Source organism: Micromonospora aurantiaca ATCC 27029 (assembly GCF_000145235.1).
Lineage (GTDB): Bacteria > Actinomycetota > Actinomycetes > Mycobacteriales > Micromonosporaceae > Micromonospora > Micromonospora aurantiaca.
In genome coordinates, this window is sequence record NC_014391.1 from 3,182,343 (window position 1) to 3,295,247 (window position 112,905).

Annotated in this window: 102 protein-coding genes and 2 pseudogenes (2 of these 104 running past the window's edge); 66 read left to right on the forward strand and 38 right to left on the reverse strand. The window is 74.3% G+C overall.

The features are described from left to right. The 6 genes and pseudogenes from MICAU_RS13880 to MICAU_RS13905 form a co-directional block, all read left to right on the forward strand. A protein-coding gene (locus MICAU_RS13880; protein ID WP_013285948.1) for a type I polyketide synthase crosses the window boundary here: on the forward strand, positions 1-2,004 show its final stretch. The gene continues 3,447 nt to the left of window position 1, outside the view; 2,004 of the gene's 5,451 nt are visible here — the last part of the coding sequence; its start codon lies beyond the left edge, outside the window; its stop codon occupies positions 2,002-2,004. A 32-nt stretch (positions 2,005-2,036) separates the two neighbouring features. Continuing rightward, positions 2,037-2,990 (forward strand): TauD/TfdA family dioxygenase, encoded by a 954-nt coding sequence (locus tag MICAU_RS13885; protein WP_013285949.1) that lies wholly within the window; start codon positions 2,037-2,039, stop codon positions 2,988-2,990. A 1-nt stretch (position 2,991) separates the two neighbouring features. Next, positions 2,992-3,180 carry an MbtH family protein gene (locus MICAU_RS13890; protein WP_013285950.1) on the forward strand — a complete coding sequence of 63 codons (189 nt, stop codon included), beginning with the start codon at positions 2,992-2,994 and terminating at the stop codon, positions 3,178-3,180. Further along, positions 3,177-6,296, forward strand: coding sequence for a non-ribosomal peptide synthetase (locus MICAU_RS13895; RefSeq protein WP_013285951.1), 3,120 nt, complete (start codon positions 3,177-3,179; stop codon positions 6,294-6,296). Before MICAU_RS13890 ends, MICAU_RS13895 begins: the two co-directional genes overlap by 4 nt. Continuing rightward, positions 6,296-11,782, forward strand: a complete 5,487-nt coding sequence (locus tag MICAU_RS13900) for a non-ribosomal peptide synthetase/MFS transporter (RefSeq protein WP_013285952.1) — start codon at positions 6,296-6,298, stop codon at positions 11,780-11,782. The genes MICAU_RS13895 and MICAU_RS13900 overlap by 1 nt, the downstream gene beginning before the upstream one ends. Before the next feature lie 130 nt (positions 11,783-11,912). Beyond that, positions 11,913-13,526, forward strand: a pseudogene (locus MICAU_RS13905) (DUF885 domain-containing protein). Here the strand turns inward: MICAU_RS13905 and MICAU_RS13910 are convergent. The 3 genes from MICAU_RS13910 to MICAU_RS13920 all read right to left on the reverse strand — a co-directional run bounded on the left by MICAU_RS13910 (position 13,472) and on the right by MICAU_RS13920 (position 15,932). Beyond that, positions 13,472-14,686 carry a hypothetical protein gene (locus MICAU_RS13910; RefSeq protein ID WP_013285953.1) on the reverse strand — a complete coding sequence of 405 codons (1,215 nt, stop codon included), beginning with the start codon at positions 14,684-14,686 and terminating at the stop codon, positions 13,472-13,474. The pseudogene MICAU_RS13905 and the gene MICAU_RS13910 overlap by 55 nt on opposite strands. 42 nt (positions 14,687-14,728) lie before the next feature. Continuing rightward, complete coding sequence (locus MICAU_RS13915) at positions 14,729-15,241, reverse strand: NUDIX hydrolase (protein ID WP_013285954.1); 513 nt, start codon at positions 15,239-15,241, stop codon at positions 14,729-14,731. Between the two features lie 94 nt (positions 15,242-15,335). Next, on the reverse strand, positions 15,336-15,932 hold the full coding sequence (locus MICAU_RS13920; RefSeq protein WP_244879760.1) for a DUF4291 domain-containing protein: 597 nt from the start codon (positions 15,930-15,932) through the stop codon (positions 15,336-15,338). A 79-nt stretch (positions 15,933-16,011) separates the two neighbouring features. Here MICAU_RS13920 and MICAU_RS13925 point away from each other — a divergent pair, with 79 nt between their 5' ends. After that, the gene (locus tag MICAU_RS13925) at positions 16,012-16,506 is read left to right on the forward strand and encodes a type II toxin-antitoxin system PemK/MazF family toxin (protein WP_013285956.1); all 495 of its coding nucleotides are present in this window, start codon (positions 16,012-16,014) and stop codon (positions 16,504-16,506) included. A 168-nt stretch (positions 16,507-16,674) separates the two neighbouring features. Here the strand turns inward: MICAU_RS13925 and MICAU_RS13930 are convergent, their stop codons facing one another. After that, positions 16,675-17,310 (reverse strand): GGDEF domain-containing protein, encoded by a 636-nt coding sequence (locus MICAU_RS13930; protein WP_030269102.1) that lies wholly within the window; start codon positions 17,308-17,310, stop codon positions 16,675-16,677. Between the two features lie 223 nt (positions 17,311-17,533). Between MICAU_RS13930 and MICAU_RS13935 the strand changes: the two genes are divergently transcribed. From MICAU_RS13935 to MICAU_RS13950, 4 genes are all read left to right on the forward strand, one after another. After that, positions 17,534-17,791, forward strand: coding sequence for a DUF397 domain-containing protein (locus MICAU_RS13935; RefSeq protein ID WP_013285958.1), 258 nt, complete (start codon positions 17,534-17,536; stop codon positions 17,789-17,791). Between the two features lie 105 nt (positions 17,792-17,896). Continuing rightward, complete coding sequence (locus MICAU_RS13940) at positions 17,897-18,784, forward strand: Sco1979 family transcriptional regulator (RefSeq protein ID WP_013285959.1); 888 nt, start codon at positions 17,897-17,899, stop codon at positions 18,782-18,784. Between the two features lie 75 nt (positions 18,785-18,859). Further along, positions 18,860-19,696 (forward strand): SAM-dependent methyltransferase, encoded by an 837-nt coding sequence (locus tag MICAU_RS13945; protein WP_013285960.1) that lies wholly within the window; start codon positions 18,860-18,862, stop codon positions 19,694-19,696. A gap of 62 nt (positions 19,697-19,758) precedes the next feature. Then, positions 19,759-21,204, forward strand: coding sequence for a serine/threonine-protein kinase (locus MICAU_RS13950; RefSeq protein WP_013285961.1), 1,446 nt, complete (start codon positions 19,759-19,761; stop codon positions 21,202-21,204). A gap of 3 nt (positions 21,205-21,207) precedes the next feature. Here the strand turns inward: MICAU_RS13950 and MICAU_RS13955 are convergent, their stop codons facing one another. Next, the gene (locus MICAU_RS13955) at positions 21,208-21,900 is read right to left on the reverse strand and encodes a carbon-nitrogen hydrolase family protein (RefSeq protein WP_041799245.1); all 693 of its coding nucleotides are present in this window, start codon (positions 21,898-21,900) and stop codon (positions 21,208-21,210) included. Positions 21,901-21,966: 66 nt separating this feature from the next. On the opposite strand from MICAU_RS13955, the gene MICAU_RS13960 reads away from it, so the two are divergent. After that, positions 21,967-22,740, forward strand: coding sequence for a DedA family protein (locus tag MICAU_RS13960; RefSeq protein ID WP_013285963.1), 774 nt, complete (start codon positions 21,967-21,969; stop codon positions 22,738-22,740). 7 nt (positions 22,741-22,747) lie between these two features. Here MICAU_RS13960 and MICAU_RS13965 read toward each other — a convergent pair whose 3' ends face one another. Continuing rightward, entirely contained in the window at positions 22,748-24,106 is a 1,359-nt protein-coding gene (locus tag MICAU_RS13965; protein ID WP_013285964.1) for an alpha/beta hydrolase family protein, read from the reverse strand. Positions 24,107-24,258: 152 nt separating this feature from the next. Continuing rightward, on the reverse strand, positions 24,259-25,590 hold the full coding sequence (gene gdhA / locus MICAU_RS13970) for an NADP-specific glutamate dehydrogenase (RefSeq protein ID WP_013285965.1): 1,332 nt from the start codon (positions 25,588-25,590) through the stop codon (positions 24,259-24,261). Positions 25,591-25,682: 92 nt separating this feature from the next. Between gdhA and MICAU_RS13975 the strand changes: the two genes are divergently transcribed. From MICAU_RS13975 to MICAU_RS13990, 4 genes are read left to right on the forward strand one after another with little or no spacing between them, the layout of a single operon-like run. Then, positions 25,683-26,024 (forward strand): MazG-like family protein, encoded by a 342-nt coding sequence (locus MICAU_RS13975; protein ID WP_013285966.1) that lies wholly within the window; start codon positions 25,683-25,685, stop codon positions 26,022-26,024. Between the two features lie 30 nt (positions 26,025-26,054). Next, a complete protein-coding gene (locus tag MICAU_RS13980) occupies positions 26,055-26,888 on the forward strand; it encodes a toast rack family protein (RefSeq protein WP_013285967.1) in 834 nt (277 codons plus the stop codon). A 15-nt stretch (positions 26,889-26,903) separates the two neighbouring features. Further along, positions 26,904-27,875, forward strand: a complete 972-nt coding sequence (locus tag MICAU_RS13985; RefSeq protein ID WP_013285968.1) for a pirin family protein — start codon at positions 26,904-26,906, stop codon at positions 27,873-27,875. Between the two features lie 45 nt (positions 27,876-27,920). Next, complete coding sequence (locus tag MICAU_RS13990; protein ID WP_013285969.1) at positions 27,921-28,589, forward strand: hypothetical protein; 669 nt, start codon at positions 27,921-27,923, stop codon at positions 28,587-28,589. Positions 28,590-28,910: 321 nt separating this feature from the next. Here the strand turns inward: MICAU_RS13990 and MICAU_RS13995 are convergent, their stop codons facing one another. After that, positions 28,911-29,180 carry a DUF2795 domain-containing protein gene (locus tag MICAU_RS13995; RefSeq protein ID WP_013285970.1) on the reverse strand — a complete coding sequence of 90 codons (270 nt, stop codon included), beginning with the start codon at positions 29,178-29,180 and terminating at the stop codon, positions 28,911-28,913. Positions 29,181-29,357: 177 nt separating this feature from the next. Between MICAU_RS13995 and MICAU_RS14000 the strand changes: the two genes are divergently transcribed. Continuing rightward, positions 29,358-29,762 carry a DUF2267 domain-containing protein gene (locus tag MICAU_RS14000; protein WP_013285971.1) on the forward strand — a complete coding sequence of 135 codons (405 nt, stop codon included), beginning with the start codon at positions 29,358-29,360 and terminating at the stop codon, positions 29,760-29,762. Between the two features lie 12 nt (positions 29,763-29,774). Here MICAU_RS14000 and MICAU_RS14005 read toward each other — a convergent pair whose 3' ends face one another. Further along, positions 29,775-30,971 carry a CaiB/BaiF CoA transferase family protein gene (locus tag MICAU_RS14005; RefSeq protein WP_013285972.1) on the reverse strand — a complete coding sequence of 399 codons (1,197 nt, stop codon included), beginning with the start codon at positions 30,969-30,971 and terminating at the stop codon, positions 29,775-29,777. Positions 30,972-31,213: 242 nt separating this feature from the next. On the opposite strand from MICAU_RS14005, the gene MICAU_RS14010 reads away from it, so the two are divergent. The 4 genes and pseudogenes from MICAU_RS14010 to MICAU_RS33140 form a co-directional block, all read left to right on the forward strand. Continuing rightward, on the forward strand, positions 31,214-32,248 hold the full coding sequence (locus MICAU_RS14010; protein WP_013285973.1) for a TerC/Alx family metal homeostasis membrane protein: 1,035 nt from the start codon (positions 31,214-31,216) through the stop codon (positions 32,246-32,248). A 50-nt stretch (positions 32,249-32,298) separates the two neighbouring features. Further along, positions 32,299-32,898, forward strand: a complete 600-nt coding sequence (locus MICAU_RS14015; protein ID WP_013285974.1) for a sulfite oxidase-like oxidoreductase — start codon at positions 32,299-32,301, stop codon at positions 32,896-32,898. A gap of 40 nt (positions 32,899-32,938) precedes the next feature. After that, positions 32,939-33,658, forward strand: a complete 720-nt coding sequence (locus tag MICAU_RS14020) for a ferredoxin reductase (RefSeq protein WP_174361792.1) — start codon at positions 32,939-32,941, stop codon at positions 33,656-33,658. A 47-nt stretch (positions 33,659-33,705) separates the two neighbouring features. After that, positions 33,706-33,876: pseudogene (locus MICAU_RS33140) on the forward strand (DUF6510 family protein); the annotation flags it as partial. Here the strand turns inward: MICAU_RS33140 and MICAU_RS14025 are convergent. Beyond that, positions 33,802-35,574: a glycosyltransferase family 2 protein gene (locus MICAU_RS14025; RefSeq protein ID WP_013285976.1), complete on the reverse strand. Its 1,773-nt coding sequence runs from the start codon at positions 35,572-35,574 to the stop codon at positions 33,802-33,804. The pseudogene MICAU_RS33140 and the gene MICAU_RS14025 sit on opposite strands and share 75 nt — an antisense overlap. Before the next feature lie 172 nt (positions 35,575-35,746). After that, on the reverse strand, positions 35,747-36,400 hold the full coding sequence (locus MICAU_RS14030) for a C39 family peptidase (protein ID WP_013285977.1): 654 nt from the start codon (positions 36,398-36,400) through the stop codon (positions 35,747-35,749). 1,202 nt (positions 36,401-37,602) lie between these two features. On the opposite strand from MICAU_RS14030, the gene MICAU_RS14035 reads away from it, so the two are divergent. Beyond that, entirely contained in the window at positions 37,603-38,130 is a 528-nt protein-coding gene (locus MICAU_RS14035; protein WP_236619305.1) for a GNAT family N-acetyltransferase, read from the forward strand. A 32-nt stretch (positions 38,131-38,162) separates the two neighbouring features. Here the strand turns inward: MICAU_RS14035 and MICAU_RS14040 are convergent, their stop codons facing one another. Next, entirely contained in the window at positions 38,163-39,608 is a 1,446-nt protein-coding gene (locus MICAU_RS14040) for a M20/M25/M40 family metallo-hydrolase (protein WP_013285979.1), read from the reverse strand. Between the two features lie 100 nt (positions 39,609-39,708). On the opposite strand from MICAU_RS14040, the gene MICAU_RS14045 reads away from it, so the two are divergent. Next, positions 39,709-41,007 carry an NAD(P)/FAD-dependent oxidoreductase gene (locus MICAU_RS14045; protein WP_013285980.1) on the forward strand — a complete coding sequence of 433 codons (1,299 nt, stop codon included), beginning with the start codon at positions 39,709-39,711 and terminating at the stop codon, positions 41,005-41,007. A 27-nt stretch (positions 41,008-41,034) separates the two neighbouring features. Here the strand turns inward: MICAU_RS14045 and MICAU_RS14050 are convergent, their stop codons facing one another. From MICAU_RS14050 to MICAU_RS14060, 3 genes are read right to left on the reverse strand one after another with little or no spacing between them, the layout of a single operon-like run. Continuing rightward, on the reverse strand, positions 41,035-42,150 hold the full coding sequence (locus MICAU_RS14050; RefSeq protein ID WP_013285981.1) for an AI-2E family transporter: 1,116 nt from the start codon (positions 42,148-42,150) through the stop codon (positions 41,035-41,037). Between the two features lie 39 nt (positions 42,151-42,189). After that, complete coding sequence (locus MICAU_RS14055; RefSeq protein WP_013285982.1) at positions 42,190-43,023, reverse strand: spermidine synthase; 834 nt, start codon at positions 43,021-43,023, stop codon at positions 42,190-42,192. Between the two features lie 26 nt (positions 43,024-43,049). Then, the gene (locus MICAU_RS14060; protein WP_013285983.1) at positions 43,050-44,021 is read right to left on the reverse strand and encodes a DUF2267 domain-containing protein; all 972 of its coding nucleotides are present in this window, start codon (positions 44,019-44,021) and stop codon (positions 43,050-43,052) included. A gap of 183 nt (positions 44,022-44,204) precedes the next feature. Between MICAU_RS14060 and MICAU_RS14065 the strand changes: the two genes are divergently transcribed. Continuing rightward, positions 44,205-44,519 carry a hypothetical protein gene (locus MICAU_RS14065; protein WP_013285984.1) on the forward strand — a complete coding sequence of 105 codons (315 nt, stop codon included), beginning with the start codon at positions 44,205-44,207 and terminating at the stop codon, positions 44,517-44,519. Between the two features lie 93 nt (positions 44,520-44,612). On the opposite strand, the gene MICAU_RS14070 is transcribed toward MICAU_RS14065, so the two are convergent. Next, positions 44,613-44,960 (reverse strand): STAS domain-containing protein, encoded by a 348-nt coding sequence (locus tag MICAU_RS14070; protein ID WP_232236616.1) that lies wholly within the window; start codon positions 44,958-44,960, stop codon positions 44,613-44,615. A 43-nt stretch (positions 44,961-45,003) separates the two neighbouring features. Next, positions 45,004-45,348: an STAS domain-containing protein gene (locus MICAU_RS14075; protein WP_013285986.1), complete on the reverse strand. Its 345-nt coding sequence runs from the start codon at positions 45,346-45,348 to the stop codon at positions 45,004-45,006. Between the two features lie 253 nt (positions 45,349-45,601). Between MICAU_RS14075 and MICAU_RS14080 the strand changes: the two genes are divergently transcribed. From MICAU_RS14080 to MICAU_RS14100, 5 genes are all read left to right on the forward strand, one after another. Continuing rightward, complete coding sequence (locus MICAU_RS14080; protein ID WP_013285987.1) at positions 45,602-47,362, forward strand: PP2C family protein-serine/threonine phosphatase; 1,761 nt, start codon at positions 45,602-45,604, stop codon at positions 47,360-47,362. Beyond that, positions 47,359-48,405: a cobalamin B12-binding domain-containing protein gene (locus MICAU_RS14085; RefSeq protein ID WP_013285988.1), complete on the forward strand. Its 1,047-nt coding sequence runs from the start codon at positions 47,359-47,361 to the stop codon at positions 48,403-48,405. The genes MICAU_RS14080 and MICAU_RS14085 overlap by 4 nt, the downstream gene beginning before the upstream one ends. Positions 48,406-48,481: 76 nt before the next feature. Further along, positions 48,482-48,829, forward strand: coding sequence for an STAS domain-containing protein (locus MICAU_RS14090; RefSeq protein ID WP_013285989.1), 348 nt, complete (start codon positions 48,482-48,484; stop codon positions 48,827-48,829). Between the two features lie 71 nt (positions 48,830-48,900). After that, the gene (locus tag MICAU_RS14095) at positions 48,901-49,347 is read left to right on the forward strand and encodes a response regulator (RefSeq protein WP_013285990.1); all 447 of its coding nucleotides are present in this window, start codon (positions 48,901-48,903) and stop codon (positions 49,345-49,347) included. Between the two features lie 118 nt (positions 49,348-49,465). Next, complete coding sequence (locus MICAU_RS14100) at positions 49,466-49,951, forward strand: H+transporting two-sector ATPase B/B' subunit (protein WP_013285991.1); 486 nt, start codon at positions 49,466-49,468, stop codon at positions 49,949-49,951. A gap of 11 nt (positions 49,952-49,962) precedes the next feature. Here the strand turns inward: MICAU_RS14100 and MICAU_RS14105 are convergent, their stop codons facing one another. After that, a complete protein-coding gene (locus MICAU_RS14105; RefSeq protein WP_425311442.1) occupies positions 49,963-50,793 on the reverse strand; it encodes a hypothetical protein in 831 nt (276 codons plus the stop codon). Between the two features lie 364 nt (positions 50,794-51,157). On the opposite strand from MICAU_RS14105, the gene MICAU_RS14110 reads away from it, so the two are divergent. Then, positions 51,158-52,096, forward strand: a complete 939-nt coding sequence (locus tag MICAU_RS14110; RefSeq protein WP_244879761.1) for an endonuclease/exonuclease/phosphatase family protein — start codon at positions 51,158-51,160, stop codon at positions 52,094-52,096. Positions 52,097-52,100: 4 nt separating this feature from the next. On the opposite strand, the gene MICAU_RS14115 is transcribed toward MICAU_RS14110, so the two are convergent. Both MICAU_RS14115 and MICAU_RS14120 read right to left on the reverse strand, forming a co-directional pair. Beyond that, a complete protein-coding gene (locus tag MICAU_RS14115; protein WP_013285994.1) occupies positions 52,101-52,529 on the reverse strand; it encodes an OsmC family protein in 429 nt (142 codons plus the stop codon). A gap of 80 nt (positions 52,530-52,609) precedes the next feature. Next, entirely contained in the window at positions 52,610-53,557 is a 948-nt protein-coding gene (locus MICAU_RS14120) for a serine/threonine-protein kinase (RefSeq protein WP_013285995.1), read from the reverse strand. A 128-nt stretch (positions 53,558-53,685) separates the two neighbouring features. On the opposite strand from MICAU_RS14120, the gene MICAU_RS14125 reads away from it, so the two are divergent. Then, entirely contained in the window at positions 53,686-53,910 is a 225-nt protein-coding gene (locus MICAU_RS14125) for a DUF8847 domain-containing protein (protein ID WP_013285996.1), read from the forward strand. Between the two features lie 30 nt (positions 53,911-53,940). Here the strand turns inward: MICAU_RS14125 and MICAU_RS14130 are convergent, their stop codons facing one another. Both MICAU_RS14130 and MICAU_RS14135 read right to left on the reverse strand, forming a co-directional pair. After that, a complete protein-coding gene (locus MICAU_RS14130) occupies positions 53,941-54,738 on the reverse strand; it encodes an alpha/beta fold hydrolase (protein ID WP_013285997.1) in 798 nt (265 codons plus the stop codon). Then, complete coding sequence (locus MICAU_RS14135) at positions 54,735-55,628, reverse strand: SDR family oxidoreductase (RefSeq protein WP_013285998.1); 894 nt, start codon at positions 55,626-55,628, stop codon at positions 54,735-54,737. Before MICAU_RS14135 ends, MICAU_RS14130 begins: the two co-directional genes overlap by 4 nt. Before the next feature lie 135 nt (positions 55,629-55,763). On the opposite strand from MICAU_RS14135, the gene MICAU_RS14140 reads away from it, so the two are divergent. The 5 genes from MICAU_RS14140 to MICAU_RS14160 all read left to right on the forward strand — a co-directional run bounded on the left by MICAU_RS14140 (position 55,764) and on the right by MICAU_RS14160 (position 62,577). Further along, the gene (locus MICAU_RS14140; RefSeq protein ID WP_030269147.1) at positions 55,764-56,510 is read left to right on the forward strand and encodes a response regulator transcription factor; all 747 of its coding nucleotides are present in this window, start codon (positions 55,764-55,766) and stop codon (positions 56,508-56,510) included. Then, positions 56,488-58,020, forward strand: a complete 1,533-nt coding sequence (locus MICAU_RS14145; RefSeq protein ID WP_013286000.1) for a sensor histidine kinase — start codon at positions 56,488-56,490, stop codon at positions 58,018-58,020. The genes MICAU_RS14140 and MICAU_RS14145 overlap by 23 nt, the downstream gene beginning before the upstream one ends. 45 nt (positions 58,021-58,065) lie before the next feature. Further along, on the forward strand, positions 58,066-60,498 hold the full coding sequence (locus MICAU_RS14150; protein WP_013286001.1) for an ArnT family glycosyltransferase: 2,433 nt from the start codon (positions 58,066-58,068) through the stop codon (positions 60,496-60,498). A 3-nt stretch (positions 60,499-60,501) separates the two neighbouring features. Next, complete coding sequence (locus MICAU_RS14155) at positions 60,502-61,725, forward strand: dolichyl-phosphate beta-glucosyltransferase (protein ID WP_013286002.1); 1,224 nt, start codon at positions 60,502-60,504, stop codon at positions 61,723-61,725. 126 nt (positions 61,726-61,851) lie between these two features. Then, positions 61,852-62,577 carry a helix-turn-helix transcriptional regulator gene (locus tag MICAU_RS14160; RefSeq protein ID WP_013286003.1) on the forward strand — a complete coding sequence of 242 codons (726 nt, stop codon included), beginning with the start codon at positions 61,852-61,854 and terminating at the stop codon, positions 62,575-62,577. A 34-nt stretch (positions 62,578-62,611) separates the two neighbouring features. Here the strand turns inward: MICAU_RS14160 and MICAU_RS14165 are convergent, their stop codons facing one another. Then, positions 62,612-63,013, reverse strand: coding sequence for a VOC family protein (locus tag MICAU_RS14165; protein ID WP_013286004.1), 402 nt, complete (start codon positions 63,011-63,013; stop codon positions 62,612-62,614). A gap of 182 nt (positions 63,014-63,195) precedes the next feature. On the opposite strand from MICAU_RS14165, the gene MICAU_RS32710 reads away from it, so the two are divergent. From MICAU_RS32710 to MICAU_RS14180, 4 genes are all read left to right on the forward strand, one after another. Next, positions 63,196-63,354 carry a hypothetical protein gene (locus tag MICAU_RS32710; protein ID WP_013286005.1) on the forward strand — a complete coding sequence of 53 codons (159 nt, stop codon included), beginning with the start codon at positions 63,196-63,198 and terminating at the stop codon, positions 63,352-63,354. Then, the gene (locus tag MICAU_RS14170) at positions 63,351-64,766 is read left to right on the forward strand and encodes a methyltransferase domain-containing protein (protein ID WP_013286006.1); all 1,416 of its coding nucleotides are present in this window, start codon (positions 63,351-63,353) and stop codon (positions 64,764-64,766) included. The genes MICAU_RS32710 and MICAU_RS14170 overlap by 4 nt, the downstream gene beginning before the upstream one ends. After that, positions 64,759-66,804 (forward strand): sulfatase-like hydrolase/transferase, encoded by a 2,046-nt coding sequence (locus MICAU_RS14175; RefSeq protein WP_013286007.1) that lies wholly within the window; start codon positions 64,759-64,761, stop codon positions 66,802-66,804. Before MICAU_RS14170 ends, MICAU_RS14175 begins: the two co-directional genes overlap by 8 nt. Positions 66,805-66,980: 176 nt before the next feature. Next, the gene (locus tag MICAU_RS14180) at positions 66,981-68,264 is read left to right on the forward strand and encodes a citrate synthase (protein ID WP_013286008.1); all 1,284 of its coding nucleotides are present in this window, start codon (positions 66,981-66,983) and stop codon (positions 68,262-68,264) included. Positions 68,265-68,443: 179 nt separating this feature from the next. Here MICAU_RS14180 and MICAU_RS14185 read toward each other — a convergent pair whose 3' ends face one another. Beyond that, the gene (locus MICAU_RS14185) at positions 68,444-69,841 is read right to left on the reverse strand and encodes a glycosyltransferase family 4 protein (protein ID WP_013286009.1); all 1,398 of its coding nucleotides are present in this window, start codon (positions 69,839-69,841) and stop codon (positions 68,444-68,446) included. Positions 69,842-70,159: 318 nt separating this feature from the next. On the opposite strand from MICAU_RS14185, the gene glgX reads away from it, so the two are divergent. The 3 genes from glgX to treZ are packed head-to-tail and all read left to right on the forward strand — an operon-like array spanning position 70,160 to position 76,314. Beyond that, positions 70,160-72,280 (forward strand): glycogen debranching protein GlgX, encoded by a 2,121-nt coding sequence (gene glgX, locus MICAU_RS14190; RefSeq protein ID WP_013286010.1) that lies wholly within the window; start codon positions 70,160-70,162, stop codon positions 72,278-72,280. A gap of 3 nt (positions 72,281-72,283) precedes the next feature. Then, on the forward strand, positions 72,284-74,584 hold the full coding sequence (treY, locus tag MICAU_RS14195) for a malto-oligosyltrehalose synthase (RefSeq protein WP_013286011.1): 2,301 nt from the start codon (positions 72,284-72,286) through the stop codon (positions 74,582-74,584). Further along, complete coding sequence (gene treZ / locus MICAU_RS14200; protein ID WP_013286012.1) at positions 74,581-76,314, forward strand: malto-oligosyltrehalose trehalohydrolase; 1,734 nt, start codon at positions 74,581-74,583, stop codon at positions 76,312-76,314. Before treY ends, treZ begins: the two co-directional genes overlap by 4 nt. Positions 76,315-76,318: 4 nt before the next feature. Here the strand turns inward: treZ and MICAU_RS14205 are convergent, their stop codons facing one another. Next, a complete protein-coding gene (locus tag MICAU_RS14205; RefSeq protein ID WP_013286013.1) occupies positions 76,319-79,135 on the reverse strand; it encodes an AfsR/SARP family transcriptional regulator in 2,817 nt (938 codons plus the stop codon). 121 nt (positions 79,136-79,256) lie between these two features. Next, the gene (locus MICAU_RS14210; protein WP_013286014.1) at positions 79,257-79,871 is read right to left on the reverse strand and encodes a calcium-binding protein; all 615 of its coding nucleotides are present in this window, start codon (positions 79,869-79,871) and stop codon (positions 79,257-79,259) included. Positions 79,872-80,106: 235 nt separating this feature from the next. On the opposite strand from MICAU_RS14210, the gene MICAU_RS14215 reads away from it, so the two are divergent. Continuing rightward, a complete protein-coding gene (locus MICAU_RS14215; RefSeq protein ID WP_013286015.1) occupies positions 80,107-80,754 on the forward strand; it encodes a maleylpyruvate isomerase family mycothiol-dependent enzyme in 648 nt (215 codons plus the stop codon). 53 nt (positions 80,755-80,807) lie between these two features. Here the strand turns inward: MICAU_RS14215 and map are convergent, their stop codons facing one another. Next, complete coding sequence (map, locus tag MICAU_RS14220; RefSeq protein WP_013286016.1) at positions 80,808-81,581, reverse strand: type I methionyl aminopeptidase; 774 nt, start codon at positions 81,579-81,581, stop codon at positions 80,808-80,810. Positions 81,582-81,647: 66 nt separating this feature from the next. Here map and MICAU_RS14225 point away from each other — a divergent pair, with 66 nt between their 5' ends. The 3 genes from MICAU_RS14225 (at position 81,648) to bla (ending at position 83,680) form a co-directional block, all read left to right on the forward strand. Continuing rightward, positions 81,648-81,938 carry a helix-turn-helix domain-containing protein gene (locus MICAU_RS14225; protein WP_013286017.1) on the forward strand — a complete coding sequence of 97 codons (291 nt, stop codon included), beginning with the start codon at positions 81,648-81,650 and terminating at the stop codon, positions 81,936-81,938. A gap of 45 nt (positions 81,939-81,983) precedes the next feature. After that, on the forward strand, positions 81,984-82,589 hold the full coding sequence (locus MICAU_RS14230; RefSeq protein ID WP_244879762.1) for a DUF6518 family protein: 606 nt from the start codon (positions 81,984-81,986) through the stop codon (positions 82,587-82,589). Between the two features lie 152 nt (positions 82,590-82,741). Then, positions 82,742-83,680 (forward strand): class A beta-lactamase, encoded by a 939-nt coding sequence (gene bla / locus MICAU_RS14235; RefSeq protein WP_013286019.1) that lies wholly within the window; start codon positions 82,742-82,744, stop codon positions 83,678-83,680. Positions 83,681-83,704: 24 nt separating this feature from the next. On the opposite strand, the gene MICAU_RS14240 is transcribed toward bla, so the two are convergent. Then, positions 83,705-85,183, reverse strand: a complete 1,479-nt coding sequence (locus MICAU_RS14240) for a glutamate-cysteine ligase family protein (protein WP_013286020.1) — start codon at positions 85,181-85,183, stop codon at positions 83,705-83,707. A 187-nt stretch (positions 85,184-85,370) separates the two neighbouring features. Between MICAU_RS14240 and MICAU_RS14245 the strand changes: the two genes are divergently transcribed. After that, positions 85,371-85,712, forward strand: coding sequence for a DUF3817 domain-containing protein (locus MICAU_RS14245; RefSeq protein ID WP_013286021.1), 342 nt, complete (start codon positions 85,371-85,373; stop codon positions 85,710-85,712). On the opposite strand, the gene MICAU_RS14250 is transcribed toward MICAU_RS14245, so the two are convergent. Next, on the reverse strand, positions 85,693-86,583 hold the full coding sequence (locus MICAU_RS14250) for an alpha/beta fold hydrolase (RefSeq protein ID WP_013286022.1): 891 nt from the start codon (positions 86,581-86,583) through the stop codon (positions 85,693-85,695). The genes MICAU_RS14245 and MICAU_RS14250 overlap by 20 nt on opposite strands. A gap of 36 nt (positions 86,584-86,619) precedes the next feature. Next, positions 86,620-87,159 carry a hypothetical protein gene (locus MICAU_RS14255; protein WP_013286023.1) on the reverse strand — a complete coding sequence of 180 codons (540 nt, stop codon included), beginning with the start codon at positions 87,157-87,159 and terminating at the stop codon, positions 86,620-86,622. 151 nt (positions 87,160-87,310) lie between these two features. On the opposite strand from MICAU_RS14255, the gene MICAU_RS14260 reads away from it, so the two are divergent. Genes MICAU_RS14260 through MICAU_RS14270 form a run of 3 tightly spaced genes read left to right on the forward strand, consistent with a single transcriptional unit; the run spans position 87,311 to position 91,274 of the window. Then, complete coding sequence (locus MICAU_RS14260) at positions 87,311-88,435, forward strand: baeRF2 domain-containing protein (protein WP_013286024.1); 1,125 nt, start codon at positions 87,311-87,313, stop codon at positions 88,433-88,435. Continuing rightward, entirely contained in the window at positions 88,428-90,176 is a 1,749-nt protein-coding gene (locus MICAU_RS14265; protein WP_013286025.1) for a thiamine pyrophosphate-requiring protein, read from the forward strand. Before MICAU_RS14260 ends, MICAU_RS14265 begins: the two co-directional genes overlap by 8 nt. Before the next feature lie 51 nt (positions 90,177-90,227). Further along, positions 90,228-91,274: an iron-containing redox enzyme family protein gene (locus tag MICAU_RS14270; RefSeq protein WP_013286026.1), complete on the forward strand. Its 1,047-nt coding sequence runs from the start codon at positions 90,228-90,230 to the stop codon at positions 91,272-91,274. 98 nt (positions 91,275-91,372) lie between these two features. Here the strand turns inward: MICAU_RS14270 and MICAU_RS14275 are convergent, their stop codons facing one another. Then, positions 91,373-91,597: a CDGSH iron-sulfur domain-containing protein gene (locus MICAU_RS14275; RefSeq protein ID WP_013286027.1), complete on the reverse strand. Its 225-nt coding sequence runs from the start codon at positions 91,595-91,597 to the stop codon at positions 91,373-91,375. Between the two features lie 188 nt (positions 91,598-91,785). Between MICAU_RS14275 and MICAU_RS14280 the strand changes: the two genes are divergently transcribed. Together MICAU_RS14280 and MICAU_RS14285 are read left to right on the forward strand one after the other, a co-directional pair. Then, positions 91,786-93,201: a hypothetical protein gene (locus tag MICAU_RS14280; RefSeq protein ID WP_013286028.1), complete on the forward strand. Its 1,416-nt coding sequence runs from the start codon at positions 91,786-91,788 to the stop codon at positions 93,199-93,201. A 244-nt stretch (positions 93,202-93,445) separates the two neighbouring features. Next, the gene (locus MICAU_RS14285) at positions 93,446-94,579 is read left to right on the forward strand and encodes a SigB/SigF/SigG family RNA polymerase sigma factor (RefSeq protein ID WP_013286029.1); all 1,134 of its coding nucleotides are present in this window, start codon (positions 93,446-93,448) and stop codon (positions 94,577-94,579) included. A 100-nt stretch (positions 94,580-94,679) separates the two neighbouring features. Here MICAU_RS14285 and ctaD read toward each other — a convergent pair whose 3' ends face one another. From ctaD to MICAU_RS14310, 5 genes are all read right to left on the reverse strand, one after another. Then, on the reverse strand, positions 94,680-96,683 hold the full coding sequence (gene ctaD / locus MICAU_RS14290) for an aa3-type cytochrome oxidase subunit I (protein ID WP_013286030.1): 2,004 nt from the start codon (positions 96,681-96,683) through the stop codon (positions 94,680-94,682). An 87-nt stretch (positions 96,684-96,770) separates the two neighbouring features. Further along, positions 96,771-97,502 (reverse strand): ATP-binding protein, encoded by a 732-nt coding sequence (locus MICAU_RS14295; RefSeq protein ID WP_013286031.1) that lies wholly within the window; start codon positions 97,500-97,502, stop codon positions 96,771-96,773. Positions 97,503-97,635: 133 nt separating this feature from the next. After that, the gene (locus MICAU_RS14300) at positions 97,636-98,088 is read right to left on the reverse strand and encodes a DUF4383 domain-containing protein (protein ID WP_030274282.1); all 453 of its coding nucleotides are present in this window, start codon (positions 98,086-98,088) and stop codon (positions 97,636-97,638) included. Between the two features lie 107 nt (positions 98,089-98,195). Then, positions 98,196-99,350: a glycosyltransferase gene (locus MICAU_RS14305; protein WP_013286033.1), complete on the reverse strand. Its 1,155-nt coding sequence runs from the start codon at positions 99,348-99,350 to the stop codon at positions 98,196-98,198. 28 nt (positions 99,351-99,378) lie between these two features. Beyond that, positions 99,379-100,362 carry a glucosyl-3-phosphoglycerate synthase gene (locus MICAU_RS14310; RefSeq protein WP_225319619.1) on the reverse strand — a complete coding sequence of 328 codons (984 nt, stop codon included), beginning with the start codon at positions 100,360-100,362 and terminating at the stop codon, positions 99,379-99,381. Between the two features lie 248 nt (positions 100,363-100,610). Here MICAU_RS14310 and MICAU_RS14315 point away from each other — a divergent pair, with 248 nt between their 5' ends. The 6 genes from MICAU_RS14315 to MICAU_RS14340 all read left to right on the forward strand — a co-directional run bounded on the left by MICAU_RS14315 (position 100,611) and on the right by MICAU_RS14340 (position 107,487). Beyond that, a complete protein-coding gene (locus MICAU_RS14315; RefSeq protein ID WP_013286035.1) occupies positions 100,611-101,633 on the forward strand; it encodes a Gfo/Idh/MocA family protein in 1,023 nt (340 codons plus the stop codon). Further along, the gene (locus MICAU_RS14320; protein WP_013286036.1) at positions 101,626-102,714 is read left to right on the forward strand and encodes a zinc-dependent alcohol dehydrogenase; all 1,089 of its coding nucleotides are present in this window, start codon (positions 101,626-101,628) and stop codon (positions 102,712-102,714) included. The genes MICAU_RS14315 and MICAU_RS14320 overlap by 8 nt, the downstream gene beginning before the upstream one ends. Positions 102,715-102,888: 174 nt before the next feature. After that, entirely contained in the window at positions 102,889-105,183 is a 2,295-nt protein-coding gene (secA2, locus tag MICAU_RS14325; RefSeq protein ID WP_013286037.1) for an accessory Sec system translocase SecA2, read from the forward strand. Between the two features lie 179 nt (positions 105,184-105,362). Continuing rightward, positions 105,363-106,103, forward strand: coding sequence for a GAF and ANTAR domain-containing protein (locus MICAU_RS14330; protein ID WP_013286038.1), 741 nt, complete (start codon positions 105,363-105,365; stop codon positions 106,101-106,103). A gap of 76 nt (positions 106,104-106,179) precedes the next feature. Next, entirely contained in the window at positions 106,180-106,683 is a 504-nt protein-coding gene (locus MICAU_RS14335; RefSeq protein ID WP_013286039.1) for a DUF2231 domain-containing protein, read from the forward strand. Between the two features lie 51 nt (positions 106,684-106,734). Continuing rightward, the gene (locus MICAU_RS14340) at positions 106,735-107,487 is read left to right on the forward strand and encodes a class I SAM-dependent methyltransferase (RefSeq protein WP_013286040.1); all 753 of its coding nucleotides are present in this window, start codon (positions 106,735-106,737) and stop codon (positions 107,485-107,487) included. Here the strand turns inward: MICAU_RS14340 and MICAU_RS14345 are convergent. Next, positions 107,465-108,445: a DUF3500 domain-containing protein gene (locus MICAU_RS14345; protein ID WP_049800121.1), complete on the reverse strand. Its 981-nt coding sequence runs from the start codon at positions 108,443-108,445 to the stop codon at positions 107,465-107,467. The genes MICAU_RS14340 and MICAU_RS14345 overlap by 23 nt on opposite strands. 23 nt (positions 108,446-108,468) lie before the next feature. Beyond that, a complete protein-coding gene (locus tag MICAU_RS14350) occupies positions 108,469-108,861 on the reverse strand; it encodes an ankyrin repeat domain-containing protein (RefSeq protein WP_013286042.1) in 393 nt (130 codons plus the stop codon). Between the two features lie 70 nt (positions 108,862-108,931). Here MICAU_RS14350 and MICAU_RS14355 point away from each other — a divergent pair, with 70 nt between their 5' ends. The 7 genes from MICAU_RS14355 to MICAU_RS14385 all read left to right on the forward strand — a co-directional run. After that, positions 108,932-109,309, forward strand: coding sequence for a cupin domain-containing protein (locus tag MICAU_RS14355; RefSeq protein ID WP_013286043.1), 378 nt, complete (start codon positions 108,932-108,934; stop codon positions 109,307-109,309). A 105-nt stretch (positions 109,310-109,414) separates the two neighbouring features. Next, a complete protein-coding gene (locus tag MICAU_RS14360; RefSeq protein WP_013286044.1) occupies positions 109,415-109,867 on the forward strand; it encodes a cysteine dioxygenase in 453 nt (150 codons plus the stop codon). A gap of 38 nt (positions 109,868-109,905) precedes the next feature. Continuing rightward, a complete protein-coding gene (locus MICAU_RS14365) occupies positions 109,906-110,397 on the forward strand; it encodes a rhodanese-like domain-containing protein (RefSeq protein ID WP_013286045.1) in 492 nt (163 codons plus the stop codon). Between the two features lie 52 nt (positions 110,398-110,449). Continuing rightward, positions 110,450-111,043, forward strand: a complete 594-nt coding sequence (locus MICAU_RS14370; protein WP_013286046.1) for a winged helix-turn-helix domain-containing protein — start codon at positions 110,450-110,452, stop codon at positions 111,041-111,043. Between the two features lie 291 nt (positions 111,044-111,334). Beyond that, complete coding sequence (locus tag MICAU_RS14375) at positions 111,335-111,946, forward strand: winged helix-turn-helix domain-containing protein (protein ID WP_013286047.1); 612 nt, start codon at positions 111,335-111,337, stop codon at positions 111,944-111,946. A 97-nt stretch (positions 111,947-112,043) separates the two neighbouring features. After that, positions 112,044-112,673, forward strand: a complete 630-nt coding sequence (locus MICAU_RS14380) for a nucleoside/nucleotide kinase family protein (protein ID WP_013286048.1) — start codon at positions 112,044-112,046, stop codon at positions 112,671-112,673. 182 nt (positions 112,674-112,855) lie between these two features. Continuing rightward, positions 112,856-112,905, forward strand: partial view of a TraR/DksA family transcriptional regulator gene (locus MICAU_RS14385; RefSeq protein ID WP_013286049.1) — the 5' portion only. The gene runs 349 nt beyond the window's last position; only the first 50 of its 399 coding nucleotides appear in the window; it begins with the start codon at positions 112,856-112,858; its stop codon lies off the right edge, out of view.

Below are 112,905 nucleotides of genomic sequence, written 5' to 3' on the forward strand. Positions count from 1 at the left end.
ATCGGCGTCACCCTCGCCGAGGACTTCGCCCGCCGGGTCCGCGCCAAGCTGGTCCTGCTGGCCCGTTCCGGGCTGCCCGAGCGGGACGAGTGGGACGCGCACCTCGCGGTGCACGGCGGCGCCGACCGGGCCGGGCGGGCCATCGCGGCGATCCGCCGGATGGAGGCCGCGGGCGCCGAGGTGCTGGTGCTCGCCGCCGACGTCACCGACGCCGACGACCTGCGCCGGGTCCGCGACGAGGCGGAGCGCCGGTTCGGCGGGCTGGACGGCATCGTGCACGCCGCCGGTCTGCCCGGCGGTGGCATGGCCGAGGTGAAGGACCGCGACGAGGCGCGGCGCGTGCTGGCCCCGAAGCTGGCCGGCACCCTGGCGCTGGCCCGGGTCTTCGGCGACCTGCCGCTGGACTTCGTCGTGCTCTGCTCCTCGATCACCGCGGTGATCGGCGGGTTCGGCCAGGTCGACTACTGCGCCGCGAACAACTTCCTGGACGCCTTCGCGCGCTCCGGCACCGGGTTCCGCGCGCCGGTGGTGTCGCAGAACTGGGGCGGCTGGGCCGAGGTCGGCATGGCGGTGGAGACCGCCGCGCCTGCCGCGTTCCGGGCCGCCGGGCGGGACACCGTCACCACGGCGGTCGCCCACCCGGTGCTCACCACGATGGTGGCCGGTCCGGACGGCACGGTGCTGCACGGCCTGGTCTCGGCCGACACCCACTGGCTGCTCGACGAGCACCGGATCGGCGGGGTGCCGGTGGTGCCGGGCACCGCCCACCTGGAGTCGGTGCGCGCCGCGGTGGTCGCGGCGCTGCCCGCGCCGGGACCGGACGCCGCGGTGGAGCTGCGGGACGTGGTGTTCCTGGAGCCGTTCTCGGTGCCGGACGGCACCGTGGCCCAGTACCGGGTCGAGCTGACCCCGGCCGAGGACGGCACCGACTTCGCCGTCGCCAGCCTCGCCGCCGGCCAGGCGCGCACCCACGTCCGCGGCACCGCCGGGTGGACCACCGACGCGGCGCCGCCGGCCGCCGTGCCCGCGGTGAACGGGCGGCGGGTCGACGACGACGCCTCGTTCGGCCGGGGACGCACCAGCATGCTCACGTTCGGGCCGCGCTGGGCGGCGCTGGCCGAGCACCACCTCGCCGACGGCGAGGAGCTGGCCCGGGTGCAGGCACCCGCCGCCGCGGTCGGCGACCTGCCCTCCTGGGGCATGCACCCGGCGCTGCTGGACGTGGCCACCGCGTTCGGCCGCGGGCAGGGCTCCGGCACCTACCTGCCGCTGTCGTACGGCCGGATCGTGGTGCGCGGCGCGCTGCCGGGGACGTTCCACAGTCACCTGCGGCACCGGCCCGCCGCCACCGACGAGGTGGTCGCCGCCGACCTGTCGCTGCGCGACCCGGACGGGCGGGAGCTGGTCGCGATCAGCGACTTCGTGCTGCGCCGGGTCGACCAGGAGGCGGTCACCGGCAACCTGACCGAGGCCCCGGCGGCGGACGCGGACGCCGCGGCACCGGTCACCGAGGACATCCGCCCGGTCGACGGCGCGGAGGCGTTCCGCCGCAGCCTCGCCGCCGGCCTCGGCGCCCAGGTGGTGATCACCACCCGCACCGTCGCCGACATCCGGCGCCGGGCGGCCCGGGTCACCACCGACAGCCTCGCCGAGGAGACCGACGCGCCGGCCGGCCCGGCCGGGGTCACCGGCGGCGGCTCGGCGGCGCCCGGCACCGAGCTGGAGAAGACGATCGCCCAGGTGTGGCGCGACGGCCTCGGCGTCACCGACGTCGGCGTGGACGACGACTTCTTCGCCCTCGGCGGCAACTCGCTGGTGGCCGTGCAGCTCATCGCCGCCATGCGCAAGGCGACAGGCGTACGGCTGCCGATGCGCAGCCTCTTCGAGACCCCCACGGTGGCCGGCCTGGCCGCCCGGATCGAGGAGCTGCGCGCCGAGGCGCCCGCCGACGCACCGGCCGCCCCGGCGGCGATCCCGGCCATCCCGCGGCTGCCCCGCGGCTGACACCCCCGACCAGAACCAGGAGACACCGCACCATGAGCGAGACAACCACGACGCTGCCGGTGGTCGTCGAGAGCGACGGCCGGGCGCTGACCGACCTGATCACGGCCCGGCGTGCCGAGCTGCGGGACACCCTCGTCGCGAGCGGAGGGCTGCTGTTCCGCGGCTTCGACGTGGGCGGCGTGGACGGCTTCGACCAGGCTGTCCGCGCACTGGCCGGCGAGCCGCTGACCTACACCGAGCGCTCCTCGCCCCGGCACTCCATCAAGGGCCGGGTCTACACCTCGACCGACTACCCGCCGGACGAGGAGATCTTCCTGCACAACGAGAACTCGTACCAGGCGCGCTGGCCGCTGACGCTGTTCTTCTACTGCGTCACGCCGCCGCAGACCCAGGGCGCCACGCCGCTGGCCGACGTGCGCCGGGTGTACGAGCTGATCGACCCGGCGGTCCGCGAGGAGTTCGTCCGCCGCCGGTGGATGCTGGTGCGCAACTTCCACGGCGACTTCGGCACCCGCTGGCAGGAGGTGTTCAACACCGAGAGCCGCGCCGAGGTCGAGGCGTACGCGGCTGACAACGGGATCACCGTGGAGTGGGTCGGCAAGGACGGCCTGCGTACCCGCGCGGTCCGCGACGCGGTGCACCACCGGCCCGGCTCGGACACCCCGCGCTGGTTCAACCACGCCACCTTCTTCCACCTCAGCACCCTGCCTGCCGACTACCAGGAAGGGCTGCTGGCCATGTTCGGCGCCGACGGGCTGCCGTCGAACACCTACTACGGCGACGGCGGCGAGATCCCCGCCGACGTCATGGACCACCTGCGCGCCGCCTACCGGGCCGCGACGGTCCGCTTCGACTACCAGCGCGACGACGTGCTGGTGGTGGACAACATGACCGCCGCGCACGGCCGGGAACCGTTCACCGGTCCCCGCAAGATCGCCGTGGCGATGGCCGAGCCGTACACCCCCGAGAACGCAGGAGCGAACTGACATGGCCGAACCCCGATTCCTGGTCGTCCGCAACGACGAGGAGCAGTACTCGATCTGGTCGGCCGACCGGGACCTGCCCGCCGGCTGGCACGACACCGGCTTCGCCGGCAGCCGTGAGGAGTGCCTGGCCCACGTCGACGAGGTCTGGACCGACATGCGTCCCCGCTCGGTGCGCGAGGCCCTCTCATGACGCAGGAGTGGACCTTCCCGGCCTCCTACGCCCAGGAGCGGGTGTGGATGGCCAACCAGCTCGACGCCGGGTCACCGGTGTTCAACGTGTCCTTCCCGTGGCTGTTCCCGGCCGACGTGGACGCGGACACGGCCGGCGACGTGGTCAACCGGGTCATCGCCCGGCACGAGGCGCTGCGTACCCACCTGCGGACCGACGACGGCGCGCTGGTGCAGGTCGTGCGCGCCCACGAGCCGGCGCCGCTGCCCGTCACCGACATCACCCACCTGCCGGCCGGTGAGCAGCGGGCCGAGTTCGAGCGCATCCGCGGCGAGATGGCCCGCACGCCGATCCCGCTGGACGCGGCGCCGCTGTGGCGGGCCCGGCTGATCCGGATGGAGGAGGGGCTGGCGCTGGCGTTCGTGGTGCACCACGCCGTCTTCGACAGCCACTCGGCGGTGCTGCTCCACGCCGAGCTGGTCGCGTTCTGCGAGGCCGCGCGCACCGGCGCCGAGCCCGCCGTGCCCGAGCTGCCCATCCAGTACGCGGACTTCGCGGTCTGGCAGCGCCAGCAGCTCACCGGCGAGGAGCTGGACCGGCAGCTCGCGTTCTGGACCGGTCACCTGGCCGGCGCTCCGGCGGTCACCGGCCTGCCGCTGGACCGGCCCCGCCCGGCCCAGCTCGGCTTCGCCGGTGACGAGGTGCGCTTCACGCTGCCCGACGGGCTGCTGGACCGCATCGGCGCGCTGGCCACCGGCGCGCAGGCCACCCCGTACATGGTGCTGCTGGCGGGTTTCGCGGCGCTGCTGTCGCGGATCTCCGGCGACGCCGACGTGGTGGTCGGCGTCTCCACCGCGGGCCGGGACAACCCGGAGCTGACGCCGCTGATCGGCATGTTCGTCAACCCGGTGGCGCTGCGCTGCGACGTCTCCGGCGACCCGGCGTTCGCTGCGCTGCTGGGCCGCGTCCGCAACGGCCTGATCGACGCCATGGAGCACGGGCAGACGCCGTTCCAGAAGATCGTCGAGGCGGTCGATCCACAGCGTGACCCGTCGGTGCAGCCGATCTTCCAGACCGCGCTGAACTGGATCCCGGACTCCGGCCTCGACCCGGTCGAGCTGGGCACGACGAAGGACGACCTGGCCTTCGACATCACCACCGGCGACTGCCGCCTGGTGTACCGCACCGAGCTGTTCGACCGGTCCACCGCCGAGACCGTGGTCCGCCGCTACGTACGGCTGCTCGCCGCCGCCGTCGCCGAGCCGGAGCGTACGGTCGGCGCGCTGCCGCTGCTCACCGACACCGAGCGGGAACGGGTGCTCGGCGCCTGGAACGACACCGCCCACGACGTGCCGGTGACCACTGTGGTCGACGAGGTGCAGCGGCAGGCCGCCGCCACCCCGGACGCGGCGGCGCTGGTCTGCGACGGCGTGACGCTCGGCTACGGCGAGCTGAACACCGCCGCGAACCGGCTGGCCCGGCTGCTGGTGGCGCGCGGCGCCGGCCCGGAGACCCGGGTCGCGCTGGCGCTGCCCCGCTCCTGCGATCTGGTCGTGGCGATGCTGGCGGTGCTCAAGGCCGGTGCCGCGTACGTGCCGGTGGACACCGCGTATCCGGCCGGCCGGATCGCGTACCTCGTGGAGGACGCCGCGCCCGCGCTGGTGGTGACCGCGCCGGACACGGCCGGCCTGGTGCCCGGCGACGCGCTGGTGCTCGACGGCGAGGTCGGCTCGGACCAGTCCGGCGACGACCTCACCGACGCCGACCGGGTCGCGCCGCTGCGTCCGGAGCACCCGGCGTACGTGCTCCACACCTCCGGCTCCACCGGCCGTCCGAAGGGCGTGGTGGTCGAGCACCGGGCGGTCACCGCGTACCTGGCCTGGGCCCGCGCCACCTACCCGGGGCTGGCCGGGGTGGCGCTGCTGCACTCGCCGGTGTCGTTCGACCTGACCGTCACCGGTCTGCTCGGCACGCTCACCGCCGGCGGCACGGTACGGCTCGCCGCGATCGACGAGCCCGCCGCCCGCGCCGGTGGCCGGCCGGCGTTCCTCAAGGTCACGCCGAGCCACCTGCCGCTGCTCGACGGCGAGCTGTCGCCGACGGCCGACCTGGTGATCGGCGGCGAGGCGCTGACCGGGGAGCAGCTCGCCGTCTGGCGGGCCGCGCACCCCGACGTGGCGGTGATCAACGAGTACGGCCCGACGGAGGCCACAGTGGGCTGCGTCGCGGCCCGCATCGCCCCCGGCGAGCCGGTCCCGGCCGGTCCGGTGCCGATCGGCACGCCCACCTGGAACACCCGGGCGCTGCTGCTCGACGCCGCGCTTCGGCCGGTGCCGCCGGGCGTGGTGGGGGAGCTGTACGTCACCGGCACCCAGCTCGCCCGCGGCTACCACGACCGGCCCGGCCTCACCGCCGAGCGGTTCCTGCCCTGCCCGTACGGCCCGCCCGGCGCCCGGATGTACGCCACCGGCGACCTGGCCCGCTGGCGTGCCGACGGCACGCTGGACTACCTGGGCCGCCGCGACGACCAGGTCAAGGTGCGCGGCATGCGGATCGAGCTGGGCGAGGTCGAGGCGGCGCTGCTGGCCCACCCGGACGTGCGCGCCGCCGCCGCTGCGGTCCGCACCGACGGCGGTGAGCCGACGCTCGTCGGCTACCTGGTGGGCCCGGCCCACGAGGACTCGGTCCGTGCCGAACTCGCCCGCGAACTGCCCGCGCACCTGGTGCCGGCCGCTCTGGTCCGGCTGGACGCGCTGCCGCTCACGCCCAACGGCAAGCTGGACCGCGCCGCGCTGCCCGCCCCGGCGGCGGCCGAGCAGGCCCAGGACAGCTACGTCGCGCCCCGCACCGAGGCCGAGGGTCTGGTCGCCGAGGTGTACGCCGAGATCCTCCAGGTGGAGAAGGTCGGTGCCCTGGACGACTTCTTCGCCCTCGGTGGCAACTCGCTGCGCGGCATGCGGGCGATGGCCCGGATCCGCGCCGAGGTGGACGTCGACCTGCCCATGCGGGCGCTGTTCAGCAGCCCCGTGGTGGCGGAACTGGCCGCCCAGATCGAACAGCGGATCGCCGCCGAAATCGACGGGCTCTCCGACACCGAGGTCGCCGCGCTGCTCGCGGCGGAAGAGGGAACCAACTGATGACCGACCTGAAGGATCCGGCCCGCGAGGCGGCCCGGCAGGCGCTGATCGCCCGACGGCTACGCGCCCGCCAGACCGCCCCCGCGGCCCGGATCACCCCCCGCCCGTCCGGCGCGGAGGTGCCGCTGTCCTACGCCCAGGAGCGGGTCTGGTTCATGGACCAGCTCGCCCCGGGCGAGGCGGCGTACCACATCGCGGTGCCGCTGCGGGTACGCGGGCCACTCGACGTGGACGCGCTGCGCGCCGCCCTGACCGCGCTCGCCGACCGGCACGAGTCGCAGCGCACCCGCTTCCCGGCCGACGCCGACGGCCGTCCCACAGTGGTCGTCGCGGACACCGCCGACGTGCCGCTCACGGTGGTGGAGGCGCCCGACGAGGCCGCCGCGCAGGCGCTCGTCGACGCGGCGGCGGCCGAGCCGTTCGATCTGGCCAACGGGCCGCTGCTGCGGGCCCTGCTGATCCGGCTGACCGCCGACGACCACGTGCTGTTCCTCGCCCAGCACCACATCGTCGGCGACGGCTGGTCGGTGGACGTGCTGCTGCGCGACCTGATCACGCTCTACCGGGGCGGCGAGCCGCCCGCCCTGCCGATCCAGTACGGCGACTTCGCCGTCTGGGAGGCCCAGGAGCTGGACGGCCCGCAGGCCCGGGCGCACGTCGACTACTGGAAGCAGCGGCTGGCCGGCATCACCCCGCTGGAACTGCCGCTGGACCGGCCCCGCCCGGCCACCCAGACCTACCGGGGTGACTTCGTCGAGTTCCAGCTCGACCCGTCCGCCACCGAGGCGCTCAACGCGCTCACCCGGGACAGCGGCGGCACCCTGTTCATGACGCTGCTCGCCGCGTACCAGGTGCTGCTGGCCCGGCACGCCGGCCAGGACGACTTCGCCATCGGCGCGTCGGTGGCCGGCCGGTCCGCGCCGGAGCTGGAGAACGTCGTCGGCATGTTCATCAACATGCTGCCGCTGCGCGCCGACCTGGCCGACGACCCGACGTTCGCCGAGCTGCTGGAGCGCACCCGCCGTACCGTGCTCGACGGGTTCGAGCACGCCGAGGTGCCGTTCGCCAAGGTGGTCCACGAGCTGGGCCTGCCGCGCGACGTCAGCCGCTCCCCGGTGTTCCAGACCATGTTCGTGCTCCAGAACTACGAGATGGGCCGCTTCCGCGGCGTGTCCCGCACCGACGACGTCACGTTCTCCTGGACCCCGATGGAGTTGCAGGCCACCCGGTTCGACTTCGAGCTGCACGCGGTGGAGACCGTCGACGGGCTCTGGGGCAAGCTGGTCTTCAACACCGACCTGTTCGACCGGGCCACAGTGGAGCGCATGGCGCAGCGGTGGACCGCGCTGCTGGACGCCGTCGTCGCCGCGCCGGACACCCCGGTGTCCCGGCTGCCGCTGCTGCCCGCCGCCGAGCGGGACCTGCTGGCCGCCTGGAACGACACCACAGCCGACTTCCCGCGCACCGAGACGCTGCACGGCCCGATCGAGGAGCGCGCCGCGGCCACCCCGGACGCGGTCGCGGTCACCATCGACGGGCACAGCCGCACGTACGCCGAGCTGAACGCGCAGGCCAACCGCGTCGCGCACCGGCTGCGCGCGGCCGGTGTCGGCCCGGAGACCCTGGTCGGCGTCTGCGCGGAACGGTCGGTGGAACTGGTCGCCGGCCTGCTCGGCGTGCTCAAGGCCGGCGGCGCGTACCTGCCGCTGGACCCGGAGTACCCGGCCGACCGGCTCGCGTTCATGGTCGGCGACGCGGACGCGCCTGTGGTGCTCGTTCAGTCGCACCTGCGCGACGTGCTGCCCGACACCGGCGCCACGGTGCTCGAACTCGACGACGCCACGGTCTGGGCCGACCGGCCCGACACCGACCCGGCACCGGCCGCCGGGCCGGAGAACCTGGCGTACGTCATCTACACCTCCGGGTCCACCGGCCGCCCGAAGGGCGTGCCGAACACACACCGGGGCATCGTCAACCGGCTCGACTGGATGCAGAAGACGTACGGCCTCGGCGCCGACGACGCGGTGCTCCAGAAGACCCTGGCCAGCTTCGACGTGTCGGTGTGGGAGTTCTTCTGGCCGCTGCGCACCGGCGCCCGCCTGGTGCTGGCCAAGCCCGGCGGCCACAAGGACGCCGGTTACCTGCGCGACCTGCTGGTGTCCGAGCGGATCACCACCGCCCACTTCGTCCCGTCGATGCTGACCGTCTTCCTCGCCGAGGACGGCGTGGAGGCGGCCACCGCGCTGCGCCGGGTGATCTGCTCCGGTGAGGAGCTGCCGCTGGCCTCGGCCACCGACTTCACCGCCCGGCTGCCCTGGTGCGGCCTGCACAACCTGTACGGCCCGACCGAGGCGGCCATCGACGTGACCGCCTGGGCGTGCGAGCCGGACCGGCTCGCGCAGGTGTCCAGCGTGCCGATCGGCGCGCCGATCGCCAACCTGCGGCTGCACGTGCTCGACCCGTCCGGTGCGCAGTGCCCGGTCGGGGTGGCCGGTGAGCTGCACATCGGCGGTGCCGGGCTGGCCCGCGGCTACCACCGCCGACCCGCGCTGACGGCGGAGAAGTTCGTCCCCGACCCGTTCTCCGCCGAGCCGGGCGCCCGTCTCTACCGCACCGGCGACCTGGCCCGCTGGGTCGTCGGCCCGGACGGCGCCGGGGTGATCGAGTTCCTGGGCCGCATCGACCACCAGGTCAAGCTGCGCGGTCTGCGCATCGAGCTGGGCGAGATCGAGAGCGCGCTGCGCGATCAGCCGGGCGTCACCGAGGCGACGGTGATCGTCCGCGAGGACAGCCCGGGCGACAAGCGGCTCACCGCGTACCTGGTCGGGGAGGCCGAGCACGCCGCGCTGAAGGCGGCGCTGAAGGACACGCTGCCCGAGTACATGGTGCCAGCCGCGTTCGTCACGCTCGACGCGCTGCCGCTGACCCCCAACGGCAAGCTGGACCGCAAGGCGCTGCCCGCGCCGGTGGTCACCCGCGAGGCGTCGGTGGCGCTCGTGGAGCCGCGCGACGACACCGAGCGGGCGCTCGCCGCGATCTGGTCCGAGGTGCTGGGCGTGGACACGCTCGGCATCGACGACGACTTCTTCGACCTGGGCGGGCACTCGATGCTCGCCACCCAGGTCGTCGCCAAGATCCGCAAGGCGGAGCTGGGCGGCCGGGCGGTCGGCGTGATGGACCTGTTCCAGCAGCGCACCATCCGCGACCTCGCCGCGTTCATCTCCGGCGACGCCGCGCAGGAAGGGCCACGCCGGCTGCTCTACGAGCTGACCAAGCCGATCCCGGCGGGTAAGCGGGTGCTGACGTACGTCTGCGTCCCGTACGGCGGCGGCAGCGCCATCGTCTACCAGCCGCTGGCCGACGCGCTGCCGGCCGGGTACGGGCTGTGGTCGCTGGCGATCCCCGGCCACGACGTGGGTCTGAGCGAGGACGCGCTGCCGTTCGACGAGCTGACCAGCCGGGTGGCCGACGAGATCCTGGAGCGGGTCGAGGGGCCGATCGCCCTGTACGGCCACTGCGGCGTGGGCAGCGCCATCCTCGCCGACGTGGCCCGCAAGGTCGAGGCGGCCGGCCGGGAGCTGGAGGCCGTCTACATCGGCGCCATGTTCCCGTTCGCCCGCCCGAAGGGCGTGATCGCGGCGCTCCGCGACCGCCTCGAGCGGCTCAGCAGCAACAGGCACTCCGCGAGCTGGCTCAAGTCGATGGGTGTGGACACCGACGAGCTGGACCCGGAGCAGGCCGACCGGATCATCAGCAACATGCGGGCCGACTCCCGCGCCTCGGAGGAGTACTTCACCCGGCTGCTGGACCAGCAGGCGGCGAAGCTCCGGACGCCGATCATCTCGGTGGTCGGCTCCGAGGACCCGGTGACCGACTACTACCGCGAGCGGTACGCCGAGTGGCAGTTCCTCAGCGACACGCTCGGCCTCGTCGTCCTCGACCAGGCCGGGCACTTCTTCCTCAAGTACCGCGCCGAGGAACTGGCCGAGATCGTCACGCAGGTGCACCCGGCGGTGGTCGCCGGTGACGTCAGCGCGCTGACGCCGGAGGCCCGGGGTGAGGACGCCGGCTGGGTGGTGGCCGACACGCTGCGGGTGGGCGAGGACCGCAAGCCCACCAAGACGGTCAAGCCGAGCATGGGCCGGTTCATGGCCATCACGACCGGTCAGCTCATCTCCAGCACCGGTTCCGCGCTGACCGCGTTCGCGCTGCCGATCTGGCTGTTCAACCGCACCGGCTCGGTGGCGAACCTCGGCCTGCTCTGGGCGCTCGCGCTGATCTGCGGCGTGCTCATGCTGCCGGTGGCCGGCGCGCTTGTCGACCGGGTCAGCCGGCGCCGGATCATGATGACGGCGAGCTGCTTCGCCGGGTCCGTCCAGCTCGTGCTGGCGGCCCTGTTGTGGACCGACAACCTGGTGCTCTGGCACATCTACATGCTGGTGGCGCTCAGTTCGGTGGCCGGTTCGTTCCAGCGGATCGCGTTCCAGTCGGCGGTGCCGCAGCTGGTGCCCAAGCGCTACCTCGGGCACGCCATGGGCATCACCCAGCTGTCCACCGGTGTGGCCACGCTGCTCATGCCGGCGTTCGCGGCCGGCCTGCTCGCCACCATCGAGCTGAAGGGCATCCTGCTGGTCGACGTGGCCAGCTACGTGTTCGCGGTGCTCACCCTCGCCGTGGTCCGCTTCCCGGACGCGCTGGGCTGGCGGCCCCGGGAACGGCTGCTGGTGGCCATCGCCAACGGCATGCGCTACTCGTGGCGGCACCGCGGGTTCCGGCTGATGCTCGGCTACTTCGCGCTGGGCAACATCTTCCTGGCGCCCGCGCTGGTGCTCATCACGCCGCTGGTGCTGTCGTTCGGCAGCCCGACCCAGGTGGCGCAGGTGGCGCTGGCCGAGGCGGTCGGCGCGGTGCTCGGCGGCGTGCTGATGTCGCTGTGGGGCGGTCCGCGCAAGCGCCGGATGATCGGCGTGCTGATCGGCAACCTGGGCACCGCGATCGGCTGCGTGCTGATCGGCCTGGACGCGTCGGTGGCGATGATCTGCGTCGGCTTCTGCTGGCTGGCCATGTCGATGACCACCGCGCAGTCGATCTACGCGACGATCGTCCAGGTGAAGGTGCCGCAGCGCTTCCACGGCCGGGTGTTCAGCCTCAACCAGACCATCTCCTGGTCGACGCTGCCGATCGGGTTCGCGCTGCTCGCGCCCGGCGCCACCGCGCTGTTCGAGCCGATGCTCGCACCCGGTGGGGCGCTGGCCGGTTCGGTGGGCGCGGTGATCGGCACCGGACCGGGCCGGGGCATCGGTTTCGCGTACATCTGCTTCGGCGCGGCGCTGATCCTCATCACGCTGGGCGGGTTCGCGATCCGGCTGCTGCGCCGGTTCGACCTGGAGGTGGAGGACTCCCTGCCGGACGACCTGATCGGCGCCCAGGAGCGTGAGAAGCGCCTGGCCGCCAAGGCCGAGAAGAAGGAACTCGTCTCGGTCTGACCCCGCCTCCCATCAGGTTGATCAAGGAATTCGCGTCGGTTCCGGGCTTCCGGCCGGCGCGAACTCCTTGATCACCGGGGCTAGCATCGGTGCGATGAGCGAGGACGTCACCGACGCGCTGTTGCGGGAGATGGGGCGCCTCGATCCGTGCGCCGCAGTGGTCGAGGCCGGTGAGCAGGACGCCGACGGCCTCACCGACTACAGCCCGGACGGTCACCAGGCCCGCGCCGACCTCGCCGCCCGCGCCCTGCGCCGGATCGAGGCGCTGCCCGCGACCCCGCTGTACGCCCACCTCGCCGAACGGCTGCGCGCCCGGATCGCCTTCCACGACGCCGGGGAGGACCTGCGGGAACTGCACGCCGCGGCCACCGGCCCGCTCCAGCTCATCCGGCAGTGCGTCGAGTCCGCCGTACCGGGCCGCGACGCCGGGCACGCGGCCTCCGAGGACGGCTGGGCCCGCGTCGGCGCGCGCCAGGCCGCGATCCCGGCCGCACTCGACGGGTACGCCCGGAGCCTCGTGCTCGCCGCAGCGCGCGGTCATCTGCCGGCCCGGCGTCAGGTGGAGCTGGTGACGCAGCGCTGCCGCGCCTGGATCGACGACGACATCGCCCTGGTGGAGCGGTACGGCGACGGCCCGCAGCGCGCCTCGTTGCAGGCGGCGGTCGAGGGCTCGCGGGAGGCGTACCGGAGATTCGCCGCGACGCTCACCGCGGACCTCGCGCCCCGGGCGCACGACGACGAGGCCTTCGGCCCGGCGCGGTACGCCCTCTGGGTGCGGGCCTTCCTCGGCGCGGAACCGGACCTGCGCGAGCTGTACGCGTGGGGCTGGGACGAGTTCACCGCGATCGAGGCGGAACTGGTCGCCGAGGCGAGAACCCTGGGCGGCACCGTGCCCGAGGTGCGGGACCGGCTCGACCGTCCCGACGCGCCCGGCGTCCTGCGCGGCCGGGACGCGTTCGCCGCCTGGCTCCAGGAGCTGCTGGAGGCCACCACCGAGCGGATGCACGGCACGCACTTCGACATCCCGGCGCCGCTGCGGCGCATCGAGTCACGGGTCACCACGTCGGGCGGCACCGCCTACATCGGGCCGTCGCGGGACCTGACCCGGCCGGGCCGGGTCTCGTGGCTGCTGCCCGAGGGCCGGGAGCACTTCTCCACCTAGTGGGCGTACAGCACCGTGTACCACGAGGGCGTCCCCGGCCACCACCTGCACCTCGGCTCGGAGGCGTGCCGGGGCGGCCCCGGTCAGCGGCTGAACCTGCTCGGCGGGCTCTCCGGCGCCCAGGAGGGCTGGGCCCTGTACGCCGAGCGGTTCATGGACGAGCTGGGACTCTACGAGCAGCCGGGCGCCCGGCTGGGACACCTGTTCATGCAGTTGCTGCGGGCGGCCCGGGTGGTGCTCGACATCGGCCTGCACCTGAAGCTGCCGATGCCCTCCGGCGGCGGCGCGCGGTGGACGCCGGACGCCGCGCTGGACCTGCTGCGCGAGCGCTGCCACCAGGGCCCGTACGCGCCACTGGAACTGGCCCGCTACCTGGGCCGGCCCGGGCAGGCGCTGACCTACAAGGTGGGGGAGCGGGTGTGGCGGGACGGCCGCGCGGTGTTCCCCGGCGACCGGCGCGCGTTCCACAACCGGGCGCTGGAACTCGGCTCGCTGGGACTGGACCAGCTCACGAGCGCGCTCGCCGCCTATCCGGCCTCGTCGGCGGGCAGCTCCTCCGGGTCGGCCACCCAGGCGGAGTAGACAGGCAGCGCGTGCCACGGCCCACCGGCCGGGTCGGTGGTCACCGCGACCACCGCGTACGGGTGACCGAACCGCAGCTCGGCGACGCGGGCGACACCCTCGGGCGGCAGGCCGGCCACCATGCCGAACGCGGTCACCGCGGCGGCCTCGAAACCGTAGCGCCCGAACCGGGCCACCGCGGACTGCGCTGCGTCGAACCCCGGCCCGGCCAGGCCCAGCAGCTCGCCGAGCGCCCGGGCCGCCGCGTCGAAGCCGAACCCGGGTGCGGTCAGGTCGTGCCGGCTGCGCGCCGACCAGCAGGGCAGCACCGCCGTGGCGCGTTCCTCCCGGCCGTCCGGGGCGAACGTGTTGACCGGCTTCTCCCGCAGCGTCCACAGCGGCGTCTCGCCCAGCGGCAGGTCGAACAGTGACAGGCGGCCCGGCACGGAGTCCGGGATGAGCGCGGCGGCGCTCGCCAGCTCCTGCGCGGCGGCCAGCACGTCGGCCGCGGGCACCTCGGGCGCGGCGGCCACCGACACCACGAGCATCCCCGCGCCGTCGTCGCCGGTGCGGGCCGGCACCGCGTGCACCGCCACGTCACCGGCCCGGTCGGTGGCCGCCACCCAGCAGCGGTGCCCGAACGGCGGTGTCCGCAGCACCCGGCTCAGCCGCCCGGCCCAGGCGCTGCCCGCGCCCAGATCCGTGCCCGGGGCCGTGTCGAACGGGTCGGCCCACGACACCCGGGTCGCGAGCGCGCTGGCCAGGACCAGCAGGGTGTCCGGGGCGACGTCGACCGGGAAGCGGTCGATCAGCCCGCCGGTACGCTCCCGGGCCCAGGCGTCCAGCGCCGCCTGGTCCGGCAGCGGACCGCGTTCGGTGTTCTCCGGCAGGGCGGCCCGCCACGCGGCCAGCTCGTCGGCCGGGGTGCGCTCCCACAGCGCGGTGGCGGCGGCGACCATCGGGTGCGGCGCGGCGAGCAGCGCCCGGGCCTCGGCGGCGGCGTCGTCCGGGTCGGCGTCGAGCGCCTCGGTCAGCGCCGCGCGGGCGTCGCCGGTGGCGGCCGGGCCGGCCAGCGCCAGCAGCAGCCAGGCGCCCAGCGGGGAGGCGACGTGGTGGGTGTCACCGGCGGCGCGATGCAGCCGATCGGCGTAACGGGCCAGGGGTGCGCGCAGAGGAGTCACGGCTCCACTCTGCCCGCCGCCGCGCCCGGTGGCACGCCCCGGTCACGACCACAGTTCGAACGGCTCGTCGATCTCCTTCCCGGCCAGGAACGCCGGCAGCAGCTCGGGCAGCCGCCCGGGATAGCAGCGCGGCCGCTCGGCGAGCACCTCGGCCAGCGGCCACCAGCGGAACCCGAAGTAGTCCTCCACCTCGTAGTCCAGCCGCAGCGCCTCGTCCACGTCCGGCCCGGGGCCGGGCAGCCGTACCGTCACCACCACCTCGTCCTGGAGGTGGCGGCGCTGCCGGTGCCGGAAGCTGGCCCGCCGCCGCCACGTCGGCGCGCCCACCTCGTCCGGGCCGATCGCGATACCTGTCTCCTCGCGCAGCTCGCGTACCGCCGCCTCCCGGTACGTCTCGCCCGGGTCCAGGCCGCCGCCGGGCAGCTCCCACCACACGCCGAGGTCCGGATGGTCCGGGTCGCGGGTGTGGAACAGCAGCAGGCGGTCGGCGGCGTCGAGCACCACCAGCCGCACCGCGCTGCGCTCGAACAGCGGCAGATCGTCGGGCAACTCCACGCCCCCAGCGTAAGGAAGGGCCCCCTATTAACGCCTCCGGTAGTAGAAGGGCCCCTTATTAACATCGCGCCGCCCGGCGCGGCACCGGACCCGCTCAGCCCGCGTCGACGACGCGCGCCACCTCGGCCGGCAGTGGGTACGGCCGCTCCACCGGCAGCAGCGCCGCCGCTCCGGCCTCGTCGCCGTCGGTGAGCCGACCGTGCACCGACCGGGCCAGCCCGGTGACGTCGGTGAGCCCGACCACCCACTCGTCGACGTACCGGCGTACCGCGTCGCCGGTCAGTCCGACCTGTAGCGAGCGGTACGGCAGGGGCGCCAGCCGCAGCGAGCGTTCCGGATCCCACTGCACCCGCACCGGGCTGACCCGCAGGCTGTGCCGCCAGGCGTCCCGGTCCGGGTGCAGGCGCGGGTCGTAGCTGCTGAGGCAGGCGTGCCGCAGGGCCCACTCGAAGCCGGCCCGGCTGATGTCGACCGCCAGCACCCGCTCCTGGCACGGCTTGAGCGCCCAGCCGCAGCGATACATCATCCAGCGGAACGAGGGCTTGATCCAGGTCATCCGCTCCCGCTTGAAGGGCGGCACGAACCGGCCCGCGCGCAGCGCCGCGTCGGCGATCTCCGGCGGGTACGCCTGGTAGACGGTGACGGCGGTGCCGGTGTACGCGGCGCGGATCTGGTGGCGGGGCACTGGCACCGGGGCATCGTCGCACCGCATAGCCGTCCCGGCGACCCGATTCCGGGCCCGGCGTACCCCGACCGATAGGCTGCCCGCCGTGGCAGGTCTGTTGAAGAACGTGGCGTCGCGGCTCGGCCGGATCACCCGGGTCGTGCCCGCCCCGGCCCGCACCGGCGGGCCGATCCCGGCGCAGGTCGCGCGCCGCCGCCAGGTCAGCGCGTTGCAGCGCCGCGAGTTGTCGTACGCCCCGGAGCCGGACGGGCAGGCCGACCCGGGCGAGATCGTGTGGACCTGGGTGCCCTACGAGGACGATCCCCGCCAGGGCAAGGACCGTCCGGTGCTGGTGGTGGGGCGGCACAGCCGCACGCTGTTCGGGCTGATGCTGTCCAGCCAGAGCGACCGGGACGGCCAGCGGCACTGGCTGGCGCTCGGCCCGGGGGAGTGGGACCGGGACAGTCGGCCGAGCTGGGTACGCCTGGACCGGGTGCTCACCATGCGCGAGGACAGCATCCGCCGCGAGGGTGCGGTGCTGGACCGGCCGCGGTTCGACCGGGTCGGGCAGGCGTTGCGCGCCGGCTACGGCTGGCGCTGACCCACCGGACGGAGCCCGCCCCGGCACCCCGCGACGAGCTGGGGCAGGCAAGGCGGACCGGGCCCAGCGGTCCGCGACGGACGTGCCGCCCAGCACCCCGCGACGAGCTGGGGCAGGCAAGGCGGACCGTGCCCGGCACCCCGCGACGAGCTAACGGACGAGCCGGACTCAGCACTCCGCGACGAGCTGGCGGGCCGGACGGGCGGCGCCGAGCGTCTTCGCCTCGTACATGGCCGCGTCGGCGCGGCAGAGCGCGTCGGTGAGCTGGGTGGGGCAGTGCACCGGCGCGAGCCCGACCGAGGCGGTGACCTGGATGCTGCGCGCGCCCAGCGGGATCGGCGCGGCGAGCGCCTCGCAGAGCCGCCGGGTGGCGTGCTCGATCCACCGGCGGTCCGCGGTCGGGCTGGCCAGCAGACCGGCGAACTCGTCGCCGCCGAGCCGGGCCACCAGGTTGGGGCCGGCGAACGCGGCGAGCCGCTGCGCCACGCTGACCAGCACCTGGTCTCCGGCGGCGTGCCCGTAGCGGTCGTTGACCTGCTTGAAGTTGTCCAGGTCGAGCACCACCGCGACGAGTGGCTGCCCGGCAGGGTCGGTGAGCAGGGCGGCGGCCAGCCGGAAGAACGCGCGGCGGTTCGGCAGCCCGGTGAGCGGATCGTGGCTGGCGGCGTGCCGCTCGGCGGCCAGCTCAGCCTGGAGCAGCTCGATCTCGGCTTCGGCGCGCAGCGCGCGGCGGCGTAACTGCCAGGCGGAGACGAGCGCGCCCGCCGCGGAGATGCCGGAGGCGATGGTCATCGGATCCGCCAACGCGTCCTCCTCACCGCAGTCCCGAAGCCGCGCGGAGCGGCGTCCCGGGGCCGGGCTCGGGTCACCGTGCGTGAACGAACCGGCACACCGTATTTCGGTTATCATGCTCTCTGTCCATTGCAGATGCAATAGCAGATGCACGTGCATCTCACTCCTCAGTCGACAGACGTCGCCACCCACCGCTCCTCCCGCGGCCTCGGCTGGCTCATCCCGAAGGACGCCCATGCAGCAACCCCCGAACGGCGTGCCCGTGACCGAGTTGCCACCGATGCGCTGGTTGAAGAGCCGCCGCAGCAACCCCAGCGGCAACTGCGTCGAACTGGCCGAGTTGCCCGGCGGTGGCGGCATCGCGGTCCGCAACTCCCGGCACCCCGAGGGTCCGGCACTGATCTACACAGTGGACGAGATCGCCGCGTTCGTGCTCGGCGCCCGGGACGGCGACTTCGACCACCTGATCCCGCCGTCCCGTACACGGGACTGACTCCGTCCGTCCGGAGGAGTTCACCTCACTGTCGGTTCATGGCATGCTTACTCGTCGGTCCGGGAGGGTGCCCGGCCGGGGCGGTCGGGATGCGAGGGCGGTCAGGTGGCGACGGTGCCCGTCGAGGGTGGTCCGACAAGCGGTCCGACAGTGCTGCGCATGCTGCTCGGCGGGCAGCTGCGCCGGCTGCGGGAGAGCGCCGGGGTCAGCCGCGAGACGGCCGGCTGGGAGATCCGCTCGTCGGAGTCGAAGATCAGCCGGATGGAGCTGGGCCGGGTCGGCTTCAAGGAGCGCGACGTGGCCGACCTGCTCACGCTCTACGGCGTCACCGCTCCGGAGGACCGTGACGCGCTGCTCAAGCTGGCCCGGGACGCGAACAGCCCGGGCTGGTGGCACCGCTACGGCGATGTGCTCCCCGCCTGGTTCCAGTCGTACCTGGGCCTGGAGGCGGCCGCCGCGCTGATCCGCACGTACGAGGTGCAGTTCGTGCCCGGCCTGTTGCAGACCGCCGCGTACGCCCGGGAGGTGATCCTGCTCGGCCACCGCAGCGCGTCGGCGGCGGAGCTGGACCGGCGGGTGGAGCTGCGGATGCAGCGCAAGGAACTGCTGCGGCGCCCCAACCCGCCGCAGTTGTGGGCGGTGCTCGACGAGGCGGTGCTGCGCCGCCCGATCGGCGGTGCCGCGGTGATGCGCGAGCAGATGGACGCGCTGATCGAGGCGACCTCGGGCCCGCACGTGCGGTTGCAGATAGTCCCGTTCGCCGCCGGCGGGCACGCCGCGGCCAGCGGCGCGTTCAGCATCCTGCGCTTCGGTGACGCCGACCTGCCCGACATCGTCTACATCGAGCAGCTCACCAGCGCGATCTACCTGGACAAGCGCGACGACCTCGACTTCTACGCCGAGGCGATGGAGAGGTTGTGCGTGGAGGCCGCGCCGCCGGAGCGGACCCCCGAGTTGCTGGCCCGCATGCGCGACGAGCTGTACCCGGCCTGAGCGGCGCGGCGCCGGGCAGTAGCATGACGGCGACCGGAGACAGTGGACGGTGGCACGCGAGTCGTGGAGGCGGCCTTGACCAGCGACGCACCAGGTACGGCACCCGAGTCGGGCCGGATCGACACCACCGTGGCGCATCCCGCCCGCCGGTACAACTACTGGCTCGGCGGCAAGGACAACTTCCAGGCCGACCGCGACTCCGGCGACGCGATGGCCGCCCGGTTCCCGACCATCCGGATCAGCGCGCTGGAGAACCGGCGGTTCCTGCGTCGTGCGGTGCGGCACCTGGCCGGCGAGGCGGGCATCCGGCAGTTCCTGGACATCGGCACCGGCATCCCCACCGCCGACAACACGCACGAGGTGGCGCAGTCGACCGACCCGCGCGCCCGGGTGGTCTACGTCGACAACGACCCGATCGTGCTGGCCCACGCCCGCGCGCTGCTCACCAGCTCGCCCGAGGGCGCCACCGCCTACCTCGACGCGGACCTGCGTGACCCGGAGCGCATCCTCGCCCACCCCGACCTGCGCCGCACGCTGGATCTCTCCCAGCCGGTGGCGTTGATGCTGCTGGCGGTGCTGCACTTCGTGCCCGACGGTGAAGATCCGTACGCGATCGTCGGCCGCCTGCTGGACGCGTTGCCCGCCGGCAGTTACCTGGCCGCCTCGCACGCCACCCACGACTACCTGCCGGAGGAGCTGGCCGCCGAGGCGAAGGCGGCAGCCCGCGGCGGCGGTCCGCACGGCGTGATCAACCTGCGCAGCCGGGAGGAGGTCGTGCGCTTCTTCGACGGCCTGGAGCTGGTCGAGCCGGGCGTCTGCTCGGTCGCCGAGTGGCGCGCCGACGGCGAGCCCGAGCCGCGCCCGTCGGTGGTCGACGTCAGCATGTACGGCGGGGTCGCCCGCAAGCCCTGACCCGGGCCCTCGCGCCGGGCGGTTGACGGGCACGGGGACCGGACGGGCAGACTGGAGGCATCATGTCGCCTTTCACGCCCGCCCTGCGCCTGCACGACCGATATGTCCTGCGCGAACGCATCGGCCTCGGCGGGATGTCCGAGGTGTGGCGCGCCGACGACGAGGTGCTGCACCGGCCCGTCGCGGTCAAGGCCCTCGCCGGGCAGCTCGCCGCCGATCCGCAACTGCGGGCGGTCATCCAGCGCGAGGCCCGCGCGGCGGCGCGGCTCACCCACCCGCACGTGACCCAGGTGTACGACTACGGCGAGGCGACGCTGGACGGCGGCGTCGTGGTCCCGTACCTGGTGATGGAGCTGGTGGAGGGCCAGACGCTCGCCGACCGGCTGGCCGGCGGGCCGCTGGCCTGGCCGGACGCGGTCCGCACGGCCGGGCAGGTCGCCGGGGCGCTGGCCGCGGCGCACCGGATCGGCGTGGTGCACCGCGACATCAAGCCGGCCAACGTGATGCTCACCGAGACCGGCGCGAAGGTGCTTGACTTCGGCATCGCCGCGCCCGCCGGCCCGCACCCGGTCACCGGGCAGACCGGCGCGCTGCTGATGGGCACTCCCGCCTACTTCGCCCCGGAACGGCTCGACCCCGGCCCGGCGAACCCGGCCGGCGACGTGTACGCGCTCGGCGTGCTGCTGTACCGCAGCCTCACCGGTCAGGCGCCGCTGCCGGTGCGCAGCTGGGACGACGTGCTGGACGTGCGGCGCAACCGGCCGCCGGTCCCGCCGCTGCGGGTGCCCGGCCTGCCGCCGGAGATCGCCGACCTGGTCCTGGCCTGCCTGGCGGCGGACCCGGAGCGGCGGCCCACCGCGGCCCGGCTCGCCGACCGGCTCGGCGCGGGCCGCCCGGTGGACCCGCCGACCGCGATCCTGCCCACAGTGGCGCCGGTGGCGCACCCGCCCACCCTCGTCGAGCGGTCCCCGGCCGCCGCGTCCCGCCCGGTCCCGCCGGCACGTCCCGTCGCGCCGCCGCGCCCGGCGGTCTCGTCGAACCGGCTGCTCGGGCTGCTCGTCGCCGGTGCCGTGGTGCTGCTGCTCGCGGTGGTCGGCTCGCTGGTGTGGGGCGACGGCTCCGGCACGCCGCCGGCCGCCGCGCCCACCGCCGGCCCGTCGACGCGTGCCGCCGAACCGCCCGCCCCGGAGCCCAGCAGTGCCGCGCCGACGTCGGCGGCAGCCGAGCCGGTGACGCTGCGTCAGCTCGGCGACCGGTTCGGTGAGCTGCTCGACCGGGCCGAGGCGATCGGGCTGATCGACCGCAAGACGGCCGACGACCTGCGGAAGAAGGCCGCCGAGCTGGACCGGGGCAAGCCGAAGGACCGCGACAAGCGGGTCGAGGACCTGCGGGAGAAGATCGAGGACGCGGCCGAGGACGACAAGATCGATCCGGTCACCGCCGCCGCGCTGCGCAAGCTGATCGACGGCTACGAACGGCTGCGCGGCGGCGCCGCCGACGAAGGCTGACCGTCAGCGCAGCGTCCCGGTGACCACCTCGCCGACGCCCGTGCCGGCGCGGACCACCGGCTCACCCGCCGGTGACCAGATCCCGGAACCACCCGCGGCGCGCGCGTACCCGCCTCCGGTCGAGCCGGCGAAACTGGCCGTCGCCACCCACACGGCGTGCTCGGCGGCGACGCGGCGGGCGCGTTCGTCCGGCACGGCCGCGTCGTCGGCCGACTCGAGCACCCCGGCCAGGTAGGCGTCCGCGCCGAGCGCCACAGTGGCCGCCGCGTGCTCCGGCGTGCCGGTGTCCTTGCACACCGCCAGCCCCAGCCGCCAGCCGTCCACATCGAGCACCGCCGGCTCCCGGCCCGGTCGCATGTGCCGCGGCTCCGCGCCACCCAGGAACATCTTCCGGTACGCGACCCGCACGCCCTCCGCGTCGATCACGAGCACCCCGATGTGCGGGCCGGGCACCGGCGCCCCGGCCAGCGCCAGCGTGCCGGTCTCGGCGCAGGCCGCCCGCAGAGGCGCGAGCCTCGGGTCGGCCGGGTCCAGCGGCGCGGCGGTCAGCTCGTACCCGGTCAGCGACATCTCCGGGAAGACCACCACGCGCGCCCCGGCGGCGCGTACCGCGTCGGCGTGCCGGGCGGCGTTGCCCTCGACGTCGTGGGAGCGGGTCAGCGGCTGGGCGACGGCGATCCGCAACGGCGTACGCATGACGTACACGATAATGGTTTCCATGACGCGTGGTCGTCCGCGGCTTCGCCCCGTAACGTTGGTCCGATGATCGGAAACGCACAGCTGCTCGCCGTCCCCCGGGCGAGCACCGCGCGGGCCGCGGAACCGTCCGGCGACGGAGTAGCCGGCTGGGTCACCGGCCTGATGGAACGGCTCGGTGGGCCGGGCGCCGGCCTCGCGGTGGCCCTGGAGAACCTGTTCCCGCCCATCCCCAGCGAGGTGATCCTGCCGCTGGCCGGCTTCACCGCGAGCCAGGGCCGGATGAGCCTGGCCGGCGCCATCTTCTGGACCACGCTCGGGTCGATCGTGGGCGCGCTGGCGCTGTACTACATCGGCGCGGCCCTCGGGCGGGACCGGATGCGCGCCCTGGCCGCGCGGCTGCCGCTGATCAAGCTGGAGGACGTGGACCGCACCGAGGCGTGGTTCCTGCGCCACGGCGTCAAGGCGGTGTTCTTCGGCCGGATGATTCCGATCTTCCGCAGTCTCATCTCCATCCCGGCCGGAGTGGAACGGATGCCGGTTCCGGTATTCCTGCTCTACACCGCGCTGGGCAGCCTGATCTGGAACACCACGTTCGTGCTCGCCGGTTACCTGCTCGGCGAGCAGTGGCACGTGGTCGAGGCGTACGCGGGCACGTTCCAGAAGGTCGTCATCGTGGCCGTGGTGGCCGGTGTCTGCTGGTTCGTGGTCAGCCGCGTCCGCCGCTCCCGCCGCACCGCCGGGGACGTGCCGCAGGAGGCGGAGGCGCCGCCGGAGCCGCAGCCGACCCCGCAGGGCACCGTCTACCGGGGCGGCTGGTACTCCCGGGCGGAGGACTGAGGCAGGGTCAGCACGGCGGGTAGAGCGGGCGGGTGCCGGCGCCGGCGGCCCGGGCGGCGTGGTCGCTGAACCGGCAGCCGAAGTCCGGTGCCGCCACCGCACGCCGGTCGGTGACCGCGTCACCGGCCGGCCGCTTGTCGGTGCGGACCCAGCGGACCAGGTCGTCCCAGGCGGCGCCGGCCTCGGCCGGGCTGAACTCGCAGTGCTGCGCGGTGCGCACCGCCCGCTGCACGAGCAGCCGGGACCGGCCGTGCCGGGCCACGTCCCGGGCGTACGCCTGCTCCATACTGAACGGCACGAACAGGTCGCCGAGCCCGTGCAGGCTCAGCACCGGCGCGGTGGGCCGCCCGGCGATCCGGGGCACCTCGGTCAGGCCGGGCGCGAGCCGCTGGCGCAGGTTCTCCGGCGCGACCCGCTGCACCGTGGCGTTGAGGTTCACCGGCTGGTTCGGCGTGTACCTGGTGAACAGGTTCGTGGCGAGCTGGCCGGGCCGCCGGGCGGGGGAGCCGTCCGCCTCGCCGACGGCGATGCCGAACAGGAAGTCCTTCCACACCGCGAACGCGGCGTCGGCGCCCGGCCGCGGCCCGCCGGAACGGTCCACGGTGACCGCGCGCAGCTGCTTGCCCAGCGCATTGGTGGTGTCCGCGCCGCCCGGGGTCAGCCCGGCGAGGCCGAGCGTGACCTGGATCCGGGGCACCGCCGAGGTCAGGTAGTCGGGCGGCGTCGGGTACGCGCGCACCCCGGCCAGCGCCTGCGCGACCAGGTTGTAGTCCAGGAAGAAGTCGAACAGCTCCTGGTCGCCGAGCACCCCGCACATCGGCAGCGCCCCGGCGTAGTAGCCCGGGTACTGCTCCAGCGACCGGCCGATGACGTGACCGCCCATCGAGACGCCGGCGATCAGTACCCGGTGCGGGCGCCGGACGGTACGGCTGAACAGGTCGGCCAGGGCGCGGGTGCCGCGAACGCCGGAGCGCACGTCGTAGCCGTTGCGGTCGTACGACGACGACGCCCACGCGTACCCCTGCGCCACCAGGCGCTGCCGCAGGTCGAAGCCGGGCGGCTCCGGCGACAGCTCGGTGCCCTGGCCGCGGTAGCCGTGCGCCCACATCACCAGCTCGCCGTTCCAGCGCGCCGGGATCTCGATGACGTACCCGGCGTTGGCGTGCACGCCCTGCCGCACGGTGGTGGCGGCCCCGCCGACCACGAGCGGCGGCAGCGGCGGGTTGACGATGGTGTAGCCGGGCAGCGGGCCGCTGCCGTCGTCGCGGCCGGTGGCGGCGGCGGGGGCCGCGCCGGTGAGGCCGAGCGTCAGCGCGAGGGCCGCGCCGACGGCGAGCAGCCGGCGACGGACGGGTGAGGGCTGCATCGCTGCTCCCCGGGGGACGGGTGCCACCCCGGGACGGGGGTGACGACGCGGGACGGATGCCTACCGGCCGGTAGCGCCCTGAACCTAGGCCGGGCGTCGAGAGCTGTCAATCGCTGACCGACCGCTCCGCCGGCGTCCGTCCCGCGGACCGCTCAGACCAGGCCGTGCGCCAGCATCGCCTCGGCCACCCGCCGGAACCCCTGGATGTTCGCCCCGGCCACGTAGTCGCCGGGCAGGCCGAACTCCTCGGCGGTCGCCCAGCACCTGTCGTGCACGTCCCGCATGATCTCGCGCAACCGCTGCTCCGACTCGCCGAACGTCCACGTGTCGCGGCTGGCGTTCTGCTGCATCTCCAGCCCGCTCACCGCCACCCCGCCGGCGTTGGCGGCCTTGCCCGGGGCGAACCGCACCCCGGCCCGGCCGAGGATCCGCACCGCCTCCGGCGTGGTGGGCATGTTCGCCCCCTCCACCACCGCGACGCAGCCGCCCGCTACCAGCGCGGCCGCCTCCGCGCCGCCGATCTCGTTCTGCGTGGCGCAGGGCAGCGCCAGGTCGCAGGGCACCTCCCACACGTTGCGGTCCGCGACCGCCACCGCGTTGCGCGCGTGCTCCGCGTACTCGGCCAGCCGTCCCCGGCGCTGCTCCTTCAGCTCGCGCAGCAACGCCAGGTCGATGCCCTTCTCGTCGACCACGTAGCCGCCGGAGTCCGAGCACGCCACCACGGTGCCGCCGAGCTGGTGCACCTTCTCGATCGCGTAGATGGCCACGTTGCCGGAGCCGGACACCACGACCCGCTTGCCCTCCAGGCTGTCCCCGGCCTGGCGGAGCATGTCGTCGGCGAAGAACACCGCCCCGTACCCGGTCGCCTCCCGGCGCACCTGCGCGCCCCCGTACGCCAGGCCCTTGCCGGTGAGCACGCCCGCGTCGTACCGGTTGGTGATGCGCTTGTACTGCCCGAACAGGTAGCCGATCTCCCGGCCGCCCACCCCGATGTCACCTGCGGGCACGTCGGTCTGCGGGCCGATGTGCCGGTACAGCTCGGTCATGAAGCTCTGGCAGAACCGCATCACCTCGCGGTCGGAGCGGCCCTTCGGGTCGAAGTCCGCGCCGCCCTTGCCGCCGCCGATGGACAGCCCGGTCAGCGCGTTCTTGAAGATCTGCTCGAACCCGAGGAACTTCACGATGCCCAGGTAGACCGACGGGTGGAAGCGCAGGCCGCCCTTGAACGGGCCGAGCGCGCTGTTGAACTCCACCCGGAACCCGCGGTTGACCCGCACCCGGCCCCGGTCGTCCTCCCACGGCACGCGGAAGATGACCTGCCGCTCCGGTTCGCAGACGCGCTCGACCACCTCGGCGTACTCCGGATGCCGGGCCAGGGCCGGACCGATGCTCTCCAGCACCTCGCGGACCGCCTGGTGGAACTCGGGCTCTCCCGGGTTCCGGGCGACCACGCCGGCGAACACCGATTCGACGATCTCCGGCATCACGGGCACCTCCTCTCGCCTGGGACGCAGGCCCTCCGGCCTGCGTCGCCCCAGGATACGAACGGTGTGCGGGGTGCGGTTCACTGGTCCGCGTGGACGCCACCATCTGGACGACGGCGCGGGACGCGCGCGCCTGGCTCGACGCCGCGAACGGCCGCGGCGACACCGAACTGACCTGTCGCATCCTCAAGATCGGCGAGGAGGCCGGCGAGGTCGCCGCGGCCTGGATCGGCCTGCTCGGGCAGAACCCGCGCAAGGGGGTGACGCACACCCGCGAGGAGGTCGCCGCCGAGCTGGCCGACGTGGCGTTCACCGCGCTGGTCGCCATCGAGAGCCTCGGTCTGGACGCGCACGCCGTGCTGGCCGCGTGCGCCGGCAAGGTGCGCTCGCGTACCGGAGTGGGAATGAACCGAGACGCCGACGCAGACGTATGACCCGATGGGGACCGGCGAGAGGGGACGACCATGACCGCATCCGAGGACGACCCCGGCCTGGCCAGGCCCCGCTGGTCCGGCGGAGCCCGGCTGCTCGCGGCGGCGGCGGTGCTGGTGGTGGTGCTCGGCGCGGTGGCCGTGGCGGTGACGCTGTCCAACCCGGCCCGTCTCGGCGTGGTCTTCTCCGGCGGCGCCCCGCCGTCGCCCGCTCCCGGCGGCGGCTCCGGCGGGGCGGGCGCCGCCGAGGTGGCCGGCGCCGAGACGCTCGCCGCGCCCCGCGACAACCGGCAGCGCGCCCAGTTCGAGCTGGTCGACGGGCTGACCCGGTTCACGCTGCGGGCCGCCGACCTCGGCGACGACCTCTACCGGATCGGCGCGCCGGACGGCTCGGGTGTGACGCCCCGCCCGCAGCTCGTGGGCGACCGGGTCCGGCTGCGGATCGAGGAGAACGGCCGCCCCGGCCCGGCCGCCGTCGAGGTGGTGCTCAACTCCCGGGTCACCTGGCGGCTGCGGCTGCTCGGCGGCGTCAGCGAGCAGCGGCTCGACCTGGGCGAGGCCCGGCTCGCCGGGATCGACCTGGTCGGCGGCGCGTCGCGTACCCGGCTGCTGCTGCCCCGGCTCGACGGCTCGCTCACCGTCCGGATGACCGGCGGGGTCAGCGAACTCACGGTCACCGTGCCCGGCGGGCCGCCGGCCCGGGTGCGGGTGGCCTCCGGCGCCGGCTCCCTGACCCTGTACGACCAGCGTCGCGGCGGGATCGCCGCCGGTGACCTGGTCAGCTCACCGGGCTGGGACCGGGCTGCCGACCGGCTCTACCTCGACCTGGTCGGGGGCGCGAACGCGGTGAGCGTCACCGCGGAGTGAGCGTACAGTCGGGCGGTGGACCGCACCGAATCCCTGCCCGCGCAGACGCTCCCGCCGGGCGTCGGCCCGACCGACCCGGGCAGCGTGCTGCTGCCCGGCCACGACGTCCCGCTCGGCCGCTACACCACTGTGCGCCGGCTGCTGCCGCAGCGGCAGCGCCGGATGGTCGGCGCCTGGTGCTTCGTCGACCACTTCGGGCCCGACGACGTGGCCGACCGGCCCGGCATGGAGGTGCCGCCGCACCCGCACACCGGGCTGCAGACCGTCACCTGGCTGCTCGACGGGGAGATCCTGCACCGCGACAGCCTCGGCAACGTCCAGCCCATCCGCCCGGGCCAGCTCAACGTGATGACCTCCGGGCGCGGCATCGCCCACTCCGAGCGTTCCCCGCTGGTCCACCCGCCGCTGATGCACGGCGTGCAGCTGTGGGTGGCGCTGCCCGACCCGGCCCGTGCCGGTGACCCGGACTTCGCCCACCACGCCGACCTGCCCCGCTTCCGCGACGCCGACCTGGACGTCACGCTGCTCGTCGGCGACCTCGGCGGGGAACGCTCGCCCGCCGTCGTGCACACCCCGCTGGTCGGCGCGCAGATCGAGGTCCGCGGGCCGGCGCCGGCCACGCTGCCGCTGCGCCCGGACTTCGAGTACGGGCTGCTGGCCATGTCCGGTGCCGCCGAGTGCGACGGCACGGCGCTGGCCCCCGGCGCGCTGCTCTACCTGGGCCTCGGCCGGAACGCGCTGACGCTGCGCGCCGAGCCGGGCACCCGGCTGCTGCTGCTCGGCGGCACCCCGTTCGAGGAGCCGCTGGTGATGTGGTGGAACTTCGTCGGCCGCTCGCACGAGGAGGTGGTGGCCGCCCGGGAGGACTGGATGGCCGGCCGCCGCTTCGGCGTGGTCGCCGACGACGCGGCGCCGCCGCTGCCCGCGCCCGCGCTGCCCACCACCCGGCTCAAGGCCCGTGATCGCGGCGGTGACGTCCGCGGCTGACCGTCGTACCCCGAATGCCGCGCCGTCACCGGGGTAGTCGGCGGCATGCCGACAACCACCGCCCCGCGCGACGTCGCGGACAAGAAGCGGCTCGCCCGCCGGCTCGCCGGAGACGGCCGCGGGTTCGCCGAGTGCTTCGGGTTCCGGGTGACCAACAACCCGGCCCAGTTGTTCCAGGTGCTGTACCTGGCCGTTCTGCTGGCCCGCCGGGGCGACTTCCACCGGTCCGTCGACGCGGCCACCGCGCTGCGCGACGCCGGGTGGGACACCGCGGCCCGGATGGCCCGCTCCCGCCACGAGGACCGGGTACGCGTGCTGCGCGCCGCCGGACTGCGCGGTGACCTGCCCGCGATCGCCGACACCCTCGGCGACCTGGCCCGCACGATCGTCGAGACGTACCGGGGTGACCTGCGCCGACTGCGGACCGCCGCGCACCAGGATGCGGGCGAGGAACGGCGGCTGCTGACCGCGCTGCCCGGAGTGGACGACGAGGTGTGCGACCTGTTCCTGCGCGAAGCGCAGGCGCTGTGGCGTGAGGCGGCGCCGGTGGCCGACCGGCGGGCGCTCGCGGCGGCCCGCCGGCTCGGGCTGGGCCGTACCGCGCGCGACCTCGCCGGACTGACCGGCAGCGGCGAGTCGGAGCAACTGTCGTGGCTGGTCGGAGCGCTGGCGCGAGTGGACCTGGAGCGGCGGTACGCCGAGGTGACCGCCTGAGCGCACACGTGCGCCCGGACACACTTCCGCGATTCTCACCCGTTCGGCTGATGTCGCGTCGTATGATGATCGTGGCAGCGATGCCCGCCCGGTTCGGGCGAACATCTCACCGCTGCGCGGTCGCGACCCGGTTCGGGCGTGAACCGCGGAGGACAGGTGCTGCGTGGCGCCCCAGGTCGCGGTTCGTGACCCGGGGCGCTCGCCTGTCCGGGCACGCCGACCCGCCACAGGGCAGCGCCCACGCGCGACAGTCGTACGCCGGGCCTGTTTCCGCACGCGCAGAGGCCGGCGGCCGTGTCGCCCGCCGGCCCGACGCCGTACTCAGATGCCGCGCAGGTGTTGCGAGACGCGCGGGTGGTTGTCGCGGGCCTGCGCCGCGCGCTGCGACCGGCTCACCTCGGGAGCCGCGTCGATGCCGGCCGACCGGGCCACCTCGGTGCCGTTGGCGTAGTCCACCGGGGGCAGAGCGCGCAGCGCCCGCAACACGTCCGGCGGCGCGCCCTCCCGTTCCGCCTCGCGGATGACGTCGTCCTTGCCGGCCGGGTAGTCCAGCGCGGACAGGTAATCAAGGACATCCGTGTAACTCGCCATGGGTCGGGCTCCTCGTGGCAGTAGTCGGGGTCATGACCGGGCGGCGGTTACCCGTCGCGCCGCCGCTCACGCCCGCGAGCGCGGAAATCCCGCCCCCGTCTCGCGCCGGTGACCGGCGCCGTTTCCGGCGCGCCGTCGCGGGTAGCCGCGGTGGGCGCACCGAAGGGGGTACCACGCATGCACTACCTGACCTTCGTGAGCCGGGTCGCCCGGCTCACCGGCACCAGCGAGGACCGGGCCGCCACGCTCACCGGGGCCACACTGGAGACGTTCGCCGAGCGGCTGACCGGCGGCGAGGTGCTGGACCTGGCCGCGCAGCTGCCGAAGCCACTCCAGGGGCTGCTCAGCCCGTATCCGCGCGACGAGGCCGCGGAACGGTTCGGCGCGGCGGAGTTCGTCGCCCGGGTCGCCCGCCGGGCCGACTGCGACGAGAACACCGCCCGGGACGCGGTACGCGCGGTGTTCGTCACGATGCGCGAGGCGATCCGCGGCGGGGAGTTCCAGGAGGTCGTGGTCCAGTTTCCGCGCGACTACCGGGACATGGTGGAACCGGCCCTCGCCCCGGCCGCCGCGCGCCGCTGAACCGGCGGCCGGTCAGCCGATCACACCTGCGGCGCGCAGAGCGGCGATCCGGCCGGCGTCGATCCCGGCACCGGCGAGCACCTCGTCGGTGTGCTCGCCCGGCGACGGTGGCGGGCGCCGGACAGAGGTCGGGGTGGCCGAGAAGCGCGGTGCGGGAGCGGGCTGGGTGACGCCGTCCGGCGCCACGAAGACCTCGCGTGCCCGCAGGTGCGGATGCTCCGGTGCCTCGGCCCAGTCGAGCACCGGCGCCACGCAGGCGTCCGTGCCGGCCAGCAGCTCCGTCCACTCGTCCCGGGTACGGGTGCGGAACAGCCGCGCCCAGGCCGCCCGCAGCGCCGGCCAGTTCGCCGGATCGTCCCGGTCCAGCGCCTCACCGCCGACCGCCGCGCCGGCGTCCTGCGGGCCGTCGCCGCCGTCGGGCGGGAAGCCGGTGAGCCGGACCAGTTCGGCGTAGAACTGCGGCTCCAGCGCGCCCACCGCCACGTACCGCCCGTCGGCGCACTCGTACGTGTCGTAGAAGGGCGCGCCGCCGTCGAGGAGGTTCACCCCGCGCGGGTCCTGCCACAGGCCGATGCCGCGCAGCGCGTGGATCTGGGTGGCCAGCACCGACACGCCGTCCACGATGGCCGCGTCGACCACCTGGCCGGGTGCGCCGCCGCGTACCGCGTACAGCGCGGCGACCACGCCGAGCGCCAGCATCATGCCCCCGCCGCCGTAGTCGCCGAGCAGGTTCATCGGCGGCACCGGGCGTTCCCCGGCCCGGCCCACGCCGTGCAGCGCGCCGGTCAGCGCCAGGTAGTCGATGTCGTGCCCGGCGCGCTGCGCCAGCGGCCCGTCCTGCCCCCAGCCGGTCATCCGCCCGTACACCAGCTTGGGGTTGGCGGCGAGGCAGTCGTCCGGGCCGAGGCCGAGTCGTTCGGTCACCCCCGGCCGGAAGCCCTCCACCAGCGCGTCCGCGCCGGCGACCAGGTCGAGCACCAGGTCACGCCCCTCGGGCTGCTTGAGGTCGACGGCGATCGAGCGGCGATTGCGGTTCAGCAGGTCGCCGGGGAAGGCGCCGAACCCGCCGCCGCCGGGCCGGTCGACGCGCACCACGTCGGCGCCGAGGTCGGCCAGCATCATCGACGCGAACGGACCGGGGCCGATCCCGGCCAGCTCGATCACCCGTACGCCGGTCAGTGGTCCCTGGTTGGTCACCCGCGTCACCATAGGGTGCCCGGTGACCTGGCGCCATGCCCTCCACCACCGCACAGCGGTTGACCAGGGCAATCAACCGTGTCCCGACTTGGCGTCCGGTCCGGCGGTGACCTAGCCTTGTGCAGGCGAGGGGAGTACTTCCCACGAATCATTCCGGTCAGTACGGCAAGCCGCCGAGGCGAGCCCCGGGTGGTTGCCCACGAAAACGTGGGTGAAGGAGACCTCGAACATGACACGGTGTTCGAGGAGGCTCCATGCCCGAATTGTCGCCCCTGGCCGCGGCCGGGTTGTCGTCTGTCGGCACGCCCACGCTGTGGGTCGTGACGATCGTCGGCGTGCTCGTCCTGCTGGTGCTCGACTTCCTGGTCACCAGAAAGCCGCACGAGGTCTCGATCCGTGAGGCCCTGGGCTGGTCGGCCTTCTACATCGCCCTGCCGCTGGCCTTCGGCGCCTGGATCTGGTCCCGCTACGGCAGCCAGCAGGGCATCGAGTACCTCACCGGTTACCTGGTCGAGAAGTCCCTCTCGGTCGACAACCTGTTCGTCTTCATGCTGCTGCTGGCCGCGTTCGCGGTGCCCGCCGTGCTCGCCCAGCGGGTGCTGCTCTACGGCATCGCGGGCGCCCTGGTGCTGCGCGGTGTGTTCATCGCGCTCGGCGCCGCCGCGCTCCAGACGCTCGACTTCGCCTTCCTGCTGTTCGCGCTCATCCTGATCGCCACCGCGGTCAAGCTGCTGCGCGACGCCCTCTCCGGGCACGAGCAGGAGGTCGACATCAACAAGATGCGGTCGGTACGCCTGCTCCGCAAGATCATGCCGGTGGTCGACGACTACCACGGCACCCGGATGACGATCCGGCAGGGCGGCCGGCGGGCGCTCACCCCGTTCGCGCTCGTCGTGGTCGCCGTGCTGGCCACGGACATCGTGTTCGCCGTCGACTCGGTGCCGGCCGTCTACGGCATCACCGAGGACCCGTACCTGGTCTTCGCCACCAACGCCTTCGCGTTGCTGGGCCTGCGGGCGCTCTACTTCGTGCTGCACGCCGCGCTGAGCCGCCTCGTGCACCTCAGCTACGGCCTGGCCGCCATCCTGGCGTTCATCGGCGTCAAGCTCGGCCTGCACTGGGCGCACGGCATCTGGGAAGGCGTGCCGGAGATCCCGACGCTCGCCTCGCTCGGCGTGATCATCGGTGTCCTGGTGATCGTCACCATCACCAGCCTGCGGGCCACCCGCAACAGCGGCGACGGCAAGCGCACCGTCGTGCACGAGGTGCAGGGTGGAGGTTCCGCCTGACTCGGTGGGAACCCCTGCCCCAGCGGGACCGGCGGTGGTACGACTGACGGGTGGGAATCGTCTCGCCCGGCTTCCAGGGCCGGCCCCGTACGTCCGCGCCCGACCTGCCGCCGGGGCAGTACCTCACCGAGGACTTCCCGGTGCTCTCCGCGGGCCCGACGCCGCGCGTGCCGCTGGACACCTGGGAGTTCGTGCTGACCAGCGAGACCGGCGCGGAGTACCGCTGGTCCTGGGACGAGATGATGGGCCTGCCGCAGGACACCCCGACTGTGGACCTGCACTGCGTCACCCGCTGGTCCAAGCTCGGCACCACCTGGCAGGGCGTCTCCCTGGACACGCTGCTCGACGGCGTCGACACCGAGGCCCGGTACGCGCTGGCGCACTCCTACGGCGGCTACACCACCAACCTGCCGCTCGACGACCTGCGCGGCGGTCGGGCCTGGGTGGTGCACACGTACGACGGGGGGCCGCTGCCGGCCGAGCACGGCGGACCGGCGCGGCTGCTCGTGCCGCACCTGTACCTGTGGAAGTCGGCCAAGTGGGTGCACGGCATCCGGCTGCTCGCCGACGACCGGCCCGGCTTCTGGGAGACCGCCGGCTACCACGACTACGGCGACCCGTGGCGCGAGCAGCGCTACCAGGGCGACTGAGGTGACGGCCCAGGCCGAGGGCCGCCGCGTCGCGCCGCTGATGTGGCGGGTCGCCCGGCTGGTCGAGCGGCGGATCGAGACGCCCACCGCGCAGACGCTGGTGCTGGACGTGCCCGGCTGGCCCGGGCACCTGCCCGGGCAGCACGTCGACCTGCGCCTCACCGCCGAGGACGGCTACCAGGCCGCCCGGTCGTACTCGCTGGCCGGCCCCGCCGACGGCGAGCGGATCGAGGTGACGGTGCAGCGGGTGCCCGACGGCGAGGTGTCGCCGTACCTGACCGACACCTACGCCGAGGGCGATCCGCTGGAGGTACGCGGCCCGGTCGGCGGCTGGTTCGTCTGGCGTACCGACGACACCGCGCCGGTGCTGCTCGTGGGCGGCGGATCCGGCGTGGTGCCGCTGATGGCGATGATCCGCGCGCGCCGCGCCGCGGGCAGCCGCACGCCGTTCCGGCTCGTCTACTCGGTGCGCACCCCCGACGACGTCATCTACTCCGACGAGCTGCGCCGCCGCGCGCGCGACGACCAGGGCCTCGACGTCGCGTACGTCTACACCAGGTCCGCGCCCGAGGGCTGGCGCGGCGAGCCGCACCGGATCGGCCTGGCCGACGTGAACAGCCACGGCTGGCCGCCCGACCTGGAGCCGCTGTGCTACGTGTGCGGCCCCACCGGATTCGTGGAGACCGTGGCCGACCTGCTGGTGGGGCTGGGTCACCCGACCCGGCGCGTGCGGACCGAACGGTTCGGCCCGACCGGCTGAGAACCCGAGGAGGGCGTATGACCGACCTGTCCTACGTGGACGGCAACATGCTCGACGGGCCGTTGCGTGAGTTGTTCGCCGTCGACCTGAGCGCCACCACCGGCCGCTGCGACACCTGCGGGACGACCGGCCCGATGGCCGGGCTACACGTCTACTCGCACGCCCCGGGCCTGGTCGGGCGCTGCCCCGCCTGCACCGGGGTGATGGTGCGGCTGGTCCGCGCGCCGCAGCGGGCCTGGCTGGACCTGCGCGGCACCACGTACCTCCAGGTGCCCATGCCGGCCGAGCAGGGTTTCCGGGCCGCGCCCTGACGTCTGCGCCGTTACTGGACCGCGCCTGCCGCGCCGGCGCAGCCGCCCGACGAGCTGACCCACCGTCACCGGCACCACGGAGAGCACGAGCTGACCGTTGCGCGGGTCGACTGTCGCCGCCACCCCGTACAGCCGGGCGCCGTGCCGCAGCAGCCGGGGCCGCCCGGCGGCGAGCCGGGGCGCGCGCACCGCGGCCCCGCCGCGCCCGTGACCGCCGTCCACCTCGGCGCGGACCGGATGGCGCTGCCCGCTGGCGGAGCTTGCCGCCAGGAGCCGGTCGAGTGCGAAGTCCGTGCGGAGCGTGCGGCCGGTCGGATCGCCGGCGTCCATCCGGGTGGCGCCCACGACCGGACCGGCCAGCATCCGCACCGGCCCGGCCTCCGTGGCGAACCGGGGGTACGGGCTGCGCGTCGTCACCGTCAACGTGTGCCCGTCGACCCAGCTCACGTCGACGGTGTCCAGCCGCGCCAGCCAGTCGGCGCGCACGTCGGTGACGTCGGTCCACCGGGCCGGGGCACCCGGGTAGCCCGCGTGCCAGCGGTCACCGGCGAACACCGTCGCCGGCACGCCCCGGCCGCTGTCCTGCTCGATCACCGCCAGCAGGTCGTCGACTCCGCCCGCGGTCACCGCGCCCAGGCGCAGCCGGGCCTCGATGTCGAGCCGGTCCCGCAGACCGTCGGTGACGTGCCGCCGCACCAGCCGCGCGACCGTCGCGTGCACCCGCTCCTGCGCGGCCCGGTCCAGGTGCCGGAAGTCGTCGCCGACGAGGTTCGCCAGTTCCAGCCCGGCGTGACGGCGCAGCACCGCGTCCCGGCGCTCCCCGGCGGGGATCAGGTCGGCCACGTACGCGAACAGCCGCTCCACGCTGACCAGGCGCTGCTCGACCCGGCTGTGGTAGGTGATGTTGCGGGCGTCCAGCCGGCGCACCGCGTGGTAGTAGTCGTAGTCGGCGAGCACCGAGATCCGGCGGGCGTGGTAGCAGGCGGCGAGCGTGAACGGCTGGTCGCTGAGCACCGGCATGTCCTCCGGGAACCGCAGCCCGAGCCGGTCCACGAGGTCGCGCCGGAACAGCTTCGTGTTCGCCAGCGACCAGGGCAGCGCCGAGTCGAACAGGCTCACGTCGACCGCGTTGCCGTCGGCGAACACGTCGGAGAACACGTGCCGGCCGTTGACCCCGACCACCTTGCCGAGCACCACGTCCGAGCCGTACCGGTCGGCGGCGGCGATCAGACGCTCGAGGGCCTCCGGACCGAGCCGGTCGTCCGAGCCGAGGAAGAAGACGTACCGGCCGGTGGCCAGGTCCAGTCCCCGGTTGCAGGGCGACGCCGGGCCACCGGAGTTGGGCTGGTGGACCACCCGCACCGTGCCGGGGTGCTTCGCGGCGTACCGGTCCAGCAGGCGGCCGCTGCCGTCGGTGGACCCGTCGTCCACCGCCACGATCTCCATCCGGCCCGGCCCGATCGTCTGCCGCAGCACCGAGTCGAGGCAGGACCGCAGGTAGCGCAGCGTGTTGTAGACAGGCACGACCACGCTCACGTCGGGGCGGCTCGGCGCGGCTGGGCGGGGCGTGGTCGGTGGGCGGTGCGTCGCCTCCTCGGCTGCCACAGCTGCTCCTTCACGGTCGCCCGGACGATCCGGCGCGACCCAGCGTGGTGGAGCGAGCCGTCCGGGTGACGACACCGGCGTGACGGCGAGGTGACCGGAAGGCAGCCGTTGGATACGCGCGAAAGGGCCCGACCCCGTGGTGGGGGTCGGGCCCTTCGTCATGGTCGTTCGGTCAGGAGCTGTAGCCGCGGCTGGCGATCCAGCGGGCGAGCTCGTCGACGTCCATCCGGTAGGAGGCCTGGTTCGGGTTGGCCGAGTCGGCGATCGTCACGACCTTGCCGCCGTCGCGGTAGCCGACCACGCTGATGTAGTGGCCACCCTCGAAGGAGTGGGCGTTGCCGTCGGTGTCGGTGGCGGTGCCGGCGATGTTGGCCACCACGGCACGGCCGTCGTCGACGGTCTTGACCACGTCGGCGCGCAGCTTGTCGACCTTGTCGCGGTCGCGGGCCTTGTCCACGGGGATCTCGGTGGACTTGTAGACGTCCTTACCGGTCTCCTTGTTCAGCACCGGGGTGATGTCGTTGATGGAGTTGGTGCCGGCCTCGGTGGTGCCCATCTCCTCGGCCATGGCGTGCACGTCGATGTTCTTGCCCTGCACGCTCAGCGCGTTACGGGCGGCGGCGGGGCCGCAGAAGTAGAAGTTGGGCTGCGCCTCGTAGCGCACGTCGAGTTCCCGCTCGCCGTGGCCCTTGCGGTCGGCCACCACGCTCGTGGTGCCGGTGGTGGGGGCGGCATGGGCGGCGATGGCGGGGCCGGCGATGCCACCAGCGGTGGCGACGACACCAGCAGCGGTCAGAACGGTCTTGCGCAGCAGAGTGGTAGCCATGATGGTTGCCTCCCTGAAGTGGGGGATGACGCGGCAAAGGGGGGGATGCCGCGAGGGGGAAAGTCTTGGGGGTGCCCGTGGAGAGAGGGCTGGCACGCGGGCGGCTCGGAGGGCCTGCTCTACGCGGCTCGGGGATGTAACGACCTGCGGACCGGGGTCATTCCCGCCGACCGTGGCTCACCCGGTCGGGGCGGTACGGCCCGATGGGGCCTGTCCGGCGGCGTGGCCTCGCGGTTCGGCCCGGTGGATGTAACGACCGGCGGGCCGGGGTCATTCCGTGGCTCTCGGCCGGGGCGACGACCTGGGGGAGGTAACGGCGTCCGGCCGGCGGCCATTCCGGGGGACGGCGGGGTGCCCGTCGTCCGGGGATGTAACGACGACCGGGCCGGGCCGATTCCCTGACCTATCCGGGCGCCCCTGGCGGGCCGGTGCCCGGCGCTCGACCTGGTGCCTGGGCCGTCAGCCATGTACAACGCCTCGCGCCCGCCACCGATTCCACCCCCACGGTGGCACCGACCACAGCCCCGCCAGGCTCAGCGCAGCGAACCGGACACCGCGGACCGAACCACCCGACCGGGTGCCGATGGTCCCGTCCGAGGCGCGGACGGATCCGTCCGAGGTCAGCCTCGACGCCGGTCGTCACAGCTCCACCCCGCCCGCCCACGCGATCTTGGTTTGGTGCCCGGCGAACCTCGCAAAGCGGGCATACCTGGGGCGCCAAGTGCAAGATCGAGTGGGCACGTCGGTCCGTCACCTGTGCCGCACAGGAGCCAAAAGGTGCCGTGCGGGGCTACAAGGCGTCGTTCCCGCACAATGAGATCGGCAGGCCACATCATGGGAGCCGGGGAGATCTTGGTACGAAAGGGCCCCCATGAGGGCCGTTTCCTACCAAGATCTACGGGCCCCGCCTGGGGCGAGGCGGAAGCGGCGTCGCGGCCCGCCTTCCCGGGGCGGTGGACCGGCCGGGACGGGCGGCACGTCGGGGCCGGGGCGGGCGGCCTCACGTCGGTGCCGGGGCGGGCGGCCTCACGTCCGGGCTGGGACGGGTCGCCTCACGTCGGGGCGGGACAGGGGGCGGGGAGGTCGTGCCGGAAGTGGGCGCCGGCGCGGAAACGCGCACTCCGGACGCGGCGGGCCGTGTGGCGGAGGGGGAGTGCACCCCCGGATGCGGTGGGGTGGACGCGGTGGCGGAGAGTGGCGCTGTGCGATATCTGCGCAGTGACGGACGCGTCGCCATCCGCCGTCCCCGTCCGGCTGACGAGGCGGAGTTCGTCGCCGCCGTCCGGCGCAGCCGCGACCTGCACCATCCGTGGCTCTCAGCGCCCGATGACGCGCAGCGCTACGCGGCGTACCTGCGCAAGATCCGGGGGCGGGACAGCGCCGGGTTCCTGTTCTGCGACCGGGCCACCGGGCAGATCGCCGGATACGCGAACATCAGCGGCATCGTGCTGGGCGCGCTGCGCGGCGGCTACCTCGGATACGCGGCGTTCCGCCCGTACGCGGGCACCGGGCACGCCTCGGCCGGGGTGCGGCTGGTGATCGAGTACGCGTTCGGGCCGCTCGGTCTGCACCGGCTGGAGGCGAACATCCAGCCCGGCAACGAGCCGTCGAAGCGGCTGGCGCGCCGGCTCGGCTTCCGGCTGGAGGGGTTCTCCCCGGACTACCTGTTCATCGACGGCGCGTGGCGCGACCACGAACGCTGGGCGATCACCGCCCCGGCGCCGGACTGAGTGCGGCGCCGGAGGATGGTGACCGGCCGGTCTCAGCTGCCGGGCTTCGGGAAGGCGACCGGGCTGCGGTGCCCGTCCCGGTCGACCGCCCGTACGCCGAAGAACACGTTGTCCTTGGACAGGTCGATGGTCACCTCGGTGACGTCGCCGACCGGCAGCACCTTCTGCCACTGGTCGGCGGTGGTCTCCCGCCACACCACCTCGTACCCGGCCAGGTCCGGCTCGGGCCCGCGCTGCCACCGCAACGTGGTGTCGTTGGTCAGGTTCGTGGTCACCACGGTGACGCCCTTGGGTGTGCCGGGCGCCTGGGCCAGTGACCACAGCGTCGCGGCGTTCACCCGGACCACCCGGGTGATGTAGCCGAAGTCGCAGAACTCCGGCAGGTCGCCGTACTGCACCCCGTCGACGACCCGCACGTCCTGGTGCTGGTGGGCGAAGTCCTCGTTCGGCTCGGTGAACCGGCCGGCCGGCCAGCCCTCGCGCAGGAACGAGATGTGGTCGCTGCCGCGCAGGTAGCGGTCCCGCCGGTAGATGACGCGCACGTCCATGCCGGTGGCGGAGTTCCCGGCCACGTCGGTGACGAACCGGGCGAGCTGCCGCGACGGCGAGTCGTTCTCGCCGCCGACGGACTGCCGCACGCTCGCCTCGGCCGGGGTCTCGGCGGTCGGCACGCCCTCGGCGAACAACCGCACGGTACGCGGGTCGCGCGTGCCGTCGTCGGCGGTGCTGGACCCGACGATGTCGTTGCTGAACATGGCCTGGACATCGGCGCCGGCCGCCTTCAACTGCGAGGCGAGGTACGCCGAGCCGTACAGTCCCTGCTCCTCGGCTGCGACGGCGGCGAGCACGATGGTGGCCTCGGTGCGGCGGGTGGACAGCACCCGGGCCAGCTCCATCACCACCGCCACGCCGGAGGCGTCGTCGTCCGCGCCTGGTGCGTCGCTGACCGCGTCCATCACGTCGGTCGCCCGGGAGTCGTAGTGGCCGGTGATGACGTACACCCGCTCGGGCGTGACGTCGCCGCGCAGGGTCGCCACCACGTTGGTGATGGTGGTCGGGACGGGGATGCGGGAGGCGGGCTGCTGGACGTACGACTGGAGTTCGACAGTCATCCGGCCGCCGGACGCGGCCGCGTACCCGGAGAGCTGGGCGTGGATCCAGTCGCGGGCGGCGCCGATGCCGCGTACCGGATCGGTCTGGCTGGACAGGGTGTGGCGGGTGCCGAACGCGGCGAGCCGGCGCACGACGGCCTCGATCCGGCGGCCGTCGATCTCGCGCAGCAGCGCGGCCAGCTCGCGGCCGGGCCGCTGCGGCCGGGCCGGACGGCCCGGGCCCGGGGGAGCGCCGGTCGCGGCGGCGGCCGGGGCGGCGGTGAGCGGGGTGGCGACGGCGGCGGCGGTGGCCGCGGCGGAGGCGGTGAGGAAGGTACGCCGGCTGGACCTCGTGGGCCGACCCTCGGCGGTCTCGTGGTTTCCCATCCCGGCATCCTCGCGCCGATCACGAGGAATGTCCATATAGCCGCTGATGGATGGATCACGGGCACGTTTGTCGCAGGTCTGCCCGGGAACGGCAGCAGGCATGACGAAACCACGGGTGGTGATCGTGGGGGCCGGGTTCGCCGGGTACCACGCGGCCAAGACGTTGCGCCGACTGGCCCGCGACCGGGCCGAGATCGTCCTGCTGAACACGACCGACTACTTCCTCTACCTGCCGCTGCTGCCCGAGGTGGCGGTAGGTGTGGTGGAGCCGACCCGGATCGCGGTGCCGCTCGCCGGCACGCTCGACGGCGTCCGCGTGGTGATCGGCGAGGCCGACCGGGTCGACCTGCAGAACCGGTGGGTCGGCTACCGCTCCGTCGAGGGCGACCACGGGCAGCTCGCGTACGACCGGCTCGTGCTCAGCGTGGGCAGCGTCAACAAGCTGCTGCCGATCCCCGGCGTGACCGAGTACGCCCACGGCTTCCGCGGCCTGCCCGAGGCGCTGTTCCTGCACGACCACGTGGTCCGGCAGGTCGAGCTGGCCGAGCTGACCCAGGACCCGGCCGAGCAGCGGGCCCGCACCACGTTCGTGGTGGTCGGCGCCGGCTACACCGGCACCGAGGTGGCCGCGCACGGGCAGCTGTTCACCGACCGGCTGATGGCCCAGCGTCCGCACCTGAAGGTCCGGCCGCGCTGGATGCTGCTGGACGTGGCGCCCCGGGTGCTGCCCGAACTGGACCGGCGGATGTCGGTCACCGCCGACCGGGTGCTGCGCAAACGCGGCGTGGACGTGCGGATGGGCACCTCGGTCGCCGAAGCCACCCCGGACGGGGTGATGCTCACCGACGGCGAGTACGTCCCGACGTGCAGCCTCGTCTGGTGCGTGGGTGTACGCCCCGACCCGTTCGTGGCCGAACTGGGCCTGCGCACCGAGAAGGGCCGGCTGGTGGTCGACGAGTTCCTCAACGTTCCCGGCTACCCCGAGGTGTTCGCCTGCGGCGACGCCGCCGCCGTGCCCGACCCGACCCGCCCTGGGCAGGTGTGCGCCATGACCGCGCAGCACGCCCAGCGGCAGGGCAAGCTGGCGGCGCACAACATCGCCGCCTCGTACGGTCAGGGCGTGCGCAAGTCGTACAAGCACCACGACCTGGGCTGGGTGGTGGACCTGGGCGGCAAGGACGCGGCGGCGAACCCGCTGAAGGTGCCGCTCGCAGGGCTGCCGGCCAAGGCCGTCACCCGCGGCTACCACCTGCTGGCCATGCCCGGTAACCGGCCCCGGGTCGCGGCGGACTGGGCGCTGGACGCGACGCTGCCCCGGCCCGCCGTGCAGCTCGGCCTGGTCCCCGCGAACGCGGTGCCGCTGGAGAGCGAGTCACCGGAGCTGGCCCGCCGCCACTGATCGCCGCACGCACCCGCCGGCCGGCTCTCACCCGCCGGCCGGCGGCCGTTCCGGTGCTCCGGCGCTACCGGCCGCACCTGGGTCGGCCGGTTCGCCGTCGGCGGGCTGCGGCAGCGCCTCCCGCCCGGCGGGCGCGAACTCGCGCAGCAGCACCTGGACGATGCCGGCGGCCGGGATCGCCAGCAGCGCCCCCACCAGCCCGGCCAGCTCGACCGACAGCAGGACGCTGACCAGCACCGTCAACGGGTTCAACCGGACCGCGCGGCCCATGATGACCGGTTGCAGCAGATGGTTCTCCACCTGCTGGTAGACCACGAAGAAGACCAGCACGACGAGGCCGGCGGTGGGGGAGTGCAGGAACGCCGCGCCGGCCGCGGCGAGCGCGCCGAGAGTGGCGCCGACGAGCGGGATCAGGTCGAACACGGCGACCGCCAGCGCGATCACCGCGGCGAACGGCACACCGAGCAGGAACAGTACGACGAACGTCAGACCGCCGCAGATCAGGCTGATCAGCAGGTTGCCGCTCAGGTAGCCGGTGACGATCCGGGACGAGTCACGCCCGATGCGCCGCAGCCGCGCCGCCGCGCCGTCGCCGGTGAGCCGCAGCGTGGCGGCCACGATCTTCGGCGCCTCCAGGACCATCAGGTACGCCAGCACCACCACGGTGACCAGCGCGGCGACCGCCTGGGCCACGCTGCGGACCACCCCTACCGTCGGGTCGCCGAGCCGGGCGCCGTACCGGCGCAGCTGGCCGGGTTCGGCGTAGCGGAGCAGGTGGAAGCGGTCCAGCAGCCGCCCGAGCGGCCCCTGCCCGGCCTGCGCCTCGCGCACGATGTCCGGCGCCCGGTCGGCGAAGCGGCCCACCTCGTCCACCAGCGGCACCACGATCAGCGCGCCGACGGCGGCGAACAGCGCGAACGCGGCCAGGAACACCAGCAGCGTGGCGAGCGCGCGGCGGCGTACCCGACGTTCGAGACGGTCCACGAGCGGTTTGAGGGCGACCGCGAAGAACACCGCCACCAGTCCCCACACCAGCACCCGCCGGGTGGCCCAGACCAGCGCGAGCCCGACCCCGGTGGCGAGGACCAGACCGATCACGATCAGCGTCCGGCGCGCGATGGACCGATCGTCGGCGGCGCTCATCCGGCGCGGCTACCCGTGCTGGGGGTACGGAAACCCGGCTCAGCCCAGGTCGGCGTCGGTGACCGGGTGGGCACCCGCGGCGAACGCGTCGAGCGTCGCGCCGTGCAGCACCGTTCCGGGCACCGGGTCGGCGGCGACGCGGGTGGCGAGCCGGATCACCGGGATCCGGCCCGCCGTGGGCGTGGCGGCGAGCACCACGTTGCCGTACCGGCGTCCGCGCAGCATCCGCCGGTCGGCGACCAGGCAGACGTCGGCGAACACCGCCCGCAGCGTCGCCACCTGTGACCGGGTGTGCGCCAGCGGCGGCAGGTCGGTGAGGTTGATCAGGTAGAGGCCGTCCGGGCGCAGCACCCGGGCCACCTGCGCCGCGAACTCGACCGCCGCCACCTGCGGCGGCATCCGGGCCGCCCGGTACACGTCGGCCACCACCACGTCGTACGTCCCGGACGGCTCCTCGGCGACCGCCTTCCGGGCGTCGCCGAGCGCCACCACCACCTCCGGCGGCAGCCGTGGCAGTTTCCGCCGGACCAGCTCGACCACGCCCGGATCGCGCTCGATCACCCGCTGCGCCGAACCGGGCCGGGTGCTCGCGAGCCAGCGCGGCAGCGTGAGCGCGCCGCCGCCGAGGTGCAGCGCGGTCAGCGCCGCGCCGCGCGGGGCGGCCAGGTCGATCGCGGCGGCGATCCGCCGCACGTACTCGAAGTGCAGGTACCGGGCGTCGGCCACGTCCACGTACGACTGCTCGACCCCGTCGGCCAGCAGCGTGCGCCCGGACGGGCGGGCCGGGTCCACCACGATCTCCAGGGTCTCGGTGTCGTCGTGATCCACGGCGGGACACGGTACCGCGCGGCCACGGGCGGCCCCGGCCCGCATGGGACCGGGGCCGTTCCGCCGCCGGGTCAGCCGGCCGCCATCCCGGCGCCGGCCTCGTCGACTGCCGCGTCCACCCGGTGCGCGAGGTCCACGTCCGCCGCCGTCACACCGTCGACCTGCTGGGTCCGGACCGTCAGCACGGCGTTGTCCGGGTCGGGACGCCCGATCTGCGGCGAGCGTCCGACGTCGGACTTGAGCCGGTCCAGCCGGTCGAGCACCCGGTCCAGGTTGCCGCCGGGGAGCTCGATCGTGCGCACGAGCGAGCGCCTGTCACTGGACCAGTAGGGCAGCGTCGCGAGCGCGTCGCGCAGCTCCGCCTCGGTCAGCGGCGCGGTGGCCGAGGACGCGCCCACCAGGCCGCCGCCGAAGTCGGCCGGCCCGAGCAGGTCACGCAACTCGTCGGGTACGCGCAGCGACTCGACCAGATCCGCGTCGGCCTCGGCGAGCGCGGCGAGCGTCGCCTCTGCCTGGTACCGCGCCTGCTCCGGGGTGAGGCGGCTGTACCGGCCGACCTCGGCCAGGAAGCCGGGCAGGTCGCGGCGGCGTTCCATGCCGTGCACCGGCACCACGTCGTGCAGGGTCAGCGGCACCGCCTCCAGCAGCCGCTCCCGTTCCGTCTCGTCCAGCGCCCGGGCCAGGGCCAGCACGGTGGCCTCCGCCGCGACCTTGGCCGCGGAGAAGTCCACCCCCGCACGCCGGCTCACGTCGTCGACGAGATCCCGGTAGCCCATCGAGACCCCGGGTGACGGTGTCGGGTCCGGGAGCGGCCGCGGCCGCTCCGCGACCGCGGCCGGCGGCGGCGCGGGGCCACCCCGGGTCGTGTCCGGCTTGTGCCGTCCGGCCGGCGGCGGGCCGGACCGGTCGTGCTGGTCCAGCGAGGTGACCTGCTTGGACGCGCTGAGGCTGGCGCCGGTCTGGCTCGGCCGCAGCCCTCGCTCGCGGGCCTCGCGGGCCAGGGCCCGGCGGCGCTGGTTGTCGCCCTCCATCTGCTTGCGCATCGTCGCACCTCGTTCCTGGGTCGGTTGCGCTTGCGCCGACCGCGTTCCCGGCGCTGCCGGGAAGGTAACGGCGGACCGCCCGGCGGACGCTTCATTCGCTGCGGGTGAGGAGCGCTCACCCCGGCGGGCGGCAGGCTCGGACGGACCGGACAACTTCCGACGCACGCGGAAGGGCAGGTCGACATGAAACGGATCGTGGAGATCGTCCCCGCCCGTCCCGGCTGGTACGCCCGTTGGCGGATCGGCCCGGACGACACCCGTTCCTACCCGGTGACCCTCTGGGCGCTGCTGGAGCACCACGACGGCAGTGGACGCGAGGTGGTCGGCGTCGACTGCGTCGGGCAGTGGCCCGGAGCGGACGACGACGACATGAGCGGGGACTTCGTCCGTTATCTGTTCCAGACGCCCGATTCCGGCGCGCCGGAGGACGTCGAGCCTCCAGTCGCGGGCCAGTCGCGCGACGAAGCACCGCACCGGCAGGCCGCGCCCGCCGTCTGAGCCATCCTCCCGGCCCCCGGCCCCTGGTCCCAGGGTCGGGGGCCACCCCTGTCCGCGGGGCGTCCGCCCGTCTCGCGGGCGGCGCCGGCCGGGTCAGCCCGCCTCGCGGGCGCCGCCGGTCAGCTCCTGCGGCGGGGCGGCCAGCAACTCGGCCAGGCCGGTGCGGTCCAGCAGGTGCCTGATCTGCGGGTTCAGGTTCAGCAGGCGGATCGCCCCGGTGCCGGCCCGGTGGATCACCACGAGCGCGCTCAGGCCCGAGGAGTCGCAGAGGTCCACCCCGGCGAAGTCGAGTTCCAGCTCCTGGTGACCGTCGCGGCGCAGGTCGGCCACGGCGTCGACGAGTTCCGGCGCGGTGTCGAAGTCCAGTTCCCCGGCCAGCCGCACCCGGGCGGAACCGGCGTCGAGCCGGTCCACCTCGATGGTCAACATCTGGGAGGGCACGTTCCCATGTTCCCAGCCGGGCACGGCCGGGAAACCCCCGGGGTCACGCGGACGCTGTCGAACCCGGCGCGGCGAGGCCCGGCGCGTCGTCGACCGGCGAGCGGTCGAGCAGACCGGTGACGCCGGTCAGGTCGAGGATGGTCTCCAGGAAGCGCGGGACCGACCGCAGCTCGATGGCGGTGCCTGCGTGCTGGCCCTCCCGCCAGGCGTGCACGATCACGGACAGGCCGGTGCTGTCCATGAACTGAAGGCCGCCGAAGTCGAACACCAGCGTCGTCGGACGCGCGGTGAGCAGCCGGTCGATCTCGGCGCGCAGCGGGCCCGCCGTGGCGTACGCCAGGTCGCCGCCGACGACGACCACCGGGACGGCCGGGTTCGATCGATCCACGGAGATGCTCAGCGGGCTCGCCTCGGGCCTTCTCCGTTGAGGAACCACGTCACGCCTTTCCGCGGGGTTGCCGGTCGGGCCGGTATTGACAGGATCGTAACAACAGCGCCATCACCTCGCTGGATGCGCGAGCGGGCCGCAGCGCCGTGGGGTGGCGGTCCCGGCATACCGGCGTAGGGTGGGCGGTGATACGTGACCACAGGCGCCGGGTCCGGCGCCCCCGGGTGTCGACGAGGAGAGTGGGGCTCAGCTGGTGACTGCTGCCGACGTCAGGGGTGCCGACCCGGGCGACGGACGGATCTCCACGCCGAGCGCCGCACGGGCTCCGGCGTGGTCCGCCGCCGCGCCGGTGCCGTCCGCCCTGCCGCCGCTGGCAGCCGACCACGACCTTACCGTTCCCAACTGGTCCGAGGTGGTCGAGCACTTCCGTGAGGGCCTGGTCGTCTGCGACGCCGACGGTGTCGTCCAGCACGTGAGCCCGGTCGCGGAGCGGCTGATCCCCGAGGTGACGCCCGGCGAGCTGCTGGCCGCGGCCGGCCCGGTCCCGCTGCGCGGCGACGGCCCGGCCGAGTTCACCCACCACGGGCGGCGGCTGCGCGTACGCCCGGTCGCGTTGTCCCACCGACGGCGCTGCTGGTACGTCGACGACGTCACCGAGAGCGTCAGCCGGGCCGACGCGCTGCTCGCCGAGCGGGCCCGCTCGGCGTTCCTCGCCGTGGTCGGCGAGAAGCTCGGCAACCCGCTGCACCCGGACCGGGCCGCCGCCGCCGTGGTGCGCCTGGCCGTTCCCACGGCGGCCGACGTGGCGGTCCTCGTCCTCGCCCCCCGCTCCGGCCGCGCCCGCTGGTGGCGGGCGGTACGCGCGGACGACCGGCCGCCGGTGGTGGACAGCGGGGTGCTGCCCGCCACGGCGCTCCCCGTGGCCATCGAGGCCGGCCTGGCCGGCGCCGAGCCGCACGAGCTGGACTGGCTGGTCGAGCAGGCCGCCGAGGCGGGCTGGCTGCCCGGCCTGGACACCTCCGGCGCCACCGCCCGGGTGGTGCCGCTGCCCGGCCGGGAGGCGCCGGCCGGGGCCCTGCTGGTGGCCCGGCGCGCCGAGCGCTGGTACGACGAGGCCGACGTGGACCTGGTCCGCGCGTTCGCGGCCCGCGCCGGCGCGGCGCTGACCACCGCCATGCTCTACCGCGACCAGGCCGAGGTCGCCGACACGTTGCAGGCCAGCCTGCTGCCGGTCGAGCCGGCCTCGGCGACGGGGGTGCAGTGGGGCACCGCGTACCGGCTGGCGCAGGCCGGTCTGCGCATCGGCGGTGACTTCTACGGCTCGCACCGGCTCGCCGACGGCGGCTCGGTCTTCTTCCTCGGCGACGTGTCGGGCAAGGGCGTGGAGGCGGCCGTGTTCACCGGTCAGCTGCGCCAGTGCCTCCAGGCGTTGCACCGGGTCGAGACCCAGCCGGGACGGCTGCTGAAGCTGCTGAACGACGCGCTGCTGGAGACCACGCAGGCGCACGGGCAGGGCCGGTTCGCCACCATGGTGCTCGGCGTGGCCCGGCCGCACCGCGACGGCGGCCTGACGCTGACCCTGGCCGGCGGCGGGCACCTGCCGCCGCTGGTGCTGCGGGAGTCCGGCGAGGTCGAGGTGGTGCCGTTGCGCGGCATGCTGATCGGTGTGGTGCCCGATCCCCGCATCGGCGAGGTGACGGTGCACCTGGCGCCGGGGGAGACCTGCCTGTTCTACAGCGACGGGGTGACCGAGGCGCGCGGCGGCCGGCGCGGTGACGAGCAGTTCGGCGCCGAGCGGCTGCTCAACGCGGTGACCGGCTGCCACCGGATGCCCGCGCCGGCGCTCGCCGAGCGGGTCGAGCAGGTGACCTGCGACTGGCTCGCGCACGGCGACCACGACGACATCGCCGTGCTGGCGCTGCGGGCCACCGGCCCGGCCGGGCGGGCGCCGCGGCACCTGCACGCGGTGCCGGATCCGGCCGTGACCGAACGAACGAGGGAGCTGTTCGCGTGACCGTGCCGACCGTCGAGGCCGACCCGGGCCACGCCTTCCCCCGCTATCTGGAGTGCCTGGCCGACGCCGACGAGTCCGCCGCCGTGTCGGTGGCCCGCGGGCTGCTGGAGGCGGGCGTGCCGGCCGAGCGGGTGCTGCTGGATCTGGTCGCCCCGGCCCAGGCCGAGGTGGGCGAACGCTGGGCCCGCAACGAGTGGAGCGTCGCCCAGGAGCACGCCGCCACCCACATCAGCGAGCGGGTGGTGGCCGCTGTGGCCGCGTACGCCGATCCCCGCCCGACCCGCGGGCGGATCGTGATGGCCTGCATGGACGGTGAGTGGCACGCGCTGCCGGCCCGGCTGGTGGCCGAGGTGCTGCGGCTGCGCGGCTGGCAGGTCGTCTTCCTCGGCGCCAGCGTCCCGGCCGCGCACCTGGTGTCCTACCTGCATCGCTACGACGCCGAGGCGGTGGCGCTGGCCTGCGCGCTGCCGATGCGGCTGCCGCACGCCCATCGGATGGTGGAGGCGTGCCGCCGCTCCGACGTGCCGGTGGTGGTCGGTGGCCGGGGCTTCGGCGACGACGGCCGCTGGGCCCGCGTGCTCGGTGTGCCGTGGGCGCCCGACGCGCCGGCCGCGGCGGACCTGGTGGCCGACGAGCGGGCGCTGCGCGAGACGCCGCCCGCGCGGTTGGATCACCTGGCCGACGACGAGTACGTCAGCCTGGTCAAACGGCGCGGCGAGCTGATCGACAGCGCCCTGGCCGACCTGCGCGAGCGGGCGCCGTCGACGGCCGGCTACACCCCGGCGCAGCTCGACTCCACGATCAGCGACCTCGGCTACATCGTGGACTTCCTGGCCGCCGCGCTCTACGTGGACGACGCGACGCTGTTCACCGGGTTCGTCGAGTGGCTGGTGGAGATCCTGGTCAGCCGCGGGGTGCCGGCGGGCGCGGTCGGGCTGACGCTGGAGCACTATGGACAGCAGCTGCGCGACTTCCCACGCGCGGCCGCCTTCCTCGACCGGGGGAGGGCCCTGGTGGGCGGGCTGTCGGCGGCGGGCCGCTGACGGGCGCCGGGCCGGCCGTCGCATATACTTGCACCACTGCAAGGGTTCGCCTGCGGTGGGAGCGAGAGGGGCCACTGTGACGTTCACCGTCACGTACGCCCAGCGGGACGGGGGCGGCGTCTGCCTCCGGCTGGCCGGCGAGCTCGACCTCGGCACGGCCGGAGAGTTGAGTTCGGCGATCGACCGGGTGGTGGCGGAGGGGCACCGCGAGCTGCTGCTCGATCTCACCGAACTGACGTTCTGCGACTCCACCGGCATCGCGGCCTTCGTCCGGGGGGACAACATCGTCGCCGCCGACGGCGGCTGGCTGCGGCTCACCGGGGCGACCGGCCGGGTGGCCCGGGTGCTCCAGGTGACCGGGCTGGCCGAGGTGCTCCACCGCGGCCTCGACACCGCCGACCCGACCGCGCCGGCCGCCTCCTGATCCGGTACATTTCCCCGCCAGCAGCCGGCTGTGCGGCCGGACGCCCTCCTCACCACGAAGCAGGTAAACCGATGGGTCAGACCAGCCCCAGCCCCGTTCGCATCCTGGTGGTGGACGACGACCCGGGTGACGTCCTGATGATCGAGGAGGCGCTGGCCGACTCCGACGTCGACAAGGTCATCGACGTGGTCGCCGACGGCCAGGAGGCGATGGAGTTCCTCCGCCGCGAGGGCCGGCACACCGAGGCGCAGCGCCCCGACGTGATCCTGCTCGACCTGAACATGCCCCGGATGGACGGGCGGCAGGTGCTCGGCGAGGTCAAGGGTGACGAGAGCCTGCGGACCATCCCGATCGTCGTGCTCACCACCTCCAACGCCGACACCGACGTGGTCAGCAGCTACACGCTCCAGGCCAACGCGTATGTGACGAAGCCGATCGACCTGGACGACTTCAACGACGTGGTACGCCGGATCGACGAGTTCTTCGGACGGGTGGTCGTGCTCCCGAAGCACCCGTAGGGGCGGGAAGTCCGGGCCTCCGCATCCTGAACATTTTGCGGGAACGGCCGCGCCCGGGAGCGCGGGGACCGCAGGATCGGCAGGTGGGGACGCGCACCGGCTGCCTGGGGGGCGACGCATGAGGTTCTCGGTGGTGGAGACCGGCTACGACAGGCGGCAGGTCGACGCCTGTCTGGACGAGCTGAGCCTGCGGCTGGGTCGGCTGGCGGCGCGAGCGGAGGGCGCCGCCGGGGCCGGCCGGGAGTGGGACCAGATCCGGTCGGACGCCGTGCACCTGTGCGACTTCCTGCATCGCCGTACCGCGCCGGTCGAGCCGGCCGCGTCCCACCCGTCCGTCGCCGAACGGGAGGCCGCCGAGCTGCTGGCGCAGGCTCGCGCCGAGCTGGAGGCCGCACGTGAGGAGGCCCGCCGGTTGCGGGAGGAGGCGTACGCCGAGGCCGTGCGGGCGCGCCGCGAGTTCGAGGCGGCCCTGCTGGCGCGCCGCCGCCGGGAGTCCCGGGTCGACGAGATCCTGGCCGGGGCGCGGGGCGAGCGGGTGGCGGTGGACACCCCCACCGCCGCGGCGAGCGTACGGCCCGGTGGCGCCGGGCGCAGCTCCGCCTGACCGGCGCCGGGTCAGACCAGCGCCGACACCACGGTCGTGGCGCGCTTCTCGTGCCGGGCGTACGCGTCGGGGTAGGCGGACACCTGCACCGCCTGGGCGGCGGCGGTGACGCTCATGTCCTCCCAGCCCGGCACCTCGCGCAGCGCGGCGTAGAAGGCCCGGGCCGCGTACGCCGGCCGCATAAGCTGGGCGACGGTGCCCCAGCCGCTGCTGGGCCGCTGCTGGAACAGCCCGACCGAGTCGTGGTCGGAGCCGCTGCCCTGGTGCGGGTGGTCGAAGGACTGCGGCAGCACGTCGCTGGCCAGGTTGTAGAGGTTGCTCTCCTGCATGGCGGTGGCGACTGCGACGACCAGGGCCCGGCGGGGCATCTTCATCTCCCGCCCCACGTCGACGATGGCCTTGGCGTTGTCCATCTGCCGTTGGTCCAGGCCGGCGACCGGCCGGGGGCGCGCGGGCAGCACGGGCTTGCGCGGCGGCTTCTTCGTCGCCGTGGTGCCGGGCGTGGGAGCCGGCGGCGGCAGGGCCGCGACGGCCGGCGGCGCGACCCGGGTGAAGTCGCGGGAGGCGCGCTGGTCGGCGGCGGCCCGGTCGGCGACCGCCTCGCGTACCTCCAGGTGCGCCGGGCCGGTCTCGCCGACGCCCGCCACGCCGATCAGGCCGAGGCAGCAGGTGACGCCGGTGGCCACCGCGATCCGGCCGGGCACGGACCGGGCCGGGCCGCGTCGTGGCGGTTCCGGGGCGCGGTGACGCCCCACCCTCCGTTCGGCTGATGCCGGGTCAATCGTTCGGCGAACCGGGCGGTTGGCGGGCAACGGCTGATGATCGGGGTCGTCGGGGTGCACCCGCCGAGGCTAGAAAGCTTCCGGCCCTTTGCCATCGGGGTGATTGGTGGCATGCGCCACAATCTGCCGGATTCGCGGGCGACATCAGGGGTGGCGGATCATGAAAACCGCTAACCGCGCGTACCCGGAAGAATGCCTATGTCGGTTTCGGTGGTGCGAAACGGACGCCGAGTCGACCCGGCGGCGGCCGACGCCCGGCTCCACCGTTCGGCCGAGGGTGCCCTGGTCGGCCGTCTCTCGCCCGGCGGCGGTCCGCCGACCCGCCGGGATCGACTCCTCGCGATCCGGCGGCTCACGGTGCGGAGACCGTGGATCATGGCGACGCCGCCGCGCGGCGACCCGGGCGCTCGATACGATTCCGACGGTGACGCAGCGGATGGTCGACGAGCGCCCGCCCGGCCCCCGCAGCCGGCGCGGCGCCGTCGTCATCCTCTGCGCCGTGCTGCTCACGCTGCTGCTGGCCGGGCACCGGCTGGTGCCGAACGTGCACGGCCTGGGCAGCCTGGTGGACAGCGTCACCCCGCTGCTCGGAATCGCCGTGCCGCTGCTCGCGCTCGCGGCGCTGCTGCGCCGCTCCCGGCCGGCGCTGCTGGCGGTGCTGCTGCCGGCCCTGGTCTGGGCCGGGCTCTACGGCCGCGCGTGGCTGCCCCCGGCCGCCGGCGCGGACGGCGCCGCGGTCCGCGTGGTCAGCCAGAACCTGCGCGTGGGCAACCCCGACCCGGCCGCCACCGTCGGCGCGCTCACCGACGACGCCCCGGACCTGATCGGGCTCCAGGAGGTCGCCGACGGCGACCGGGTGGCGTCCGTGCTGGCCGAGCGCTACCCGCACCGGGCGGTGGTGTCGACTGTCGCGCTGTGGAGCCGGTGGCCGATCCGCGAGGCGCACGGCGTCGACACCGGGCTGGGCTGGGACCGCGCGCTGCGGGCTGTGGTCGCCGCGCCTCAGGGCGACCTGGCCGTGTACGTGGTCCACCTCGGCTCCGCGCGGGCCGGGCACACCGCCACCCGGGACCAGACCGTCGCCGCGCTCGCCGACGCCGTGCGTGCCGACCCGGCCGACCGGCTGGTGGTGCTCGGCGACCTGAACACCGCCACCACCGACCGGGTCTTCGACCCGCTGACCCGGCTGCTCGGCGACGCGCAGGCCGAGGCCGGGCAGGGATTCGGGTTCACCTGGCCGGCCGGGCTGCCGGTCACCCGCCCGGACCACGTCCTCTACCGGGGACTGACGCCGACCGCCGCCGGGGTGCTGCACACCCCGGACAGCGACCACCGCGCGGTCACCGCCGGCTTCCGCTGGTGACCTCTCAGTGCCGGCCGTTCTCCGCCGGGGTCACGGTGAGCCGGTGCCGGCTCGGATCTCCGCTGGAGAACGGCCAGAGCCGGTCGGCGTACGCGACCAGGTCGGCCAGCTGGTCCCGGGTCAGTCCCGCCGAGGAGATCTCGGCGTGCACGTCGGCCCGGTAGCGGCCGTCGTCGTCGCGGCCCAGCTTCGCCTCGGCGGTCACCTGCACGGTGTGCGCCTCGTCGGTGATCTCCCCGGCCGCCTCCACCGCCGCGTGGTGCAGGCAGGAGGCGAACGCCGCGGCCAGGAGCTGTTCCGGCGTCAGGCCGGTGCAGTGCGGCGCCAGCGGGGACGCCAGGGCGGAGGAGAGCCCGCCGTCGTCGGTGCGTACGTGACCGCCCGCCGCGGTCGCCGTGGCCGTCTCGGCCAGCCAGGAACTCGGATCCGGCATCGCGTTCCTCCCGTCACTCACCGGACCGCGTTCCCGGACCCCGAGCGGCGAAACCGCGCCCAAGCAGCCAGTAGGAGTGCTCAGCGGACCCGGCCGCTGGTCGCGGCGTCGACGGCCATCGCCTCGGTGGCCTCGGCGGCGGCCCGGCTGGTCCACGGCGACACCTGCGGCAGGCGCTGCCGGGGCAGCATCGCGGTCATCGGCACGTAGACCCGGGCGTCCACGGCCTCGGCCAGCAGCAACGCGGCCATCGGGCTGGTCGGCCGGGCGCACGGGTCGGCGTCGAGGCAGCGGCGGACGAGCTCGGCCACCTCGCCCGGCAGGCCGGGAACCTCGGGCAGCGGGCGGGGCGGCCGGCGGCGGCGCGACCCGAGCAGCTGGGTGGTGGTGCCGGCCTCGTACGGCAGTTCACCGGTGAGGCAGTAGTACAGCAGCACGCCCAGCGCGTACATGTCGGCGGCCGGGGTGGCCGGCCGGCGGTCGAGCTGCTCCGGCGCCAGGTACGCCGGAGTGCCCACGACGACGCCGTCCGGAGTGTGGTCCGGTGCGCCGGCCGGAGTGGCGATGCCGAAGTCGAGCACCTTCACCCCGCACGGGGTGAGGATCACGTTCGCGGGCTTGACGTCCCGGTGCACGATGTCGTGCGCGTGCGCGGCGGCGAGCGCGGCGCACACCTCGGCGCAGACCCGTACCGCGATCCGCCAGTCCAGCGGCCCGGTGCGCAGGTGCGCGGCGAGCGTCTCGCCCTCGGCCAGCTCCATCACGATGTACGGCACCGGTCGTCCGTCCGGCAGCGTCGCGGTGCCGAAGTCGTGCACGCTCGCGACGTTCGGGTGCACCAGCCGCGCCGCCGAACGCGCTTCGGCCCGGATCCGTTCCACCGAGCCGGCGTCGCCGTCCAGTGCGGGGGAGATGAGCTTCACCGCGACGGTCCGGTCCAGCACGCGGTCGTGCGCGCGCCACACCTCCGACATGCCACCCAAGCCGGCTCGCTGTTCGAGCTCGTACCGCCCGCCCAGCGTCCTCATCGCCACTCCTCGCCTCGTCCGGTGCCCTCCGGTCCCGCTACCCGGCCCCGGAGCTGTGCAAACCGCCGAGGGGCGGCGCCGCGGCGGGGTAGCTTCGCGGCGAGGGCGTCGACGGACGGAGGGCAGCGGTGGCCGTGGTGCGCGTACGGTTCGTCGGCGGACCGGCCGACGAGCTGACCCGGGACCTGCCCGCCGGGCCGGACGGCGCGCCGCCGCCCCGGTGGGTGCTGCGTCATCCGGAGGAACCGGCCGAGGGGGTGGCCGACCACCTCTACGAGCGCGACGACCACGCGTCGCCCGGCGGCTGGACGATGCGGTACGTGCACACGTTCCCGTTCGGCGCGACCGAGTGAGGTCGTCTCGCAGCGGCCGGACGCGGCGCGTCAGGCCGGCCGGACGCCGGTGGTGCCGAGGATGACCGAGGCGACCAGCTCCGGGTCGTCGTGCATGGGCACGTGCCCGCAGCCGGGCAGGTCCAGGTGCCGCGCGGCGGGCAGCCGGGTACGCGCCAGCGCCGCCTGCCGGTACGGCAGGATCCGGTCCCGAGTACCCCACGCGACTGTGACCGGCACGGTCGGCGCGCCCGCGTAGGCGTACCCCCGGCCGGCGCGGGCGACGGCGCGGAACGCCCGTGCCTGGCGCAGCGCGCGGGCGTCGGCGAGCGCGTCGTCGAGGGCCATCCGGTTGGGCCGGGCCAGGATCATGCCCATCGCCAGCATCCGCAGCGCGGGCGCGGCGAACAGGCGGCGCAGCACCGGTTCGGGCAGCCGGGCCGCGTTGCGGTGCAGCGCGAGCACCGTCAGCGCCCAGCGCAGCTCGCGCGCGGTGCAGAACCCGGCCGGCGACAGCGCGGTGGCCGAGGAGACCGCGCCGATCGCGGCCAGTTCGAGGGCGATCGCGCCGCCCAGGCTGTTGCCCGCGACGTGCGGGCGTTCCAGCCCGAACGCGGCGAACAGCTCGACCATGGCCACGGCCAGGCCGGGCATGTCGGCGGGCAGCCCGGCGGCGGGCACCGGGGAGCGGCCGAAGCCCGGCAGGTCGACGGCGATCACGTCGTGCGCCTCGGCGAGGCGATCCAGCACCGGACGCCAGGCGCCGCCGTGGTGGCCGATGCCGTGCAGGAGCACCAGCGTCGGCCCGGTGCCCCGCCGCTCGTAGACGACGTCCACCGGCGCGGTCACGGCCGCCCCTGCGGCGTGCTGGCGCCGAAGCCCCGGCCCAGCGCGCGGGACTGCTCCTCGATCAGCGGGACGGTGGCCCGGGCGGTGCGGCCCACCAACCGGTCGGCCAGCGGGCTGACCAGCACCGATCGCATCGCCTGCACGCCGGCCACGGCGCGCGGCACGTACACCCGTCGGCTGCGGCGCTCGATCGCCCGGACGAACGCCTCGGCGCACTCGGTCACCGTTGTGGTACGCCGCAGCGGCCAGGGCAGCTTCGCCAGCGCCGTGGAGAAGGCCGGCAGATCGGCGCGCGCCTCGCGGACCAGGTCGGTGTCCACCCACGACGGATGGGCGGTGCCGACCGCCACGCCCCGGTGTGCCAGCTCCAGCCGGACCGCGTTGCCGAACTGCTCGACGCCGGCCTTGGAGGCGCAGTAGGCGGCCATGCCGGGCAGCGCGGCGAACGCCGCGGCCGAGGAGACGATCAGCAGATAGCCACCCCGGTCGACGAGCGCGGGCACGGTCGCCGCCGCGGTGCGCATCACCCCGATCAGGTTGACCTCGACGGTACGCACCAGCGCCTCGACGTCGCCGACGGCGATCGTGCCTCGGTTGGCCACCCCGGCGTTCGCCACCACCGCGTCGATCCCGCCCAGCGTCGCGAGTGTCCCGTCCACCGCCGCGGCGAGGGCGTTCTGGTCGGTGACGTCGGCGGCGAACCATGCGTGCCCCGGGCCCAGCTCGGCGGCGAGCGCGGCGAGCCGGTCGGGTTCCAGCCCGACGAGGGACAACCGGGCGCCGCGCGCCGCGGCGAGGCGGGCGGTGTGCTCGCCGATGCCCCGGGCCGCGCCGGTCACCAGCACCACCTTGCCGGCCAACCGGCCGGAAAAACGACCATCGATGGACATGCCGGGAAGTTACCACCGGGTAGCCCCCGTGCGGAAGACCCCGTCGACCTGCCCGGATCGCCGCCGCGCGGCGCGCACAGCTGGTACACAGGATCGGGACAGCCCGCCGACAGCGGGTCCGCCCACGATGGGGGCATGGTCATGAACGCGCAGTCCGCGCAGGGTCGCATCGAACTGCGCCGACCGGACGGCGAACCGGTGCGGGTGCTCGTCGTCGACGACGAGCCGACACTCACCGACCTGCTCTCGATGGCGCTGCGGTACGAGGGCTGGCAGGTCGCCACCGCCGGCAGCGGCATGGCGGCTGTCACCACCGCCCGCCAGTTCCGCCCGGACGCCGTGGTGCTCGACGTGATGCTGCCCGACCTGGACGGCTTCCAGGTGCTGCGCCGCCTGCGCGAGCAGTTCCCGAGCGTGCCGGTGCTGTTCCTGACCGCCCGCGACGCGGTGGAGGAACGCGTCGCCGGGCTCACCGTCGGCGGCGACGACTACGTCACCAAGCCGTTCAGCCTGGAGGAGGTGATCGCCCGGCTGCGCGCGCTGCTGCGCCGTTCCGGCTTCGCGGTCGCCGCCCGCCAGGAGGCGGTGCTCACCGTCGGCGACCTCACCCTCGACGAGGACAGCCACGAGGTACGCCGCGGCGACGACCTGATCACGCTCACCGCCACCGAGTTCGAGCTGCTGCGCTACCTCATGCGCAACCCGCGCCGGGTGCTCAGCAAGGCGCAGATCCTCGACCGGGTGTGGAACTACGACTTCGGCGGCCAGGCCAACGTGGTCGAGCTGTACATCTCGTACCTGCGCAAGAAGATCGACGCGGGCCGCGCGCCCATGATCCATACGCTGCGCGGGGCGGGCTATGTCCTCAAACCCGCCGAGTGACAGGGGCGGCCGGCTGCGCCGCCGCCTGGCCGGCTGGTCGCTGCGCCGCCGCCTGGTGCTCTCCGTGGTGGCGCTGCTCGCGCTGGTGAGCATCGGCATCGGCGGCCTGACCACAGTCGCGCTGCGACACTTCCTGATCGACCAGATCGACAACCAGCTCACCTTCGGCGACCGGCGGCCCGCCGACTTCGAACGCTGGGCCCGCCGCGGCGTCGACCCGCCGCGACCGGACCAGCGGCCCACCCCGCCGGACTCCGACGAGGTGGCGCCGGACCCCCCTGGCGGCTTCCCGCCGGGCTCGATCGCCGTCCGGGTGCCCGCCGCCGCCGAACCCGTCGGCCGGGTCCGGTCCGGAAACGGCGACAGCGAGGAGGTGCCCGCCGCCGACCTGACCGCGCTGGCCCGCGTACCCGTCGGCGACCGCCCGCACACAGTCGTCGTCGGCGACCGGGGCGACTACCGCGCGATCGCGCTCCCGTCGCCGCGCGGCGACGGCGACGTGCTGGTCCTCGCGATCCCGCTGGCCCAGGTCGACGACACCGTCATGTGGATGCTCGTCGCGCAGGCCGGGGTGATCGGCGCCGGCCTGGTCATCGCCGGCGCCCTCGGTCTGCTCATCGTCCGGGTGACGCTGCGGCCGCTCAACCGCGTCGCCGCCACCGCCGCCCGGGTCACCGAACTGCCGCTCGACCGCGGCGAGGTCGCCCTGTCCGTGCGGGTGCCGGCCGCCGACACCGACCCCCGCACCGAGGTCGGGCAGGTCGGCGGCGCGCTCAACCGGATGCTCGGCCACGTCGCCGCCGCGCTCGTCGCCCGGCAGGCCAGCGAGACCCGGGTACGCCAGTTCGTCGCCGACGCCAGCCACGAGCTGCGCACCCCCCTCGCTGCCATCCGCGGGTACGCCGAGGTGGCCCGCCGGGGCCGCCAGGAGGTGCCGCCCGACGTGGCGCACGCGCTGCGCCGCGTCGAGTCGGAGAGCACCCGGATGACGAGCCTCGTCGACGACCTGCTGCTGCTGGCCCGGCTGGACTCCGGCCGCCCGCTCGCCGCCGAGCCGGTCGACCTGACCGCCATGGCCGTGAACGCGGTCAGTGACGCGCACGTCGCCGGGCCCGACCACCGCTGGCAACTCGACCTGCCCGACGAGCCGCTCACCGTCACCGGCGACGCCCACCGGCTGCACCAGGTGCTGGCGAACCTGCTGGCGAACGCGCGGGTGCACACCCCGGCCGGCACCACAGTCACGGTCCGGCTCGCGCCCGCGCCCGGCGGCGTCGAACTACGCGTCACCGACGACGGGCCGGGCATTCCGGAGCAGTTGCAGCCGGAGGTCTTCGAGCGGTTCGCGCGCGGCGACACCTCCCGCTCCCGCGCGCAGGGCAGCACCGGCCTGGGCTTGGCCATCGTCGCCGCCGTGGTCGAGGCGCACCACGGGCGGGTCGACGTGGTCAGCCGGCCCGGCCACACCGCGTTCACGGTCTGGCTGCCGGGATCCACAGCCGACGCATAGGCCGCTCACGGGAGCGGGCCAGCGGGCCCGCCGAGGCTTGCCGGCATGAACCGAACCGAGAGCCTGCCGACCGCGCCCACGGCCGATCCACCCGGCACCGAGCCGGCCCCCGCGCCCGTACCTGAGGAGACCCGCACCGGCCGCGATCCGCGCTGGGCCCGGCCGGCCCTGGCCGGCCTGCTGGTCGCGACCGCGCTGCTCTACCTGTGGGGCCTGGGCGCCTCCGGCTGGGCCAACGCGTTCTACTCCGCCGCCGTGCAGGCCGGGTCGCAGAGCTGGACGGCGTTCTTCTACGGCTCCTCGGACGCGGCCAACTCGATCACAGTGGACAAGACCCCCGCCTCGCTGTGGCTGATGGCGCTCTCGGTGCGGATCTTCGGCCTGAGCGGCTGGTCGATCCTGGTGCCGCAGGCGCTGCTCGGCGTCGCCTCGGTCGGCGTGCTGTACGCGACCGTCCGCCGCTGGTACGGCCCGGCCGCCGGCCTGCTCGCCGGCGCGGTGCTCGCGCTCACCCCGGTGGCGACGCTGATGTTCCGGTTCAACAACCCGGACGCGCTGCTGGTGTTCCTGCTCGTCGCCGCCGCGTACGCCACGGTGCGCGCGGTCGAGACGGCGAGCACGCGGTGGATCGTGCTGACCGGCGTGCTCGTCGGCTTCGGCTTCCTCACCAAGATGCTCCAGGCGTTCCTGGTGATCCCGGTCTTCGCCGGGGTCTACCTGCTGGCCGCGCCGACCGGACTCGGACGGCGGATCCGGCAGCTCCTGCTGGCCGGGCTCGCAGTGGTCGTCTCCGCCGGCTGGTGGGTGGCGATCGTCGAGCTGGCGCCGGCGAGCGCCCGCCCGTACATCGGCGGCTCGCAGAACAACAGCACCCTGGAGCTGACGCTCGGCTACAACGGGCTGGGCCGCATCACCGGCGACGAGGTGGGCAGCGTCGGCGGCGGTGGCGGCCGGCCCGGTGGGGGAGGCGGCGGGCCGTTCTCCGGTCAGACCGGTCTCCTGCGGATGTTCGACACCGAGGTCGGCGGGCAGATCTCCTGGCTGCTGCCGGCCGCGCTGATCCTGCTGGTCGCGGGGCTGTGGCTGGCCGGGCGGGCACCGCGTACCGACCGCACCCGGGCCGGTCTGCTGCTCTGGGGCGGCTGGCTGCTGGTCACCGGACTGATCTTCAGCTTCATGTCCGGGATCTTCCACGCGTACTACACGGTCGCCCTGGCCCCGGCGGTCGGCGCGCTGGCCGGCATCGGCGTCACGCTGCTGTGGCGCGCCCGCTCAGCGCCGGTCGAGGCAGTCGCGGCGGCTCCGGTTCCCGCTGTGGCGGATGCGCCGGTCGTCGCGGGTGCCTCGGTCGTCGCGGCTCCGGGCCGGCGGCGGGCGCTCGTCGCCACGCTGGTCCTGGCCGGCACGCTGGCGGTCACCGCCTGGTGGTCCTGGCACCTGCTCGGCCGCACCGCCGACTGGCACCCATGGCTGCGCTCCACAATCCTGGCCGTGGGCCTGACCACCGCAGCCCTCCTGGCCACCTCGGCGCTGATCAAGGAGTTCGCGTCCGGGAAAAGAGTTCATGGCGACGCAAACTCCTTGGTCGACTCGACGCGGGCGGGCTCGGCCGGGTCGGCAGGGCGGCGGGTTGTGCGGTGGGTGGTGCCGGTGGTGTCCGTCGCCGGGATCGCGGTGGCGCTGGCCGGGCCTGCCGCGTACGCGATGCAGACCGCTGCCACCCCCCACAGCGGCTCGATCCCGAGTGCCGGGCCGGCCGGAGCTGGTGGCTTCGGCGGACCGGGCGGACCGGGCGGGCGGATGCCGGGCGGGGGGAACGGGCAGTTCCCGGGCTTCGCAGGTGGCCCGAACGGCACCGGCTCGGACGGCACGGGTTCCGACGGCTCCGGCCCGGGCGGTACCGGCCAGGACGGCGGGGCGAGTGCCGGTGGGTTCCCCGGATTCCCTGGTGGTGGTTCGGCCCCGGGCGCGTCCGGCGGCACAGGTCAGGACGGCGGCACAGGTCAGGACGGCGGCGCCGCGCCGGGCGGCATCCCGGGGCAGGGCGGCCTCCCCGGGCAGGACGGCGGGACCGGGCAGGAGGGGCGGGGGCAGCGCGGCGGCGGCATGGGCGGGCTGCTCGACGCCCGTGAGCCGAGCGCCGAGATGACCGCGCTGCTCACCACCGACGCCGACGACTACACCTGGGTCGCCGCGACTGTCGGCTCGAACAACGCCTCCGGCTACCAGCTGGCGACCGGCCGGCCGGTCATGCCGATCGGCGGCTTCAACGGCAGTGACCCGTCGCCGACGCTCGCCCAGTTCCAGCGGTACGTCGCCGACGGGCGGATCCACTACTTCCTCGGCGGCGGTGGGTTCCGGGCCGACGGCGGCAGCAACGCCTCGGCCGAGATCGCCGCGTGGGTCACCGAGACCTTCACCGCCACCACCGTCGACGGCGTGACCGTGTACGACCTGAGCAGCGGAAAGCAGGGCTGAGCGATGACTGACACGTACGCGCCCCGGGCCGCCGTGCAGGCCCGGCCCGCCGCCGGCAGCGCGGTGCTCGACGTGGTGGTCCCGGTCTACAACGAGGAGACCGATCTGGGCCCCTGCGTCCGGCGGCTGCACGCGCACCTGACCGCGCACTTCCCGTACCCGTTCCGGATCACTGTGGCCGACAACGCCAGCGTGGACGGCACCCCGGCGGTGGCGCGGGCGCTCGCCGACGAGTTGCCCGAGGTGGGGGTGCTGCGCCTGGACGAGAAGGGCCGCGGGCGGGCACTGCGCGCCGCCTGGTCGGCCTCGCCGGCGCCGGTGCTCGCGTACATGGACGTGGACCTGTCCACCGACCTGGCCGCGCTGCTGCCGCTGGTGGCCCCGCTCATCTCCGGGCACTCGGACCTGGCCATCGGCACCCGGCTGGCCCGTACCAGCCGGGTGGTCCGGGGTGCCAAGCGGGAGGTCATCTCGCGCGGCTACAACCTGCTGCTGCGTGGAGCGCTCGCGGCGCGTTTCTCCGACGCCCAGTGCGGGTTCAAGGCGATCCGCGCCGACGTGGCCGCCGAGCTGCTGCCGCTGGTGCGGGACACCGGCTGGTTCTTCGACACCGAGCTGCTGGTCCTGGCGCAGCGGGCCGGGCTGCGCATCCACGAGGTGCCGGTGGACTGGGTGGACGACCCGGACAGCCGGGTCGACATCGTCGCCACCGCGCTGGCCGACCTGCGCGGCATCGGGCGGCTGGGCCGGGCGCTGGTGACCGGGGCGCTGCCGCTGGCGCAGTTACGCGCCCAGCTTGGCCGAGGGCCGTTGCCGGCCCTGCCGGCGCAGGTGCCGATCGGGTTGCCGCGCCAGCTCGCCCGGTTCGCCGCTGTGGGCGTGGCGAGCACGCTCGCGTACCTGCTGTTGTTCCTGCTGGCCCGCGGCCCGCTCGGGGCGCAACCGGCGAACCTGCTGGCGTTGTTGCTCACGGCGGTGGCCAACACGGCCGCCAACCGGCGGCTCACGTTCGGGGTCACCGGGCGCCGCCACGCCGGCCGGCACCACGTCCAGGGCCTGCTCGCGTTCGCCCTCGGCCTGGCACTGACCAGCGGTTCCCTGGCCGCGCTACACGCCACCACAACCCCGAACCGCGCGTTGGAGCTGACCGTCCTGGTAACGGCCAACCTGGCCGCGACGGCCCTGCGCTTCCTCCTGCTCCGCCTGGCCATGCACCACCGCCCCTGACCCCCACCGCCCCTGACCCTCACCACCCCTGACCCCACCCCGTCGATCATGAGGTTGGCGGTGCGACACGCCGGGCCCCGACACCGTCAACTTCATGATCGACGGGGAGGGTGGGAGGGTGGGAGGGTGTACCGGGAGTGGAAGGTGGCGGGGGTTCCGGGCGGGGTGCTGTGGAGCAGCGTCTCGGGCGGGAGTGAGACGCGGGTGCTGCCGGACGGGTGCCTGGATCTGCTCTGGTCCAGCCGGTCCGGGCTGCTGGTCGCGGGTCCGGACCGCACCGCGCACCTGTCGCGGTCGGCGCCGGGGGATCGGTGGATCGGGCTGCGCCTGCCGCCGGGGACCGGCCCGGCCGTGTTCGGGGTGCCGGCCGAGGAGTTGCGGGACCGCCGCGTATCGCTCGCCGACCTGTGGGGCCGCGCCGCCGCCGAGGTGACCGAGCGGGTCGAGACGGCGCTGGCCGCGCCGGGCGACGAGGCCGCCGGGGTGCTCACCCGGGTCGCCCGCGACCGGCTGCGCGCGGCCGGCGGCCCCGACCCGATCGGCGCGCATGTCGCCGCCCGCCTGGCCGCCGGGGCCACCGTCGCCGCGACCGCCGCCGAGGTCGGCCTCGGCCCGCGCGCCCTGCACCGGCGCAGCCGGGCCCTCTTCGGGTACGGCCCGAAGACGCTGGCCCGCATCCTGCGGATGCGCCGCGCGCTGGACCTGGCCCGCGCCGGTGCGCCGCTCGCCGAGGTGGCGGTGCGCAGCGGGTACGCCGACCAGGCCCACCTGACCCGCGAGGTGCGGGAACTGGCCGGGGTGCCGCCGACCCGGCTGCTCGCCCCGGCCCGGAGCCGCCCGCAGGTGACCTGACCGGCCCGGAAGCGGCCCGCGAGCCGGCTCCCGTCTACTCGGCCGCAGGCAGCGGGGCGAACAGGTCCACGCCGTTGCCGTCCGGGTCGTGCAGGACCGCGTACCGCTGGCCCCAGAACGCGTCCCACGGCGGCATCTCGCCGTGGTGCCCGGCACCGGTCAGCTCGGCGTACCAGCGGTCCACCTCCGACGGGTCGGCGCACCGGAAGGCCAGGCTCATCCGGTTGTTGCCGCCGGACGGGTCGAACTCGGGGTGGAAGCTGCGGATCACCTCGACCGTGTCCCAGGCCAGCCGTACGCCGTTCGGCAGGGTGACCTCGACGTGCCCTTCCGTCTCGGCGCCGGCCGGGATCGGCAGCCCCAGCCGCCGGTAGAAGTCGAGCGTGCGGGCCATGTCGGTGACCACGGTCCCGACCAGATCGAACTGCGGTGTCATGCCGGCCACGGTAGGCGCGACCGGCCCGGCCCGTCTTGAACGGATCGGACGGGGGACGAGTGGCCGGTGTGGCCGCGCACCCGGACGCCGAGACGTTACGGTGAGGGACAAGTCCGGCTCCGAGCAACAAAGCTCGCATTCCGGGCATGCTCCGATGACCGGCGAGGGAAGGAAAAGCAGCCGTGACGCATCTGGCCTACCTGGACGCGGGATCCGGCAGTCTCATCGTGCAGGCGGTGGTCGGCGGGGTGGCCGGGGTGGCGGTGGCCGCCAAGCTCTACTGGCGCCGCCTGGTGTCCCGGTTCCGGCGTCAGCCCTCCGACCAGGGTCCGGCGGCGTGACGATCCCCGACACCGGCGTCCGCGTCGAGCCCGGCTCCTTCCGCGACCCCGGCAACCGGGTGTTCCACCGGGGCGAGGAGGTGCTGCGCGGGCTCGACGAGCGCTCCGCCCGGGACTGGCGGGCGCTGTCGGTCACCGACTTCTTCCGGCAGGCCACCAGCACCGGGCAGATCGTCGGCACCGAGGAACTGACCCCGACCCCTGTCGACGCGCCCTGGACCACGGTGCTGCGGCACGAGCGGATCCCGTTCGTCTCGCACCCCTACGAGTGGTCGTCCGCGATGCTGCGCGACGCGGCGCTGCTGCACCTGGACGTGCTGCGCGCCGCCCTGGAAGCAGGCTTCACCACGAAGGACGGCTCGGCGTACAACGTGCAGTGGCGCGGCGCCCGGCCGGTCTTCATCGACGTCGGCTCGTTCGAGGCGCTGCGCGACGGTGAACCCTGGGCCGGCTACCGGCAGTTCTGCCAGACGCTGCTCTACCCGCTGCTGATCCAGGCCCACCTCGGGCTGGACTTCCAGCCGTTCCTGCGCGCCCGCGTCGACGGCGTCGAACCGGACCAGATGCGCCGGCTGTTCGGCGGCACCCGGCGCTGGCGGGCCGGTGTGCCCACCCACGTGCACCTGCACGGCGCCATGCAGGCCCGCAACTCCGCCGCGAGCACCACCGACGTCCGCGCCCAGTTGCGCGCCGCCGGGTTCTCCCGCGAGCTGGCGCTGGCCACGGTACGCGGGCTGACGAAGCTGGTCCGCCGCCTCGACCACCGGCCCGGCGACAGCCACTGGTCGGACTACCAGCGCACCTGCGCGTACTCGGTGCCGGACCGGCAGGCCAAGCAGGAGTTCGTCGACCGGGCGGTGGCCGCCGTCGGCGGCGGCTCGGCGCTGGACCTGGGCGCCAACGACGGCCGGTACGCCCGCATCGCCGCCCGGCACGCCGCGCACGTCGTCGCCGTCGAGCAGGACCCGGCGGTCGTCGACACGCTCTACCGCGCGCTGCGCGAGGAGGGCGAGACACGGATCCTGCCGCTGGTGATGGACCTTGCCGACCCGTCCCCGGGCGGCGGCTGGCGCGGCGTCGAGCGGGCCGCGTTCGCCGACCGGGCCCGCGCGGACACCGTCCTGGCCTTGGCCGTGGTGCACCACCTGGCGATCGGGCGCAACGTGCCGCTGCCCGAGGTGCTCGACCAGCTCACCGCGCTCACCGTCGCCGGCGGCAGCCTGGTGGTGGAGTTCGTCCACCCGGACGATCCGATGGCGCGCCGCCTGCTGGCGAACAAGCCCGACGGACTGTTCCCGGACTACCGGCGCGACGTCTTCGAGGCGCTGCTCGCGCGCCGGGGCCGGGTGGTCGCCCGGACCGAGCTGCCGTCCGGCACCCGCACGCTCTACCAGGTGGTGGTGGGTGGCTGAGGACACCCTCGCGCCACCCCGGGACCACGCGGCCGTCCCGGTCCGGCGGGAACGCCGGCAGTGGTGGCGGGCCGAGGCGGCCCGGCTGGCCGAGGTGGTGGCGCTGGTCGGGCTGGTGGTCACCCAGCCGCTGCTCGACGTGCTCGGCCGCAGCCCCGACTTCTTCCTGTTCCACCGCGCCTCCCGGGCCGACGTGCTGTTGCTGGTCGCCCTGATCGCGCTCGCGCCGACAGCGCTGTTCGCGCTGCTGGGCGCGTTTGCGCTGCTCGCCGGACGCCTCACCCGGGCCGCCGTGCACACCGTGTTCGTGAGCCTGCTGCTCGCCGCGCTGGCGGTCCAGGTCGGCCGGCACGTCACGCCGCTTCGGGGCGTACCCCTGCTCGTTGTCGCCGGTGTGGCCGGAGCCGCCGGCGCGGCCGCGCACCGGCGGTGGCGGGCGCCCCGGCGGGTGCTGCGGGTCGCCGCCGCCGGGCCGCTGGTGTTCGTCGGGCTGTTCCTGTTCGCCTCGCCCGCCTCGGCGGTGGTGCTGCCGCGCGGCGAGGGCGGCGCGGCCGGTGTGGCCGGCGCGGGCGCGCACCCGCCGGTGGTCATGATCGTGCTGGACGAGCTGCCGCTCGTCTCCCTGCTCGGCCCGGACGGCCGGATCGACGCCGAGCGCTACCCGAACTTCGCGGCACTGGCCGACGGGTCGACGTGGTACCGCAACGCCACCGGCGTCAGCGGCTGGACGCCCTACGCGCTGCCCGCGATGCTCACCGGGCGCTACCCGGAGCGGGGGGCGGCGCCGCACTACTCGCAGTACCCGGACAACCTGTTCACCGCGCTCGGCGGCCTCTACCGGATCAAGGCCGAGGAGAGCATCACCCGGCTCTGCCCGCCGAGCCGCTGCGAGCAGGCCACCACCCCGGAACAGGGGCTCGGCGTGCTGGTCCGGGAGAGCGGCCGGCTGCTCGGGCGGATCGCCGCGCCGGTGGACAGCCGGATCGACCCGGAGGACTCCTACCGCGAGCGGACCGCCGCCGAGGCCGGGCTGGACGCCGCCGAGCCGGTGCCTGACGACCCGAAGTTCCGCTGGGACACCCTGGATGACAACCAGCCGGCCCGGTTCACCTCGTTCCTGGCCGGGCTGCGCCCCGACACCCGGCCCACGCTGCACTTCCTGCACCTGCTGATGCCGCACTCGCCGTGGGCGTACCTGCCGTCCGGGGCGCATTACGCGGCGCCGGACGACCTGCCCAACGACGGCGCCGGCTGGGTCGACCTGGCCCGCGCCCGGCACCTCGCCCAGCTCGGCTACACCGACCGGCTGATCGGCGAGACGCTGCGGACGCTGCGCGCCACCGGCCTCTACGACCAGTCGCTGGTCGTGGTCACCGCCGACCACGGCGTCAGCTTCCGCCGGGACTGGCAGGGCCGGGGGATGGACGCCATCGACCACGCCGCGAACGAGGTGGCCTGGGTGCCGATGTTCGTCAAGGAACCCGGCCAGCGCGCCGGACGGGTGGACGACCGCAACTGGGAGCACGTCGACCTGCTGCCCACGATCGCCGACGAGACGCACATGCGGGTGCCCTGGCGGATGGACGGCCGGTCGGCGAAGGCGGCCCCGCGCGAACGGGCCGACAAACGCTTCTACGACCGCCCCGGCCAGCCGGTCACCGTCACCGGCGGCGTGCCCGCCCCGCTCCCGCCGCTTCCCGTCGACCCGCTCGTCGGCACCCGGGTCGGTGACGTGCCGGTCGGCGGGACCGCCACGGTGGCCAACCGGGACGCGTTCGACGCGGTCGACCCGGCCGGCGGCGGGCTGCCCGCGATGGTCTGGGGCACCGTGCCGGACGGCGTACCCGACGGCACCCGGCTGGCCGTGGCGGTCAACGGCACCGTCGGCGCGGTGGTGCCGGTGGTGCCGCCGGACGCCGGTGGACGGCGGTTCGCCGCGCTGCTCGCCGACGACCGTCTGTTCGCCGCCGGAGCCAACCGGCTCGACCTCTACCGGGTCGGCGACGACGGGACGCTGCGGCGGCTCACGCTGTCGTGACGGACCTCCCGAGCGTGCCCATGGCCGCGCTCCCATCCGGTTTCCGAGCCGGCTGGCCGGGAAACAGGTGACGCACACCTCACCCTCAAACCATGACGAGCGGTGTTCTCCGCGCCGTGATTACGGTAGAAGCGAAGGCAATTCAACGAAGATCTTGCCGGCGAAGCGAGGAACAGATGACGGAAGTCAAGCTCGACCACCCCGGTGGGCAGCTGTCGATGCCGGTGCAGTCCGCGGTTGAGGGCCCCGCCGGGATCGGGGTGAGCAAGCTGCTCAAGGAAACCGGGATGACCACGTACGACCCCGGTTTCGTGAACACCGCGTCCTGCTCGTCCGCCATCACCTACATCGACGGTGATGCCGGCATCCTGCGGTACCGGGGTTACCCGATCGACCAGCTGGCCGAGAAGTCCTCTTTCCTGGAGGTCTCCTACCTGCTGATCTACGGCGAGCTGCCGTCCCAGACGCAGCTCACCGAGTTCAGCGAGCGGATCCGGCGGCACTCGCTGCTGCACGAGGAGATGCGCCGCTTCTTCGACGGCTTCCCCCGCGACGCGCACCCGATGGCCGTGCTCTCCTCGGCCGTCAGCGCCATCTCGACCTTCTACCAGGACAGCCTGGACCCGTTCGACTCCGAGCACGTGGAGATGTCCACGGTGCGGCTGATGGCGAAGGTCCCCACCATCGCCTCGTACGCGTACAAGAAGTCGATCGGGCAGCCGCTGCTGTACCCGGACAACTCGCTGGGCTACGTCGAGAACTTCCTGCGGATGACGTTCGGCGTACCGGCCGAGCCGTACGAGGTCGACCCGGTCGTCGCCCGGGTGCTGGACATGCTGTTCATCCTGCACGCCGACCACGAGCAGAACTGCTCCACCTCGACCGTGCGGCTGGTCGGCTCCAGCAACGCCAACCTGTTCGCCTCGGTCTCGGCCGGCGTGAACGCGCTGTTCGGCCCGCTGCACGGCGGCGCCAACCAGGCGGTCCTGGAGATGCTCCAGAAGATCCAGGCCGACGGCGGCGACGTCCGCTCCTTCGTGCAGAAGGTCAAGGACAAGCAGGACGGCGTGAAGCTGATGGGCTTCGGGCACCGGGTCTACAAGAACTACGACCCGCGCGCCGCCATCGTGAAGAAGGCCGCCCAGGACGTGCTCGGCCGGATGGCCAAGCCGGACCCGCTGCTGGACCTCGCCGTGCAGCTCGAGGAGATCGCGCTCGCCGACGACTTCTTCGTGTCCCGGCGGCTCTACCCGAACGTGGACTTCTACACCGGCCTGATCTACAAGGCCATGGGCTTCCCGACGAAGATGTTCACGGTGCTGTTCGCGCTCGGCCGGCTGCCCGGCTGGATCGCGCAGTGGCGCGAGATGATCAACGATCCGGAGACCAAGATCGGTCGCCCGCGGCAGATCTACACCGGCGCCACCGAGCGGGACTACGTCCCCGCCGCCCAGCGCTGACCGTGCAAGGAAGGGCCCCTTCTTAACGCCTCAGGTAGAGGAGGGGCCCCCTTTTAACACGCGGACGACGAAGGCCGCCGACCCTGCTCGGGTCGGCGGCCTTCGTCGTGCGCACCGGGGTGCGGGGGCGTTAATAAGGGGCCCTTCCTCTACCTGAGGCGTTAATAGGGGGCCCTTCCTTACCTCAAGCCGGCGGCGGTGAGGAGGTTGCCCTCGGGGACTCGCGGGCTCGTGTGGCCGTGTGCCATGCGGTGCTGGGCGCGGGCCGCGGTGAACGCCGGGTCGCCGGCGATGGCGGCGGCGTACGCGGCAGCCGTGCGGGACGCGATGGCCGCCCAGCCGTACTGCTCGTGCACCATGGTGCGGGCCCGCCGGGCGAGCGCACGCGCCCGGTCCCGGTCGGACAGCAGCGTGTGCACCGCCTCGGCGAGGCCGTCCGGGTCGTGCGGGGCGAACGTCATCCCGGTGACGCCCGGCTCCACGATCTCGGCCAGCCCACCGGTACGGGCGACTGCCAGCGGCGCGCCCGCGGCGGCCCCCTCCAGCGCCACCATGCCGAACGGCTCGTAGATGCTCGGCACCGCGAAGCAGTCCGAGGCGGCCATGACGGCGGGCAGGTCGGTGCCGCCGAGGAACCCGGGCATGCTCACAGTGGCGCCCAGCCCGAGGCGGTGCACCTCGGCCTCCAGTTCCGCCTTGTACGGCCCGTCGCCGACGATCACCGCGCGCAGGCCCGGGTGCCGGTCGCGCAGCCGGGGCAGCCCGGCCAGCAGGTGCTGCACGCCCTTCTCGTACACGAGGCGCCCGGCGAACGTGACCAGCGGGCCGTCGGCGGCGAACCGGGCCCGGGCGGCGGCGACCGCCGACGCGGGCACCCGCCAGCGGTGCGGCTCGACGCCGTTGGGGACCACGTCGACGCGGGCGGCGTCCACGCCGAACAGCGCGCCCACCTCGTCGCGCATGTAACCGGAGCAGACGATCACGCGCCCGGACTCGCCGGCGAGCCAGTGCTCGACGCCGTGGATGGTGCGGTTCATCTCCTCCGGCAGCCAGCCCTGGTGGCGGCCCGCCTCGGTGGCGTGGATGGTGCTGACCAGCGGCACGTCCAGGTGCTCGCGCAGCGTCATCGCGGTGTGCGCGACGAGCCAGTCGTGGGCGTGGATGACGTCGTAGGTGCCGGAGGAGGCGGCGCGCAGCGCGGCCCGGGTGGGGGTGTGGTTGAACGCCATGGTCCAGGCCAGCAGCGAGCCGGTGGCGAGGGGGAAGGTGACCGGGTCCTCGGCGGCGCGGACGATGCGGACGCCGTCGGCGTACTCCTCCAGGGGAGCGCCCTCGGCGTGGCGGGTGACGACCGTGACCTCGTGCCCGGCGGCGGCAAGCGCCACTGACAGCGCGTGGACGTGGCGGCCGAGCCCGCCGACGAGCACCGGCGGGTACTCCCACGACAGCATCAGGATGCGCCGGGTCCGGGGCGCGGACCCGGCCGGCGACGGGGGCGCCGGGCGGGAGGTGAGGGTGGGCCGGTGGAGCCGGTCCGTCGCGGTGGCGGGCTGAGCGCCGACCCGCAGAGTGGTCACGTGGATCTCCGTCCATGCATGGTGAGGCACGCCGGCTTCGGTGGCGGCGTCGAGCGGTGGTGAGGTGTGGCCCGAACGGCCGGGCGGGCCCGCGCGCGCGTGGGCCCGGATCCAGGAAAGTCCATCCGCCGCCGGTCCGCATCTCGAAAAGGGCGATCGTGACGGATGACACCCGAACGTCTATCCGTTCGCACGAGGGCGGATTCGGTTACGGTCCGAACGGGTGGATTGACGGCGGGTACGACTGGGCATCACCGGCGTGCGCATCGGCGGTTCCCCCTGTCCGGTGCGCTCACGATCATGGGCCGAAGGAGCGACATGCAGGTCTGGCCGGGCGAGAGCTACCCCCTCGGCGCCACGTACGACGGGATGGGCACCAACTTCGCGATCTTCTCCGAGGTGGCGGAGAAGATCGAGCTGTGCCTGTTCGACGAGTGGGACATCGGCACCGAGCGGCGGGTGGAGCTGCGCGAGGTCGACGCGTACGTCTGGCACGCCTACATCCCCGGGGTCGAGCCCGGCCAGCGCTACGGCTACCGGGTGCACGGGCCGTGGAACCCGGCCGAGGGGCTGCGCTGCAATCCGCACAAGCTGCTGCTCGACCCGTACGCGAAGGCGGTCGACGGGGAGATCACCTGGGATCCGTCGGTCTACGACTACGAGGTCGGCGGCGACCCGGACCTGATGAACACCGCCGACTCGGCGCCGTACATGCCGAAGTCGGTGGTGGTGAACCCGTACTTCGACTGGGGCAACGACCGGCCGCCGCGCACCCCGTACCACCACTCGGTGATCTACGAGGCGCACGTGCGCGGCCTGACCATGCGCCATCCGGGCATCCCGGAGGAGCTGCGCGGCACGTACGCGGCGATCGCCTCACCGGTGATGATCGAGCACTTCAAGCGGCTCGGCGTGACGGCGGTGGAGCTGATGCCGGTGCACGAGTTCGTGCACGACCACCGCCTGGCCGACCTGGGGCTGCGCAACTACTGGGGCTACAACACCATCGGCTTCTTCGCCCCGCACCACGGCTACTCCGCGCTGGGCCGCCTCGGCCAGCAGGTGCAGGAGTTCCGGGGCATGGTCAAGGCGCTGCACGCCGCCGGCATCGAGGTCATCCTCGACGTGGTCTACAACCACACCGCCGAGGGCAACCACCTCGGGCCGTCGCTCAGCTTCAAGGGCATCGACACCCCCAGCTACTACCGGCTCTCCGAGGACGACCGGCGCTACTTCGTCGACTACACCGGCACCGGCAACAGCCTCAACGTCCGCAGCCCGCACTCACTGCAACTGATCATGGATTCGCTGCGCTACTGGGTCACCGAGATGCACGTCGACGGCTTCCGGTTCGACCTGGCGGCCACGCTCGCCCGCGAGTTCTACGAGGTGGACCGCCTGTCCACGTTCTTCGAGGTGGTGCAGCAGGACCCGGTGGTCGGCCGGGTGAAGCTCATCGCCGAGCCGTGGGACGTGGGCCCCGGCGGCTACCAGGTCGGCAACTTCCCGCCGCAGTGGACCGAGTGGAACGGCAAGTACCGCGACACCGTCCGCGACTTCTGGCGCGGCGAGCCGGCCACGCTCGCCGAGTTCGCCTCCCGCATCTCCGGCTCGGCCGACCTCTACCAGGACGACGGCCGCCGCCCGTTCCACAGCATCAACTTCGTCACCTGCCACGACGGGTTCACGCTCACCGACCTGGTCTCCTACAACGACAAGCACAACGAGGCGAACGGCGAGGACAACCGGGACGGGGAGAGCCACAACCGGTCCTGGAACTGCGGCGTCGAGGGCGAGACCGACGACCCGGGCGTACGCGCGCTGCGTGCCCGGCAGCGGCGCAACTTCCTGGCCACGCTGATCCTGTCCCAGGGCGTGCCGATGCTCGGCCACGGCGACGAGCTGGGCCGCACCCAGCGCGGCAACAACAACGCCTACTGCCAGGACAGCGAGATCGCCTGGGTCGACTGGGACCGGGCCGACGACGAGCTGCTGGACTTCGTCCGCCGGCTCACCGAGTTCCGCAACCGGCACCAGGTGTTCCGCCGCCGCCGGTTCTTCACCGGCCTGCCGGTGGGCGGCCGGGCCGCCGGGTCCGGACTGCCGGACCTGGCCTGGTACACCCCGGACGGCCGGGAGATGACCGGCGAGGACTGGGGCAACGACTTCGGCCGCTCGGTGGCCCTGTTCGTCAACGGCGACGGCATCGGCGAGCGCGGCCAGTACGGCCAGCGTCACCGGGACGACTCGTTCCTGCTGCTGTTCAACGCGCACGACGCGTCGCTGGACTTCACGCTGCCCGGCGAGGAGTTCGGCACCCGGTGGGAGCTGGTGATCAGCACCGCGGAACCCGATCCGGAGAAGACGATGCTCGTCGAGGCGGGCGGCACGGTCTGCGTGCCGGACCGTTCGCTGCTGGTCCTGGAGAGGACGGCCTGACCGATGCCCGACACCCCTCGCTCGACGTACCGGGTCCAGGTGCGTCCCGGCTTCGACCTGGACGCCACGGCCGAGCTGGCGGGCTACCTCGCCGCGCTCGGCGTCACCCACCTCTACACCGCGCCCCTGCTCACCGCCACCCCCGGCTCCACGCACGGCTACGACGTGGTGGACCACCGCGCGGTCAACCCGCAGCTCGGCGGCGAGGCCGCCCGGGCGCGGCTGGTCCGGGCGCTGCGCGCGGCCGGGCTGGGCCTGGTCGTGGACATCGTGCCCAACCACGCCGGGGTGGCCCGGCCCGAGGCCAACCCGGCCTGGTGGGACGTGCTGCGGCGGGGACGCGAATCGGTGTACGCGCGCTGGTTCGACATCGACTGGGACCGCGGACGGCTGTTGCTGCCGGTGCTCGCCGACACCGCCGACGCGCTCGACGACCTGAAGCTCGTCGACGGAGAGCTGCGCTACCACGAGCACCGCTTCCCGGTCGCCGACGGCACGGGCGACGGCACGCCCCGGCAGGTGCACGACCGGCAGCACTACGAGCTGGTGAACTGGCGGCGCGGCGACGCCGAGCTGACGTACCGCCGGTTCTTCGCCGTGTCCGACCTGGCCGGCCTGCGGGTGGAGGACCCGGAGGTCTTCGACGCCACCCACGCGGAGATCCTGCGCTGGGTCGCCGCCGGGGACGTCGACGGCATCCGGGTCGACCACCCGGACGGGCTGCGCGACCCGGCCGGCTACCTGGCCCGGTTGCGCGCCGCCGCGCCGGAGAGCTGGCTGGTGGTGGAGAAGATCCTGGAGTACGGCGAGGACCTGCCGGACTGGCCGGTCGACGGCACCACCGGCTACGACGCGCTGGCCGCCGTGTCCGGGCTGTTCGTCGACCCGGACGCCGAACCGGAGTTCACCACTCTGGACGGCCGGCTGACCGGGCGGCACACGTCCTGGGCCGACCTGACGCACGCCACCAAGCTGGAGGCCGCCACCCGGCTGCTCGCCGCCGAGCTGACCCGGCTGGCCGCGCTCGTGCCGGAGCTGCCCGGCGAGCAGGTCCGCGCCGCCCTGGCCGAGCTGGCGGCCTGCTTCCCGGTCTACCGCGGCTACCCGCCCGAGGGCGCCCGGCACCTGGCCGCCGCCCGCAGCGAAGCAGGCCGCCGCCGTCCCGACCTGATCGGCGTGTTGGACGCGGTCACCGCCCGGCTGCGCGACCCCGGCCACGAGCTGGCCGCCCGGTTCCCGCAGTTCACCGGCGCGGTCATGGCCAAGGGCGTGGAGGACACCGCGTACTACAGGTGGAGCCGGTTCGTCGCCCTCAACGAGGTCGGCGGCAGCCCGGCCCACTTCGGCGTACCAGCGGCCGAGCTGCACCGGTTCGCCGCCACCCGGCAGGTCCGCTGGCCGGCGAGCATGACCGCGCTCTCCACCCACGACACCAAGCGCGGCGAGGACGTCCGCGCCCGGCTCGCGGTGCTGTCCGAGATGCCCGGCCGCTGGGCCGAGCGGGTCGCCGACTGGATGTCCCGCGCGCCGCTGGCCGACCCCGCGCTGGCCCACCTGCTCTGGCAGACCGCCGTCGGGGCGTGGCCGATCGAGCGGGAGCGACTGCACGGGTACGCCGAGAAGGCCGCCCGGGAGGCGTCGGTCACCACCAGCTGGGCCGACCCGGACCCGTCCTTCGAGCACGAGATGCACGCCCTGGTCGACCGGATGTACGACGACCCGGAACTGCACGCCCAGATCACCGCGTTCGCCGCCGAGATCACCCCGCCCGGCTGGTCCAACGCGCTCGGGCAGAAGCTGGTGCAGCTCGCCATGCCCGGTGTGCCCGACGTCTACCAGGGCACCGAGCTGTGGGAGAACTCGCTCGTCGACCCGGACAACAGGCGGCCCGTCGACTTCGCCGTACGCCGGGACATGCTGGCCCGGCTCGACGCCGGATGGCGGCCCGCGGTGGCCGACGACGGCGCGGCCAAGCTGCTCGTGGTGTCCCGGACGCTGCGGTTGCGCCGCGACCGCCCGGACCTGTTCGGCGGCTACCGGCCGGTGCCGGCGCGCGGCCCGGCCGCCGCGCACGCGGTGGCCTTCGATAGGGGCGGCGCGGTGGCGGTGGCGACCCGGCTGCCGCTGCGGCTGGCCCGCTCCGGCGGCTGGCGGGACACGACGGTGTCACTTCCCGTTCATCAGTGCACCGACTTGTTCACCGGGCGGGTCTACAGTGGTTCTGAGCTGCTCCTGGATGATCTGCTGAGCACCTATCCCGTCGCCCTCCTCGCACCCACCGACTCTGTGGAGGCCGCCGCATGACCGAGTTCACGGTGTGGGCGCCCGAGGCCGCCCGGGTGCGGCTGCGCCTGCCCGGCGCCGCCGACCACGCGATGCGTCAGGGGCCGGACGGCTGGTGGCGGGTCGAGGTGCCCGACGCCGGGCCGGGCACCGACTACGCGTTCCTGCTCGACGACGACGAGCAGGCCCTGCCGGACCCGCGCTCGGCCTGGCAGCCGGCCGGGGTGCACGGGCCCAGCCGGCTCTACGACCACGCCGCGTTCGGCTGGACCGACGCCGCCTGGACCGGCCGGCAACTACCCGGCAGCGTGCTGTACGAGCTGCACATCGGCACGTTCACCCCGGAGGGCACGTTCGACGCTGCGATCGCGAAGCTCGACCACCTGGTCGACCTCGGCGTCGACATGGTCGAACTGCTGCCCGTCAACGCGTTCAACGGCGAGTACAACTGGGGCTACGACGGCGTCTGCTGGTATGCCCCGCACGAGCCGTACGGCGGCCCGGACGGCCTGAAACGGTTCGTCGACGCCGCCCACGCCAAGGGCCTGGGGGTGATCCTCGACGTCGTCTACAACCATTTCGGGCCCTCCGGGGCCTACGCGCCGCGGTTCGCGCCGTACCTCAGCGAGCAGAGCAACACCTGGGGCCGCACCGTCAACCTGGACGGCCCGCACTCCGACGGGGTGCGCCGCTACATCGCCGACAGCGTGCTGACCTGGCTGCGCGACTACCACGTCGACGGGCTGCGGCTGGACGCCGTGCACGCCATGCCGGACGGCCGGGCCGTGCACTGGCTGGAGGAGGTCGCCGCCGAGGTCGAGGCGCTGTCGACGCACCTCGGACGGCCGCTGTCGCTGATCGCCGAGAGCGACCTCAACGACCCGCGCCTGATCACGCCCCGCGAGGCGGGCGGGTACGGCCTGCACGCCCAGTGGAACGACGACGCCCACCACGCGCTGCACACGCTGCTCACCGGCGAGCGGCAGGGCTACTACGGCGACTTCGGCTCCCTGGAGTGCCTCACCGACGTGCTGACCGGCGGCTTCTTCCACGCCGGCACCTGGTCCAGCTTCCGGGGCCGCAGCCACGGCCGCCCGGTCGACAGGCAGCGCACGCCCGGCCACCGCTTCGTGGCGTACCTGCAGAACCACGACCAGATCGGCAACCGGGCCACCGGCGACCGGATCTCCGCCACGCTGTCGCCCGGCCTGCTGCGCGTCGGCGCGACGCTGCTGATGACGGCGCCGTTCACGCCGATGCTGTTCATGGGGGAGGAGTGGGCGGCCTCCACGCCGTGGCAGTTCTTCACCAGCCACCCCGAGCCGGAACTCGCGGCGGCGGTCGCGACCGGCCGCCGACGCGAGTTCGCCGACCACGGCTGGGCCACCGACGACGTACCCGACCCGCAGGACCCGCAGACGTTCCTGCGGTCCCGGCTGGACTGGGCCGAGCTGGACAAGCCGGAGCACCGCGAGACGTACGACCTCTACCGGCGGCTGATCGCGCTGCGCCGATCCCGGGCCGACCTGTCCGACCCCCGGCTGGACCGGGTCGACGTACGCCACGGCGACCGGTTCCTGGTGATGCGGCGCGGCGAGACGCTCGTGGTGGCGAACCTGGCGGGCCGGGCACAGCGGATCAACCTGCCCGGTGTGGTACGCCGGGTGCTGCTCGCCACGTCCGAGGGCGTCACCGTGATGCGCGACGGGATCGAGTTGCCGCCGGAGAGCGCGGCGATCGTGGCGCTCTGAGCGTTCACTGGTGAAGTTTCCGCCGTACCGCCTCGGCGTCGGCGTGACCGAGTTCGTCGAGCAGCGCGAGTGACCGTTGCCAGGCGTTCCGGGCCGCGTCCGCTCGCCCGGCCGCGGCCCACGTGTCGCCGAGGTGGTCCAGCACGATGCCCTCGGCATGCCGGTCACCGATGTCGGTGAACAGGGCGAGGGCCTGCCGGAAGCAGTCGACTGCGTGCTCGTACTCGCCGAGGTGGTGGTGGGCGAAGCCGATGCTGTCCCACGTGTTCGCCTGCCCGTACGCGCTCCCGGCCTCCTCGGACAGGGCGAGCGCCCGGCGGCAGAAGGTGATCGCGTCGTGGTGCTCGCCGAGCTGCGAGTGGTACCAGCCGATCGCGTTGAGCGCGACCGCCTGCTTGAGCGGGCCGCCGACCCGTTCGTAGAGGGCGAGGCTCCGCCGCGCGTGCGGCAGGGCCTCCCGGGGCTGCCGCTGCCGGTCGTGCAGCATGCTGAGGTCGAAGTGGGTGTGCGCCCGCCCCTCGTCGTCGGCCAGGGCGGCGAACAGGTCGAGCGCGGCGAGCAGGTTGCGCTGCGCCTCGTCGTACCGGCCGAGGTTGGAGCAGGCCCCGGCCAGGAGCCGGTGCGCCTGGGCCTGCGCGGGACGGTCATCCGACCGCCGGGTCGCCTCGACCGCCCGGCGGGCCACTGTGGCCCAGTCGTGCCAGTGGCCCTGCCTGTCGAAGTAGGTGGCCAGGGTCCACGACAGCTGCCCGGCAGCGGTGTCGAGGCCGTTGCCGGCGGCGTAGTCGATGATCGCGAGGAGCACCTGGTGTTCGCTGGTGAACCAGGCCAGCGCGGCCGCCAGGTCGTCGAGCCGTTCGGCGGTCACCCCCGGCGCGGCGGGGGCCAGGGTCAGCGGGTCGCGCTGCGGGGACAGCAGCAGTGCGGCCGCGTGCGCCGTGTGCAGGTGGTGGTCGACCAGCCGGCACAGCGCGGGCCGGGTACCGGCCGGGTCGCCGGTCGCCCGCTCGACCGCGAAACTACGGACCAGGTCGTGCATGCGGTACCGGCCCGCGACGTGCTCCTGCACAAGATGCGCGTCGACCAGCTCGCGCAGCAGCGGGCGCAGCTCGTCCGGCGTACGGGCGGTCAGGCCGGCCGCCGCGGCCCGGCTGATGTCCGGGCCCGGGGCGAGTCCGAGCAGCGTGAACACCTCCGCCGCGGCCGGTGTGAGCGCCGCGAGCGAGCGGGACAGCACCACGCGCAGGTTCGTCGTCGCCTCGTCGCCGGCCAGCGCGTCCAGCGGGTGGACAGCCGTGGTCAGCTCCGCCGCGACCGACGACAGGGGGAGTTCGGGGTGAAGCGCGGCACGGGCCGCCACGATCCCGAGCGCCAGCGGCAGACCTCCGCAGAAGCGCAGGATGTCCGCGACGGCGTCCGGGTGTCCCGCCACCCGTGCGGCACCCACCTGCCGGACGATCAGCTCGTGGGCCTCGTCGTCGGGCAGCACGTCCAGTGGCAGCGGATGCGCGCCGTGGGTGGTGACGAGGCCGGCCAGCTGCCGGCGGCTGGTCACCAGGACCGCACTCGTGGGCGTGCCGGGCAGCAGCGGGATCACCGTGGCGGTGTCTCGGGCGTCGTCGAGAACCACCAGCAGCCGGCGGCCGGCGACGAGCGTGCGGTACAGCGACGCCCGGGCGTCCGGGTCGGCCGGGACGCGTGCCGGTTCGACGCCGAGCGCTTCGAGGAATCCGCGCACCGCCGCGGGCCACGCCACCGGGTCCGCAGCCGGGTCGAAGCCGCGCAGGTTGACGTAGAGCTGCCCGTCGGGGAAGCGGCCAGCGTTGGCGTGCGCCCAGCGCAGGGCCAGCCAGGTCTTTCCGACGCCACCGCCACCACCGATGGACGAGATCACCACCGGCGACCCGCCGCCGTCCGGGCGTCCCGCGTCGCCGAGTTGTTCGTCGAGGCGCGCGAGCTGGGCGGTCCGGCCGGCGAAGACCCCTGGCGACGCTGGTAGCTGCCGGGGCACGGCACCCGCATCCCGTGCCGTGCCGGTGGCCGTCGCGCTTGATTCGCCGCCGCCCGGCAGGTCCGGCGGCGCGATCGCCGCGTCGGCGGTGAGGATCTGCTGGTAGAGCTGTGCCAGCGGCGGGCTGGGGTCCGTACCGACCTCGGCGGCCAGCCGGCGGCGCATCCGGTGGAAGTGCTCGAGGGCGTCGGCCTGCCGCCCGCACCGGTACAACGCGAGCATCGCCTGCGCCGCCAGGCGCTCGTCCCACGGGTACCGGCCGCTCAGCGCCAGGACGTCGGGGAGAAGGCGGACGTGCCGGCCCCGGCGCAGGGCGATGTCGTTGCGGTCCAGCGCGGCGGCGAGCCGCTGCCGGTCGAGGGTCTGCCGGTAGGCCACCAGCCACTGTGTGGTCAGCCCGTCGAACGCCTCGCCGCGCCAGAGACCCAGCGCCCGTTCCAGGCAGCTGATCGCTGTCGCGTCGTCCCCGGCGCGCCGAGCCTGCTCGGTCAGCTCGCGGAAGCGGTGCAGGTCGACGCGGTCCGGGTCGACGGCGAGCAGATAGCCGGGATGGCGCCGGACGATGCGGACCTCGTCCGCGTCGGCCAGCGCCTGGCGGAGCCGGGACAGGTAGCCGCGCAGGGTGGCGGTGGCCCCGTCCGGCACCTCGTCGCCCCAGACCCGGCTGATGAGCTGTTCGGTCGCGACGACACGGTTGGGCTCGACCAGCAGGGCGGCGAGGACGCACTGTTGACGGGCGTGACCGATCCGGACCGTCCGGCCGTCGACCCGGACGTCCAGGTCGCCGAGTACCCGGAACTCCACCGCCACGGACTGTCACGGTAGCCGCGGACGGCGATGGTCGGACCGGGCCTGACGACGATCCGACAGGCGGCAGCGCGACGGTCCGCGTTCCCGGTCTCCCGGTGCGCGGACCGCCGTGCCGGCGGGATCACGGGCAGTTGATCGGGAGATCCAGGGTGGGCCGGGGATCGTCGATCACCGCGTCCGGTCCGCAGTCACCGTCGTCCCAGCCGGGGCCGCCGACCAGGGTGTCCACGCCCTGGTCGCCGTAGAGGTGGTCGTCGTTGCTGCCGCCGTCCACGCGGTCGTTGCCGTCCAGGGCGCTGGGCCCGATGAAGCGGTCACCGTGGATGGTGTCGGCGCCGCCGTCGCCGTGGAGGTTGTCGTTGCCCAGGTCGCCCCAGATGTCGTCGCCGGTCAGCCCGCCGTAGACGATGTCGTCGCCGCTGTTGGCCTGGATGTCGTCGTTGCCGTCGAGCCCGCAGATGATGTCGTCGTAGACGCTTCCGACGATGACGTTGCGAGTTGTCGTGCCGATGATGAACTCCGGGCCGTTGGCGTTGTTGCTGACGTAGAGCGCGCCGGCGAATCTCAGGGTGTATCCGGCCGGCACCGGCGCCCCGGAGTAGGGGCCGCAGTCGGCGGGGACGATGTAGGCCGTGGACGCCGGGGCGGCGCCACCGGCAAGGCCCGCGGCGGCCAGGACGAGCGCACCGACCACCGAGGCGGCGGCACGCGAGGTGGAGAGGAAACGGTGTGACATGACGCTTCTCCCTTGCGGTTTGATGGATGCGAGAAGCGTCACCGGCGAGCGTTCAGCGGACGTGCAGCAAACGTTGAACCCGACTCGCCCCCGTCGATCTTGGAGTTGTGGCGCCTCGAATGTCGCCGATGCCGGGTTGGTGAACCACCACAACTCCAAGATCGGCGAAGAGGGGAGCGGTGAGTTCGCCGCGGCGGCGCGGTCCAACCTCCGACGGCCCGACTCTGGAGGTTCCATGTCCGACACGCTGACCCGCAGCGAGCTGTGGGCGCTCGCGCACGCCGAGCGCGCCGCCCTGGCCGACGATCTCGCCGGGCTCGACGCGGCGCAGTGGGCGCGGCCCTCGCTGTGCAGCCGGTGGACGGTGGAGGAGACGCTGGCGCACATGACCGCGGCGGCGAGCATCGGCCGCGTCCGCTGGCTCGCGAGCGTGCTCGGCGCCCGGTTCGACTTCGATCTGCACAACGACCGCCGTCTGGCCGAGCACCGGGGCGCCGACCCGGGGGAGACGCTGGACCGGTTCCGCCGGATCATCGGCAGCACCACGTCGACGTTCGGGCCGACCGAGGCGTGGCTCGGTGAGGTGGTCGTGCACGCCCAGGACATCCGGCGTCCGCTCGGCCTGACACGGACGCCGTCGGTCGAGGCCGTCACGCCGGTCGCCCGGTTCTACGCCGGGCGGGACTTCACGGTGGCCGGGCGCAGCGCGATCGACGGCCTGCGGGTGGAGGCGACCGACGGACCGTTCACCGCCGGCACCGGCCCGCTGGTCAGCGGCACCACGCTCGCGCTGATGATGGCGATGGCCGGGCGGGCCGCCTACTGCGACGACCTCACCGGCCCCGGCGTGCCGGCGCTGCGGGAGCGCTGCGCACCCGCCTGACGACGCCCGGCGGCGGGAACGCGGGAGAACGGCGACGCCTGCCGCAGCGAAGGTCACTGCTTCGGCAGCGTCAGGATCTCCGCGCCGTCGTCGGTGATGGCGATGGTGTGCTCGCTGTGCGCGGTGCGGCAGCCGGTCGCGCTGCGCAGCGTCCACCCGTCGGCGTCGGTGACCAGCGTGGCGGTGTCCGCCATCACCCACGGCTCCAGCGCCAGGAGCAGTCCGGGACGCAGCGTGTAGCCGCGCCCGGGGCGCCCGGTGTTCGACACGTGCGGGTCCTGGTGCATCGTCGACCCGACGCCGTGGCCGCCGAACTCGGTGTTGACCGTGTATCCGGCTTCGGTGAGGACCGAGCCGATGGCGTACGAGAGGTCGCCGACGCGGACGCCGGGGCGGGCCGCGGCGATCCCGGCCTGCAACGCCCGTTCGGTGGCGTCGATGAGCGCGACGCTCTCCGCGGGCCGGGCGTCACCGACGACGAAGCTGATCGCGGAGTCGGCCACCACCCCGCCCAGCGAGACGGCCAGGTCGAGGCTGAGCAGGTCGCCGTCGGCCAGCGTGTAGTCGTGCGGCAGCCCGTGCAGCACCGCGTCGTTGACCGAGGTGCAGATGTAGTGGCCGAACGGCCCGCGCCCGAACGACGGCTCGTAGTCGACGTAGCAGGACTGCGCCCCGGCCTCGGTGATCATGCGCTGCGCCTGCCTGTCGATGTCGAGCAGGTTCGTGCCCACGGTGGTGCGGCTGCGCAGCGTCCGCAGGATGTGGGCGACCAGGGCGCCGGTGTCCCGCGCCCGCCGTACGTCGGTGGGGCTCAGGATCTCGATCATGCAGGCGCCTTCCTCACGCGACCAATAAGTATCCCGGTCATGTTATCCCGGTATTAGAATCCTGGCATGGTCAGGTTGCCCCTCACCCCCGCCGAGGTCGAGCGCGGGCAGCGCCTCGGTGCGCTTCTGCGCCGCGCCCGGGGCGAGCGTTCGATGCTGCTCACCGCGCTCGACGCCGGTGTCTCCCCGGAGACGCTCCGGAAGATCGAGTCCGGCCGGGTCGCCACGCCGGCGTTCCCCACCATCGCCGCCATCGCCGACGTCCTCGGACTCTCCCTCGACGAGGTGTGGGCCGAGATCAGCCGCTCCGACGCCGCGGTGCGTCTCGCGCCGTCCGAGCGACGCCTGGCTTCGTAGGGCCACCCTGCCGACCCGGTGAGCATACTGAGTATGCTCCCCCGCATGCCACCCTCGCGTCGCGCCGTCGCGCTTGTCGTCCCCGTCGCCGGTTTCCTGCTCGGCTTCCTGGACTTCGTCTGGATCAAGTGGGTGCCGTTCCCGTTCGCCGAACTCGGCAACTCCACAGCCACCTGGGCGGTCGCCGCGTTCGCGCTGGGATGGTGGATCCGGTCGGGCGCGGTGCGCGCCGCCGTGGCGGCCAGCGTCCTGCTGATCGTCGCGGTGCCCAGCTACTACCTGGCGGCGACGCTGCTCCAGGGCGACGACCTCGCCGTGATCTGGTCGCCCACCTCGATCGTCTGGATGGCGTTCGGCGTGGTGGCGGGCGTGGTGTTCGGCGTCGGCGGCATCTGGGCGCGGACCGACGGATGGCGGCGAATCGTGGGGACCGCCCTGCCGGTGGCCGTGTTCGTCGAGGAGGCGCTGCGGTTCGCGCTGAAGTCCGGGTCGTACCCCGGAGCGTGGTGGAACGTGGCGATCGACCTCGGGCTCGCCGCGCTGCTCGTGGTGCTGATCGGCCGGTCCGCCCGGGTGCGGCTGCTGGCCGCCGCGGTGGCGCTGCCGGTAGCCGCGCTCGGCGCTGTCACGTTCGCCGCCGTCGCGGGCTGACCCGCCGCGTCGGCCGGCGAACCACCGGTCCTGGTCGGCGCGGGCGGATGGCAGGACAACCGCGCCGGCTGAGAGGCTGCGGATCGCTGGCGACCGGGATCGGCGACAATGGCCCGAGAACGGCGTGGTCCGGACGACGGGGGAGGAAACGGATGATCCGACGGCAGGTGCTCGCGGCGGCGATGCTCACGGCGACGGCTCTGGTGGCCGGCTGCACCACGGACCGGCCCGAAGCCGCACCGGCGACCAGCGCCCCGGCCGCATCCACCGCCCCGGCCACGCCGAGCGCCACACCGAACGCCTCGCCGGTGCCCGCGCCGCCGGAACTGGCGGCCCTGGAGCGGCGCTCCGGCGCCCGGATCGGCGTCTTCGCCCTCGACACCGGCACCGGCCGCACCCTCGCGCACCGGGCCGACGAGCGGTTCGCGTACGCCTCCACGTGCAAGGCGCTCGCGGCGGGCGCGATGCTGGCCGCCACGTCGGACGCCGACCGGGACCGGGTGGTCCGCTACCGGCGCGCGGACCTGGTGGCGCACTCCCCGGTGACCGAGCGGCACGTGGAGACCGGGATGACGCTGCGGGACGCCGCCGAGGCGGCGGTGCGGTACAGCGACAACACCGCGGGCAACCTGCTGTTCGACGCGCTCGGCGGCCCGGCCGGTTTCGAGCGGGCGCTGCGGGACGTCGGCGACCAGGTGACCCGGCCCGCCCGTACCGAGCCGGAACTCAACGCGGCCACACCCGGCGACGAGCGCGACACCAGCACGCCCCGCGCGCTGGCCGGCTCGCTGCGGGCGTACACGCTGGGTGAGACCCTGCCGCCCGCGGACCGCGACCTGCTGCTGGGCTGGATGCGGGCCAGCACCACCGGGAGCGGACTGGTCCGGGCCGGCGTGCCGGCCGGCTGGCAGGTGGCGGACAAGTCCGGCACCGGCGGGTACGGCACCCGCAACGACATCGCCGTGGTGTGGCCGCCGGACCGGGCGCCGATCGTGCTCGCAGTCATGTCCAGCCGGGACAGCCGCGACGCGGAGCCCGACGACGCGCTGGTGGCCCAGGCCGCGCGGGCGGCCGTGACGGCGCTGCGCTGACGCGGGGCACCGCGCCGGCCCGGCTCAGGGGATCGGCCACTCGTGCACGGGCCGGTTGCTGTGCATCAGGTCGACGTAGTGGCGGACCACCTCGCGCAGCGCCGCCGGCCGGTCCATGTGGTCGGCCGACTCCAGCCGGTGCAGCGTCTCCACCTGCCACGTCGCGCCGTTGCGGCCGGTCAGGCAGCGCTGCTCGACGATGCCGAGCAGCCGGTCCCGCTCCGCCGGGTCCAGGCCCCACCGGTCCAGCCCGTGGTGGGCCATCGGCAGCAACCGGCGCAGCACCAGCTCGGTCACCGGCAGGTAGCCCAGCCCGGGCCAGTACACCTGGGCGTCGATGCCGTGCCGGGCGCAGGCGTTGAAGTTCTCCTCGGCCGCGCTGAACGACATCTGCGACCACAACGGGCGGTCGGACTCGGCGAGCGCCCGTACCAGGCCGAAGTAGAACGCGCCGTTGGCGACGGTGTCCACCACCGTCGGCCCGGCCGGTAGCACCCGGTTCTCCACCCGCAGGTGCGGCCGGCCCTTGAGCACGTCGTAGACCGGCCGGTTCCACCGGTAGATGGTGCCGTTGTGCAACCGCAGCTCGGCCAGCTTCGGCACGCCGCCGCTGTGCAGCGTGGCCGCCGGGTCCTCCGGGTCGCAGACCGGCAGCAGCGCCGGGAAGTAGCGGACGTTCTCCTCGAACAGGTCGAACACCGACGTGATCCAGCGTTCGCCGAACCACACCCGCGGGCGTACGCCCTGGGCCTTGATCTCCTCCGCCCGGGTGTCGGTGGCCTGCTGGAACAGCGGCACCCGGGTCTCGCGCCACAGCTCCCGGCCGAAGAACAGCGGGGAGTTCGCGCCCAGCGCCACCTGGATGCCGGCGACCGCCTGGGCCGCGTTCCAGTAGTCGGCGAACTGCGCCGGGCTGACCTGGAGGTGGAACTGGGTGCTGGTGCACGCCGCCTCCGGCGTGATGGTGTCGGCGGTGGTGGCCAGCCGCTCCACCCCGCTGATCGCGATGGGCAGGTCCTCGCCCCGGGCGGCGAAGATCTGCTCGTTGAGCAGCGCGTACCGGGGATTGGCCGACAGCGTCTCGGCGGTCAGGTGCTCCGGGCGCAGCGTCGGCAGGATCCCGATCATCACCATGTGCGCGCCGACGGTACGGGCCTTCTCCTCGGCGGCGTTCAGGCTGGCACGGACGTGCTCCTCGAACGCCGCGGTGCCGGTGCCGGCGAGCCGCCGCGGCTCGACGTTGATCTCCACGTTGAACTGGCCCAGTTCGGTCTGGAACGCCGGGTCGGCGATCGCCTCCAGCACGTCGGCGTTGCGCATGGCCGGGTCGAAGCCGTCGTCGACCAGGTTCAGCTCGATCTCCAGGCCGGTCATCGGCCGCTCCACGTCGAACCGGGACTCGCGCAGCATCTCGGCGAACACGTCCAGGCACCGCCGGACCTTCTCGCGATAGCGGGCCCGGTCCTCCCGGCTGAAGGTACGCACGCCGACGTCCTCGCCCATGGTCACCACCCTGTCACCGTTGGTTCTCCCCAACCTCGCACGGAGTGGCGGGTCAGGAAAGGCCCGGAGGCCCTTTTCTGTACCCCGTGGCGGCCCCGGTGATCCCCGTCGCGGGGCAGCGGGTTCCGTCCGGGCGGCCCGGCCCGGGCGGCTAGCATGGCCGCCGACGGCGAAGGGGAGTGGCGGAATGCGCGACGGGTGGATCCGGGCGTTCGTGGTGGCGGCGTTCGCCGAGGCCTGCTCGTGGGCGGCGCTGCTGGCCGGCATGGCGGTCAAGTACGGCCCGCCCGGCGACGAGATCGGCGTGAAGATCTTCGGCCCGATCCACGGCGCGCTGTTCGTGGTCTACGGCCTGCTGGCGCTCGTGGTGGCCCGGCGGCGCCGCTGGACGCTCGTGCAGACCGGGCTGGCCCTGGCCAGCGCGGTGCCCCCGTTCGCCACCGTGCTGTTCGAGCGCTGGGCGAGCCGCCGGGGCCTGCTCGACGCGCCAGCTGTCGCGCAGCGGCCGCTCACCCCCGCGGGTCGCTGACCGCGGCGACATCCTCGGCGAGGAACCCGGCCAGCACGTCGGTCAGCTCCCGCGGCGCCTCCTCGGCCATGTGGTGCCCGGACGGGATCGACGCGGTCCGCACGTCGTCGGCCCAGTCCCGCCAGATCGCGGCCGGGTCGCCGTAGAGGTCGACCATGTCGTCGCGCTCGGACCAGGCGAACAGCACCGGGCAGCCGATCCGCCGCCCGGCGGCCCGGTCGGCGTCGTCCGCCGCCCGGTCCGGCCCGAGCCCGGCCCGGTAGTCCTCGCACATGGCGTGCACCGTCGCCGGGTCGTGGATGGCGCGCCGGTAGTCGGCGTACGCCTGCTCGCCCATCTCCTCCGGTGATCCGCCGTACCAGGCATCCGGATCGGCGTTGATCACCCGCTCGGCCGGCTTGGCGAGCTGACCGAGGAAGAACCAGTGCCACCAGCGGGCGGCGAACCGGGCGTCGCAGCGGGCCAGCGCCTCACCGATCGGCACCCCGTCCAGCACGCCGAGGCGGCTCACCCGGTCCGGATGATCCAGGGCGGTCCGCATGGCCACGTACGCGCCGCGGTCGTGACCGATCACTGCGGCCCGGCGGTGGCCGAGCGCGTCGAGCAGCCCGACCACGTCGGCGGCCATCGCCCGCTTCGAGTAGACGGTGTGCTCCGGGTCGCTCGGCGGCTTCGACGAGCCGCCGTAGCCGCGCAGGTCCGGGCAGATCACCGTGTGCCGCGCGGCCAGCCGCGGCGCCACCCGGTGCCAGGTCGCATGGGTACGCGGGTGCCCGTGCAGCAGCACCACGGGTGGCCCGGAGCCGCCGTGGCGTACGCGCAGGCGGACCTCGCCGACGTCGATCTCGGTGAGCGTGAATCCGGCGAACATGGCCGCAGCGGTGCCCGCCTCCGGTGACGGGGAAACCTAGGTCAGGGCCGAGCAGGCGGCCACGCCGAACAGCAGCACGGCGCCCAGAATGGCCTGGAGCAGCAGCGCCGGACCCAGATGGGACCAGAGCGTCGCGGTACGCGGGGTCAGCAGTTGCCCGGTGGTCAGGTTGACGATCCGCTCGATCCGCGGCGGCAGATCCTCGTCACGTTGCGCCCGCAGCGTGAGCTGGACGTGGTCGCCGGGGTGCAGCGCGCTCTGCGGCAGGTGGCCGTGCAGCTCGACCTCCACCAGCCGGCCGGCGGCGTCGCGTACCCGGACCGGGGTGACCAGGAACTCCGGCCCCTTCTTCAGCTCCTTGAAGCTGCGCCGGGCCCCGCCGCCGCCGCTGCTGAGCAACGCGCGCACCACCTTCAGCAGCAGCCCCACCACGCCCGCGGCGGTCAGTACCGCGACCAGCGCGGGCTGCCCGACCCGGACCTCCCGGGCGTAGCCCTCCATCAACCGGACGAGACGCCCGGTGACGACGCGTTCCGTCGGGTGGACGACGCGTCGGCTGTACAGCTCCGTGTCCATGTTCACCACCGAGAGTCCCGTTCCGTGCACAGATGGTATCGGCCCTTCGGGTTGAACGACGTGAATGAACGGTGGTCACGCCCCGGCCGCCGGCAGGTGACATCCGCCGGGGCGCGGGTATGCGTGCGGCCGAGCCGGAAAGGGGTCGAGCATGCAGCTGTCCTTCCTGCGCCCGCTCTACAACCGTCCCGGGCCCTGGTGCTCGGTGTACATGGACGCCTCCCGCGACACCCAGGACGCGCGACCGCAGGTCGACCTGCGCTGGCGGGCCCTCAAGGGCGACCTGCTGGGGCAGGGCGCCGACCCGGTCACCGTCGAGGCGGTGGAGGAAGTCGTCCGCCGGCACCAGCCGATGCCCGGCGACTACGGCATCGCCGTCTTCGCCACCCGGGGCCGCGTGGTGCTCACCGAGTACCTGTCCGCGCCGCCGCTGCGTGACCTGGCGAGCTGGTCGGCGCTGCCGCACACCATGCCGCTGGTCGCTCAGCGCGGCGAGCAGGTGGCCTGGGTACGGGTGCTGGCCGACCGTACCGGCGCGGACGCGATGGCGGTCAGCGCCGGTGGCGTGCCCCGGCGCGCCCAGGTGAAGGGCGGGCAGAGCCGCCAGCTGCGCCGGGTGCAGCCGGGCGGCTGGTCGCAGTCCCGCTACCAGCGCGCCGCCATGGAGGCGTGGCACCAGAACGCCGGTGACGCCGCCGCGGCCACCGCCGACCTGGCCGAGCGCGTCGGTGCGGACGTCGTCCTGGTGGCCGGGGACGTCCGGGCCACCGGCATGATCGCCGCCCAGCTCCCCGAGCGCTGGCAGGACGTGCTGGTCCGCACCGACGCGGGCGCCCGCGACGTGGGCGCCGACGACACGCTGATGGACGACATCATGGTGCAGACCGTCGCCGAGGTCGCCGACCGGCGGATCGCCGCCGCGCTGGACCGCTTCGGCGTCCAGGAGGACGTCGGCGCCGGACTCGACGCCGTGGTCTCCGCGCTGCAACGCAACCAGGTCGACACGATGCTCATCGTGGACGACCCGTCGGCCGACGGCGAGCTGTGGGTGGGCCCCGAGCCGACCGAGATCGCCACCGACCCGGGGCAGCTGGCCGGCATGTCGGTGGCCGACCCCCAGCGGGTACGCGCCGACGCGGCGCTGCTGCGCGCGCTGATCGGCACCGACGCGGACCTGACGGTGCTCGCGCCCGAGGAGGCGCCGGAGCTGACCGACGGGGTCGGCGCGGTGCTGCGCTACGTCGACGCGAGCACGCCGGGGCGGGGTAATGGCTGAGCGCATCGTCGCCGACCTGGTGGTCGAACGCCTGCGGGCCTGGCGGGTGCCGCGGGTGTTCGGCTGTCCGGGCGCGGCGATCGCCCCGCTCGTGGGCGCGCTCGACGACGCGGGCGGGGACCCGGCGTTCGTCCCCGCCCGGCACGAGGAGACCGCCTCGTACATGGCCACCGGGCACGCGAAGTTCACCGGCGGCGTCGGGGTGTGCCTGGCGACCCAGGGCCCGAGCGCCGTGCACCTGCTCAACGGGCTCTACGACGCCAAGCTCGACAGCAAGCCGGTGGTCGCGATCATCGGCGAGGACGTCACCGGCCCGCTCGGCGGCGCGCACGAGGAGATCGGGTTGAGCCGGCTGTTCGGCGACGTGTGCAACCAGTTCGTCCGCTACGGCCGCCGGCCCGAGCAGGTGCCGGCACTGCTGGACCAGGCGTTCCGTACCGCCGCGGCGACCCGCAGCCCGACCTGCGTGGTGCTGCCGCGCGCGTTGCAGGTCACCGCCGTACCGGACCTGCTGCCGCAGACCGCCGGGGTGGTCACCGCGACGCCCGGCGAGCCGCTGGCCCGGGTGCTGCCGCACGACGCCGACCTGGACGCCGCCGCCTCGCTGCTCGGCAACGGGCGGCGGGTGGCGGTGCTCGTCGGCCAGGGCGCGCACGGCGCGGCCGAGGAGATCGTCGCACTCGCCGACCGGCTCGGCGCGGGCGTGGCCACGTCGCTGCTGGGCAAGCCGGTGCTCGACGAGCGGCTGCCGTTCCACACCGGCGTGCTCGGCGAGGTCGGCACCACCGCCGCCGCGCAGCTCATGGGCTCCTGCGACACGCTGTTGATGATCGGCACCAACGATCCGTGGACCGACTGGTTCCCGATGCCGGGCCAGGTACGCACCATCCAGATCGACATCGACGGCCGGCGCATCGGCACCCGCTACCCGGTGGACGTGCCGCTGGTCGGCGACGCCGCCGAGACGCTGCGGGCGCTGCTGACCCGGGTGCCGGAGAATCCCCACCGCGAGTGGCGCGGCATGGTGGAGAAGATGGTGGACCGGTGGCGCGTGGCCGCCGCCGAGCGCACCGCCACGCCCGCCGATCCGGTCGACCCGCGGCTCGTGCTGCGTGAGCTGTCCACCCGGCTGCCCCGGCACGCCGGCGTCGCCGTCGACGTCGGCTCGGTCGTCTACTGGTACGCCCGGCACCTGGAGCTGCCGCCGGGTGTGCAGGCGCGGCTGTGCGGCACGCTCGGCTCGATGGGCTGCGCCCTGCCGTACGCGGTCGCCGCCAAGCTGGCCCGCCCGGACGAGCCGGTGTTCGCGCTGCTCGGCGACGGCGCGATGCAGCTCAACGGCCTGGCCGAGCTGATCACTGTGGCGCACCACTGGACGGCCTGGCACGATCCCCGGCTGATCGTGCTGGTGCTGAACAACAGGGACCGGTCCGGCGTCGGCGGCGGCCGGTCACCCGGGGAGCGGGGGCCCGAGGTGCCGTACGCCGGGTGGGCCCGCCTGCTCGGGCTGCACGGCGTCCGGGTGGACCGGCCGGACCTGGTCGGACCCGCCTGGGACGAGGTGCTGGCGGCCGACCGGCCTGCCGTCCTGGAGGCGGTGGTGGACCCGGCCGTGCCGCTGGACGCGCCCGAACCGGCGCTGGCCGACCTGCGCGGCCTGGTGGCCGACGGGGACGCCGCCCGCCGGGTGCGGGAGCGGGTGATCCAGACCGAGGCCATCGCGGCGGACGAAGTCGTTTAGCGGCATCCGGGCGGGGCACTGCGACCGGGCGCAACCGTCCCGGGAGGTCACATGTCCGTCGCCGCCGACAGTCGTCACGGCCCCGCTCCGCTGCCCGCGGCGCGCGGGCCTGTCTCCGCCGCGCTGCTGACCGCGCTGCGCGCGGCGCCGGGCGAGCTGCCGGCCGGGCTGGGCACGCACCTGGACGCGGCCGCCGCGCCGCTGACCGACGAGGACCTCCAGCTCACCCTGTTCCTCTGCTACGAGCTGCACTACCGGGGCTGGTCGGGCGTCGACGCGGCGTGGGAGTGGGAGCCGTCGCTGCTGGCGCTGCGCGCCCGCGCCGAGCGGCCGTTCGAGGCGGCGCTGCGCGAGCTGGCCGGTCCGCAGCCGGCGGTGCTGCCGGCCGGCGTGCCGGGTGCGCTGGCCGACCTGGTGGCCGCCGACGACGGCCCGCCGCTGGCCGCCACGCTGCAACGCCGCGCCGACCTCGACCGGTTCCGCGAGTTCGTCGCCCACCGCTCGATCTACCACCTGCGCGAGGCCGACCCGCACAGCTGGGCGCTGCCCCGGCTCGGTGGGCCGGCGAAGGCCGCGCTCGTGGAGATCCAGACCGACGAGTACGGCAACGGCCGGCTGGACCGGATGCACGCCGAGCTGTTCCGCACCACGATGGACCGGCTCGGCCTGGACACCGGCTACGCCGCCCATCTGGACCGGGTGCCGGCGGTGACGCTGGCGACGAACAACCTGATGTCGCTGTTCGGCCTGCACCGGCGGCTGCGCGGGGCGCTGCTCGGGCACCTGGCCGCGTACGAGATGACCTCGTCGCTGCCGAATCGCCGCTACGGCAACGGACTGCGCCGGCTCGGCTTCGACGAGGTCGCCACGCGCTTCTACGACGAGCACGTCGAGGCCGACGCCGTACACGAGCAGATCGCCGCGTACGACATGTGCGGCGGGCTGGTCCGGGCCGAGCCGGCGCTCGCGTCCGACGTGCTGTTCGGGGCCGCCGCCGCGCTGGCACTGGACGCCCTCTTCGCCGCACACCTGCTCACCGCCTGGTCGACGGGCGAGTCGTCCCTGCGCCCACCCCAGCACGCCCTCGCCGCAGCCTGACCCCGCTTTTCGCTCGGGATCTTGCAGTTCGGGCCCACTGCATGCCCGGTTCGGGAGGTTTGCCGGGCACCGAAGTGCAAGATCGGCGAGGGTGGGGGTCAGGACTCGCGGTCGCTGCCGGCCCGGAAACCGCTCACCTTGTGCGTGCCGTCGCAGAACGGCTTGATCGCGCTCTTGCCGCACCGGCACAGCGCCACGGTGCCCCGGCGCGTCTCGATCGGCGTGCCGTCGGGCGTGACCAGCGCGAAGTCGCCGCGTACCAGCAGTGGTCCGTCCCGGTACGGGGTGATGGTCGCCGCCGGGGTGCTCTCGTCGTCGGGCATGCGCGGTGCAGTGCCCGTCCCGGTCCGGCCCAAACCCGCACCCGAGCGCTGTTGCGCCCGCGACGGCGGGCACGCGGCGCGACGGCGTACCTGGGTGTCGCGGGCGGTGCGGTTACCGGGCGGGCCTTGGTCCTCACCCGTGGGGAGATGCCCCGTTTAGACCCCAGAGGGACGGGAAGCCGGGCCGCGTGGTGAGCGAACGAGTCGAACGGACGCCGGTCAGCGGCGCAGGGCTGCCCGCGGAGCGGGTGGTGGCGGCCGGCAGCGCCGCCCGGGTCCTGGTCGCCGTGACCGCCCGGGCGCTGCGCGGCGACGACTGCGGCGACCTCGGCCACCCGGGCGCGCTGTCCCGCCTCACCGGCGCGCCCGAGCCGGTACGCCGCGCCGCCGCCGTCCGGGCCGCCGGGCGGGCGGCGCTCACCGCCGGACAGATCGCCGCCGTGGACGCCGAGCGGGTAGCCGGGTGGTTCGCCGGGCAGTACCCGGACCGGCGCTGGCCCGGCGTGGTGCTCGGCTCGCCGCACGGCGCCGCCGCCCATCTCGCGGTGGCGCTGGGTGTGCCCTGGCTCCCTGCCGGGTTCGAACTGGCCGGGCAGTGGACCCGGGGGGCGGTGGACCGCCCGGACGCCGCGTACGCGCACGGCGCCACGCTGGCCGCCCGGCTGCTCGAAGCCAACCCGCGCGTGCACGTACGCCAGGTGCACTGCCCGGCCAGCCGGGGCGCGGCAGCCGGCGCGGCGGTGACGTTCGCGGTGCGCTGGCGCACGCTGCCGAAGGCGTACGCGCGCTTCCTGGCCGACCGGCTGGAACCGGCCGCGCCGGTGCTGCTGCTGCACGACGCCCGCACCTGGCCGGTACGCGACTGCGGCGACGGGCACAGCTTCCAGGCCGGCTGCCCGGGCGGCGGCCTGGACCCGGTCGACTTCCACCCGGACGCCCGGGCGCTGGGCCAGGTGCTGCGCGCGGCCGGCGGTGACGAGACGCGCTGGACCGCGCCGGAGGTCACGGTGGCGGGCGCGTTCGCCGAACACGGCGTGGAGTCCGGTTTCGAGCACGACGCCCGCTCCTTCGGCGACCGGCACGGGCATCCGCTGCACCTGGTGGTCGTGCCGCAGCCGGACGCGCTGAGCGCGGTGACCGCCGACCTGTACCGGCGCTGGCTGCGGCGGGCCGGCAAGACCGGCAACCGGCTGGTGGTGGAGTGCGGCCGGCTGCTCGACCCGGCGCAGGTGCTGCGGGCCGGCCTGGTGCCCTACTGGTGCGAGAACGCCGCCGCGCGCCGGGTCGCGGGCGTCGAGTGGTGGCTGGCCGGCAGCGAGCCGTTCAGCTCGGTGGACGTGCTGCCCGAGCCACCCGGCCTGCGCTCGCCCGCGTACGCGGGACTGCCCCAGTGGCTGGCGGTGGCCGGCTTCGGGCGCCGCCGGCGGGCCCTGGACCGAGGTGCCGCCCGCGGCTACCCGGTCGCCTCGGTACCCACCCGACGTGCCACGGAGGTGTTGCGCAACCAGCCCTGCGACCTGCCCGCGCCGCCGCCGCTGCGGATGGCCGAGGCCCTCGCCGTCCTGCGTGACGCGGGCGCACACCAGGGCCTGCTGGTCCGCTGAACCGCCGCCGGGACCGGGCTGCCGGCCAACCTGGCGAAACTTCCTCGCGATCCTGCGGTCCGTGATTGAGTACCTACGGAGCGGGAAGACCGCTCGCCGCGAAACGGCCCACGACGCCGTGCGGCGGGCAGCCACCGCTTTCGACGTATCCGTCACGTAACCCAACTTCCTCACCCGGTGCGTGGTCCGACCACGCGCACGACCGGTTCCGACCGGGCGGGGGCTCTTCGGCGAGGGGGCGCGGATGTTCGGACAGACCACCACACCCACACCACCGACCACCGACCGGGGTCTGGAGGACCTGGACGCGGCGGCGCTCGCGTACGCGGCCCGGATCGAGGGCCTGCCACCGGAGCGGCGGCAGGAGGCGCGGGACGACCTGGTCCGGTTCGCGCTGCCGTTCGCCGGCCGGCTCGCCCGCCGCTACCGCGGGCGCGGTGAGCCGCTGGAGGACCTGGAGCAGGTGGCCCGTCTCGGCCTGGTCAACGCCGTCGACAGGTACGACCCGGAACGCGGTTCGTTCACCGCGTACGCGGCGATCACCATCGTCGGCGAGATCAAACGGCACTTCCGCGACCGCACCTGGGGCGTGCACGTGCCGCGCCGGCTGCGGGACCTGATCCTCGAGGTGGGACAGGCGACGGCGACGCTGACCAGCGAGCTGTCCCGCGCGCCCACAGTGGCCGAGTTGTCCGCCCGGCTGGAGACGCCGGAGGAGGAGATCCTCGCCGCGCTGGAGTCGGCCGCCGGCTACAGCCCGGCCTCGCTGAACGCGCCGGTGGGCGGCGAGAGCTCGGCCGAGTTCGGCGACCTCGTCGGCGAGTCCGACCACGCGCTGGAGTCGGTGGACGACCGGGTCACTGTCAGCGGCCTGCTGCACCGGCTGCCCTGGCGGGAGCGCCGCATCCTGGCGATGCGCTTCTACGGCAACCAGACCCAGGCGGAGATCGCCGCCCGGTTCGGCATCTCCCAGATGCACGTGTCCCGGCTGCTGTCGCGGGCGCTGACCTGGCTGCGTCAGGCGATGCTCGCCGACGCCCCGCCGCCCTGGCAGAACGGCGCGGCCGAGGCCGAGCCGGCGAAGGCGCGGATCTCGGTGCGGCAGAACGGCGACCGGGTCGTCGTCGAGGTCGGCGGCGAGGTGGACCGGGCCGGCGCGGACCAGTTGCGCCGGGCGGTGCTCCAGGCGGTCACCGGGCAGCCCCGCGAGGTGGTGGTCGACCTGGTCGGCGCCGGTGGTTTCGACGCCGGCGGGATCGCCGCGCTGATGGCCGGCCGGGAGGCCGCCGCGCGTACCGGGGTGCCGCTGCGGCTGACCCGGGTGCAGCCGGCGGTGCGCCGCTCGCTGACCGCGGCCGGACTGCCGGCCGCCGACTGACCGACCAGCACGTGCCGCGCCGGCTTCCCACCACGGGAGCCGGCGCGAGGCGTACGACGAGAGGGCCGGCGCCCGACGGCGCCGGCCCTCGTCCGGTGTCTCAGTTCTCCGGGGTGTCCCCGTGCCCGCGCGGGTGCCGCCACCTGTCGTTGCGCTGGTCGTCGCGCTCGGCGTTGAGCGCGCTGCCCTCCGGCTCGTCGGTCTCCTCGAAGCTGGGCCGGCGCACCTCCTCCGGCTCCGGCACCTCCACCGGGCGCGCCCCGGACTGCGGAGCGGGCTGGTAGTCCACCGCCTCGGGCGCGCCGTACGCGCCGCCGGCCGACGGCGACTCCGGCACGTGCCGCTCGTGGTGCATCTCCTCGCGGAACGACTGCGGTGGCTTGGTGGTGCGCTGCGGCAGATCGCGGCCCAGGTCGGAGACGAGCGGGCCGTACTTGAGGTCGAACGCCGGCCGCTCGGAGCGGATGCGCGGCATCCGGTCGAAGTTGCGCAGCGGCGGCGGGCAGGTGGTGGCCCACTCCAGCGAGTTGCCGAAACCCCACGGGTCGTCCACTGTGACCATCGCGCCGTACCGCCACGACTTCCAGATGTTCCAGATCACGAACAGGGTGGACGCGCCGAGGATGAACGAGCCGATGCTGGAGATCGTGTTCAGCGTGGTGAAGCCGTCGCCGGGCAGGTAGTCGGCGTACCGGCGGGGCATGCCCTCGTTGCCGAGCCAGTGCTGCACCAGGAACGTGGCGTGGAAGCCGATGAACATGGTCCAGAAGTGCATCTTGCCCAGCCGCTCGTCGAGCAGCCGCCCGGTCATCTTCGGGAACCAGAAGTAGAGCCCGCCGAACGCGGCGAAGACGATGGTCCCGAACATCACGTAGTGGAAGTGCGCCACCACGAAGTAGCTGTCGGTGACGTGCCAGTCCACCGGCGGGCTGGCCAGCAGCACCCCGGTCAGGCCGCCCAGCAGGAACGTCACCAGGAAGCCGACGGCGAACAGCATCGGCGTCTCGAACGTGATCTGTCCCTTCCACATGGTGCCGATCCAGTTGAAGAACTTCACTCCGGTCGGCACCGCGATCAGGAAGCTCAGGATGCTGAAGAACGGCAGCAGCACCTGCCCGGTGGCGAACATGTGGTGCGCCCAGACGGTCATCGACAGCACCGTGATGGCGATGGTGGCCAGCACCAGGCCGGTGTAGCCGAAGATCGGCTTGCGGGAGAACACCGGGATGATCTCGGTGATGATGCCGAAGAACGGCAGCGCGATGATGTAGACCTCGGGATGGCCGAAGAACCAGAACAGGTGCTGCCAGAGCATCGGCCCGCCGGTCGTCGAGTCGTACACGTGCGAATGCAGCAGCCGGTCCGAGGCCAGCGCCAGCAGCGCGGCGGCCAGCAGCGGGAACACGAAGATCACCAGGACGCTGGTGAGCAGCGCGTTCCAGGTGAAGATCGGCATCCGGAACATGGTCATGCCCGGCGCGCGCAGCGTCACGATCGTGGTGATCAGGTTGACCGCGCCGAGGATCGTGCCCAGACCGGACACGGCCAGGCCGACCACCCACATGTTCGCCCCGACGCCGGGGGAGTGCTGCGCGGTGCTCAGCGGTGTGTACGCGGTCCAGCCGAAGTCCGCCGCGCCGGCCGGGGTGGCGAACCCGCCCACGACCATGAGCGCGCCCAGGAAGTAGAGCCAGTACGCGAACGCGTTCAGCCGGGGGAACGCCACGTCGGCGGCGCCGATCTGCAGCGGCACCAGGTAGTTGGCGAACCCGAAGAACAGCGGGGTGGCGAACAGCAGCAGCATCACCGTGCCGTGCATGGTGAACATCTGGTTGTACTGCTCGGGGGAGACGACCTGCATCCCCGGCCGGGCCAGCTCCACCCGGATGATCAACGCCAGGATCCCGCCGACGATGAAGTACCCGAACGACGTGATCAGGTAGAGCAGGCCGATCTGCTTGGCGTCGGTGGTCCGCAGCAACCGCCACAGCGCGTTGCCCTTCACCGCCTCCCGTACGGGCCCGGGGTAGCCCCCGAACCGGGCCGGCGCGAGGATCGCGGGCCCTCGGTCTCGTGCCGGTTCCGTGACTACCCGCTTGGGCATGGCATCTCACCCCGTGTGACGACAGACAGGACGGGCGGGCGTACCCGGCCCTCTGCCCATGTAACCAGGCGAGCGCGGAGAATTCGGTCAATTAGCCGGGAGCATGGCCCAGACGACCTTGCCGGCGCCGACCGGAGTGCTGCCCCAGCGCTGGGTCAGCTCGCGGACCAGCATCAGCCCGCGGCCGCCCTCGGCACGCGGATCGCGGCTGCTCGCGGCGCGGGCGTCGGCCGGGCTGCCGTCCATCACCGCGACCCGCAGGTACGGCCGGCGCAGCGTCAGCGTCACGTGCATCGGGGTGCCGGCGTGCCGCACCACGTTGCCGACCAGCTCGGTGAGCACCAGCGACGCCGGGCCGGCCAGCTCCGGCACGTTCCACCTGCCGCACGCCTCCGTGACCAGCTCCCGGGCCCGCCGGCAGGCGCCGGCGACCGGCTCCAGCCGGGCCCGCAGCCGGGGCGCCGCCTCCGCTCCGGCCAGCGCGGTCGCCTCGGCGCAGTCCCGGCGCACCGGCACCACCCGGCAGGCGGTGGTCTCGTTCAGCCAGGCCGCCGTCTCGGCGCAGGGAGCGGCGAGCACCATCGGCACCGCCGGCCAGTCGGCGGCGCGCCGCGCGGCGGCGGCGAAGACGGACAGGGCCAGCGGCTCGCCGACCTCGATCTCCTCCAGGTCGACCACCAGGGCGTCCGGCTGCGCGGCGAGGCAGTTGTCGAGCACCTCGTGCACCGCGCGCATCGTGCCCAGGTCGAGCGCTCCGGCCAGCCGTACGACAGTGACCGGCGACTCGTCGCGGACCTCGCACCTGATCCGGGTCACCATCGCCGCCTCGTTTCCTTCTCGTCGGGGAGGGCCGCCCGGCCGGGGCGATCGCCGCCTCCCGCAGCCGGAGGACTACGGACGTACCCGGGCCCCGGACCGGTGAAACCGGGCATCGGGGCCGCCGGGGCGCAGGTCAGCGGCGGTCCCCGCGCCGCGCCGCGACCAGCCCCAGCGCCAGCATGGCGGCGCCCAGCAGCAGGTGCAGCCACGAGTCGGCGCGGTTGACCGCGAGCGCGTTCGCCGCGTCGCGTCTGTCGACCGCCAGACCGAAGAGCCACAGCGCCAGGTAGACCGCACCGGCACCGACCAGGAACGCGCGGGCGCCGGCGACGGTACGGGCCAGCGCCAGCCCGGCCAGGCCGAGTACCAGGTGCACCAGGTTGTGCACCGCCGAGACCTGGAACACACCGAACAGCCGGGCGCCGGAGCCCGGCCCGGCGAAGCGCAGATCCGCGTAGTCGCTGGTGATGCCCGGCACGAAGCCCAGCGCGCCGAGCAGCAGCAGGAGCACGGCGAACCCCGAGGCTATCCGGCGTACCGGCGCCCGCCCGTCGGCCGGGTTGCGCCGTGCCCGGGAGTGCGCCATCGAGTTCGTCACGCCGGCCTCCTCGCCACCGCGGGAAGCGCCGGTTTCCCGCGCCCGGCGGGGGCAAACGCCGGCCCGGCCGCGCGGGGCAGCCGGGCCGGTGCGGCTCAGGCCGGCTGCAGCGGCTTCGTCACGCCCGTCCGGACCCGGTCGTACAGCTCGACGTACTGCTGTGCCATCCGGGCCGGGGTGAACCGCCGGGCCGCCTCCCGCCGGCACTCGGCCGGCTCCAGCCCGGCGGCGGCGAGCACCAGGTCACCCAGCTCACGCTCGTCGTCGGTGAGCAGGCCGGTGCGGCCGTGCTCGATCAGCTCCGGCAGGCAGCCCCGGGCGGTGGCCACCACCGGCGTGCCGAGCGACAGCGACTCGACCACAGCCGTACCGCCCGGCTCCTCCCAGCGCAGCGGGAACAGCGACGCCCGCGCCGAGGCGACCAGGTCGTCGCGCTCCCGCCCGGCGACAGTGCCGACCCAGCGCACCCGGTCGTCGTCGACGTACGGCGCCACCTGGTCGTAGAAGAAACGCACGTCCGGGTTCTGCCGGGCCTCGTCGCCGGCCGCGGCCAGATCCTCCGGCCGGTGGTACGGGCCGACCGGCCCGGCCAGAACCAGCCGGAAGCCGGTCTCCTGCGCCAGCCGGGCGCCCAGGTCCTGCCCCTTGCCCGGGTTGATCCGGCCGAGGATCACCACGTGGTCGCCCTTGGCCACCGGCGCGTGCCGGTCCGCGTCGACCGCGAGCGGGGTGGACAGGTGCACGTGCCCCACCGAGTGCGCGCGCAGCGCCTCCGGAGCGCGCGCCAGCTGCGACGCGGACACGCCGTTGACCCGTACCCGGTCGCCGCCGTCGAGGTTGCCGTACAGCTCCGGGTGCTTGGCCAGGTCCCAGTGCAGCGTGTGCAGCACCGGCGGGGCGTCCGGGCCCATCGCGGCGAGCGTGGCCAGGCCGACCGCCTCCACGTGGTCGTGCACCAGGTCGATGTCGTCGCGGGCGTGCAGCGCCCGCACCACCTCGGACAGGTGCGCCTGGGAGACGCCGCAGACCTGGTTGTACGGCCGCTGCAACGCGTGGAACTGGCCGTCCGGGAAGACCGCGATCCGCTCGTCGACCGGCAGCGTGCTGCTCTCCACCGAGGCGAGCACCACCCGTACGCCCAGGCGGCGCAGCTCCGGCACCAGCGTGGCGATCACGTTCTCGATGCCGCCGTAGCCCGGCGGAGGCACGGACAGCCACGGCCCGGCGTTCATCAGCACGGTGAGCGTCATGCGCTGTCCTCTCTCAGGGTTTCCCCACTCACGCGGCCGCCACCCGGCGGCGGGGAAGGCGGTGCCGCATCTGCGCCAGCGGCGGGCGTTCCTGCACCGACACGTCGTTGACCACGATCTCGCGGTCCAGGTTGGGCAGCGTCTCCGAGCCGCCCCGGCGGAACTGGGTCAGCAGGGCGGTCGGCGCCACCCCCGGCGCCGCCCACCCGCGTCGTTGCAGCCGCGACCAGGCGGTCAGCATGATCTGCGCGGACATCCGGCCCAGCGCGGCGGTGTCCTGGTGCCGGTGCTTGCGCTCACCCAGGTCGACCTGGGCCAGCGCGTCCAGCCCGACCATCTCCAGCAGGTCGATCAGCATGGCCGTCTCGACGCCGTACCCGGTGACGAACGGCACCCGCTCCAGCACCTCGCGGCGGCCGGCGTACTCGCCCGCGAGCGGTTGCACGAAACCGGCCAGCTCCGGCCAGAACAGGTTCAGCAGCGGCCGGGCCATCAGCTCCGTCACCCGCCCGCCGCCGTCGGGCTCCACACTCGTCGCACCGACCAGCGGCCGGTGGTAGAAGCCCTTCACGAACTCCACGCCCGGATCCGTCAGCAGCGGCCCGAGCAGCCCGGTCACGAAATGCGGCCGGAACTCGCGCAGGTCGGCGTCGACGAACGCGACCACGTCCCCCTCGGCCGCGGCCAGCCCGGCCCAGAGCGCGTCGCCCTTGCCGGTCAGGCGGGGCAGCCCGCGCGTCATCGCGTCCTGGCTGACCACCTCGGCGCCGGCGGCGCGCGCCACCTGCGCGGTCCGGTCGGTGGACCGGGAGTCCACCACGATCAGCTCGTCGACGAGCGGCACACGGTCCATCAGGTGTTCCCGGACGGTCGACACGATCGCGCCGACCGTCGCCTCCTCGTTGCGGGCCGGCAGCACCACGCTGACCCGGCTCGCGCCCTTGGCGCGTACCAGTCGCCGCGCCGGCCAGTCGTCGGCGGTGCTGGTGCGGTACGTGGCCCACGCCTCCACCACAGGTGAGACGGTCGAATCTGATTCCCGCACGGGCACCCCCCATTAGTGGTGGAATCGCGAATCATGGTTTTCCCAATCCCGCATCCGCGCTAACCGGATCTTGCCTAACAACCTGATCACCAGGTGCGTACCGGGCGGTTCCGGGCGGATGAACGTTGCGTTGCGCCCCCCGGCGGCGTTTCGCGCGCGGCCGCCGGGGGGAGTGGTGACCGCAGTCTTCCAGTCGTGGCGAGAGGGTTGGTCGGATGCGTACCTGCCGGGTGGGACTAGTCGGAGCCGGTGGGGTGGCACAACGCCACGCCCGGGTGCTCACGGGCTTCGAGGACGTGGAGCTGCTCGGTGTGACGGACGTCGCGCCGGACGCGGCGGGGGCGCTCGCCGGCACGTACGGCGGCCGGGTGTTCCGCGACGTGGACGAGCTGCTCGCGGCCGGGCCGGACGCGGTGTACGTCTGCGTGCCGCCGTTCGCGCACGGCCCGGTCGAGGAGGCGGTGGTCGCCGCCGGGGTGCCGATGTTCGTGGAGAAGCCGGTGGCGCTGGACCTGGAGACCGCCGAGCGGGTCGCCGCGCTGGTGCAGCAGCAGGGGCTGCTCACCGGCGTCGGGCACCACTGGCGTTACCTGCACGTCGTGGAGGAGGCGCGGCGGCTGCTCGCCGGCCGTCCGGTGCGGATGATCAACGGTGCCTGGCTGGACAAGGTGCCGCCGGTGGCCTGGTGGGCGCGGCGGGACCGCTCCGGCGGCCCGGTGGTCGAGCAGGCCGCGCACGTGCTGGACCTGGTCCGGCTGCTGGCCGGTGAGGCGGTCGAGGTGACCGCGTACGGCGACGGCACCCCGCCGCCGGTCGACGGCGCCGACATCGATTCGGTGACCGCCGCCACGCTGCGGTTCGGCTCCGGCGCGGTCGGCACGCTCGCCGCGTCCTGCGTGCTCGGCTGGAAGCACCGGGCCGGCGTGGAGATCCTCGCCGACGGGCTGGCGCTGTGGCTGGCCGAGGACGGCCTGACCGTGCGTGACGCCGACGGCGAGCGGCACGTTCCCGCCGACCCGGACGGCGCGCGGGTAGCAGTCGACCGGGCCTTCGTCGACGCCGTCTGCGGCCTCGGCGACGACGTCCGGGTGCCGTACGCGGAGGCGCTGCGCACCCACCGGCTCGCGCTGGCGGTGGCCGAGTCGGCGCGTACCGGACGGCCGGTGGCGTTGCCGACCGGGCCGGCGTCCCGACTCTCCGCGCCGGTCGCGGACGCGGGGGTGAGCGTCGATGCGTGACCGGGTGGTGGTGGTCGGCGGTCCCGGCCGGGTCGAGCTGGCCGAACTGGACGCGCCGGAGCTGCGCGAGGGCACGTTCCGGGTGGAGACGCTCTACAGCGGCGTCTCGGCCGGCACCGAACTGAGCTTCGTCAAGGGCACCAACCCCTACCTGCACGTCACCTGGGACGCCGCGCTCGGGCTGTTTCGGCCCGGCGGGGCGAGCACGCCGTACCCGGTCACCCGGCTCGGCTACATGCAGGTCGGGCGCGTGGTGGAGAGCCGGACCCCGGCCGTCGCGGTGGGCGAGGTCGGCGCCATGACGTACGGCCACCGCAGCGGCTGGGTCGCCGACCCGCTCACCGAGCGGTTCGTGCCGCTGCCCGACGACCTTGATCCGCTGCTCGGCGTGTACGTCGCGCACATGGGCCCGATCTGCGCCAACGGGCTGCTGCACGCCGCGGCCGACCTGTGCGGCGCCGACGTGCGCACGCTGGGCGACGGCGTACGCGGCCGCCGGGTGGCCGTGGTGGGTGGCGGCGTGGTGGCGCTGCTGACCGCCCTGTTCGCCCGCAGGCACGGCGCCGCCTCGGTGGTCGTGGTCGACCCGACGCCGGCCCGGCGGCAGGTCGCCGAGGCGCTCGGCCTGGACACGCTCGACCCGGACGCGGACGACCCGGCGGTGGTGCTCAAGACGCGGTGGAACCACGCCGCCGGGGACCGGGGCGCCGACGTGGTCTTCCAGTGCCGGGGCCAGGACTGGGCGTTGCAGCTCGCGCTGCGCCTGCTGCGCCCGCAGGGCACCGTGGTCGACCTGGCGTTCTACCAGGGCGGCGCGGACGCGGTCCGGCTCGGTGAGGAGTTCCACCACAACGGGCTGTCGCTGCGCTGCGCGCAGATCGGCCGGGTGCCGCGCGGGCTGGCCCCCACCTGGGACCGGGAGCGGCTGTCGGCGGAGACGGTGGAGCTGCTGCGCCAGTACGGGGACGTGATCCGTAAGCACCTGATCTCCGCAGTGGTCCCGCTGGACGAGGCCCCGGCCCTGCTGACCGACCTGGCCGACCGCCGCCGCACAGAACTCCAGGTGGTCCTCACCCCCTGACCCCCACCCCCACCCCGCCCCCTTTCCAGGGCGTCGATCATGAGGTTGGCGGCGACAAAACGGACGCCGGACGCCGCCAACCTCATGATCGACCGAAGCGGACGCGAAGGGCGGAACCCGGCGCGCGGCGGGCGGGGGTCACAATCGGCTCCGGTTCGCGTACCGTTGCCGCTCATGGGTGTGTCGCAACGGTTGAAGACCAGGTTCCGCCGGTTCCTCCAGCGCCCGGGGACGACTGTCGACCTGGCGCCGCTGGAGAAGCTGCTGCCGGCGATCGAGGCGCGCGAGGCGGACCTGGAGCAGCTCTCCGACGCCGAGCTGACCGAGGCCGCCGGCCGGGCCACGGGGTACGAGGAGATCTGCGCGATCGGCCGCGAGGCGGCCCGGCGCGGGCTCGACCAGCGCCCCTACGACGTGCAGCTGCTCGGCGCGATGGCGCTGCTGTCCGGCAAGGTCGCCGAGATGGCCACCGGTGAGGGCAAGACGCTCACCGCGACTGTCGCCGCGTACGGGCACGTGCGGCTGGGCAACGGCCCGGTGCACGTGCTCACCGTCAACGACTACCTGGCCCGCCGCGACGCCGAGTGGATGACGCCCGTCTACGACCTGCTCGGGCTGACCGTCGGCTGGGTCAACGAGGCCTCCACGCCCGAGGAGCGGCGCGCCGCGTACGGCTGCGACGTCACGTACGTGTCGGTCAGCGAGGCCGGCTTCGACTTCCTGCGTGACCAGCTCGTCACCGACCTGGCCGACCGGGTGCAGCCGCCGCTGAAGACCGCGATCGTGGACGAGGCCGACTCGATCCTGATCGACGAGGCCCGGGTGCCGATGGTGCTGGCCGGCGCGGTCGGCGGCGAGCAGGACCCGGTGCACGCCGCGGCCGCGCTCGTGCGCGGGCTGCGCAAGGGCAAGCACTACACGGTCGCCGAGGACGGCCGCAGCGTCGCCTTCACCTCGGTCGGCCTGGCCACCGTCGAGGCCAAGCTCGGCGGCATCGACCTGTACGACGAGGAGCACGTCGGGCAGCTCTCCGCGGTGAACGTGGCGCTGCACGCGCACGCCCTGTTGCACCGGGACGTGGACTACATCGTCCGGGACGACTCGGTCGAGCTGATCGACGAGATGCGCGGCCGGGTCGCCCAGCGCCGCCGCTGGCCGGACGGGCTCCAGGCCGCGGTCGAGGCGAAGGAGGGCCTGGACGCCACCGCCGAGGGCGAGGTGCTGGGCACGATCACCGTGCAGGCGTACATCGCGCTCTACCCGACTGTCTGCGGCATGACCGCGACCGCGGTGCTCGTCGGCGACCAGCTCCGCGAGTTCTTCGGCCTCGAGGTCGCGGTGATCCCGCCGAACACCCCCTGCGTCCGCGAGGACGAGCCGGACCGGATCTACGCCACCCGCGCCGAGAAGGAGGAGGCGCTGGTCGACGAGATCACGCGCTGCCACCAGGCGGGGCGGCCGGTGCTGGTCGGCACGCTCGACGTCAAGGAGTCCGAAGGGCTGGCCGCCGCGCTCAACGCCGCCGGCGTCTCCTGCGTGGTCCTCAACGCCAAGAACGACGACGAGGAGGCCGGCATCATCGCGGAGGCCGGCGCGTACGGCGCGGTGACGGTCTCCACCCAGATGGCCGGCCGGGGCGTGGACATCCGGCTGGGCGGCAGCGACCAGGCCGACCGGGACCGGGTGGCGGAACTGGGCGGCCTGTACGTGATCGGCAGCGGCCGGCACGACAGCCGCCGGGTCGACGACCAGCTCCGCGGCCGGGCCGGCCGGCAGGGCGACCCGGGCGGGTCGGTGTTCTTCGTCAGCCTGGAGGACGACCTGGTGGTCCGGCACGCCGGCGACACCGTGCCGGCCTCGCCCCGGATGAACGCCGACGGCCTGGTCACCGACCCGCAGGTCGACTACGCGGTCGAGCACGCCCAGCGCGTCGCCGAGGGCGTCAACCACGAGATCCACCGCAACACGTGGCGCTACAGCCAGGTGATCGAGCAGCAGCGCAAGGCGCTCGCCGAGCGCCGGGAGCGGCTGCTGACCAGCGACATCGCCGCGCTGATGCTGCTGGAGCGGGTGCCGGAGAAGGCCGGCGAGATGGACGAGGACCTGCTCGCCGACGTGGCGCGCAAGATCGCCCTCTATCACCTGGACCGGCTCTGGGCCGACCACCTGGCCGAGCTGTCCGAGGTGCGCGAGGGCGTGCACCTGCGGGCGCTGGGCCGGCTCGACCCGCTCGACGAGTTCCACCGCAGCGCGGTGCCGGCGTTCAACGCGCTGGTGCCCGAGATCGAGACGCGGACCGTGGCCACGTTCGAGGAGACCGAGTTCGACGAGGGCTGGGAGCCGGACTCGTCGAAGCTGGTGCGCCCGAGCGCCACCTGGACGTACCTGGTGCACGACAACCCGTTCGGCTCGGAGCTGGACCGGCTGATCGCCTCGGTGGGCCGGCGGCTCATCTCCGGGTCGCGCTGACCCGCGCCGAAGGCCCCTTCCGGTGCAACCGGGAGGGGCCTTTTTGCGCGGTTTCGCCCGCGGTCTGCGAGGGTAGTAGGCCGGGGCCCGGCCACAGGAGGGACGGACATGGGACAGGCAACGGTGCCGGACGGGGAGACCGCGTGGACGTACGCGGGGACGGTGGAGGCCCCGGCCCGGTGAACCTCGACACGCGCCAACCCATGATCGACAACCTCGGTGTGCTGGAGACGGCCGCGCTGCTGCGCGAGCTGACCGCCGGTCTGATCGGCGTGGCCGGGTTCGACGAGGCGCTCGACCGCCTGGTCCGGATCGCCCGCGACGCCGTGCCGGGCGTGGACTGCTGCGGCTTCACCGCGCTGCGCGCCGGTGAGCCCGCCGGGGTGGCCGCCTCCGACCCGGACCGGGCCGAGCTGGACGACCTGCGGCACGGCCCGGACACACCGGCCCTGACGGCGATCCGCCGACGGGAGATGATCATCGCGGGTGGGCTGTCCGACGAGACGCGCTGGCCGGCCTGGAGCGAGCGGGCCCGCGTGCTCGGCGTGCACGGGGTGATCTCCGCGCCGGTCGACGTGGACGAGCAGGTCATCGGCGCGATCAACCTGTACGCCGAGTCGCCCGACGCGCTCACCCCCCGGCACCAGCTCACCGCGATGCTGCTCGCCGAGCACGCCGGGCTGCTGCTGGCCGCCGCGCGCGACCGTGAGCGGGCCGCCAGCCGGGCCGGTGAGATCGACGACTCGCTGCTGGCCGAGGGAGTGGTCGGGCAGGCCGTCGGCGTGATCATGACGCAGCGCGGCTGTCCCGCCCCGGAGGCGCTGCGGGTGCTGCGCAGCGCCGCGTCCTCGCTGGACATCCCGCTGCGCGAGGTGGCCGAGCGGCTCGTGCTGACCGTCTCCCGGCCCCGGGACAACTGAGCGACAGTCGTTTCACCCCGCGGCGCCTCGGGTAGCACTCTGGACTGGTGAGCTGCGCCGACCTGGGGAGGAAGCGATGCAGAGCCGACTGCGGGTGCAGGGGCATCCCATCCAACCGATGCTTGTCACGTTCCCGTTCGGCCTGTTCGTCTGCGCCGCGGTCTTCGACCTGGCCGACGTGGCGGGCGGTCCGGCGTTCCTCGGTGAGGTGGGCTACTGGACCGCGGTCGCCGCGCTCGTCGCCGCCGGGCTCACCACCGTCGCCGGCCTGGTCGACCTGTGGGACGTCCGCGCCGGGCGCACCAGCCGGACCGTCCTGACGTTCAATCTCGTGAACGCCGTGATGGCGGGGCTGTTCCTGCTGTCCTGCCTGATCCGGGCGAACGCCCCGCAGCGCGGCGCGAACGGCGCCCTGCTCGCCGCCGAACTCGTCGCGCTCGCCGTCGGCGCGGTCGGCGTGGCCCTGGGCGCGCGGCTGATGCAGCAGTTCGACCGGGCCACCGAGCCGACCGGCTTCGAGACGTTCGGCGACGTGCCCCCCGGGTCCACAGTCGAGATCGCCCGCCCGCGCCCGTTCTGACCCGGCCGAAATCCGTTGCCGCGGCCGTCGCCGGGCGGCAGGCTCGCGGGCATGGTCCGCACGTTCTCCGAACTCGTAGCCGAGGCCGAGGCCGCGCCGGTGGAGGGCTGGGGCTTCGACTGGCTGCGCGGCCGCGCCACCGAGGAGCGCCCGCCCTGGGGGTACGCACGCCTGGTGGGCGACCGGATGGCCGCCGTGAGGGCGGCGCTGGACGTCGACACCGGCGGGGGAGAGGTGCTGGCCGAGGTGCCCGCGCCGCCGCCGCTGCTGGTCGCCACCGAGGCGTGGCCGCCGAACGTGCCGGTGGCCCGGCGCAACCTGCGTCCGCTCGGCGCGACAGTGGTACGGGTGGCCGACCGGCCGCCGCTGCCGTTCCGGGATGCCGCCTTCGACCTGGTCGTGAGCCGTCATCCGGTGCACACCTGGTGGGGCGAGGTGGCCCGGGTGCTGCGCCCCGGCGGCACCTACCTGTCCCAGCAGATCGGCCCCGGCACGGTGCGGGAGCTGAGCGAGGCGATCCTCGGGCCGCTGCCGCCACCGGAGCACCGGCACCCGGAGGTGGCGGTCGCCGACGCGCGGGCTGCCGGGCTCACAGTCGTCGACCTGCGCGAGGCGACGCTGCGTACCGTCTTCCACGACGTCGGCGCGGTGGTCTGGTTCCTGCGCAAGGTGGTCTGGACGGTGCCCGGCTTCACAGTCGGCCGTTACACCGACGAGCTGCGCCGCCTGGACGAGCGGATCCGCGCCGAGGGGCCGTTCGTCGCGTACGCCCGCCGTTTCCTCATCGAGGCGCACCGGGGCTGAGCGGGCCGGGCCGGTGCGCCTCGGCGTGGTGCGCGGCCAGCACGTCGGCGCCGAAGTCACCGGCGGGGCGGCGCAGCACGGTGTGCGCGTGGTTGCCGTCGTCGGTGGTGTTGTCGTACTCGATCAGCAGGTCGTCGCCCTGCACCCGGTAGTAGTGCCGCCGGCCCGGCTCGACCGGGCCGGCCCAGGCGAAGTGCAGCTCGCCGCCGTCGAGCCGGTCGGCCTCCCGGGCCGCCAGCTCCGGCGGCAGCCGGTCCAGGTAGAGCGCGACCAGCCGGTCGAGCAGCGCCCGGCCGGTGGGCCGCAGCCGCCCTCGGGGTACGCCGGGCGGGTCGAGCCGGCCCGGCGCGGTGGCGCGGGTGGCGCTGATGATGTCGGCCGGCGCCTCCTCGGCGATGATCGCGGCGGACCGGCCGGCCGGTCCAAGCACGTCGAGCAGTTCGCGGGCCAGGTCCTCCTCGGGGCCCAGGGGCCGGGAGACCGGGCGCCCGGAATGCCGGACGGTGGCCGGGTTGGCGCCGAGGAACACCGGCGCGGGGGAGACCCGGTCGTCGGCGACTGTCATGCTCACCGACAGGTGGTGTCCCTCGAACCGCCACGCCCAGTCGTCGTCGCGGGCCGGGTCGCCGAAGACGGCCACCCAGTAGTCGCCGCTGTGCCGGCCGCGCCGCCAGTCCTCGGCCCGGTCCAGCACCTCTTCCAGGGCCATCACGGCCATGGCCTGCGCGTACGCGGCCGGGCTGAGCGCGGTGGCGAGCAGCCGGTGCGCGGCCTTGCGGGCGGTGACGTCCAGGCCGGCGAGCGTGACGCCGGGCCGGGGCCGCGGCCGGTACTCCAGCCACCGGCGGGCCGGCTCGTCGTCGAAGGCGTGCCGGGCGGCGTCGCGGGCCGGCTCGTCCAGTGCCGCCAGGAACGCCGCGGCCGCCGTGCGCATCTGCTCGGGTACGGGATCCTCCACCGTCCCTGTATACCGCCCGCCGCTCATGCGCGGCCGAGCAGCGCCAGCATGTCGGGCAGCTCGAAGAACCGTGCGGTCTCGACCGCGGACGGGCCGCCGTGGTCCGGGTCGGCGCCGGCGTCGAGCAGCGCGCGGACCGCCGCCTCCTGGCGCCGGAACACGGCCGCGGCGAGCGCGGTCTGCCCCCTGTCGTTGACCCGGGCCGGGTCGGCGCCCCGGGCCAGCAGCGCGGCCACCGTGTCCGGGTGGGCGTGGTACGCGGCGAGGATCAGCAGCGTGTCGCCCTTGGCGTTGGTGAGGTTGACCGGCAGCCCAGCGTCCACGTTGGCCGCCAGCTCCTCGGCGGCGCCGGCCCGTGCCAGGTCGAACATCCGGTGGGCGAAGGCGATGGTCTCGTCGTCGAGTTCGTCGGGCATCCGCCCAGGCTATGGCGTCGCGGCCGGGCGCGCCTGGTAGCTTGCGCAGCCGGGCACGGGAGGCGCGCGCATGGATGATCGGGTGTACGTGGGCAACGCGACGGTGGACGGTGCGACCGACGCGGGCTGGCTGCTGGGCCACTTCAAGCCGGCCGGGGACGTGCGGCACAGCACCGACGTCGAGGTGAAGTGGGGCGTGCACCCGGCGGGGGAGACCCGGTCCCGGTGGGCCACCGGTGAGCGGCGTACCGCCCTGCTGGTGCTGATCAGCGGCGCGTTCCGGATCGAGCTGCCGGACCGCACGGTGGTGCTGCGCGCGCCCGGTGACTACGTGGTGTGGGGCCGGGGCGTGGACCACTCCTGGTACGCCGAGCGGGAGTCCACGGTGCTCACCGTCCGCTGGCCGTCCGTGCCGGGTTACAAGGTGGATCCGCCGGTCCTCCGCTGAGCCGCGCCCGGCGTCCCAGCATTCGGTATTACCTACTAAACCGATAGGCTTTACCGTCTAAGCTGTGCGGGTACACCCGCTCCGCACCGTGAGGACGCACCGCCGATGACCAGCACCGCACCGCCCGACCTGCTCGCCGTCGCCGCCCGCTGGGCGAACCCGGACGGCTGGCCGGTGCCGTTGCGGTTCGATGCGCCGCAACGCTGGTACGCCCGGCTGGACGCCGACGACGCGCACGAGGTGTGGGCGCTGAGCTGGCTGCCCGGACAGGCCACCGACCTGCACGACCACGGCGGCTCCGCAGGCGCCTTCCTGGTCGTGGCCGGCGTGCTCACCGAGGAGACGGTGAGCGGCGGACGGCTGCGCCCGCACCGGCTCGCCGCCGGAGCCGGCCGGCGCTTCGGCGTCCGGCACGTGCACCAGGTCACCAACCGCGGCGACGAGCCCGCCGTCAGCGTGCACGTGTACCGGCCGGCGCTGACCCGGATGACCCGCTACCACCTCGTCGCCGGCCGGCTCCGGGTCGCCGAGGTGGCCCGAGCCGGCGTGGCCTGGTGAGCCGCACCCGCAACCCCGACGAACGGAAGGACGCCACGATGGCGCAGACCCCCACCCGCACCGAGCGCTGTCCGGTCCCGCCGCCCGGCTCGCGGGGCATCGACGAGATCCTCGCCGCCGCCCGGACCCGCCTTCGCCGCCTCGACCCGGAGCAGGCCCACCTGGCATGCCGGGGCGGCGCGCTGCTGGTGGACATCCGCCCGGCCGCCCAGCGCGCCGCGCAGGGCACCGTACCCGGCTCTCTCGTGGTCGAGCGCAACGTGCTGGAGTGGCGCTTCGACCCGCGCTGCGCGGCACGGCTGCCGCAGGCGTCCGGATACGACGTCCCGGTGATCGTGCTCTGCCAGGAGGGCTACACCTCGTCGCTGGCCGCCGCCGCGCTCCAGGACATCGGCCTGCACCGGGCCACCGACGTCGTCGGCGGCTTCGCCGCCTGGCAGATCGCCGGCCTGCCCACCCTCGGTCCCACCCCGCCGACCCGACCCTCGTCCGCCGCGCCCCCGGTCGCCGCCGGCGGGGCGCTCCGCTGACCGTCCCGCCGCATCCGGCGGGGCGGGGCGACCGCCCGCACAGGAGGCTCCCATGTCCGTCGTCGCCCTCACCACCCGTCCGGCCCGATCGGGCCGCCCCGACCGGGCCGTGCCGCCCCGGCCGCGTACCGCACCGACGCTCACCATCACGCTCGACCTGGGTACCGGGCCGCTGACGCCGGGCCTCGCGCGCCTGGTCGACCTGCTCGACGAACTCGCCGCCACCGGCGAGGGGCATGCCGCCTTCGGCGAAGGACCGGCCGGACCGGACGGCCGCCCGGTCGCCCGTACCGTGCTCGACCTGCGCCGCGGCGACGCGCCCGCCCCCGCCTCGCCCGCCCCCGGCGGCGTGCGCATCCTCACCGGCACCCGGCGCGTCCGCCGCGGCGGCGCCGAGATCCCGCTGACCCGCATCGAGTACGACCTGCTGCTGTTCCTCGCCGAACATCCCCGCCGCGTGTTCACCCGCCTGCAACTTCTCGCGAACGTCTGGGGCTACGAGCACGCGGTGGCGCGCACCGTCGACGTGCACGTGCGCCGGCTGCGGGCCAAGTTCGGGCCGGAGACGCCGCTGGTGACCACCGTGTACGGCGTGGGCTACCGCCTCGCCGACGACGCCGCGATCGTCGTGGACCGCGACGCCTGACCTCGGCCGACCGGCACGCGGCGCACCCGGTCCCGGGGTGCGCCGCGTTCACGTCTGCGGCTGATCCGCCACTGTGAACCCCTGGGGAGACCCCCCGTACCATCTCGAATCGGTGCTCTGCTGTAATCAACGGGCCTCGCACGCAGAGCGAGCGCACGGCTGCGATGTGTTCGTCAAATGTCACATTCATGCAACGCAGCCGCCCCTTGACCCTCGCAGAGACGCCGGGAAGCATCGATGAAGCGGCGTCCCGGGCCGTGGGGAGATACCCGGACCAGCCCAAGGAGGACCATGTCGGTCAGCCCCGCCTCGTCGCGCGCCGGATGGCATACGTCCCAACCCGCGGTCCCCGGTCGTCCCCCCGGCGGCCAGCGTCGTCCCGCCAACACCGCTGCCGCGCCCATGCTCACCGTCACCCTCAACATCCCCCTGGCCTGCGAGGAGTCGCTCACCCCGGCCGCCCGTCGGCTGCTCGACGCCGCCCGCGAGATGCTCGAACGCGGCGACGCGGTGGTCAGCGCGGGCACCGTCCCGGCCGAGCGCCGTCCCGACACCGTCCCGGGCGGCCGCGCTCCGGCCCGCCCGCTCGCCCCGACCATCCCGACCCTGCACATCCTCGCGTCGTCCCGGTCCGTGCTGCGCGACGGCGAGCCGCTGCCGCTGACCCGCCTGGAGTTCGACCTGCTGCTGCACCTGGTCGCCCACCCGCGCCGGGTGTTCACCCGGCTGCAACTGCTCAACGCGGTCTGGGGGTACGAGCACGCCGGCGTCCGCACCGTCGACGTGCACGTACGCCGGCTGCGCGGCAAGGTCGGTGTGGACGTCCCGCTCGTCACCACCGTCTACGGCGTCGGCTACCGGCTCGCCGACGACGCCCGCGTCACCATCGACCGCACCGGCTGACCACCCGACCACCACCCGACGATCGCCGCCGGACGGAGCCCCGACCGCCCGAACCGATCATGTGGTGACCCGCCCGCCCGCGCGGCACGATGGTCCGATGCGCGTGCGCCCGATCAGCCCCGACCGCCTCGTCACCGAGCTGGCCGAGCGTCTCGCCCGCACCGGGACGCCCGGCCGGCTGCGGGTCGCCGTGGACGGCCCGCCCGCCGCCGGGCCGGACACGCTCGCCGAAGCGCTGGTCGAACCGCTGCGCGCCGCCGGCCGTCCGGTGCTGCACGTCCGCGCCGACGACTTCCTCCGGCCCGCCTCGGTGCGCCTGGAGCACGGCCGCACCAACCCCGACGCGTACTACGAGGGCTGGCTCGACGAACCGGGACTGCGCCGCGAGGTGCTCGACCCGGCCGGCCCGGACGGCTCCGGCCGGCTGCTGCCGTCGCTGTGGGACGCCGACGCCGACCGGGCCAGCCGCGCCGCATACGTGGATCTGCCGCCCGGCGGGGTGGTCCTGGTCAGCGGCGCGCTGCTGCTCGGCGGCGCGCTGCCGTTCGACGTCACCGTCCACCTCGCGCTCTCCCCGGCGGCGCTTGCGCGGCGCACCGACCCGGCGCTGCGGTGGGCCCTGCCCGCGTTCGCCCGCTACGCCGGCGAGGTCGACCCGGCGTCCTTCGCCGACGTGGTGGTCCGGGCCGACGACCCGCGCCGTCCGGCGCTCGTCGAGGCCGCCTGACCAGCGGCTGCGGACTCACCGGAAACACTCAGGAAACAGCCGGTTTGACCCGCCGAGGGCGGGGGTAATCGCCCGGCTCACAGAGCACGGGTGATCTCGTCGCCCGCGCATCCACAGTCGGACCGGATCCGGGGCGCCGGCCGCCCCGGTCCGGTATGAGGGCGCAGGAAAGGCAGGCAGCGATGCTCGTCCACGACACGACAGCCACGGGCCGCTCCCAGGCGGAGGTCGA

Bases quoted from the DNA above. Each gene is read 5' to 3' on its own strand.
- MICAU_RS13885 (WP_013285949.1), top strand. From the start codon at position 2,037: ATGAGCGAGACAACCACGACGCTGCCGGTGGTCGTCGAGAGCGACGGC.
- MICAU_RS13890 (WP_013285950.1), top strand. From the start codon at position 2,992: ATGGCCGAACCCCGATTCCTGGTCGTCCGCAACGACGAGGAGCAGTAC.
- MICAU_RS13895 (WP_013285951.1), top strand. From the start codon at position 3,177: ATGACGCAGGAGTGGACCTTCCCGGCCTCCTACGCCCAGGAGCGGGTG.
- MICAU_RS13900 (WP_013285952.1), top strand. From the start codon at position 6,296: ATGACCGACCTGAAGGATCCGGCCCGCGAGGCGGCCCGGCAGGCGCTG.
- MICAU_RS13935 (WP_013285958.1), top strand. From the start codon at position 17,534: ATGCAGCAACCCCCGAACGGCGTGCCCGTGACCGAGTTGCCACCGATG.
- MICAU_RS13950 (WP_013285961.1), top strand. From the start codon at position 19,759: ATGTCGCCTTTCACGCCCGCCCTGCGCCTGCACGACCGATATGTCCTG.
- MICAU_RS13955 (WP_041799245.1), bottom strand. From the start codon at position 21,900: ATGCGTACGCCGTTGCGGATCGCCGTCGCCCAGCCGCTGACCCGCTCC.
- MICAU_RS13960 (WP_013285963.1), top strand. From the start codon at position 21,967: ATGATCGGAAACGCACAGCTGCTCGCCGTCCCCCGGGCGAGCACCGCG.
- MICAU_RS13965 (WP_013285964.1), bottom strand. From the start codon at position 24,106: ATGCAGCCCTCACCCGTCCGTCGCCGGCTGCTCGCCGTCGGCGCGGCC.
- gdhA (WP_013285965.1), bottom strand. From the start codon at position 25,590: ATGCCGGAGATCGTCGAATCGGTGTTCGCCGGCGTGGTCGCCCGGAAC.
- MICAU_RS13980 (WP_013285967.1), top strand. From the start codon at position 26,055: ATGACCGCATCCGAGGACGACCCCGGCCTGGCCAGGCCCCGCTGGTCC.
- MICAU_RS13990 (WP_013285969.1), top strand. From the start codon at position 27,921: ATGCCGACAACCACCGCCCCGCGCGACGTCGCGGACAAGAAGCGGCTC.
- MICAU_RS13995 (WP_013285970.1), bottom strand. From the start codon at position 29,180: ATGGCGAGTTACACGGATGTCCTTGATTACCTGTCCGCGCTGGACTAC.
- MICAU_RS14000 (WP_013285971.1), top strand. From the start codon at position 29,358: ATGCACTACCTGACCTTCGTGAGCCGGGTCGCCCGGCTCACCGGCACC.
- MICAU_RS14005 (WP_013285972.1), bottom strand. From the start codon at position 30,971: ATGGTGACGCGGGTGACCAACCAGGGACCACTGACCGGCGTACGGGTG.
- MICAU_RS14010 (WP_013285973.1), top strand. From the start codon at position 31,214: ATGCCCGAATTGTCGCCCCTGGCCGCGGCCGGGTTGTCGTCTGTCGGC.
- MICAU_RS14020 (WP_174361792.1), top strand. From the start codon at position 32,939: ATGTGGCGGGTCGCCCGGCTGGTCGAGCGGCGGATCGAGACGCCCACC.
- MICAU_RS14030 (WP_013285977.1), bottom strand. From the start codon at position 36,400: ATGGCTACCACTCTGCTGCGCAAGACCGTTCTGACCGCTGCTGGTGTC.
- MICAU_RS14040 (WP_013285979.1), bottom strand. From the start codon at position 39,608: ATGGGAAACCACGAGACCGCCGAGGGTCGGCCCACGAGGTCCAGCCGG.
- MICAU_RS14045 (WP_013285980.1), top strand. From the start codon at position 39,709: ATGACGAAACCACGGGTGGTGATCGTGGGGGCCGGGTTCGCCGGGTAC.
- MICAU_RS14050 (WP_013285981.1), bottom strand. From the start codon at position 42,150: ATGAGCGCCGCCGACGATCGGTCCATCGCGCGCCGGACGCTGATCGTG.
- MICAU_RS14055 (WP_013285982.1), bottom strand. From the start codon at position 43,023: ATGCGGGCCGGGGCCGCCCGTGGCCGCGCGGTACCGTGTCCCGCCGTG.
- MICAU_RS14060 (WP_013285983.1), bottom strand. From the start codon at position 44,021: ATGCGCAAGCAGATGGAGGGCGACAACCAGCGCCGCCGGGCCCTGGCC.
- MICAU_RS14065 (WP_013285984.1), top strand. From the start codon at position 44,205: ATGAAACGGATCGTGGAGATCGTCCCCGCCCGTCCCGGCTGGTACGCC.
- MICAU_RS14095 (WP_013285990.1), top strand. From the start codon at position 48,901: ATGGGTCAGACCAGCCCCAGCCCCGTTCGCATCCTGGTGGTGGACGAC.
- MICAU_RS14100 (WP_013285991.1), top strand. From the start codon at position 49,466: ATGAGGTTCTCGGTGGTGGAGACCGGCTACGACAGGCGGCAGGTCGAC.
- MICAU_RS14115 (WP_013285994.1), bottom strand. From the start codon at position 52,529: ATGCCGGATCCGAGTTCCTGGCTGGCCGAGACGGCCACGGCGACCGCG.
- MICAU_RS14120 (WP_013285995.1), bottom strand. From the start codon at position 53,557: ATGAGGACGCTGGGCGGGCGGTACGAGCTCGAACAGCGAGCCGGCTTG.
- MICAU_RS14135 (WP_013285998.1), bottom strand. From the start codon at position 55,628: ATGTCCATCGATGGTCGTTTTTCCGGCCGGTTGGCCGGCAAGGTGGTG.
- MICAU_RS14140 (WP_030269147.1), top strand. From the start codon at position 55,764: ATGGTCATGAACGCGCAGTCCGCGCAGGGTCGCATCGAACTGCGCCGA.
- MICAU_RS14145 (WP_013286000.1), top strand. From the start codon at position 56,488: ATGTCCTCAAACCCGCCGAGTGACAGGGGCGGCCGGCTGCGCCGCCGC.
- MICAU_RS14150 (WP_013286001.1), top strand. From the start codon at position 58,066: ATGAACCGAACCGAGAGCCTGCCGACCGCGCCCACGGCCGATCCACCC.
- MICAU_RS14155 (WP_013286002.1), top strand. From the start codon at position 60,502: ATGACTGACACGTACGCGCCCCGGGCCGCCGTGCAGGCCCGGCCCGCC.
- MICAU_RS14165 (WP_013286004.1), bottom strand. From the start codon at position 63,013: ATGACACCGCAGTTCGATCTGGTCGGGACCGTGGTCACCGACATGGCC.
- MICAU_RS14180 (WP_013286008.1), top strand. From the start codon at position 66,981: ATGACGGAAGTCAAGCTCGACCACCCCGGTGGGCAGCTGTCGATGCCG.
- glgX (WP_013286010.1), top strand. From the start codon at position 70,160: ATGCAGGTCTGGCCGGGCGAGAGCTACCCCCTCGGCGCCACGTACGAC.
- treY (WP_013286011.1), top strand. From the start codon at position 72,284: ATGCCCGACACCCCTCGCTCGACGTACCGGGTCCAGGTGCGTCCCGGC.
- treZ (WP_013286012.1), top strand. From the start codon at position 74,581: ATGACCGAGTTCACGGTGTGGGCGCCCGAGGCCGCCCGGGTGCGGCTG.
- MICAU_RS14210 (WP_013286014.1), bottom strand. From the start codon at position 79,871: ATGTCACACCGTTTCCTCTCCACCTCGCGTGCCGCCGCCTCGGTGGTC.
- MICAU_RS14215 (WP_013286015.1), top strand. From the start codon at position 80,107: ATGTCCGACACGCTGACCCGCAGCGAGCTGTGGGCGCTCGCGCACGCC.
- map (WP_013286016.1), bottom strand. From the start codon at position 81,581: ATGATCGAGATCCTGAGCCCCACCGACGTACGGCGGGCGCGGGACACC.
- MICAU_RS14225 (WP_013286017.1), top strand. From the start codon at position 81,648: ATGGTCAGGTTGCCCCTCACCCCCGCCGAGGTCGAGCGCGGGCAGCGC.
- MICAU_RS14230 (WP_244879762.1), top strand. From the start codon at position 81,984: ATGCCACCCTCGCGTCGCGCCGTCGCGCTTGTCGTCCCCGTCGCCGGT.
- bla (WP_013286019.1), top strand. From the start codon at position 82,742: ATGATCCGACGGCAGGTGCTCGCGGCGGCGATGCTCACGGCGACGGCT.
- MICAU_RS14240 (WP_013286020.1), bottom strand. From the start codon at position 85,183: ATGGGCGAGGACGTCGGCGTGCGTACCTTCAGCCGGGAGGACCGGGCC.
- MICAU_RS14245 (WP_013286021.1), top strand. From the start codon at position 85,371: ATGCGCGACGGGTGGATCCGGGCGTTCGTGGTGGCGGCGTTCGCCGAG.
- MICAU_RS14250 (WP_013286022.1), bottom strand. From the start codon at position 86,583: ATGTTCGCCGGATTCACGCTCACCGAGATCGACGTCGGCGAGGTCCGC.
- MICAU_RS14255 (WP_013286023.1), bottom strand. From the start codon at position 87,159: ATGGACACGGAGCTGTACAGCCGACGCGTCGTCCACCCGACGGAACGC.
- MICAU_RS14260 (WP_013286024.1), top strand. From the start codon at position 87,311: ATGCAGCTGTCCTTCCTGCGCCCGCTCTACAACCGTCCCGGGCCCTGG.
- MICAU_RS14265 (WP_013286025.1), top strand. From the start codon at position 88,428: ATGGCTGAGCGCATCGTCGCCGACCTGGTGGTCGAACGCCTGCGGGCC.
- MICAU_RS14270 (WP_013286026.1), top strand. From the start codon at position 90,228: ATGTCCGTCGCCGCCGACAGTCGTCACGGCCCCGCTCCGCTGCCCGCG.
- MICAU_RS14275 (WP_013286027.1), bottom strand. From the start codon at position 91,597: ATGCCCGACGACGAGAGCACCCCGGCGGCGACCATCACCCCGTACCGG.
- MICAU_RS14285 (WP_013286029.1), top strand. From the start codon at position 93,446: ATGTTCGGACAGACCACCACACCCACACCACCGACCACCGACCGGGGT.
- ctaD (WP_013286030.1), bottom strand. From the start codon at position 96,683: ATGCCCAAGCGGGTAGTCACGGAACCGGCACGAGACCGAGGGCCCGCG.
- MICAU_RS14295 (WP_013286031.1), bottom strand. From the start codon at position 97,502: ATGGTGACCCGGATCAGGTGCGAGGTCCGCGACGAGTCGCCGGTCACT.
- MICAU_RS14300 (WP_030274282.1), bottom strand. From the start codon at position 98,088: ATGGCGCACTCCCGGGCACGGCGCAACCCGGCCGACGGGCGGGCGCCG.
- MICAU_RS14305 (WP_013286033.1), bottom strand. From the start codon at position 99,350: ATGACGCTCACCGTGCTGATGAACGCCGGGCCGTGGCTGTCCGTGCCT.
- MICAU_RS14315 (WP_013286035.1), top strand. From the start codon at position 100,611: ATGCGTACCTGCCGGGTGGGACTAGTCGGAGCCGGTGGGGTGGCACAA.
- MICAU_RS14320 (WP_013286036.1), top strand. From the start codon at position 101,626: ATGCGTGACCGGGTGGTGGTGGTCGGCGGTCCCGGCCGGGTCGAGCTG.
- secA2 (WP_013286037.1), top strand. From the start codon at position 102,889: ATGGGTGTGTCGCAACGGTTGAAGACCAGGTTCCGCCGGTTCCTCCAG.
- MICAU_RS14335 (WP_013286039.1), top strand. From the start codon at position 106,180: ATGCAGAGCCGACTGCGGGTGCAGGGGCATCCCATCCAACCGATGCTT.
- MICAU_RS14340 (WP_013286040.1), top strand. From the start codon at position 106,735: ATGGTCCGCACGTTCTCCGAACTCGTAGCCGAGGCCGAGGCCGCGCCG.
- MICAU_RS14350 (WP_013286042.1), bottom strand. From the start codon at position 108,861: ATGCCCGACGAACTCGACGACGAGACCATCGCCTTCGCCCACCGGATG.
- MICAU_RS14355 (WP_013286043.1), top strand. From the start codon at position 108,932: ATGGATGATCGGGTGTACGTGGGCAACGCGACGGTGGACGGTGCGACC.
- MICAU_RS14360 (WP_013286044.1), top strand. From the start codon at position 109,415: ATGACCAGCACCGCACCGCCCGACCTGCTCGCCGTCGCCGCCCGCTGG.
- MICAU_RS14365 (WP_013286045.1), top strand. From the start codon at position 109,906: ATGGCGCAGACCCCCACCCGCACCGAGCGCTGTCCGGTCCCGCCGCCC.
- MICAU_RS14370 (WP_013286046.1), top strand. From the start codon at position 110,450: ATGTCCGTCGTCGCCCTCACCACCCGTCCGGCCCGATCGGGCCGCCCC.
- MICAU_RS14375 (WP_013286047.1), top strand. From the start codon at position 111,335: ATGTCGGTCAGCCCCGCCTCGTCGCGCGCCGGATGGCATACGTCCCAA.
- MICAU_RS14380 (WP_013286048.1), top strand. From the start codon at position 112,044: ATGCGCGTGCGCCCGATCAGCCCCGACCGCCTCGTCACCGAGCTGGCC.